This window comes from Labrenzia sp. 5N (assembly GCF_012395805.1).
In the GTDB taxonomy this organism is placed as follows: domain Bacteria; phylum Pseudomonadota; class Alphaproteobacteria; order Rhizobiales; family Stappiaceae; genus Roseibium; species Roseibium algicola.
The window spans coordinates 573,886-689,228 of record NZ_JAAZTM010000020.1; the positions used below are offsets into that span (position 1 = coordinate 573,886).

Here is a 115,343-nt window from a genome sequence, read left to right on the forward strand (position 1 = left end):
TGGTTGCCTTCAACAAGGACGGCCTGGTGGATCAGTTTCTGCGTCTTCAGTTCTCCCGCATATCCGCCGGTAAAACCAAGATCCTGCAATTCGACCTTGCCGGGAAGGCTTGCGACAGCCTTTCGCGGCTTCACATCAACGACGTCATGAATTGTGTGCCTTCCAGCATTACCGATGTCTATTGCCCGGATCTGCTGGACCTGAGCAATCGTACACCCATCGAATTCGGCGATTGACCCTACCCTTGAACGTCTGATGGAGCGTCTTTCGCATGGTCGAGACATCTTCCTCCCTTCTGGAGCTTGGCGGGCCGGTCGTGCTCATCCTGCTCGCAATTTCCGTTGCAGCGCTTGCAGTCATCCTCGCCAAGACCGTTCAATTCTCCACGGCCCGTGTTGGCCGTCACGGACTTGTTCGTCAGGCTGTCACCCAATGGCGAAGTGGTGAACGCACCAAAGCCGCGCAAAACCTTTTGAAGGACAGATCCTTGTCGGGTGCACTGGTGCGCAGCGCCATGGACGCCATCCAGATGCTGGATCAGCAGCCCCTGTCCTCTCAAGTGCGCGACATCAGGGAAGAACGACTACGTGAGGAAATTTCTGCCAGGGCTGCCGACCGTCTCTTCGGCCTCGCCAGTTGGCTGAAGGCGCTTGATCTGGTGACGCAGATTTCGCCCTTGCTCGGCCTGTTCGGCACGGTTCTCGGGATGATCGAAACGTTCCAGACCCTTCAGGAATCGGGTGCGTCCGCCAATCCTGCCACGCTTGCCGGTGGCATCTGGGTAGCGCTCCTGACAACTGCCTGCGGCCTTGCCGTTGCAATGCCGGTATCCATTGCCGTCACCTGGTTCGAAACGAGGCTGGAAAAGGAACGGGCCGCGCTGGAAGTTCTCCTCACCGGCGTCTTCACTGCCGGTGCTTCATCATCGCAACCCTCAGCGTGAAACCTTGAACGCCGTCAGCGAATAGACCCCAGGCTCTGCCAGTATCTCGGCCACCCGTTCGGAAGGAAGCCGTCCGAATCGAGAAGGCTGCCGCTCTGAAGGGCGGTTCCAGATTGCGAGCACGAGCGCTGTCTCGTCACTCTTGTCGCTGGCAATCATCGTCACCGGTACCTTGAAGCGCCAGCCGCCTGCCGTCTGACTGTTCGATGCAGGCAGAAGAAACTCCCGGCCGTCATGGATCTGCCCGGCATCATCGATCAGGTACAGTTCAGGTGGCCCCTTGCCACTGAGATCCAGTCCCGACTGTTCCGCGCTTGCAATCCGCTCGATCGGCAAGTCACGCTGAATCACACCGGATACAGGAGTTCCGCTGCGCACGACCGTCCGGTCCAGTTCAACCAGACCGGCTGCTTCAATGCCTTCAGAAACGCCAAGAGCATCCAGCAAGGCGCATTGCCTGCGCGTCACCAGTCGGACTTCGATCTTTGCCTCGAAACCCTGATCCGCCTTGAAGCGCTGATCGAAGATAGCGAAAGGCGCTATGCCTGCGCCAAAGGCCGTAACTTCCGCGGTGTCCGCACCAGCTGCAAGAACAGACATATGTGTGCATTCACCGAACTTGTAACCGGCAACATAGTCCGACACCTTTGCCAGGGGATCGATGGAAGCAACCGCGACGGGCGGCACGTTTTCTGTCAACTCCCCTTGAGGCTGCGTTGCGGGGACCGTTGAAGAAACCGGGGCATTGGGCGCTAGCTCGGGCGTTTCCGTTTCCGTAGGCTGCAGGGCAGCAACCTGTTGTTCCGCTGGCAATACCGCATCCGCCTCCACACTAACCACCGGATTGACAGTAACGCTGGTATCGGGTGCAACAACGCCCGGGCTTTCAACGGAAGGCTGCGTTTGTGGAACAAAGACCTCAGACACGACTTCGTTGCCAGTGGCTTCAGCAGCGGGCTGATCGACTGCGAGCGGAGCCAGAACAGGACTTTCCTGCACAGCCGAAACGATTGTCTGCGTCTCACCTGCGGCGGCAACCTCACCGATATCCGTTGCAACCGCTACCGAAGGCACCACTTCCACCGTGGCTGGGACTTCGGCACCGGAAAGAGTGACTTCAGACCCGGCAATAACGTTTGGCGCGACGGACGTCACAGCGACAACGGCATCCGGTACAGGCGTGGCGGCGACAACGGTGGAGGCGGTTTGCGGAACAACAGAAGGCTGAATCACCTGAAGCTGCTCCGGTGGCGTTGCGGTGACCGGGCTTGTTTGGACAGGGCTGACTTCTTGCGCTTCAATGATAGGCGTGTCGTCCGAAAGCGATTGATCCAGAACGGTTACCGGCACGGCTTCAACCAGTGCATTGACTGGGCTTTCGGTGACCACCGGCTCAGACAATACCGGCTCAAGGATCTCCGCAGTCTCGGAATTGACAACTGTTTCCACTGGCACAGAAGTCTCGACGGGCAAGGGAGTGTCCGGTTCGAGCGGTTGTGTGATTTCAGTTTCGACACTTGCCAGATCTTCAAATGGCAGACCACCACTTTCCAGGATCACTTCGGTCTCGACCGGTGGCAAGGGGGCTTCTTCCGTCCAAGGCAACGCTGGCAGGCCGTAGATCAGCGCGGAAACATGCAAGGCAACCGAAACGCCCAAAACAGCCGGCCACACGTACCCCGGGATATCCCATTGCCGGTCCTGGTTATAGGCGACAACGGTCAAGGTGCACCTGCCTCAACAGTCATCAGTGTCAGGCGTTTCACACCGCCAGCTTTCAATCTGTCGGCAAGTGCGGAAATGGCTTCCATTCTGGCTCGCTTGTCGACCTGAACCACCATGTGGGTTCTGTCGGATTGCCGAGCTTCAAGAAATGGGCCCAGGTCGTCGTAAGCCAGAACTTCACCGTCGAACCAGACAGTCCCTGCCCTGTCCAGCACAAGACTGCCTTCCAGTTTACCGCTGCCATCGTTCTGTTGCGTTTCCGCCCAGTCGAACCCTTCAGGCAAGGGGGGCCGCAGCGTTCCGGATACCAGTAGAAACAGCAGCAACAGGAACACCACGTTGATCAATGCAAGGGAGCTGTCCGCACGCCGGTGCGGTTTCAGCTCCTGCAAATGGATCGGTTTGGTGTAGCGTTTCATGGTTGGCCAGAATATCCGCTGCGCCAGGTCTCTTCCCGGTCAGGGCACCACTTTGACCGTGGTTGCCGTTGCCCGCAAGACCGGACCATCCTGCATCAGCTTTTCGAAATAGTCTTCCGGATCGTTTTCGCGGCGCTCAGAAAGCGTCTTGGTTATATCAGGGCCGACCATGGCAATGATCAGGCCGGTTTCTTCAGTAGACGTTTTCAAGGTCAGCGGCACAACGAAACCGGCACCCCGGTCGTCTGTCTGCAGATATGGGGACAGATTGACCGTCTCCCCCTTGCTGTTGACGAATATAAGCCCGAGCCCGCCCGTTGATGGTTCATAACCGGAAATGCGTCCGGCCATGTTGCTGCCGTTCGGCACGACCGTTCGCTGCATGTCGAGACGCAATTCGGTCTTGGCGTTTCCCTGTGGTGTTCCTCTCAGAAAAGCTATCGCCGGACATTGCGCATCGCTCACAAGGTTGACCTGGATCTTCGCTTCAAACCCCTGAGACTGGGTGAAGTCGCTGTCGAAACTGATGAATGGCGGCGTCCTGGAAGCAAATCCCTCAATCTCTGCGGAACGGCTCGCGATCTCTATCGGCTGCAGATACATGCAATCGCCCGCCTGATAACTGCTCACGAAATTCCGGATCCGGTCTTCGGGGGTCACGTTTTCAGGCGTCTCTTGCGGATCGGTTGCCACCGGTGGCCGGGTAACGGTTTCGGTCGGTTCCGGTTTCGTGTCGACGGTCTCCTCTGGAGGCGTGGTCGGAATTGTCGGCACGGTGTTGTCCGGCGTCGTGGGCGCCTGCGTTTCCGGCGTTTGTGTTGAAGGCGACTGAAGTGCAGTTGTTTGGGTTTTAGTTGGCTGCTGGGACACTGGTTGCTGCGTTGCCGGTTGCTGGGTCGCTGGCGTCTGCGTTTGTTGTGTCACATTCGTCTGCTGCGACGGTGCGTCCGGCGCATTCGGTCGTGGCGGTGCTACGAGCACAGGTTTCTGGTCCTGCTCGGGCACGGATTGACCGACCAGGAAATAGACACCCCCGGCACCGACACCGGCGAAACCGAGCAGCGACAAGGCGACCAGAATGCGCTTGCCCCAGTTTGCCTGAGGCGGCGGTTGATCCAGTGCGGATTGTTCCGGCGGTGGCGCAGAAGATGGCCGAATGATCGTGCGGTCCTGGTCCTGCCGCCCCATCGGAGCACCTAGCGTCCAGTCCGCAATTTCCTTCATGCTGGCCGGACGGTTTGCCGGGTCGGGCTGTAACATGGCCTCCAGCAACGGACGGAAACGATTGTCGATACCTTCCAAGGGAGGCGTCTGCCGTCGTTTGTCGACGATCTGCACCTGCGTGCCGCCCATGTCGATCTGTTTGCCGGTCAGGGCTTCCGCAATGACCAGGCCAAGCGAATAGATGTCGCTGCGCGCAGTCACCTTGGCATCGAAAATGCCGACTTGTTCTGGCGAAACATAATTGACCTTGCCTGCAAAGCCGTCACCGATAATGGTCGGCCCGCCCGTGTTTGCCCGCGAAATACCAAAATCGATGATTTTGGCCTGCGCGACATCTCCGTTCTGGAGAATGACGTTGTCCGGCGAAAGATCCCGGTGGATCACTTCCCGGTCGTGAACCGCCTGCAGGGCTTCAGCCAGACGCTTGATCAACCGTGCCACCGCCTCCGGTTCCAGCGGACCGGATTCAAGGCGCGTGCTCAATGACGGGCCACTGACGAACTCCATCGCCAGGTAATAAATCCCGAGCGTAGGTTCTTTCGCGAACACGTAGTACTGGGTCAGTGCGTCGTGTTTGAGTTTGCGAAGGATCTTTGCTTCCCGCTTGAACAGATCCAGGATCATCGGGTCGCGCGAGAAGGTCGCGAGAAGGACCTTGACGGCAACCGGATCCCCGCTTTCCACGTCCCTTGCCTTGTAAACCGTCCCGATACCGCCATCGGCAATATGTTCTTCAATCTCATAGAGATTGTTGAGCCGGGTTCCGGCTGGTAGCAGGTGGGCACCAACGTTCATCAGTTGCGAACTCCTTCGCGCGCAGACATTGCATCGATATCGACAATCACGACAGTCACGTTATCCGAGCCGCCCTCTTCGAGCGCTCCATTGATAAGACATTGTGCCGTCGGCTTCGGCGCGCCGTTCATCAGGAAAGTACCAATCACACTATCGTCCAGATGTCCGGTCAAGCCATCCGAACACAGAAGAAACCGATCGCCCTGACGCAGATTTCCGGAAACCAGTTCAAGTTCAAGCTCGATCCCGGATCCGATCGCCCTGGTGATGACATGCCTGCGGGCGAACGTCCTTGCTTCTTCAGGCGTCAGCACGTTCTGGTCCACCAGTTCCTGCGCCTCGGTATGATCTGTCGTCAATTGTTCAAGACGGCCATTGCGCAGACGGTAGACACGGCTGTCGCCTGCCCAAAGGCACGCAAAGTTCGATCCGGAAATCAGAAGCGCGGCAATCGTCGTGCCCATGGCAGCTCCGTTCGCCTTGGCTGCGGCCTGTTCGATCCGGTCCTTTGCGGTAATCAACCTGCTTTCGAACTGCTCCAGAAGGTCTTCCGCACTGCGCGGTTGCGCGATACTGGCAAGAGCCTCACGCACGAGACTGGACGCCATCGCACCGTCATGCATGCCTCCCGCTCCGTCCATCACTGCGAAAACGCCCTTGCTCTCGTCAACGTAGAACGTGTCCTCATTGTGCTGCCGAACCCGGCCAACATGGGTCAGTCCAATCGCAAAGCCACGCATAGAGGCTTCCATTTGTTCGATCATGTTCGATGATCCTCCGGATGAAATCGCCCATGACTATTCCCTGCCACGTCCTGTCGAGCTTCCGAACCGGCGAAGGTTTCCGGGAGCAGCAGCCATTGAAAGGCGCTTGCGTCCGGCAGGCCTGCACACGAAAACTCAAAACCCAATTCTCCTGCACGGCACCAGAATTCGGATGACAGAACATCCGTTCCTGGCATCGTCGATAATTCGGCATCCCTGCCCTTCTTACCGCTTGCCTCCACCGCAAGTGGCGTTTCCAGACCTGCGACAGCCTGTTGAAAGTCTTCCAGGCTGGCATCTTCCTGCAAGGTGTCGCGCAAAATAACCTCGGCACGGTCGTACCAGGTCTCTTCCGGCCGACCATTCTGCTTTTCCAGTCGGATGTCGCAGACAAGTGTCAATGGAAAGGTCCGGCCGACCTTGTCGACATTTGGCATGAAAGCACCGGCGACGGCCTGAACAGGTTCGTCGCCCTCTGAAGTGTGCAATAGCCAGAATCGCCACACCGGCATTGTCATGAAGGCTTCCTCCCACCCCGCGCCCAGATCCAGACGGGATTGAGCCAGTCCGGTCATCAGGAAGGCCTCCCAGCTTTTCAGAAAGCCGGCAGGGCACTGCCCGATGACAAAATCCGCTCGTGCCGGCAGTTTGCCGAAATAACCGGTTCCCATTCTAGAAGCTCGTAGGGCAACTGAAATCGCCGACTGCAGACAGGAAGAACGGGTTCGGATTCGTTCTCAGTGTCACCGTGAAGGCAACCTGTCTGCCGCCGAGCGTTTCGCGCACGACGAACTTGTTCTGTCCGGAACTGACCCTGTTATCGCGAACGAAGCGATAGAAGGCCCAATCTCCATGGATTTCACGACGAGATCTGTAGCCAGGCACTTCAGGCTGAATCACCAGTACAACGCGCGGAGTAGCCGTGTTGCTGGGCCAATCAAAGTTGGCCGGCAACGGTTCGATTTCCGCATTGAAGCCGGGACCACGCGTCACCAGTACGAGATTGCCGTTCACTTCCAGGCTGGCCGCGTCAGCCTGCTGAGACAGGGCGCGCGGAACCACCTGAAGTCCGACGGACGGAAACGCGTTTCCTGTCGGGAAGAAGGCCTGCTTGATCAGGTCTGCACGTTCGAACTGCCGAAGCGTTGCGTTCGACAGACGGTCCGCCTGAGACACTTCAGGCTTCCAGTTCCAGGGGCGCGTCGAGGTATCGACTAGCGGCTTCAGGTTTTCATCGAAAAACCGCTGCATGATTCCCGTCGGTGCGAACAGTTTGGCAAATTCCGTCATCGGCACTTCGGAGCGACCGTTTTCAAACGGATAGTTCCGGGCGACGATCCTGCGGCATTCACCAACAACCTGGGTGCTCAGCTTCTCGTTCAGCTGCGTGATCGAGGTTTCCTTGAACTCCTCGTCAAATTCCTTCGCAGCCTGGATAATCAGTTTATCGAAAGGCGGCGGGAAACGCGTCGCGTTGCTTCTCAGCAGAGACGCCTGAATTTGCACGTTGGAATTTGCAGTTTCGCTCTGCAGCGGGTTGTTGGCCACGATCAGAAGGTTGTCGAGGATGTTCTTGAAGTTCAGCAGCAAGGCATCGATCTTGCGGCTGTTCTCGCCTTCCACCAGTACATGGTAAGGACGGAAGTGATCTTCGATCGCCTTGCCCGGAATAATGGTTGGACCTCCACCACCAGCTGCAGTTCCAAGCGCGTTGGACAAACCTCCCGGTGCGATTGCCTGAAGTCCGGCTTCAAGGCCGATACGTTTCAATCCACCAGACGAATCCAGCACGTAGCGCTGGAAGATCTTCTGTGCAGCGTCAGTGCCGGCATCTTGCGCGTTGCCGCCTGTCAGGTTTCCGGCAAGGCCTTCACTCGACAGATCCTGGGTGAGCAGGGTTTCGCGCCGAATGCTCTCAAGAAGCTGCACGACGGGTGATGTTGGTGCCGAGACGGCCTGAAGCGTCGTGTAAAGCGGCTTGTCGTTGCGCATCGACTTGAATTTCAAGTTGCCGAGCGCCTCTTCCCAGGCTTCGATGAAATCCTTGGTGTAAAGCGCCAGGATCTCGCCGGGAAGCGACTGATATTGGTCGGAAAAGGCATCGGCTTCGCCGACATCCCCAAACACCCACTTGTCCCGTTCCAGTTCTTCACGAATGCCGGCAAGGTTCGGCAGAACGGAAAGGTGGAAGCCCGGATAGGTGAAGAACTTGTCGACCGCGACCGTGTCCAACGTGTCGCCATTCTCCGTTTCGAAAACGGTTTCCATGTCGGAGCCGCCACGTTGTTCCGCAATCCAGTCTTCGCTGGCAAGACCCTTGGCACGAGACTTGAGAAGTGCATACCCACGCTCGGCGAGGCTGACACGTCCGAGCTCTCGCTGGACCTCGGCAACCAGAATGCCGTCCAGCTGATCGGTCAGGACATTGCCACCGAAATCGAGATCGAGCATCGCGGCAACGTGGTTGTTGAGCTCGTTGCGCAAGATCTCGCCCTGAGGTCCAGGGAAGCTTTGCAGGAAGTCGGCACGGAACGAATTCTTGATCTGCTCCTTGTCGATCTCGGGCGCATCACCCGCCACCATGCGGTACAGCTTTGCCAGATTGTAGAGCGTATCGACGTCCTGTCCGCCCGGACCGGTGCGATTGTCAAGCACTTCGGTCATCTGCTCTTCGATCCTCAAGAGCAAACGCGGTCGCAACAACCTTTCAAGACCACTTCTGTAGGACGTCACGCCAGCTGCTTCCAGACGGTCGCGCTGGCTGAGGCCGAACTGTTCCATGACAGGCGTTGGCGTATCGCGGCTGTCGTAGCCGGCCGGCAAGCTCCGCAACATCGACAGGATATAGGCTGTATCCGCCAGATTGTCGTCGCGTACAACCCGCTCCGCCAGAACGGTTTCGCCGTTTACGCGCACCGTGTCCACAGCCTTGGCGGTTTCGTCAATCAAGGCCTTGTTGTTGAGATAACTGATCCCCCACAAGCTGCCGAGGCCCAGGGTCACGAGGGCAATGGCTGCGTAAGCCGCAATGCGGGTTGCGGTCGCAACTCTGACGGCCTGCCGGTTATGGGTTACCCAGCCGGCTTCTCCGATAATCACCTTGGAAAGAAGATCACGCAGGAAGTAGCTCTTGCCCTGACCGGATAGAGCGGCCGCCTGATAGGCTGTCCCGAAGGCCTGGCTCATTGAGCCGATGACCCTGTCGATGGCCGTGCCTTTTTGGGTGCCGGAGGTAAAATAGAAACCGCGCAGAACAGCATTCGGATAATACCGGCTCGGTTCGAAAATCGCATTGAGGAAACCGGTCAGACGGTCCTTTAGAGCAGCGACCTGTGTCGGGAAGCCATAGAGCATCAGCCGGGCGCGCGGATCCGGTTCTTCCTGAAGACGGTCCGCCATCTCCTCGTTGAGACGCTCCACCAGAAGATCAAACTCGGCGGGCGCTTCCGACACCATGTTCTTTGTTTTTTCGCGGGTCTGGAAGGTCGCTCCCCAGACCAGGTTGCGACGGGTTTCGGGATAGGAGCCGAAAAACTCCATGAAGCCCGCAACCGTGTCGGCCTTGGTGAAGATCACATAGACCGGGAAATCGATTTTCAAGGTCTTGTAAAGTTCGATCAAGCGCGTGCGGATCGCATCGGAATGCTGTTTCAACTCATCGTCAGACAGCGTCATCAGGTCTTCAAGACTGATCGACACCATAACGCCGTTGATTGGCTGACGCGGACGGGCCTTGCGCAGAATATTGAGGAACCCGTGCCAGGCTTCGCGGTCATGCTCTTCGTCGGAATCCTGCGTGGTGTAACGCCCTGCCGTATCGATCAGTACAGCCGTTTCAGCAAACCACCAGTCGCAATACCGGGTTCCGCCGAGGCCCTCCAGCTTCTGGGCCTCTCCCTTTGCGCGCGAGCCGGCAAACTTCAAACCGGAGTGCATCAAAGCCGTGGTCTTGCCGGCGCCCGGAGGGCCGATCATCAGGTACCAGGGCAAGTCGTAAAGATAGGTGCGCGCGTTTCCGCTGGACGTCTTGAGCGTCTTCAGAGCGTCCTTCATGCGCTCCGACATGATCTGCAAGTCGGCATCACTTGCCTTGGGTTGCAGGATCTCACTCTCGAGTTCCCGGTTGGCCTTGACGCGCTTGTAGATCCGGTAGCCGGTCCAGCCGCCAACGGTCAGAAGGACAAGCGCAACCAGCGACAACCTTACCCAGAGAGGTTCGAAGGGCCTCACACCGGCGATCGACAGGAACGGCCCGCCAAACCAGATCAGACCGATCAGGGCGAGTATGCCGATGACGATTGCCGTTATTCCGAGCCAGAATTTCATAGATACAGCCTTGTTCTGCGGTTGCCCCGGATATCAGTTGTTGATCACCAGCCCTTTGGCCGGTGGCTTCAGGAAGACTTCCACACGTCTGTTGAGCGCCTTGCCTTCCCTGCTTGTATTGGGAGCGATCGGCTCGTCGGCGCCACGTCCTTCCACCTGCACCCGCCCTGGTGTCTGGAGGACTGATTCCATGACGGCAGCAACTGCCTTTGCCCTTTCAACGGACAGGTGCCAGTTGGTCGGGAACCGCGGATTATTGCGGATCGGGTCGCTGTCCGTATGGCCGACGACCAGAATTTCACCTTCCACCTGATCGAGGGTCTGGCTGACCTGCTCGACAAGAAGCTGGAATTCAGGGCGCAGCGTGGCAGCTGCGACGTCGAACTGCGCGCGCATGCGCAACATGATCGCCGGTCCCGCCTGCGAAATTTCCAGGCCATCGATACCTGCCAGCTGTGCGGAGACAGTATCGATTGCCGCATCTTCCGGCGGTGGTGGCGCGGGTGGCGGTTTGGGTTGGTAGCCCTCGCGCGCCAGTTCAATCGGGCCCGACGGGTAAAGCGCACTTGCGCGTCCAGCGACAACTTCGCTTCCGCTCGACAGAAGAAGCATCAAGGTGACGTAGCCCCCAAGAAGCAATGCGCCTGCAACGGCCGCGACCGACCAGATCGGTACCGAGAACCCTGCCCGCTTTTGCAGGAGTTCCAGGCCACGCCAATGGGGAGAGAGATCGTCTCCAGGCCGCGGGCGAACACGACGCAGAATTTCATGCAGGTCGCGTCGTTCGCGCTCCAGGCCCTGCTGGCCACCCTGGATCGCACGGTACTTGCCGTAAAAGCCGAGTGACAGACAGGAATGCATGACCTCCAGAACACCGTAGTTACGACCGGGATCCTGCTTTGCCTTTTCCAATAGCTGATAGAACTCGACACCGCCGGTTGCCTGACCGAAGAACTGGGTCAGCATTGAATATTGCGTCCATTGGTGGCGTCCGGCAGATGGCAGATTCTGAACAATATCGTCTGATGTCGCACAGAGCGCATAGGCGGCGGAACGGATCTGGTCGTCCGTGATTCCGGCGCTCCGCAATTCTTTCTCGAACGTCTTGATGGCGCTATAGACATCGCGCATCAACTGGTCGAACTGGGCGTCCGTCATTGTCAGGTGAAGCCGGCCCAGAAGCAGAAGCAGCGGGGCAGCCGCACGGGAAATCGGATTTCGATTGGCAACGCGGATCTGGTTGATGTCCGGCATATGCGCCAGTTTACCGGCCCCTTGTGCAGGTGCGGCCGCCGGCTGTGGCGCAGCGCCTTGCGGTGCCTGGTAACCGCCTGGCGGGGTTCTGAGATCCGGTGCCTGCTGCTGGCCATACTCGTACCCGGCTGGCGTCGGAGCGTAAGGATCACGTCCTCCGCCGCCTCCCCCGCTTTGCCACGGGTCCGAGCCACCGGAAGGCGGATTGTGTGGCGGAGGCGGAGCTGCGTGTCCAGGAGGCGCCTGACCGGGAACCTGTTGTGGTGGCGGCGCAGGTTGCTGAGGCGGCTGCCCGGGTTGTCCTGGCTGGCCTTCGCTCCATCGCCCGCCCGGATTGGGCATTACAATTGTCTTTCCCTTGCGTTTGGAAACACCAAAGGGATCGTCATTGTCCGACATCAGCGGCCCTCCCGGACGGCATAGAACTCAAGCTGCAGATCCGGCCAGTTGCCGGAGAATTGCAGCCCGATCGCCGAGTCCTGGCTAAATTCGCGCCAAAGCGGGGTCGTCTTGTCCAGCCGGAAATAGACCCGGTCCGTGAGAGCCCGGATCTGTGCCGGTGGTACCGGCATGTGGATCAGCGGAATACCCGGCAGGTTGGAATAGACGATCTGGCGCATCTGACCGAAGGGACCAACCTTGAAGAGCCTTGGAAACTCGTTCTGAATTTCCGTCAAAGGCCTGCGGGCAGACACTTCGATGACAAAGCCCGCCTGCGAGAACAGGTTGCGATCGACAATGGTCGACTTGAACGCATTCGGCGCCAGCTGTTCCAGAGGCAAGCGGATTGCCCGCCGGTCGTAGCCGGCCGACAGGAATGCCTGTATGTCGGCCAGGACCGGCTTGAAGATATCATGCAGCTTGTCGTGGTCATAAACAGGATAGTTGCGCGCTCGGCGCTCTTCCGTTGCGAACGTTGCAAGCTCCCCCGCCAGCTGCAGGAACAGTATGTACAGCCGCTCCGGATGCACATAAGCAGATTTGCGCAGGTGCATCAGCAAAGGATAAGTGCGGTTGAGCAGCTGCAACGTCAGATAATCGAAATTCTGCAGTCCGCCCCCGGCGGACGTATCGGCGGCGTAACGCGCCAGTTCGCTCAGTTTGCGTTCCACCCAGCCAATGACGGAGTCAATCCAGCCGGTGACGACCGGATGCACATGACAGGCAAGTACCGGCGGCGCAAAGGAACCATCGGTTATGACGATGCGATCCTTGATTTCCGTGATGCGGGCGACCGGCAGGCAGACCTGACCGGGATGGGGTGTCGAGCGAATCGAATACTGCAGGCGCGGATGCGCAACATCGATCTCCTCCTCCTGGCGGATGGTGGAGGTGGAATCGATGATCGTCTCCCTGCCCTGAATATATCTCGTGGCGGCATCGTCGCGGCCATTGGCGACTTCCACTGCATTGACGGTCGTCTCGGGAATTCCCAGCCAGACGATTTGTCCTGCCGCGTCCTCCGGAACGTCGATTGCAGGCGGCGGCGTGCCGTCGGCCGGGAAGTTGAACACCGTTCCGTCGGAGAATATGCCTCGGCCATAACGAAGCGCGAACCGGCATTGCTGGCCTACGTCCTGATCTATTTCCAGCTCGGAAAAGCCCCAGGGATAGGGAGAGGCAAAACGGACCCGTTCGTCCAGCATGTGTTCCGCGTACCGGTCGCTCTGCTGGAGATGATGAGGCCGCAGAAACAAGCCTTCGGTCCATGCAACCTTGCTATACCACGACATAAAGGTACTGCTCCCTTAACACTTTCGCGCCTTCGCGCTCTTAAAACTGGCAAAGGTCTTAATTCATCAGTCCGGAGCTCTGCTCCGGATCGTCACTGCTCAATTCTTCATAACCTTCGGTAAAGTATTGCGTGAAAAGCCCGACCACGCCATCGTCGTACGAACCGGACAAGGAACTCCAGCGTTCCTGAATCCGCTCCCATAGCTTGGCCTTCTGGTTACCGAATGTACTCTTGGCGACCTGGCCTTCTGCTTCGATCGCCTTGGGGGAAAGCTTTTCTTCAAATCTTCCTGCAGCCTTCTGCATGGCTGCATAGGTCCAGACATGATGTTTCTGGATGTCCTTGAAAGCAGCCTGCATGGCCTTTGAAATCGGCAAATACCCGTTTTCTTCCGCTCCTGGAGCCAGCATCGTCTGCAATGCCATTTGCGGTGTTGGCGAAAACTTCAGGGCATTGTTCCCGCTGCGCATGATAAGCGTGCGGTTGGCGTTCCGGGTCATGGCTTTCACCTGACTGCGTGCCTGCAAAAGACCCATCAAGTCGCCGGTGATGCCTTGCAATATGGCCCCGACTTCCCGGGCAAATTCTTCTGGATCGCGGCCAGCCAGCGTTGCAGCCGGGATACCGGCTCCTTCGGCGAAGGCCTTGATAAAATCGACATCGCCTGCCGGAATATTAGCCGGCTTAACATCACCCTTAGCAACCGCCACTGTGTCTGCCTTCGCTGGTTCTTGCGGGGTAACAACAGGCATGGCCGCAGGTGCAGATTGCGCCACTGGAGCCGGTTGTTCAGGCTGTGGTTCCTGGACAATTGCCGGCTGTGTTTCCTCAGCCTCTGGCGCACTCCAGACAGGCGCTTCGGGAAACGGCGACGCTGTGGGCTCTCCTGCAGGTGGCGGAGCAGATTCGGCCGCCGGTTGCTGGGTTGGTGCCTCTGGTTGAAGATCCGGCATCTGGAAAAGCGGCTCAGCACTTTCCTGCGCCGGGGTTTCAGACAGCGCCGGAAACGGAGATTGCGCTTCAGGTGCCGGAAAGCCGAAATGCGGCTCTGCGGGCGCGGCTCCGGCAGATTGAAGATGCGGTTGCTGGGCAAGATGATCGAGCGGATCCGCCTGGGCCGGTCGAGGGGCTTCGCGTTCGCCGATGTGCGCATTCGGATCGTACAGCGAAGGATCCGCCGTGCCCCAGCCGTGTCCTTGCTGGCTCCAGACATCATCTGCCGGCGTGCCTATGCCTGGATTGGAGGAAGGCGGAGCGTGTCGCCCTTCCATGCCCGCTCCCGGTGTAGCCCAGGGCCCACCCTGATTTTCCATTGGATAGTGACCGGGTGCCGCGCCCGCCGGACCAGGCCCCGTAGGCCAGGAGGAGCCACCGGGTGTAGACGAGGTTTGCGGTGCGTCCCAGGGCTGAGGAGCAGCGGCGGCGACTGGTGCTGCGGACATGGCTGGCTGCCCGGATCCGGCTTCCAGCGATACGACGATGATGTAATCGCCAATCATCAGCCGATCGCCGGAGCGCAGCACATGTGCCTTGTCCATGCGGGTCTGGCTGCCATTAAGGAAAGTGCCGTTTGTCGAATAGTCGTAAAGAACGAAATTCCCGCTTTCAAAGCGCACTTCGCAATGTTTACCGGAAATCATCCGCTGGGGATCGGGCAGACTCCAGTCCAGATGTTCGTGCCGACCAATGTCGAAGCCTCGGTCGGCACAGCTGTAGGACAGCTGACCGCCGGTCTCCAACCGGTCAACATTTTCAATCTGGAGCGTTATGCGCATTCCCACGTTTCCTCTTTGCGCTTAGGAAAAGGCTGACGAAGAGCTGCTGACGGTCACCGCGGGCATCGCCCCACCTCCGGCGAAGGACAGCCCGGCAGACAGGCAAGATTTCAGGGCCTCATCCCGTTTGGCAGGCTCAAGTGTTCCAAGCGCAATCAACACAGCTGTATTTACGGCCTTGGCCGTCAGGTCGTCCGGCATGTCCACCCGGTGCTCGGGGCTCGGCGAGAGGGATCCGCCAGACCAGCCTGCAGCAAGACCGATCCAGACGGACGCGCTATCCTTCTTGGCGGCCTCAGCCGCCGCGTGAACCGCAACACGGGCATCTTCATCCCCCTCGCGGACCCAGGTCTCGCTGAGTTTAAGAACCTGCCGGTCATCCTCGTTCTTGGCCTGATCCAGACCGGCAACGCAGTTCATGCCCCACCAGACCGATTCCCGTTTCGGCAGGATATGAGCGAAATAGGCGATCGCCGACAGCGGTGCCTCGCTTTTCTGCAATTCCAGAGTATAGGCGTCCGGAGCGATATCCGTGGCCGGTTCGCTTACCGTTTCCGACAACTCCGGAAAAGTTTCAAATACCTGTCTAGCCTTTGTAAAGCGGATACGTGATCCCATCTGCTCTACTCCGTTTTTTCTCTTGGCCGCATTCGTTCAAGAACCGCAGCATCAATTGATCAGTACAAGGCCGCCCTTGAGTTTCAGCAACGCACTGCCTGTCACATTGGTCATTGTACCCTTGGCGTTGAGCATGCCCGAAGCCACGATATCGATTTTCACCGACTCGATCTTGATCGAGGCAGGCGTCATGGTGATTTTGCTGGCGCCGCAAATAAACTCGATCTTCGCTCCGGCAGTTACCTTCCAGTTCATGCCGATATCTTCAGTCGTGTTTCGGCCAACCGATTCCGTTCGGTCAACGTCGATCTGGGTCTCGCGGCAGTTTTTTACATGCAGCATTTCGTTATTCTCGATAACGGTCTCCATGTCTTTTTGGGCATGAACCCCAACAAGCTCATTCCCTTTGGTGTCGTCGAGCACGAACTCGTTGTAACCGCCGCCGCCTACCGTTGAATCCGACTTGATGCCAGCTTTGTTTTTCTCGCCTGGCAAAGAGTAAGGCGGCATGTTTTCCGCATTGTAGACTGTGCCGACGATGATCGGTTGATCCGGATCGCCTTCCAGAAACTGAACAATCACTTCCTGGCCGACACGAGGGATATAGATGCCACCCCAGTTCTTGCCTGACCACACTTGCGCCACACGAACCCGCCGAGACGCTGTCTTGTCGCGGTCCCAGTGAAAGGCGACCAGGATCTGACCGTATTCGTCCACATCGATTTCGCCTTGCCCCACGACTTTTGCCGTTTGCGGGCCGGGTATTCGAGGTTTGCGGGTGATGGCCGGTGTGCGGAACGTTATACTGGAAGGCAGAACGTCATATGTCCCGGTATAGGCTTCTCCCTGGGCCCCACCACCACCGGAGCGATATGCCTCGGTGATGATCCGATGGCTTGCACGCACGATCAGGTGCTCCACGTTCTGCGGTTTGTGGGGATGGTTGAATAAGGTGAACAGCCCTCCTGCAAAGAACCGCGGCACTTCGCCGGCTGTTTCAATTCGCTTGTCCGCAGCCTGTTCGGCTTCCATACGAATCTTGCTGAAGGTGCTGCCCTTGTCTTTTTCAGTGTACCTTCCCGGATAGTCATAGTTTTCCAGAGACCCGGCCCGATATTTAGTACCTGCATCACGCTCTGCTTCCAGCAGCGCACTCGGTTTCTCGAAATCATAATCATTGACTGCAAACTTGCCGGTCCGAAACTTGCGCGTCGGAATCCAATGGTAAAGATGCTCCTTATCCCTTTGACTGTCGCCGCCAAGAGCAATGTAGGGAATGGAGCTGTCACCAACGATCGGGCTGTAGGACGATTTGGCGTCCGCCAGAATCATGATGTGCTTGCCGTCCTTGTGCTCAAAGAAATAGGAAATTCCGAATTCTTCCATCAACCTGCAGCAGAAATCGTAATCCGATTCCCTGTACTGGACGCAGTAATGAATCGGATCATAGGATTCAGTCAGCTTGATCTGGAAATCGGCGAAGTCATGCTCATTCAGGACGTTCTGAATGATTTCAGGCGCGGACATGTCCTTGAAAATTCGACAATTTGAGTTCTTGGTTAGCAGCCAGAACCAGGGGCGTAGCGTCAATTTGTAGATGTAATAGGAATCGCGATAGCCCATCCATTTCGCATCTGTCAGAAGACCGTCGAAATGCCGCGTATCACCATTGTTGGTGACAACCTTCACCGTCATGGAAGTCGCTATGGCCTGGTCGAAATCCAGATCCTCTTTCTGACTCAGAACCTCAAGCCTGATCTCAAAATCTTCGCTGAGACCCTCGTCGCACTCGATGGTGACAACGGAAAGCTCATCCTTGCCAAAGACCGATGTCAGCTCGGCCATTCGGTTAGCTTGTTTAAGTTGTCCTACGGCCACGAAAGATCTCCTCGGAAATAACGCGGTTTTCTGCAAAAAGGCAGCCTGGCGGCTACCACGTTTCAGACACTAAGGCGTTTCCGGCAAAAATAGTGTGCTCAAGAACACACTTGATGCAAATACTTTGAACTTCAAACTCTTTTGTGAAGGAGGAGGCACTTGCCCCTTCCCCAAGTGCGGCTAAAAAACACCGCCTGCTGCTTTTAAATACCAACCCTGCTCACCGACGTCACCCCAACAGCTCTCCTCTTGCTTATTGCCGTTAAAACGACATACTGACATCAAATCGCACTTTAGTGACTTTCGCCACACTATTATTCTTATCCATATGGCACGATCCATTTCGAAGCCCAAAGCGACATCGCTTTTGAACACTCCACAAGGGAGGATTGAAATCGTGACCCCTACTGTATTTTCACTCGACCGGAACAATGCCGCTCGGACCGGCCTTCGCCGCGCTCTCCTGGCTGCTTCCGTTTCTCTCGCCATTGCCTTGCCGGCACTTGGAACCGCTCCGGCTTTTGCCCAGGACGCCACTTATTCGGCCGATGAAGTCAGCAAGCACTTCAAGCAGCTCAAAACGCGTTCACTGAAGCCGGCTGGCGGAACACGAGCTCTTTGTATCGGTACTCGCGACGAATGTAATCCGAACGCCAAACCGGAAGAAGGCGGTCAGGTCGCAGTCTCCCAGGACGGTGCAAAGACCGAAGGTGGTGAAACGGAACAGACCCTTGTGGTCGATCCGGAAACCAACGCCATCGACGCTGCCTTCAACCTGCTGGTTTCGTTCGAATATGCTTCGGCCAAGCTCAGCACGTCCGCACAGGCCAACCTTCGTGAGTTTGCCAAGGGCATCAATGATCCCGATCTGGCCAAAGCCACATTCGTGATCGAAGGCCATACCGACGGAATTGGCTCGACCAACTACAACCAGCGTCTTTCCGAAGACCGTGCGCAAGCGGTTACCCAGTATCTTGTCAACCTCGGCGTCAGCCGGGACCGCCTGAAAACTGTTGCCTACGGCGAATCCCGACCAAAGGTTGCTGATGTAAACGATCCGGCAAACCGCCGCGTTGAAAGCAAGCTGGTACTCGAGCAATAAAAATACACACACCAGACATGCCGGACCGGAGCTTTTCCCGGTCCGGGTCTCCTGAACAATAACCGGGACCGATCCCGGACATACCACCGGAATGCATACCGGGCTGGGGAGCACGAATGAATTTCGATCCGGAAACCTACGGCACTGAAGTAGCGCCGGGTGCTGGCTGCGGGCCGGACCTCTATGATACCGAACCCGCATTTGCCGCGCTTCTGGATTCGTGTGAGGAATTGCTGCCGGAGCGGTTCAGCGAATTCGACCGATCCGAGATCGACTTTACCGACCTCTTCAAGCAGATGGACGGCTTCCTGAAGCAGTCCAGAGACTTGAGACTGCTTGTCATTCTCGCGCAGTTCGGTCTGCTGAGCGGTCAAGTCCATACGTTTGCGAACTCGATTCGCATCATTCGCAAACTTTTGGAGAACCATTGGGACGACGTCCATCCAAGCGATGCCGACTTCGGCCACATGGAACGAATCGGAGCGCTCGAATCTCTCAACAACAGGCCCACGGTCGTTCTTCCGCTGGAAGCAGCGCCCCTGCTCAAGACCCGCCGGACAGGGCCCATCAGCTATCGCGCCATCCAGATTGCGGCTGGCGATGCCACGGCACGTCCGGATGAGCATACAATCTCGCTTGGTGCGATTGAGGCGGCACTGACATCGGGCGAACTCGAGCAGGACGCTATCGACGAGATCCTCAAGGACCTTGGAGACCTGCCGGACGAACTTCAGACCATAGCCGAGCTCTGCACCGAAAAGCTCAAGGAGAGCGGTGCAAAAGCAGCTCCTCCCAATTATGAGGCCTTGTCCACTCTCCTGAAGGAGATGAATGCGGAACTGAACAAGCGGCTCGGACGCCTCTCCCCTGAAGAGACGGAGGCCTCTTCGTCTGAAGATACTGCAGCAGAGGTAGCAGCAGCCGACACGTCGCAGGCGTCTCAGTCAGAAATCAAGAATGCCGCCCAGGCAAAACTGATTCTGGATGCTGTCGAAGACTATTTCGCCAGCCGCGAACCGTCGCATCCGGCGCTGTTTCTTGTGCGCGAGGCTCGCGGCCTCGTCGGCAAATCCTACCTGGATGCCTTGAAAATACTGATGCCGCGGCGGTTCGACGACGTAGCGCTGATTCTGGGTGCGAGCGGGTTACAGCTTTCCAACGATCGGCTGATCGACCTGAACGACGGTGGTGACCGGGAACTGGGCGAAATTGATGATTTCGCAGTGATGGTGATCGAAAGCCGAAGTGACGCCATGAAGGGTATTGCGGCGGTCAAGGGTTACTATTCTTCCAATGAACCCACCAGCCCGATCCCCCTTTTGCTGGACGAGGCGCAGAATATGAGTTCCGGTTCATTCACCGGTCTTCTCAACCTCTTCCTGAGGCCAGAGGAGGACTGATTCAACTGCCATTACAACCCCTATGTTACCTAGGGTTTTCAGCTTCTTACTTGACACCAATGGCCAACGGGTCCTCAATATTTCGAGAAAAAATAAACCATCGATCATGTGACCGTGATCACTTCCCGTTCCCCAGAAACGCAGTACATAGATATCAACGAAACGCAGCGCCGACCGAAGTACAGCAATTAGCAAACAAGAGTTGCGCGCTAGTATTTGACTAAAATTGACCTTTTTTCTTCTGGGTCATGAAAATGAAAGGCAAGTACAATGGCATCGAACAGCGGGCAAGGCTTTATCAAGCGCAACAGACCTCCGCGGGTCCACATTTTCTACGAAGATCCGTTTGACGCGGAACAGAAGGTGGAACTGCCATTTGTCATGGGCATCATGGCCGATCTTTCCGGCGACAACCCTGGCGTGGAAAAAGCCGATATCGATGACCGCAAGTTCCTCGACATCGACATGGACAACTTTTCCAAGCGCATGGAAGCAATTGAACCAGGCACCTCCTTCACCGTGAAGGACAAGCTGTCCGGCGAAGAAAATTCCAAAATGAGCGTCCAGCTACGTTTCAAGAGCATGGACGACTTCACCCCGGGACGTGTTGCCGAACAGGTTCCGGCACTCAAGAAGCTGCTCGATGCGCGCCGCAGCCTGGCTGCATTGCGCACCATGATGGACGGACGTGTCCAGGCGATCTCCCAGCTCGAGGAGCTGACCCGGGACCCGGCCCTGATGCAGGCACTTGCTCAGAAAATCGAAGCCGACAAGGCATCGTCCGCCGACAAGCAGGCAGACGGCGACGGCACGGAGGAGGCATAAATGAGCAGCACCGATACCAGCGCCCAGGCAAGTGGCGCAGCAGCCGGCGAAGTTGCCGTTGAGAAGAGCCCCGAGGAGTTCGCCTCGATCCTGAAACAGAATTTCCGGATCAAGAACGAAAACGATACGGCCAATCAGCTGGTTGACAACGCCATGTCGACCTTCCTTGCTGAAGCCCTGTCCGATCAGGCGCTTATCAAGGAAGACGTCTACGACACGATCGATGAGATGATCGCGAAGCTGGACGAAAAACTGACGGCTCAGGTGAACGAGATCATTCACGCCGAGGAGTTCCAGACACTTGAGAGTGCCTGGCGCGGGATCGATTACCTCGTGCACCAGTCTGAAACCGACGCATCGCTCAAGCTTCAGTTCCTGAACATCTCCAAGAAAGAACTTGCAGGAGTGTTCAAGAGCTACCGCGGCGCCAAGTGGGATCAGAGCCCGCTGTTCAAGCAGATCTATGAAGCCGAATTCGGCCAGCTGGGTGGTCAGCCCTACGGCTGTCTCGTGGGTGACTATGAATTCTCCTACGACCCGCAGGACATCACCGTGCTGCGCGGCATGGCAAAGATCGCCTCGGCAGCCCATGCACCGTTCCTGGCAGCGGCCAATCCGCAGCTGATGCAGATGGACAGCTGGACGGAACTGCCGGCCAAGCGTGATCTGTCCAAGATCTTCGATACGGAGATCCATGCCCAGTGGCGGACGCTGCGGGAATCCGAGGACTCCCGTTACCTTGGTCTGACAATGCCCCGCGTGCTGGCTCGCCAGCCCTACGGTGCGAAGTCCGACCCGGTGGAAGAATTCGCCTTCGAAGAAGAGTTCGGCGAAGACAGCCACGAGAATTACGCCTGGATGAGCTCGGCTTATGCCATGGCAACCAACGTCAACCGTGCCTACAAGGAATTCGGTTGGACTGTGCGCATCCGCGGCGTCGAAAGCGGTGGTCTGGTGGAAAACCTGCCAACCCACGTCTTTGAAACCGACGATGGCGGTGTGGACCAGAAGTGCCCTGCGGAAATCGCGATTTCCGACCGGCGCGAACACGAGATCTCCCGTCTGGGCCTGATCCCGCTGATCCACCGCAAGAATACGGACCAGGCAGCCTTCCTTGGAGCTCAGTCCGTCTTCAAACCGCGCCAGTTCTCCGGACCGGACGGCAAGGATGCAACGGCATCGGACAACCTGTCTGCCCGCCTGCCCTACATGTTCGCGACCACTCGTTTCGCCCACTACCTGAAAGTGATGGTGCGCAACAAGATCGGTTCGACCAAGGAATCGGCGCAGCTGCAGCGTTGGCTGAATGACTGGATCATGGACTACGTCGATGGTGATCCGGACAACTCGACCGAGGAAACCAAAGCGCGCAAGCCGCTGCGGGAAGCCAAGGTCACTATCGTGCCCGACGAGGAAAACCCCGGATATTACCGGGCCCAGTTCTTCCTTCGTCCGCACTATCAGCTGGAAGGCATGGACATCGGCATGAGCCTGGCGTCCCGCATTCCGCAAGACGGTAATTGATTTCACAAATTGCCGGCGGGGCGGCAGCCTGCCCCCCGGCATGCATCCCACGGGATGCAGCCCGGTTTTCCCGGGCGGAGGTACAAACAAGGTGCGCAAGCGCCTAGGGGTTTGGACCGCGAGGTCCGAGGTAGTTGTCAGGAATAGCAGAGTTTGAGCCAGGAACATTTACCTGGCCCTCAACAACCAAGAGGATCTATTAAAATGGCCGTCGATTTTTATCTGGAACTTGAAGGTATCAAAGGCGAAGCACAGGACAAGACCCATAAGGACAAGATTGACGTCCTTTCCTGGTCCTGGGGCGCTTCCCAGTCCGGCACCACCCACATGGGTTCGGGCTCCGGCTCCGGCAAGGCACACTTCCAGGATCTGAGCATCACCAAGTTCGTCGACAAATCCACCCCTGTGCTTCTGCAGCACGTGTCGACTGGCAAGCATATCACCAAAGGCACTCTCTTTGTTCGCAAGGCTGCCGGTGATAACCCGCTGGAATACATCAAGCTCGAAATGAAGGACATTATCGTGACCAACGTTTCGACCGGCGGCAGTGGCTCCGACGATCGCATCACGGAGAGCGTCACGCTGAACTTCGGTGAGTACAAGTACATCTACACCGAACAGAAGCCGGACGGCTCCAAGGGCGCAGCCCCCGAGTTTGCCTGGGACATTGCAGCAAACGAAAAGAAATAAGGCTTCGGCCTGCAGGGCTGCCGCGCTTCGGCGCGGCAGCCTTCTTTGGTTCAGACCGGCGATGCAGACTTTCAACTTTCGAAGCGGCACCGCCACGGTCACACTTAGGAATTTCCGGGGCAGCAGTCAGCGTGGGCTTGGCCGATGGCTAAATCAAATGTGAAAATGCACTCCCCGCTGATGTGGGCCTTCCGTGCAATGGACGACCCAGACTACAAGGCTGCTCAGGACAGGCAAAAAGCAGCACAGAACGGCGCCAACCTCAGGTCCGGTCGGCGGCTTTCCAGATCCTACGGTGTTTCTGAACACACGCTGCTTTCTGAAGTCCGGCAAGACCTGCAGGCGCTCCTCAACACGGTCAACCTCAATTCCACTCAGGACCTTTCCGATTTTCCGGAAGTTGAGAGCTCGATCATCAATTACGGATTGCCGGACCTTTCTGTCCATATCGTTGACAGCGTTCGCATTGATCGACTTGCCGAAGACATCCGGCAAGCCCTCATCCATTTCGAACCGCGCATGGACCCGCGCACGCTCAAGGTCGAGCGAGACGACAAGGTCGAAAGTGATACCTTCAAGGTAAGATTTCTCATCAAGGCAGAAATACGCTGCGATCCGATCCGGGTCGCGAGTGAATTCGTTGCCGACGTCGACCCTGCTTTCGGCCGTATCAAGATCATCGGGGCAACTGCATGAACCGGGAATTTCTCGACCTCTACAATCAGGAACTCACCTACCTGCGAGAACAAGGGGCGTCATTCGCGGAGGCCTATCCTGCTGTAGCAGAACGCCTGGGTGGGCTTCTGGAAGACCGTTCCGACCCAATGTTGTCCGGATTGCTTGAAGGTACAGCCTTCCTGTCAGCTCGCGTGCAGCTGAAAATGAAGCATGAGTTCGCCGAATTCACTTCCAACCTGTTCGAACAACTATATCCAACTGCGCTGGCGCCCATTCCCTCTCTGGTACTTGCCCGCGTGACGCCGAAATATGGCGACGCGAATTTGCGCAACGGCATAAAGGTCGATCGCCATGCTCCCATGGAGGCCGTCTTCCGTGAACGCCAGGGAGAGGTTCGCTGCAGGTTCACTCTCACCTCTCCTATTACGTTGACACCCCTGGAGCTGACAGCTGCAAAGTACCTGAGCTCAGCTGCGCAGGTCTCCGGTCTCGGTGCGGAGATGGCTGAAGACAGACGCACGCGCGCAGGTCTGTCCATCACGTTCACACACCGCATGTCCGAGGATCCGGAAAACGAGGTTTCAGCCGAAGAAGCCTTGAAGAAACCTGAATACCAGGTGGCCGGCTGCCGGATCGATTCTCTTCCCGTCCGGTTGATCGGACCTCTGGATCTGGCTGCGAAGGTCTATGAACAGATCTTCGGACATACAATCGCGCTCTACATCCGTACCGAGGACGCCTTCGGTCAGGCCAGCCTGCAGCGCCTGCCCGTCGATGCCATCGAGCAGCTGGGTTTCGATGAAGAAGATTCCCTCTTGCACAACGACTTGCGCCTTTTTACCGGCTTTGATCACTTGCGCGACTATTTCAACTTTCCGCGCAGTTTCCTCGGGTTCCGTCTGACGGGTCTGCGCCGTTATCTGGATAGGGTCAAGGCAAAAGCATTCGATCTGGTCTTCGTGTTCGATGAAGCAGAAAACCGGTTGCCTGCTCACGTTGAACGCAAGATTTTCGCGCTTCACTCAGCGCCGGCAGTCAACTTGTTCGAAAGGCAGACTGACCGTGTGCCGATCAAGAAAGGGCAGCACGAGTTTGCTGTCATCACGGATCGGACACGGCCACTGGATTATGAAGTGCATGCCGTCACTGAAGTTTCCGCCCACTTCTCAGGAGGCGAGAAACGACCGGTTGAACCGCTCTACAGCGTTGCACCAGACACTGAAAAAGCCGGTCACGAGTGGTTTTATACCATTCGTCGTTTGCCGCGACGCCAGTCGTCTTCCGAAATCCGGCGCATGCAGCCGAGCCACTACATAGGTACAGAAACCTTCATCTCTATCTCAAGCGGAGCGCAGGCTGCCGCCCTGCTGCAAACCGGCAAGAAACGTCTTTCGGAACTATCACTGAAGGTATTGGCATCCAACCGGTCGCTGGCCGCAGATCTCCCCGTGGGAACCAACCCGGACAAGTCCGAGATTGGGGATTTCCGCATACTGGAGGATATCGGCCTCAAGGTAGATTGTGTTGCCGGCCCGACGTCCCCAAGGCCGCCGCTTCTTTCCTACAATGAAAGGCTGGGCGAACAGGGCCACGCTGGCGCCATTGCCTGGCGGCTCATTAACATTCTGGCCTTGAACCATACCGGCCTTGTGCACGATGCGGCAGGTCAGGACGGTCGGTCTTTCCGCGATGTGCTGAGCGTCTTCGCGCCACTTTCCGACAGTTCAGCAGACCGGCAGGCCCAGTCCGTTCGGTCGGTTTCGACAAGGCCAGTTGTGCGCCGCCTGCAACAGAAGTCCGGGACAGGTGTCGCCAGGGGGCTCGAAATCACGATCACGCTCGATGACAAGGCTTTTGAAGGGGCGAGTGCCTTTCTGATGGGGGCTGTCCTCGACCGGTTTGTCGCCGAATACGCTTCCATCAATCACTTCACGCAGTGTGTGATCGCAACGACCGAGCGCGGCGTTATCATGAAATGGCCTCCGCGGATCGGCGCGAAAGGAATTCTATGAGCGGTCCGGCAGACAAGGATCTGACGAAAACCCGTGTTGCACGGGACAAGACCGTTGTGCCTTCATCCTCCCGGAAGGCCCCGGCATGGCCGACTAAAGAGGAGACGGCGACGGCAGTCGAGACTGATGAGAAGGCCGACGCTGACGATATCTGGACCGAAAAACCGCAGGACAACAACACACCTGTGGACGAGACAGAAGCGCTCGCGGTCAAGTCGCCCGCGATTGAATCTGCCGCGATCACATCGCCAGAAGACGCCGCTCCCTCACCTGCCGACCCCCAACCAGAAACGCCTGCACCACAAATCGATCCTCCGGCGGAGACCTCTGCCGAGGTTACGGAAGAGGTGATTGAAACGCAGACCGCAGAGACTGCGTCTGATCCAACAGCTGAGGAAGCAGTTCCGGAAACCCCGCGTATCGAGGTGCCGGTCCAGCAGCAATACGCGTCGTTGCTTGCAGCCCTTGGAGACCGCATCGAGAAGCATCCAGGCGGACATGATCTGCTGGCGGTGCTGAGAATGCTCGAAGGCCAGACCGCTCCGGGAATATCAGAAAGCGGAATAAAGCCGAAGAACGCCGATGAGCCCGCTCCACCCAGGATCGGTAAAAGCCGGCGCATGATGGAAGACATCGTTCGCTTCGGTCAGGACCCGTCCAGCGAGTTCGCCACGTCGACCATTGAGCGTGCGACAAAGGACGGTGACGGCGGCTTGGTCTTGCTGGAACGCTTCCTTGGTTTGCTTGGGCCGCAAGGCGCTCTGCCTTCCGCTTATACCGACGAAGCGATCATGCGCGGGCTCAGAGGCGACGACAGTTTTCCAAGATTCCTTGACCTGTTCAACAACCGCTTCGTGCAGTTGTTCTACCGCGCGTGGGCCGATTCCAGACCGATCGTTCAACATGACCGGCCGGACGACGACCGGTTTCTCGCCTATCTCGGGTCGGCGATCGGCATCGGCACCCCGTTTTACCGGGACCTCGACAGGATCGATGATCGGCTCAAGCTGCTCTATGCGGGCCTTATGGCCCCCAAGACAAAGAGCGCCGCTCGTCTGAAGGCCCTCATCACGGGCGTTTTCGATGTCCGGGTAGAGATTGATCAATGTGTCGGGACGTGGCTGCATCTGGACAAGGACGATCAGCTCAAGCTTGGTGGTTTCGGGCCAGGCGGAGCCGGGCAACTTGGCGCCGACACGATCGTTGGGTCCAAGGTCTATAGTGTGAGTGACAAGATCCGGATCAGGATTTTCACGAGCAGTCTGGAGGAATATCGGCAGTTTCTCCCGCCAACCCGGGCAAGACCCAATCCCTGGACAGAGAAGCTTTTCGACCTCATCGATTTTTATCTGGGTCTGGAAATTGAATATGAAATTGAACTTGCGCTGCCGAAGAGATGCGCATCCGCTGTCCGGATGGATCCCAACAACTCCGCAACGCTTGGACATATCGGCTGGCTGAAGCCCGCCGCTTCCGGCCCCGACGACGATACTGACCTGGAGGCCGAAGAAGAAGAAATGCTTACCGACACCCGTTTCCGGCCTGTGCGTCGCCACACCACAGTCTACCAATAGGTCTCAAGTCTGAAGGACCGATATTATGAATGACATTACGGTTGAAAAAGTTGTCAACAAGACCAACTCAACTGCCTACGATAGCCTGGACAAGGCCATGAGGCTTACGAAGGATGCCGGCCACCGGCATCTCGAGCTGGTCCACTGGTTTTACTATCTGATCCGCAACGAAAATTCTGATGTATTTCATATTCTGCGGCATTTCGACGTCGATCTCGGCACCCTGGACAAGGACCTGCAGGCCGCGCTTGCAGAGTTCAAGATCAACCAGACCGAACTTCCGTCCATGTCCAAGCCTTTCCGCGAAGCGCTGGAAGGAGCCTGGTTCGTTGGCACGCTGACATACGGCGACTACAAGATCCGCACTGCCTATGTCCTTCTTTTCATGCTTGGCGAAGAGAGCACCCGCACGCAGCTTTTCCAGCTGTCCAAGGCTCTCAACAAGCTCAAGCACGATGAAATCGCGAACAACCTGGATGCCATCGCCGGATCATCCGGTGAAGTGCGGGCGAGGCCCATCGACGGTTCAAGTCCAGCCTCCGGTAGCGCAGCAGGCGAACCGGGCGCAGAGCCGCTCGCGGCAGGCGGCCCCGGGGAAGATGCACTCAGCCAGTTCACGGTAGATTTCACAGCTCGTGCGCGGGCAAAGGAATTCGATCCGATCGTCGGCCGCGACGAAGAAATCCGGCAAGTCATCGACGTTCTGATGCGCCGCCGCCAGAACAACCCGATCCTGACCGGCGAAGCCGGCGTCGGTAAAACGGCCATCGTCGAAGGCTTTGCGCAGAAAATCGTTGCCGGGGATGTTCCGCCCGCGCTGCTGGGCACTCGCCTTTGTGCGCTGGATCTCGGCTTGCTCCAGGCCGGCGCGTCGATGAAAGGCGAATTCGAGAAACGTCTGCGCGCGGTCATTGATGCCGTCCATGGTTCCATCGTGCCGACGATCCTGTTCATTGATGAAGCCCATACGTTGATCGGAGCCGGCGGCGCTGCCGGAACGGGCGATGCGGCTAACCTTCTGAAGCCTGCCCTTGCCCGCGGCACACTCAGGACCGTCGCGGCTACGACGTGGTCGGAATACCGCCAGCATTTTGAAAAAGACCCGGCCCTGACACGGCGCTTCCAGCCCGTGCAGGTTGACGAACCGGATGAGGAAAAGTGCTTTGCCATGGTGCGCGGCCTGCTTGGCCCGATGGAAGATCATCACCAGGTTCGCATCCTTGATAGCGCTGTGCGGTCAGCGGTATCTTTGTCACATCGCTACATTCCAGCACGCCAGCTGCCGGACAAGGCGGTCAGCGTTCTCGACACCGCCTCGGCACGTGTCAACATCTCGCAAGCAGCACAGCCAGCCCGGTTGCTGGACCTGGTTGCCCGAAAAGGTTTTCTGGAGACAGAGAAAAAGGCCCTGACCAACGATGCCGAACTGGGCATGGAGCATCAGGAACAGCTCGAGGCACTGTCCAACGCGATTACGGAAACCGAAAGCGCCATTGAGACTGTCCGCAATCAGTGGGAAAACGAGCGGAAACTGGTAGCCGGAATCCGGCGTTTGAATGCCGCTCTTGCAAAGCTTCGCGGTGTTGAACCTGCGCCTCATCCGGAAAGCGAGGCGATCGAAGATCCGCAGCACGACAAGCCCGCTCTTGTTCCGATCGATGAGATCGAGCTTGAACTTGACGTGGACCTGACCAACGAAGACGCCATTCGCGAAGCGCTCCAGGCGATGCGCACGGAGCTTTCCGAAATCCCCGAAGACGATCGCATGGTCTATGCCTATGTCGACGATGAGGCCGTCGCCAGCATCATTTCCGACTGGACCGGCATTCCGGTCGGCCGGATGGTGCAGGACGAAATGCAGACGATCCTGTCGCTGACCGACAGCCTCAACAAACGCGTGATCGGTCAGGCCCATGGTCTGGCAATGATCTCGAAGCGCATCGAGACCAGCCGCGCCCAGTTGGGCAATCCGGACAAGCCAATCGGCGTGTTCATGCTGTGCGGCCCCTCCGGTGTTGGTAAAACCGAAACCGCCCTGGCCCTTGCCGAGACCCTTTATGGTGGTGAGGAAAGCCTGATCACCATCAATATGTCCGAATTCCAGGAAGCACATTCCGTTTCCGGTCTCAAAGGCGCTCCTCCGGGATATGTAGGTTATGGCGAAGGCGGCCGGTTGACCGAAGCCGTGCGGCGTAAGCCTTACTCGGTCGTCCTTCTGGACGAAGTCGAAAAGGCTCATCCGGATGTTCACGAAATCTTCTTCCAGGTGTTCGACAAGGGTTGGATGGAAGACGGAATGGGTCGGAAGATCGACTTCCGCAACACGTTGATACTGCTGACGTCGAATGTTGGCACTGACATCATCATGAATGCTGCAAGTCACATGCTGGACGCGCCGGTTTCCAGTAATCCGGACCTCGCGGCAACCGACCCGAACGCGCCGGATCCGGAGAAGCTCGCGGAAACCTTGAGACCGGCATTGCTCGACGTGTTCCCGCCAGCCCTGCTCGGCCGTATCGTGACCATCCCCTACTATCCGCTGTCACCATCCATGCTCGGGTTCATCGTCCGGCTTCAGCTCAACCGTATTGTCAAACGGGTCAAGCAGAACCGGGATGCCGTGCTGAGTTATGGCGACGACGTGGTGAGCCATATCGTTTCACTCTGCCGCGACCCGGACAGCGGTGGCCGCATGATCGACAACATCCTGACCAACGACCTTCTGCCGAAGCTGTCACGTGCGTTCCTCACGGCGCAAATGAACGGCGAAGAACTGAAGGGTGTGACCTTGAAAGCGACGGAAACCGGTATCGAAATCGAGCCGGCCAGCTGACATCAACCAACAAAAACGCCGGACAGGTTCTCCTACCTGTCCGGCGTTTCGATTCCGCCCGGAAATCTGCCTGATTGTCGCCGGTCCTGATTCAGCCACCGATAAGAACGGTAAATTCCCCTGTCGTGATCGCGCCCCCCTTGGCTGTTGGATCGCCAATGCGGGCCGCGGGCAAACTTCCGATAAGAACAGTCAGCGACCCCATGATAATGGGGTCGACATTTGCGGGCGGAGGGCCGACACACACGCAAAGGTCCGTCATTCTCGCAGCAGGACGCTTACCGATCAGGACGTTGATCTTGCATGGCGGCGCAATCGGCAACCCCGGCGGAACGGGTGTCATCGGGCACATATGAAAATCGCCCAGGCGGGCAGCTGGTCTGGTCATGGCAGCCTCGTGCGTTGTTACACTCTTGCCAGAATGAACGTTCCTGCGACAAATACTGGGACCTGAATCACAGTCTGGCGTATTTCAGCGCTTCCGCAAGTCCTGTTTCACTGCACGCTCAAAATGTCGGCAATCACCGTCCGGTATTCCTGCAGATCCTTGCCCCCGACAGACTGCGGTGCTTCCGCTCCCGTCTCCATTTCAAAGGCCAGCGGGTCTGTCGGCTCTCCCCTGTGTCTGATTTCGAAGTGAAGGTGCGGTCCGGTGGAAAGCCCCGTAGTTCCGACGTAACCAATCAGATCACCCGCCTGAACCACAGACCCTAGCTGGATGCCATCGGCGTATTCATGCATATGCGCGTAGCGGCTGGTAATTCCGTCCTTGTGGGTAAGTTCAATGAAATTGCCATACCCGCCTCGAACATCGCGATAGGTGACCTTTCCGGAAAAGGCCGCGTGGATCGCGGTTCCAGTGGGGGCCGCCCAATCGACACCGGCATGCAGGCGTTCCGTTTTCTTGATCGGATGAAATCTCATGCCGAACTTCGATGTCAGAACACCTTTGACCGGGACAAGCATGGCGCCGGACAAGCTGACCTTGCCACCTTCGTTCACACAGGCAAAACCGCGATTACCGGGAGCTTTCAGCACGTAGCAGCGAACGGACCAATCGTCCCCACGCCGAACACCGGCAAAGAGCACCCTACCACCGCCACGCTTCTCGTCTCGAGCACTGTCCGTGAATACCAGAGTGACCCTCTCATCTGGTTTGATCGACCGCTTGAGGTCGGTCATGGGCGCCAAATATGCGATTGCCTCGCCCACGATAGAAGCGGGCACGGCATTGCGGACTGCGGTGGCATAAACACCGTCGATCAAGCGATGCGAGTTGGCAGGTTGAGTTGCCTCCTCACCCGCGATCTTCTGTTCCACGATCGTCTTGCCAAACCAGGGATCGGCGCCGGCTACATACCCGTCCCCGTCTCTTCCAACCGAATAGGCGGCTGTACCGATATACCCTTCCCGGCCGTAGATCGAAATCTGGACAGGCCGATAATAATCGCCAATCCGGCCTACCTTGTTCGGCATACGAACACCTCGCACCGCGATCTCGTCGCCTGCGATCAAATCGCTTTTGTCAAAGTTGTCCTTGACGAATTCCACCAGTGAATCCAGGACTTCCTCGTCGAACCCTTTGCCTTTCAGGAAATCCTTGAGCGGAGCCGCTTTTGCTACTTCCTCGCGTACTTCGACCCGGCTGGGCCCCTGACCGATGGGACGCTCGGTGAGATAGAGGTTCAACGTGTCAGTTGACGGTTTCAGAAACACCGGCAGATCAGGAGAACCATCGTCCGCGGGCTGCGCATCTTCTTCAACGACTATGCCCTCGGCTTCATCCCCGCCCCCGAAATTGCCGAACTGAAAGTCCGCCTCACTACCCGGTGCGCGAATAACCAGGTTGCCGTCATCGTCCAGCATCTGGCTGTCCAACACATATGCGGCAACAGACGGTACCGACGCAGCACCGTCCCCGATCGCAGCGGCTGGCACTGGACGCTCCGACAAGTCTATCCGCCGATTGGCGGCACCATCCTTCAAAAGGACCGGGTCGCCCGCCAACGGAATGACTGCAGAGAGCGCCATGTCGAAAAAAGGATCGGCTGGAACATCGAGATCCTCTTCGTTGGTCAACGCAGTGTCATCAACATCCTGTTCCAGGGCTTGGTCATTGGCGACGGTTTCGTCCGGATCTTGCTGCGGAGCATTTTCCGGAGAGGCGCTGTCCGACACCGCTTCGGCGATGTCCTGTAACCCGATTTCCTCAGGAGGTGACAGGGATATCGCGCCGGAGGAAATCAGATGGGCAATGCCGCCAGCAGCACCGCCCAGCACCAGGAACCCGATGGCCATTGCAGCATAAAGTACAATGGGTGACCGTTTCGGAGACGCCCCCTTGGCCGGCGCAGCTCCTGGCTTTGGTGGTGGTGTAGCGGTAGGGCCAGCTTGTGGCGCCTTTTGCGACGGACGGATCACGGTCCTGTCAAACTCTGGGCGATGAGCACCCGGATTTTGGTTGTCAGGCCATTGGACCATTGTGAGACCTTAAGCGCAGCGTCGCAGCTGCTCAGGCTGCCGAAAATCAATATCCCGATCATGCAGGATGATTGGGAAAGATGCAAAAAATGCTGTGTTTGAAAGCGCTTCGTCAGGAGCGCGGAAACGTGACCAGCCTGCTCCTGTCCTGTTCCTGCCGCGCGATCGTCCGTTTTTCTTCCGGCTCCATGTACATTTCGGGTAGATCCAGAGTGTAAACGGTGATGTCGGAACTGAGACCACGCAATTGTCCTTTCCAGATCTCAGCAACCGGATAGGACGAAGGCAGTTTCTCGGCGACCGATTGACTGACTGCGAGACGAACCTTGTGGTCCTTGGCAACGGATTCGACCCGGCTTGCCGTGTTGACGGTGGTACCCATGACGGTGAAGGAACGGCGATGTTCACCACCGATGTCGCCCACCAGAACCGGTCCGGCGTTAAGGGCTATGCGCAGGTCCAGCGGTGGTTGTCCGGTAATTTCGCGCAATCTGTCTAGCAGATTTATAATTTCTGTTGCGGCATCGACAGCCGATTTTTCGGGATGCTCGACCGTATTGGGTGCGTTCCACACCGCCATGATCGCGTCGCCGATATACTTGTCGATATACCCTTGGTGAGCGGTGATCACCTGTCCGATGCTGTCGAAACAGGAATTGACCACGCGCACCACATCCTTATCGGCGAGTTTTTCCGACATCTTGGTGAAGCCGACGATATCGATGAAGGCCACGACGACATGCCGGGTTTCCCCACCAAGCGCTGGCAATTGTTCGGAACTCGCCATCAGCTTGATGACATCCGGGGCAAGGTAGTGACCGAAGAGCCTCACCAGAGACCTCTGCCGGCGCTGTAGGATGCCTACCTTCCCGACAGCCGCGATGATTGTCGCGGTGACGAAGGCAACCGGAGCAACGCCTGGCGAAGGAAACATACCGAGCTCCATACTGCCAAGGCTCACGCCCAGTCCGCAAAGCACTCCGCCGACAGCCACAACAGGTAAGACGACCAGCGGAAGCGACAGACCTGCGAGCGCGCCAACCACGGCAAAGATGACCGCAAATGCGGGGACGAGACCAGCGGGAGGCTCGGTCACGATCCTTCCGGCGATAGGCGAGCCGATGAAATCGGCCAGTACAAATACACCGGCGGTTTGCGGCTGTACGCGTGGTCGCCCGCTTGGCCCCGTTTCTGCCAGCTGTTCTGGCAGATGAGGCAGGAAACGGTCAGAAAAAAGATGCTCGTCTTCATAGGGCAACAGCCCGCCGAACAGTACGATGCGGCCTTCTGCAAAACGGGCAAGTTCCTGCCTGCCCTCTTCACTTTCCAGAAGCTGCAGAACGTCGATAAGCGAAAGATACGGAACGGACGTTGCGAGGCGGGCGGATGGCACCGGAATGTAGGTTTCAGCTAACTCGACATCTGCGATACCCAAAAGCGCATCGATCAGATGTGGCGAAGCTGTGAGAGGTGAATGCGGCTCGTGTCGTCGCACCACACCGTCGCTGTCAGTTGAAACGATAACCGACCTGACACCGCCCTCACCGGCTGCAGCGGAAAACATGCGTTGAGGTACGCCTATTTCGGTATGAGCAATGAACACCTTGCCGCGGTTCTGATAGAGGAACCGCTGAAATGCCAGGTCAAAACCTTTCAATCTGGCTTCGCCGGTGCTGGGGTCCACAAAGCCGTCCGCACTATAGGCAAATACAAAGTCATAGCCCAGCGCCACCGCGCCGGCATTCAACATGGCTTGTCCGGCCTCTGCCAGAACCGGGGTCATCAGAACCCGCGGTATTGGTGCCAACCGGTCGGAGTTAAGCGCTTTTTGATCAAGGCCGACCACGACAACAGGTGCAGGACCTGCCTGCTCCTTGTTGTCCATGAGGGCCTTGATCTGGAACAGGCGGTCTGTCACCCACCCTTCCCAGATGGCCTTTTGAGCGGATAAACCGATGGCGATCCCAGCCCCTACCGCAACGAGTGCGATGAGCAAGATGAGCTGTTTTCGTCCAATGGCTGCGTCCGCGAACCGGCCGCCAAATATCATTTCACGATGACGACAGCGGTTTTCCGTCCAACCTGGACCGGGTCGATAGTGATCGTGCGCATGACGACACCATAGTCTGGCGCCTTGCCTTGCAGGAACAGCTCAACCTCTACGGCCTCGTCTTCCGGCTCACGGTTCGGCATATCGGTCAGAATATTGTCGAGCATATCGAAGCGCTTGGGTTCACCGCCCCCAAAGGAAACAAACACCGTGTCGTATTGATCGCGCAGCTTGTTGTCGAACCGCAGCATCAATGACGCAGCTTTCTTGTTTTCCAGTGTAAGGCCACGCAGCGTGACGGTCAGACCTTTGTCAGCCTTTTCGCTGTCGGTTCCGCTGTCTGCCTGCAAGCAGTTTCCCGCTCTCAGAACTTTCTGTTCAGAACCTTCTGCGGTGTATCCCTCGGAAGATACCTTGAGCACACCGGCCTGAATCCTGACTTCCTGACACGCGGAATAGTCCAGCAGGTCAACATGCCCGGTAGCGCCGAGATCGACTACGTCACCAGGCATTAGCTCGGTAAACGCGGACACATCAACACCTTCCGACTTGTCCAGCACCAGCGCAATCGGATCCGCTAGTGCAGATCCGGCTGACAGCGCAAACATCAGACCCGCGAGAGCACTCGTGGCCTGCAAACTTCGCCTTGAACAGGCATGCTTCAAAATCCGTTTCATGAAGGGCTCCTGATTCCCTGGTCATTCCAAATACGCCCGGCCTTTTCGACGCAGCCCAGCGCTGACTATGGTTCGATATTACCAGAGGATGGCGAAATGAGTGTGGCCATGGTCACAAAAATTCTTTTCAAGCGCAACAAGATAGAAGGAGACCTCGCGTGTCAGCCGGCGGGCTCCGTGTAGACACCGGCAATACCCACGGCATCTGCATACTGGCCAATCAACTCAAGCAATTTTGGTGTCAGCTCGGCGCTCAGAGGTTTGCCATCGAGTGCAGCCAATACGCCGACCAATTGAGGCATCGGTTTGGCCGCCCGTACCATAACGATATGGTCCGCACCGAACGGCAGGGCAGCCCTCAAGTTCAACACATAAGGCTTGGCTGCCTGAACCGTGGTGTCCTTGCCAAGCGGGTCTGCCTTCTTGTTGGGGGCAAGCAGACGAAGCGTGCCGTCTGCTTCCAGTGCAAACACGGCCATATTGCCTGCCTGGTCCGATTTAAGACCAACCTTGAACGCATCTCCTTCGGGGATATGCCCGACTGACGGCTGGAGTGTTCCTTCAATAGGCTGGCGCTCACGTGACAAGGCATAAAGATCGGTCAGAAAACCCCATTTGGTGACAACATCGGAAAACCGGTCGATGTTGGTCGCCTTGCCGCGCAGCACCACGTCGCCAAATTTGGTCAGGACGTCGCCTTCTTCCACATCCCAGAACAGATCCGCGGCCCCATCTTCAACGACCTTCAGGCGACCTTCCTGTTTGCCGGCCAGCTGCTGCAATACCGGTGTGGCAGCATTGGTGCTCGCAGACAGGGTCAAGACGCCGTTTTCCTGTGCGAATATCTGCTCGTTGACACGCGGCAGGACAGCGGCGCGGCTGTCACCGCTCATGGTCAGGCTGGGCGACTGGCGCCCCTCCGTTGCGACCCGTACGGTTTCCTTGAGAAACAGGCTGAGCTCCTCCATGGAGATACCGCCATCACGATCCAGGTCCGCCCTTCCCTCGACACCGCGCGCGAAGGCCCAGCTCAAGGCACCGCGCGGTTCACCGGCAATCAAAAGTTCCGGGATGACCTGTCCATCGACAGTAGCGCCTACGTAGATAACGTTGGGAAGGTCCTGAACGTCGCCTGACTGCTGCGCGTTTCCGGCCAGCATGGGCGGAAGAGGTTGAGAGCGAAGGGCGTCGTTTTCGAACGGGGGTAAACCAACCAGCCGCGTCCCCAGACGTGTGATACGTGGGTCCACGGATCGGGTCATTGTGCCCGAGTGGCAGCTATCTGCCAGAACCAGAACACTGCGCCCACCAGCAGCCCGGAGCATTGCGGCGATGTCATCGTCTCGCAGTCTCTCGCCATTACCCGGTGCCGCAATATCGAAACCGGCCAGAAGGAAGACTTCGTCCATGCCGTCTTCTTCCGAACCCTTTACCCACTCGGGCTCCTGTGCCCCATGCCCAGCATAGGACAAAACAAGAACATCATCAGCGTCCGCGCGGGAAATGAGATCCTGCCACGACGAAAGGATTGCCTGCCTCGACGCATCGGCATCGTATAGCGTGGTCAGGTCGGTAACACCGGCAGCTGTCAGTGTTTCGGCGATGTCTCGCGCATCATTGACCGCCCCCTTCAAGGGAGAAACGTGCTGATAGGCGTCGACGCCCACAACGAGTGCTCGCCACTGTCCGGCTTCCGCTGTCGAGCCAAAGCTCACTGCAATAAGAAACAGGCCGCACATTCTGGCCCAGATATATCGTCCGGACGCCAGGCCAAATGGAACATTCATCGGTGTTACCTTTTCTGTGCGAGGTTAGCCCCAGCTACCGCCGCCGCCGCCACTTGGGCCACCGCCGCCTCCACCTCCACCATTATCCCGATCCCGTAAACTAGGATCATTGATGGGATCGTACACAGGCGAAGAAGTTGGGCTTGTTGTCGTCTTTGTCCGTGTTACTGGTTTTGCACTTTGTGGGGGTGAGACTGCTTGCGGAGCCGGATTTTGCTGTGTCTGGCATCCCGCCACCATCAGCGTCAGCAGTCCTGTGACTGGCAATAAGTACAAGAACGATTTCATCTGAATATCTCCCTCAGCGATTAAAACAGATCATATCTGGGACGGTTCTGTTCCCACTGATGCTTTACCAGTGCAATCAGGGCCTCATCGCCTTCGGAAGGCGCCCGTCCAGAGGCTTCAAAGAAGTCGGCCAGGGCTTCACGGGTTTTCCGTCCCGGCTGCCCGTCAACCGGTCCTGGATCGAAACCGAGATCGGTCAGGGTCTGTTGCAACACCTTTGCCTTGAGGTTTTTCCGCGCATCGCCGAGAGCGGTCTTTGCCTGCTCGGCAGCCTGAGAAGACGGTTCTACAGCCACAGCCATGGCAAGCATCCGAACACGGTCCTGGCCTGCGGCATCGCCATCTTGCTGGCCAAGCATCCACGCGGTGTTGAATGCACCCCAGGGATCTCCGCGCTGGGCACTTTCACGGAACCAGCGAGTTGCCTCTTCCGCGTTTTTCTCAACACCCTGGCCATTGTAGTAAAGCAGTCCGATGGCCGTGCCTGCGGCGGGGTGCCCGCCTTCATGTGCTTTCATGAACCAGCCAAGTGCTGCTTCATAGTCCTGCGGCACACCTTTGCCGTCGCGGTACAGCGTCCCCATGTTCAGGTAGCCATAAATGTCGTTCCGCGATGCCGAGCGATTGTAGTAATAAACGGCGCGGTCGATGTTTTCTTCCACATGCTGGCCATTCAGGTAGAAGCCACCAATGGCATTGAACGAGAACGTGTGGCCTGCCTCCACCGACTGCAGCAGTTTGTCCAGGCCGTCCTTTTCGTTCTGGGCCGTGCCTTCACCCTTGATCTCGGCCATACCAAGCGAATGCAGAGCATAGGCGTCGCCCCGCTCCGCAGCCTTGCGGTATAGGTCGACAGCCTTCTCGCGGTCACGATCGATCCCGGCACCCAGGAAATACATGCGCCCCAGCACCTGGCCGGCACGAACATGTCCCATCTGGTAGGCCTGTTCAAAGTAACCGACAGCCTGTTGCAGGTTACCGGCGGCAAATGCTCCACGACCGCGCTGGAAGACGAACCGGCCGATCTCCGGGTAGGCAGCCATAGCTTCGGCGCAGGCCGTATCCACAGCCGCCGCATCAAGATCGTTGGCGAGCCGTCCTTCCGTAACCGCCTGCAAATCGAAAGGCTGGGTTGCCAGGCGATCGCATTGCGTTACACGGGGTTGAACGATCTGCGTGATGGTTCTTGCAGGCGTTCCTTCGACAGCCGGCAATTCCAGAGCAAATTTCCGCGCTTCACTTTCGCTGCCGATCTGCGGACGGACGGTCAACGTCGCGAGAGCAGAAACAGGAAAACGGTCGCCGGCCTGCAGCAAGCGGTTATCGGAAGCAAGCTGCAGGTCCGTATCGACAGAGACAACCTTCAACCAATCGCTTGTTGCCGGCAGATCCTCGACAGGCGCATCCGGATAGACGTTTACGGGGCCGGTGCCGATATCAGCTTCTACCGCTCCCTTCGAGGCCGTGTTGCCGAGCCATGACAGGAGAGCTTCAAGCCGCTTCGCGCGGTTTTCTTCCACCTGCTCGTTTTGCACCGGCGCTTCGGCCTGTGCGACCGTAATTGAGGCGATCGCGGCTGCAGAACCACCCCATTGGTCCTCTACTTCGTAGGAGATCAGTTCCACGTCGCCGGGTTTCGAGCCTTCCGGAAAGAACTCGAGACTGGCAAGCTCTGCCGCATCTATCACGTCCCCCTCAGCAACGGCCCGGCCTCCCGGCAGCTTCAAGGTACCTTTTTCGGGTAGCAAGGTGAGCTTCGCCTTCAGCGTTCCACCTTCCGGCTGAACCGGTTCGGGGATGCTGATCGGAACGGATTCAGCCGATGCAGATACACTGACCCTGTGATGGGCAGTCACGATCGGAGCCGGTTTGGGCGGTACGAAATAGAAGCTGGTGACGAGCGTTGAATCCTCATATGGGATCTGCTGGCCGCCGGTCTTGCGAACCACGTCATCGCGAACCTTGGTCATCAGGTCCTTGATCTCGAGCGCCGGATCAAGAGCATTTTCGACCACAGAAGAGGTGAACGGGCTCATCGGCCCCTTGCCGTCGTAGGCAACCTGACCAGGACGCGTGGCATAGGAGATGAATGTGCCGAGCTTGTTCGGAATCCGGCGCAGCCCTCTGGTCTTTCCGAGCGAATATTCTTCCTCGCCCCAAAACAGGCTTGCGATTTCGAACGGGTTGTCCCGGCAGGCGTCAAGCATGACGATCTGCAGGCTGGAAGCGGCCTTCATGTAGTCCAGCAGATGGGACACCTTGAGGCTTTCGAATTCCAGGTCGTATTGAGAGGACAGTTTGGCGTCGACAGGAAGAATGAAATTGGATTCGCCAACCTGAAGCGCATGACCGGAATAGTAGAACAGCGCCGTGTCGCCGTCATTCAGTTCCCGCAGGAACCGGCGTACGACCTGCTCCAGATCCTTCTTGTTGAGGTCCGTGCCGATCGTCACATCAAAATCGGCCTCCCGAAGGATCCTGGCGATTTCCGTCGTGTCCGTAACGGGATTTTCCAGCGGGGTCACATACTGGTATTCCTGGTTGCCGATGACCAGCGCAACCCTGCGCCCGTCCTCGGTCTGTGCCATCGCCTGGGCGGAAGGCAATGCAAGAGCAGCCCCCACCGGCAGGCTCAGAAGGCCCATCCTGACAGCTTTCCTAAACCGGCCAACAGGCTTGGTGGAGGTCATAGATTTGCCAACTCGTGTGGCAAGAGGTCGATAATCCCGTTTCTGCATAACGTCCTCAGCGCTTAAATCCGCGTGTAACTATCGCGCTAGAGCTGCTGCCTGTCTGTGATGGAACTCACACGGAGGCACTTCCGGCTCCAAAGCGTCCGGCGCCCCCGTCGATCAAATACCCTTAGGGAAAGTGATGCACACTTGTGGTTCCGACGCAAGGGAGACGACATCAGCAACCGTCAGCTGTTCAGGCAAAGCCGAGGGAATGCCACCTCAGGCAAGTGTTTCTTTTCATTTCGAGTCATCCTACGCTGCTGCAAAAGCCTGCAAATGCTCGGGAGGTCAGATGACAGACGCGTTCAGGATTCGCCAGCTGAAGGAAAGTGAGATTCACATTCCACTCGAATTGGCGATGGAGGAAGGTTGGAACCCCGGGATTGAAGACGGCCCAGCATTCTTCACAGCCGATCCGAACGGGTATTTTGCCGGCGAAATAGACGGAAAGTTGATCAACGTTATTTCGGCAGTCCGCTACGGCGATACATTCGGCTTCATCGGGCTCTATATCTGCAAGCCCGAATTCCGGACCATGGGATACGGCCACCGGATCTGGGACCATGCAATGGCATATCTGGGGTCTCGGGTCATCGGTCTGGATGCGGTAAATGAGCAGACTGCGAGTTATGCCCAGCACGGGTTCAAATCTGTCTACCGGAACATCCGGCATGCCGGCATCTCAATGTGCGATACGCCCATGGACCCGCGCCTTGCACCACTGGGTCATGGCCTTTTTCCCGGCATACGTGATTATGACCAACGCTTCTTTCCGGCTGAACGCACGCAATTCCTGAAGACCTGGGCCGCCCCCATGCTGGAAACACGTCGCGGCTTTGCCTTTGTCGAAGATGGTCATGTCAGGGGCTACGGCATTATCCGCCAGTGCCATGAAGGCTACAAGATCGGGCCCCTTTTCGCGGATGAGCCGGAAATTGCCGATACCTTGTTCCGCACACTTGCCGGTCAGGTCAAAGGACAGACCATTATCCTCGACACGCCCGAACCCAATGCGGCAGCATTGCTGATGGCGGAAAAATACGAGCTGTCACCGGAATTTGAAACCTTCCGCATGTATCGCGGCCTGGCACCCGATCTGCCTTTGGACCAGCTCTACGGCATCACAACATTCGAATTGGGCTGAGGCGGCAGTCCGCCCCGCGCCCTGTGTGTTTCCAATCAATGCTCGACTGACTGGTAGGCAAGAATGGCGCCGGCAAGGTCTTCCAGCGCTGCCCCCACCGACTTGAACATGGTGATGGCTTCTTCACTCTGCCGGCCAGGATGGTCACCCCGACAAAGCTCATACAGGTCAGCCTTGATTTCGCCTGGCGACAATACCCCGGCCTTGATCGGCTGAACGATATCTCCACCTTCGGAAAGGCACCCATCGCGGGTGTCCACGAAGATCTCTGCCCGCTTGACAAGATCGTCGTCACTCTCGCGCATGCTGGGCTTGAAGGCCCCCACAAGATCCACATGCGTTCCCGGCTTCAACAAGGCACCCTTGATCAAGGGTTCGGAAGAGAGAGTTGCGGCACTGACGATATCCGCTTCCCCAAGCGCTTCCTTCAAACTTGTTGCTGACTTCAGTTTCACCGGGAACTGGTCGGCAAGCGAGCTCACGACTTCTTCCGTCTTTTCCCTGGACCGCCCCCAGATGGTGACTTCGTCAATGGAACGAACGGCCATATGCGCGGCGATCAGATTGGGAGCAAGGCGCCCGGTGCCGAGTACCAGCAGATGCCGCGCGTCGGAGCGAGCCAGGTAGCTGGCCGCAAGTGCGGAGGCCGCTGCGGTGCGCCTGGCTGTCAATTCGCCACCGTCGATAAGCGCGAGCATCTCTCCGGTTCGTGCATCCGACAAAAGGTATTGCGCAGAAATTGCGGGAAGATTGCGCTCCGAATTGCCCGGAACCACATTGACCACCTTTACGCCCGCATATCCGCCCGGCACCCAGGCCGGCATCAGCAGCACAGTCGCATCGGGTTCACCGGGTATTTCCATGTCATGATGGTGGCGGGTTGGCATCACGCAGCCAGACCGGAACATCTTTGCCAAAGCGTCTATCAGATCAGGATATGGCAACGCATCGCGGGTCTGGTCTTCGGTCAAAAGCAGCATGTTGGGCCAATCTGTTAAGTGTTAACTTTATTGATACAAATCATATTCCCCGGAGCAGTCCAAGCATTTGCTCGGACGAAAAACTCCAGGAGAGCGTAATTTTCAGGACAAGTCGAAGATCATCATTACATAGGCGGCGAACAGTGCCAGATGAACCGCGCCCTGGAGATAGTTCGTCGCCCTGCTGCCGAACGTCAACAGGCTTATGAACAGGGTCAGCACGAGCATGATGATGTCGGCAGGTTCCAGGCCGAGCTCAATCTTGAGTCCTGTCACCCAACTTACGAGAAGAACGGCTGGCACTGTCAGACCAATGGTCGCCACCGCGGATCCAAGGCAGATATTTACAGCGCGCTGAAGCTTGTTATCACGTGCAGCCTGCAAAGCGCTGAGCCCCTCGGGCATCAGCACAAGTGCCGCAACAATGAACCCGCTCAAGGCCAGCGGTGCTCCCAGCCCCTCGATACCGAATTCCACATAGAGTGCGAGCTTCTTCGACAGGAGGATGATCGGAAGAAGTGCCCCGAACAGGCCAATGATGTGAAATGGCATCGACCGGACGACCACGCCATGATGCCCTTCATCATGGCCGTCGTCGTCGGGCTGCCGAAAGATATCGCTGTGCGTTACCGTCTGGATCGCCAGAAACACGCCATACAGCAGCAGGCACATGACGACATCGAACGCTGACTGTAGCGGAGACAGCTCTCCGCCAGGAGCCGAGTGGGTGATGCGCGGCAACACGAGTGCAAAGATTGCCAGAGGCACAAGCACCGACAGGAACGCATTCGCGCCTTGCAGATTATAGGTCTGGTTCTTGTGGCGCAGACCGCCTGCCAAAAGACACAGGCCAACCAGCCCGTTCAGGACAATCATCACGACCGAGAACATCGTGTTGCGTGCCATCGTCGGAATGGCGTCGCCCGACAGCATGATCGCAACAATCAGCGCAACTTCGATCCCGATGACCGCCAGTGTCAGGATCAAGGTACCGAAGGGTTCGCCAAGCAGGGTTGCCAGGCATTCCGCGTGCCGGACGACCGAAAAGGCGCACCACATAACCGTGACGAATATGACCGCCAGTAGCAACAGCGACGGGACAATCCCGATCGTTTCCGGTTTCAAGGCATCGCCCGCGAAGGTGAAGGCGGCAAAGACCGCAAATCCAGTGAAGCTCGGCAATTCCGATTTGAGGCTGGTCACAAAGAAACCCGATAAAAAATGAAAACAGTCTGGACAGACTATAGGCCGCCGCCGCCGCCTTCAACCAATGCCGGCAGACAAAAAAAGGCCGGCGCTTGGCACCGGCCTTCAGCTTCTGAAATGTCCGCAGGGTCAGATCGCCAGGTATTCCTGACGTAGCTGCGGATTGTCGAGGACTTCCTGTGCAGATCCGTCGAACACGACCTCTCCCATGTCCAGAATGACCGCCCTGTCGGCAAGGTGAAGCGCCGCGATTGCGTTCTGTTCAACAATGATGGTCGTGATGCCGAGATCCTTCACGCCTTCGAGGATGCGCTCGATCTCCTGAACGATCACCGGTGCGAGGCCTTCATAGGGCTCGTCCAGCAACAGCAGTTTGATGTCGCGCGCGAGGATACGTGCAACAGCCAGCATCTGCTGTTCGCCGCCGGACATGGTGATGGCGTCCTGCGACCGTCGTTCGGCCAACCTCGGGAAATGCTCGTAGATACGCTCGATCGACCATCCGACCGGCTCGGCAATCTGCGAAAGCTCCAGGTTCTCCTGAACCGTCAGTCCCGGAATGATGCGTCTGTCTTCCGGAACGAGGCCGACGCCCTGGCGGGCTGCCTGAAAGCTCTTCATGGTGTGAAGCGGCTTGTGATCGAGCCACACCTCGCCATGTTTCAGCTGCGGATCCTCCATCCGGGCGATTGCACGCAACGTCGATGTCTTGCCTGCGCCATTGCGGCCCAGAAGTGCAAGGATCTCGCCCTCACGAATGTCAAAACTGACACCCTGAACGATATAGCTTTCGCCGTAATAGGCATGCAGGTCCCACGCAGAGAAAAATGCGGGGGCGCCGCCTTGAGATTTGCGCGGCGGGACGCCGGGAGCGGACCGGCCGCTGAACTGATCGTCAAGTAGGGTCACAGATGCGCTCCTCCGAGATAAGCTTCCTGTACGCGCGGGTCGCCCTTGATCTCTTCAGGCTTGCCTTCCGCGATGATCGTTCCCTGTGCGAGCACGGTGACCTTGTCGGCAAGCGAGAACACGACATGCATGTCATGTTCGATAACCACCTTGGTGATACCGCGTCCGGCAATCCGTTTCAGAAGATCGATCGTGTTGTTGGTATCGGCGCGGGACATGCCCGCGGTCGGTTCATCGAGAAGCAGCAGCTTCGGATCCTGCGAGAGGCACATGGCCAGCTCGAGCCGGCGCTTGTCACCACGTGACAGGGAACCGGAAATAACGTCTTTTTTCTCCGCCAGGCCGACGTCCTCCAGCATGTGAAGTGCCTTGTCCTGGATTTCCGCATCCCTATCGAGCCGCTTGAACGGACGCAGTGAGAACTGTCCGTCGCGCTTTGCCATGGTGGGGATGATGACGTTTTCCAGCAGGGTGAGTTCTGCGAAAATTTCAGGGGTCTGGAACACCCGAGAAACGCCGACCTGGTTGATCTCGTAGGGCTTCATGCCTGTGAGCGAGATATCACCGAACTTCACCGTGCCGGTATCCGGGATCAACCGGCCGATCATGCAGTTCAGGAAGGTCGATTTACCCGCTCCGTTCGGCCCGATGATCGCGTGAACAGTGCCCTGCTCCACCGAGAAGTTGACATTGTTGAGGGCTCTCAGACCGCCGAACGACTTGTTGACGCCCTCTACACGTAGGATTTCCATATTCTTGTTCCTTACTCTGCAGGGGCAGTTGCACGGTTCGGTTCGGACTTGCCGGACGACCGCTTGAACAGCTTACCGATCCGGGACACGCCTTCCATGATGCCACCAGGCAGGAAGATAACGATCAGCATGAAGAGAACACCGAGCGTAAGATGCCAGCCTTCACCGACGAACAGGCCGGCAACGGAGATGACGGGGCCTTCGATAAAGTCCGGAAGGAAACCGAAAATCTCATGCAGGGTCTGCTCGTTGAAGGCAGAGAAGATGTTCTCGAAATACTTGATCAGCGCCGCACCGAAGATCGGGCCGAGCAAGGTGCCTGCGCCGCCGAGAATGGTCATGAGAACGACCTCTCCCGACGCAGTCCATTGCATGCGTTCAGCACCCGCCAGCGGATCGGTGATGCACATCAAAGCACCGGCCAGACCTGCATACATTCCCGAGATCACGAACGCCGCCAGTGTGTAGGGACGCGGATTGAGGCCGGTGTAGGTCATACGGTTCTGGTTGGTCTTCACGGCGCGCAACATGATGCCGAAAGGCGACCGGAAGATCCGCTGTGCAACGAAGAAGCCGATCAGAAGGATGACCGCACAGAAGTAGAACCCGCCCCACCCGGTCATTTCAATGCCGAACAGGTTCGCGATCAGCGGGCCTTCCTGACCGCCATTGCCATCGAACAGACGCGGGTCGCTGCGCAGAACACGCAAGCCGGTCTCCCCGTTGGTGATTGGCGTCAGAACCGAATAGGCCAGGTTATAGGACATCTGAGCGAAAGCGAGCGTCAGGATCGAGAAATAGATGCCCGACCGGCGCAGCGACACATAGCCGATGGCAAGTGCGAAGATGCCGGACGCGATGATTGCCATGATCACGGCGGGGATCGGGTTCATGCCAAGCAGCTTGAACGTCCAGACTGCGGTGTAGGAACCGACACCCAGAAACGCGGCATGGCCGAATGACAGGTATCCAGTCAGACCGAACAGAATGTTGAAACCAGTCGCAAAGAGACCAAAGATTGCAAACTTCTGCAGAAGGTCGGGATAACCGGCACCAATCGGCTCAAGCCAGATCGGCATCGTAAGCACCGCGACAGCAAAGATCGCAAAGAAGATGTAGTCGCGTGCAGGAGATGTTTTTGTAGACATTTTTTTAGTTCTCCATGACGCCCTTGCGGCCCATCAGCCCGCGCGGACGCACGAGAAGGATGACCACAGCAACGAGATAGATGATGATCTGGTCGATGCCTGGAAGAATGGCCTTGATTTCATTCATCGATGCGAAGGACTGCAGGATGCCGAGCAGGAAACCTGCCGCGACGGCTCCAGGCAGCGACCCCATGCCGCCAACAACCACCACGACGAAGCTGAGCACGAGGAAGTCCATGCCCATGTGATAGTCGGGCGGCAGGATCGGCGTGTACATGACCCCGGCTAGACCGGCGACCACTGCGGCAATCGCGAAAACGATGGTGAAACGGCGCTCGATGTTGATGCCCAACAGCCCGACCGTATGACGGTCTGCCATGCCGGCCCGGACAACCATGCCGAAGGTGGTGAATTGCAGGAAGGCGAAGACGGCTGCGATGATGGCGCCTGCGAAGGCAAGGTAGACCATGCGCCAGTACGGATAGACGATCACGCCAGGATCCAAGCCGAGGGCAGCTCCGATGTCGGCTGCTCCGCGTACGGCATCTGGCGCGGTTTGCGGGATCGGGTTGGCGCCGAAAATCGACTTGATGATTTCCTGAAGAACGATAGCGAGGCCGAAGGTGACGAGGATCTGATCGGCGTGCGCCCGGTTGTAGAAGTGCTTGATCAGGCCGCGTTCCATGATGAAACCGAAAAGCAGCATGACCGGAATGGCAAGCAGGATGGAAACCGGCACCGAATAGTTGAGCACCCAGTGACCGAAGTCTCCGAGGTATGCCTCGATGTAGGGTGTACGGATTTCGAGGGGAGTTCCCCACGCCGTCGTCTTGGTCGGATCCGTCGTCACGATCTCCAGGCTGAGAAGCTTGTTGAACGACACCGCGCAGAACGCACCAAGCATGAACAAGGCACCATGCGCGAAGTTGACGACCCCAAGGGTCCCGAAAATCAGGGTCAGTCCCAAGGCGATCAGCGCGTATGCTCCGCCCTTGTCCAACCCGTTCAGCAGTTGAAGAATAATCACATCCATGGTCTTGCCGCTATTTGCTGCGTCACTTGCGTCCTGATAAGCAGCAGCCGCCGGCGGAGATCCTCCGGCGGCTGCCGACGTTCAAGAGCTTATGCGCCGTTGTTGCACGCGCCGAGTTCGCCACCCAGCATGTCTGCCGGGTATTCGACCTGCGAACGCGGAGTGACTTCCACCACTTCGAGAAGGTCGAACTGGGAGCTCGGGTTTTCTTTACCCTTCACGACCAGAACGTCCTTGAAGCACTGGTGGTCATCTGCACGATAGAGGGTCGGACCATTGCCCATGCCGTCGAACTCGAAGCCTTCGAGAGCTGCGGCGATCGCGCAAGGATCGAACGTGCCAGCCCGCTGTGCGGCATCGGCATAAAGCAGGGTCTGGACGTAGCAGGTGTGCGCAGCCTGGCTCGGCGGGAAGCCGTATTCCTGACCGAAGGACTTGACGAAAGCCTTGGAGCCTTCGTCCTGCAGCGACCAGTGCCAGTTGGTGGAGCCGAAGATACCCTTCACGTTTTCACCGGCACCCTGCGCCATCAGACGAGAGTACAGCGGAACCACGATCACGAAGTCCTTGCCGTTGACCTGCTTGTCGCGCAGACCGAACTGAACAGCCTGGGTCAGGGAGTTCACCATGTCCTTGCCATAGTGGTTCAGAACAAGAACGTCAGCACCGGAGTTCAGAACCGGCGTGATGTACTGCGAGAAGTCACCAGCGCCAAGCGGCGTACGAACGGCAGCTGTTGTCTCCCAGCCCATGCCTTCGGTGTACTTCTTGATGGATTCTTCCTGAGACCAGCCCCAGGTGTAGTCGGCGGTAAGGTGATAGGCCTTGCGATCGGTGCCGTAGTTGTTCTTCAGAACCGGAGCCAGCGCAGCGCCGGACATTTCGGTGTTGAAGAAGTGACGGAAACCGTTCTTGCGCTTGTCCTTGCCGGTGGTGTCGTTGGAGTGGGTCAGACCCGCCATGAAGATGACGCCTGCTTCCTGGCAGAGCGACTGCACGGCGATCGCCACACCGGAGGAAGAACCACCGGTAATCATGATAGCGCCGTCTTTTTCGATCATGCGCTTTGCGGATGCACGGGCTGCATCAGACTTGGTCTGCGTGTCACCGGTCACGAAGGCGACCTTCTTGCCGTTGACGCCGTTGCCCTTGAGTTCCTTCGACGAGAAGGTGTTCAACAAACCGCCGTCGCCTTCACCGTTCAGGTGCTTGACGGCAAGCTGATAGGCGCGCAGTTCGTCTGCCCCTTCGTCGGCATATGCGCCGGTCTGCGGAACGTTGAAGCCCAGAACGACTTCAGCGCCTGTCGGTTCGTTGAGATAACCGGCAGACCATGCGCGGCTGGTGAAAATGGTCGGCGTTGCCAATGCGGCACCGCCCAATGCGCCAGCGCGCAAAATGGAACGACGATTGAGGGGTTTACGAATTAAGCTCATACTTTCCTCCCAGAAAGGCGTCGCGTACCCACCTCGGGCACGCCTGCAATAGCTGTACAGCTGCAAGCAATTCCGGCTTGTTCCCCGTCCGGGATCCCGGCTCCTCCGCACCAAAACTGCAAGCTGCAACGACTGTAAAAAAATCATCTGCAAAACAGCAATACGACTATCGGATCGCTCACCCTCACCAACTCATTATACTTTCGAAGTAATCACGGCTAATCTTCGAATTTTCTCGCGATTTTTATTGCATTGCGTCATTTTGTTTCTTTTTGATTTTCAGCCACTTACTTCTCACGCATACCGCAACGCGAAATTACCTTGACGTAAAGGTTCAAAAATCCGGAATTTCAAAACGTTAGACCAAAGTGCAAGATCGGACGGAGCTCAAAGGACGTCCGCGGCGAAATTGACGGAGACGGATACGGGCGGATAAGCTGCGGCTCTCGCCTTCGTCCCCGTACACCCGCCCGGAATCATTTCAATGAGCATCCTCACTTCCCTTGAGGACCTTCACGCACACTACGGTACTGCCGGAGAAGCGTCCTTGATCAAGGAAATCGATCATCTGAGCCCTGCGTATCGCAGGATTGTCGAGGCTTCCAACTTCTGCACACTTGCAACCTGTGGACCAGAAGGGCTCGACTGCTCTCCGCGCGGCGACGACGGCATGGTTGTCAGGATACAGGATGACCAGACGCTGCTGATGCCCGACCGGCGGGGCAACAACAGGATCGACTCGCTGCGCAATATTGTTCGCGACCCGCGTGTCTCGCTCATGTTCATGATTCCCGGCTGGAACAACGTTCTGAGGATCAACGGCAAGGCAGTACTTTCCGTCGAGCAGGACCTTATTGCCAGCTTCGAGAAAGAAGGCCATTTGCCTCGTTCGGTGATCGTGGTCACGATCGGCTCGGTCTACTTCCAGTGTGCACGCGCCATCATGCGTGCCGGCCTCTGGGAAACCGAGAACAGGACCGGCAAGGGCGACTTGCCGTCACCAGGTGAAATCATGAAGGAAATCAAGGCAAGTTTCGATGGTGAAACCTATGACCGCGAATGGCCGGAGCGTGCCAAGACTTCGATGTGGTAAGCGGTCTCCAAGGGATGCCAATGACATCGAACGACCGATACAAGACATCATGAGGCAAGCGATTGCCGTTGCCTTCCTTACCCACCAAACAGTAACACCGGTTGCCATATCGCGTTCTGCGGCCTGACCGGCTTCAAGGCGCTATTTAGCCGCAGAGTGCTTGGAACCGATCCCAATCTGCGCCATATGTCGCTGACATCCTTCAAGATACCTTCCGAGGCACAAATGACCGTCAATCCGCTTCTTTCCGACTGGACCACGCCGTTCGACCTGCCTCCCTTCGAAACGATCTCTCCCGAGCATTTCGAGGAAGCATTCGACGCCGCCATGGCGGAAGCCAAGGCGGACACTGACAGGATCGCCGATCATGAGGTGGCGCCGACTTTTGAAAACACGATTGTTGCCCTGGAGACGTCAGGAAAGACGCTCACCAAGGTTGCAAGGACGTTTTTCAACCTGACCGGTGCCCATACCAATGAGGCCCTGCAAAAGATCGAGCGCGACGTTGCACCGAAGCTTGCCAAACATTCCTCGGAAATGCTGCTGAATTCCAAGCTATACGGCCGGATTGCTGCATTGTGGGAACAAAGGGATTCGCTTGAACTCAATTCCGAAGACGCACGCGTGCTCGAGCGGTATCAGAAAATGTTCCAGCGGGCCGGTGCAGGCCTTGACGATGCCGGCAAGGCGCGGATGGCTGACATTTCGCAAAGACTTGCCACCCTCGGCACCAGCTTTTCCCAGAACGTACTCAAGGATGAGTCGGATTATCAGCTTGTTCTGGAAACCGAGGAAGACCGTGCCGGCCTGCCTGACTTCCTGCTGACGTCGGCTGCCGAAGCTGCAAACGAACGAGGGCTTGACGGAAAGCACGTCATCACGCTTTCCCGTTCCTCAATCGAACCTTTCCTTCAATTTTCCACGAACCGGCGTTTGCGTGAAGAAGCCTTCAAGGCATGGTCCGCCCGTGGAGAAAACGGCGGCCAGACCGACAACCGGGCAATCATCAGCGAAACCCTCAAACTGCGGGACGAGAAAGCCCGGATGCTCGGTTTCAAGAACTTTGCGGAGTTCAAGCTCGACGACACGATGGCCAAGACGCCTGACAACGTCAGAGGCCTGCTTGTGAAGGTCTGGGAACCGGCGGTCGCTCAGGCGCGGGAAGAAGAAGCCAAGCTGGCGGATATGGCGCGCAATGCCGGCGAAAACCATTCTATCGAGGCATGGGACTGGCGCTTTTATTCCGAAAAAGTCCGCAAGGCCGAACACGATCTGGATGAAACGGAGCTGAAGCCTTACCTGCAGCTTGAAAACATCATCCAGGCTGCCTTTGACACGGCAACACGTCTCTTCGGGCTTACTTTCAAAGAACTCAAGGGCATGCCAGTCTACCATCCGGATGTCCGGGTGTTTGAAGTACTCGGCAAGGATGGCAATCACGTCGGTCTCTTTCTGGGAGACTATTTCGCACGGTCGTCAAAAAGATCCGGTGCCTGGATGAGTGCATTCCGGTCGCAACACAGGCTGGAAGGCGACGTAACGCCGATCATCGTCAATGTGATGAATTTCTCCAAAGGTGCCAAGGGTGAAGCCACACTGCTGACGTTCGATGATGCCCGGACCCTGTTCCACGAGTTTGGCCATGGCCTGCACGGTCTTCTTTCGAATGTGACCTACCCCATGATCTCGGGCACCAGCGTCTCGCGTGACTTCGTCGAGTTGCCCTCTCAGCTGTATGAGCACTGGTTGTCTCAACCCGAAGTGCTTTCAAAATACGCCGTTCACTACAAGACCGGCGAACCGATGCCCGAGGCACTTCTCGACAAGCTGCTTGCTGCCGCCAATTTCAATCAGGGATTTGCGACGGTAGAGTATACGGCTTCCGCACTGATCGATCTCGAACTCCATCAATTGGAAGATCCGGCAGAACTAGATGTTGCAGCCTTCGAAAAGGAAGAACTCGGCAAGATCGGCATGCCGCAAGCCATCACGATGCGTCACCGTATCCCGCATTTCCAGCATGTCTTTTCGGGCGACGGCTACGCGGCTGGATATTACAGCTACATGTGGTCGGAAGTGATGGATGCGGACGCGTTTGAGGCATTTGAAGAGAAGGGCAACGTATTTGATCCGGAAACGGCTGGAAAACTGTTGACCTACATCTATTCAGCCGGTGGCCGGCAGGACCCGGAAGCCGCGTATCTCGCATTCCGGGGGCGTGCGCCACGGATCGATGCTCTTCTTGAAAAGCGCGGCTTTGCTGCCTGATCCGACCCCTTCTCCAGGCCTGCCGGCTTGCGCCGGCGGGTCAAACGTTTCCAGGACAAACCGGATGACCCACATGCAGCCTCAGGCGACCCCGACCGCTCCTCTTCTCAGAACGGGCATGGCCATGGCCAGTGTCTCAGGTGCAGCCGGCGTCGTAAGTCTGGCATTGTCCGCGCACGCCAGCGCGTCAAGCCTGATAGAAACCGCTGCACACATGCTTTTGTTTCACGCGCCTGTGTTCCTGGGCATCGGCCTTCTCGCCCAATTGCGGAGAGTGCCGCTCCTTCCCGTCGTTTTGATATTCCTTGCCGCAGGACTGTCCCTGTTCTGTGGTGACCTGTTGATGCGGGCTTTTCTGGAAAGGCGCCTGTTTGCGATGTCGGCGCCAATCGGAGGCATGATGGTGATCCTCGGATGGCTGATGCTCGCGCTCTGTGCTTTACGTGTTCGGCCCAAGTGACTAAAAGCCATCTGACAGGTTATTCCGGTAAAACCAGAACCAATTCGGATTATTTTTAGTGACTGTTTCCGCACAAATTTCAGGCGACACCCAAAAGGCCGAACCGACAGCCACCAAGGCTGAAGACTTCGTGCCGCCCTACCCGTTCCGCTATGAAAAGATGCCGCCGGTCTGGAGCCTGATCGGCATGGCCAAGCGCAATTTTCTATCTATTTGGGGCGTTGATGATTTTCAAAGCCGCCTCAGAAGCAAAAAGATCTTCACTCGTGAACTGGTGATCTGCAACCGGCCAGACGTGGTTCGTGAAGCATTCCAGACCAATCACGAGGTCTTGCAGCGCAAAAGCCCGCAAATGCGTCATGCCTTGCAGCCTCTTCTCGGCGACGGTCTTTTTATCAGTGATACCGAAACCTGGGCGAAACGCCGCAAGGTGGTAGCACCGATCATCCACGGCTCGCGCGTCAAAGGATTCGCGCCGATCATGATCGAAACCATCGAGGAACAGCGAGCCGACTGGGCATCGCAGGGCGAAGGCGCTGAGGTCGATGCGCTCGCCGATATGGCACACCTGACAGCAGAGATCATTTGCCGGACCATTTTTGGACGCCAGCTGGGCAAGGATCATGCTGCCGAAGTCGTTCAGGGTTTTTCGGATTATCAGCGCCATATCGACCAGGTCGACATCCTCTCCCTCTTCGGACTGCCCGAATGGCTGCCACGTTTTCGTGGCCGTGCGATCAAGAAACCTGTCGAGCGCATCATGACGGTGCTCGACAAGATCATCGCCAACTACGAAGCGCAGAAGGAAAAAGGCGAAGCATCCGTCATTGGCGGTTTGCTGGAAGCGAGAGACGAGAACGGCGAACCACTGAGCCGTGAGGCAATCATCAGCGAAGCTGCCGTGATTTTCATGGCCGGCCATGAAACAACTGCCAACACACTGGCCTGGGCCTGGTTCCTGCTGTCCCAATGCGACAAGAGTAGGGCAAAATTGCAGGCCGAACTCGACACGGTCCTCGCCGACCGGTCACCAACATTCCAGGACGTTCCCAACCTGCCCTACACCAAGGCTGTCATCGAGGAAACCTTGCGGCTGTATCCGCCGGTCCCGATCCTTGCGCGAGAGGCAATGGCCGACACAAGCATCGGCGGCAAGTCAGTGCCAAAAGGTTCGCTGGTCATGGTGGTGCCATGGCTTATGCATCGCAATCCGGTGCTATGGTCGAAACCGGACGTTTTTGATCCCGGCCGTTTTCTCAATCCGAAATCGAAAAAACCCAATAAATACGGGTATGTCCCCTTCAGCATCGGCCCGCGCATTTGCGCCGGACTGCAATTCGGCATGACAGAAGCAATTCTCAGCCTGGCCATTCTCGCCCAGGATTTCGAACTCAAGCTGAAAGACGGCACGGACGTCCAGCCGGTAGCGCGGTTGACCTTGCGCCCTGGTGAAAACCTGCCAATGACGCTGCACCCGCGCCATTCATGACCAAACAGACGCGGCTGGAAGATATTCCCTTCGCTGAAACTCTTGCAGAAGAGCCCGCCGCTCCTCGTCTACGGGACCTCTTTTCTCAACAGGAGGCAGAGCGGGAGGCAGCTCGGCTTCACTGGTTCGTTCATGTCAAGGACGGTGTCCTGAACACCCTTTTTCATCATTCGCTGAAGCTGTGCCCACCAGCATTCGCATCGGCTTTCGGCAATTTGCTCGTGCCGGTAATGCGCTGGTCATATCGAGACAAACTGTTTCCGCAGCGCATCAGCCGTAATTTTGAAACGCTGACCGTCAACCGCTGGAACACCGACACGGGCCGGAAAGCGGGACTGAAACGATGGTGGCACAACATCGGCCGAACGATGTCCGAGTTCTGCATCGTCAACAAGTTATGGAAAAGTGCTCGTATTGAAGTTGAAGGGCTGGAACATCTGAAAGCGGCGCAGGCCAAAGGCGCACCAGTGATCTTCACATCCATGCATCTTGGCACCTGGGAAGCACTTTTCGTGGCGATACACGAGGGGCTCGCCGGACCGAGCATCGGTCCATTTCAACCTGAACCCAACCGGTTCAAGAACCGCATTGTTCATGCGATCCGCAAGGAGCGAAACCAGTATCTTTTCCCACCGGGTCAAAGAAGCGCGTATCGGCTGCACCGGTTGATGAACAACGGGCAGTATTCCATGACCATTTTCGTGGACGAAGTTCGCGACAAGCAGGTCCATCTGCCCAGTTTCGGTCGACCATTACCGAAAAAAGGAAATGCGACCGTCGCGGTAAAGATCGCCAATTCCTGCGGCGGCACAATTATCCCGACATATCTTGTGCGACTGGGACCGGCCCGTTTCAGGATGGTCCTTCTGCCACCTCTGCAAAGACCTGAAGAAACCACCGGCTATGATCTACAGGAAACAATCCGGGCCATGAACGATGTGTTCGAACCGATCGTTCTCGAACACATCGAAGAATGGTACATGTTAGGCGAATTGAGATTGCCCAGAAAATTCGCCCAAAGCGCCTACGCGAAAGCCTTGAGCGAAAAGAACCAAGTCCGAAAGTGGTAGATTAACCCTTCAGTCGCTCGGCATGCCAGGCGACGTGGTCGCGCGCGAACGTTGACACGAAATAATAGGAATGGTCGTAGCCTGCCTGCAAGCGGTAGGTGTGAGCCGTCTTCGTTTCGGTCAATGCATCGATGAGTGCAGCGGGTTTGAGCAGTTCGTAGAATTGATCGCCTGCACCCTGATCAATCAGAACATCACCGGCCCAGCCCTTTTCCTTGACCAGAACCGTCGCGTCATGCGCTGTCCAGAGTGTCTCATCAGCTCCGAGATAGGCCCCAAGCTGTTTGCGGCCCCAGTCGGAAGCCGTGGGGTTTGCGATCGGCGCAAAGGCTGACAATGACTGATAATGCCCGGGATATTTCATTGCCAGCGTCAACGCGCCGTGCCCGCCCATGGAATGCCCGGTGATCCCGTGATGCACGGAAACTGGGAAGTTCTCGGTCACCAGATCGCGCAATTCGCTGGCAATGTAGGTCTCCATCTGGAAATGTGGCGCCCATGGAGTCTCTGTCGCGTTGACGTAGAAGCCCGCCCCCTGCCCCAGATCATAAGCCTCATCATTGGCAACGCCCTCGCCACGCGGGCTGGTGTCCGGAAAGACGACGGCAATACCAAACTCGGCGGCATGGGCCTGCAGCCCGGCTTTGGTCATGGCGTTTTCATGGGTGCACGTCAGACCCGACAAATACCAAAGACATGGCACGGGGCCGTCCTTGGCCTGCGGCGGAATGTAGACCGCAAAAGTCATTTCACAACCACAGGCTTCCGACATGTGGCTATAGACACCTTGGGTGCCGCCAAAGGACTTGTTTTCGGAAAGGGTTTTCATTGTCAGTCAATTCCAATCTCTGAATAGCCGCCTATCCAAAAGGACTTCTCCGGCCTTGCCTTGCCAGACCGGAGAGACGCAGCATGCGCGTCCCCGCTTTCGCAGGGACGACGCCTTGGCAAAATGTCGGCGGGGTACGCCTGACGTTCGATCAGTAAACCACCACCGAGCGGATCGATTCACCGGAGTGCATCAGATCGAACCCCTTGTTGATGTCTTCGAGAGGCATCGTGTGGGTGATCATCGGATCGATCTCGATCTTGCCGTCCATGTACCAGTCAACGATCTTCGGAACGTCCGTGCGGCCACGCGCGCCACCAAATGCGGTGCCTTTCCAGACGCGGCCGGTCACAAGCTGGAACGGACGAGTCGAGATCTCAGCACCAGCCGGAGCAACACCGATGATGATGCTCTCGCCCCAGCCCTTGTGGGCTGATTCAAGCGCCGTACGCATGACATTCACGTTGCCGGTCGCATCGAACGTATAGTCGGCCCCACCTTTGGTGAGGTTCACAAGATACGGAACAAGGTCGCCGTCTACTTCACTCGGATTGACGAAATCGGTCATGCCGAAACGCTCCGCCATCTCTTTCTTTTCCGGGTTCAGGTCAACGCCGACAATCTGGTCGGCACCGGCAAGACGCAGACCCTGGAGAACGTTCAGACCGATGCCGCCGAGGCCGAAGACAATCGCACGCGAACCGATTTCCACCTTTGCGGTGTTGATCACCGCACCGATGCCGGTCGTAACACCACAGCCGATGTAGCAGACCTTGTCGAATGGCGCGTCCGGACGGATCTTCGCCAGAGCGATTTCCGGTACGACCGTGTAGTTGGAGAAGGTCGATGTGCCCATGTAGTGCAGGATCGGGTCACCATCGAGGGTCGAGAATCGGGACGAGCCGTCCGGCATCAGGCCCTGCCCCTGTGTCGCGCGGATCGACTGGCAGAGGTTTGTTTTCGGATTGAGGCAATATTCGCAGGTCCGGCATTCCGGCGTGTAGAGCGGAATGACATGGTCGCCCGGCTTCAGGGTAGTCACACCCGGGCCAACCTCGACAACGACACCTGCCCCTTCGTGACCCAGAATCGCGGGAAACAGACCTTCCGGATCCGCACCCGACAGGGTGAATTCATCGGTATGGCAGATGCCGGTTGCCTTGATTTCCACCAGCACTTCAAAAGCGCGCGGGCCTTCAAGCCTTACAGTGGTGACTTCAAGCGGTTTTCCGGCCCCAACGGCCACAGCGGCGCGAACTTCCATGAAGGATCTCCTGATGTGTGTTTCCCGGGGAGAGTTAACGTCCATATCTGCAAATGCAAGAACCGATGCGGCATCCGCTGTCGGGATTGCGCTATTCGATGAAATCTACCCCGCCCGACACCTTGCAGGAAGCGCTGAAATCCATTGTTTCTCCGAGGGTTTGGTTAGTCTGGCACAATTCATCGCAGGCCGTAAGACACCCATGTCGCATTCAGACAAGCATGCGACTGAAACCTTATACGCAACCTCGACCCCAATCGCGAATATGCCTCCCAATGGACGAGACTCCGGCCGTGTCGCTAAAGTCGTCGTTCAATTGCGTATTGACCCTGACGGCCGGCCGAGCGGATTTATCCGATTTGCTTGCCGGCAACGTGCGGAGCCGCTGCTTCATGAAGCGATATTCCTTTCTGGAACTGGCGAAAAACGCCTTTTCCGCGCACCAGAACTGGGGCCGCCAGTGGCGCGCTCCGGAACCCAAGGCCGAATATGACGTCGTGATTGTCGGCGCCGGCGGGCACGGTCTGGCAACTGCCTATTACCTTGCCAAGGAACACGGCATCCGCAACGTCGCGGTCATCGAAAAAGGTTGGCTCGGCGGTGGCAACACCGGTCGCAATACGACCATCGTGCGCTCCAACTATCTGTGGGAGGAAAGCGCCGGGCTCTACAATCACGCAATGGGCTTGTGGCAGAACCTGTCCCAGGAACTGAACTACAACGTCATGTATTCTGCACGTGGCGTGATGATGCTCGCGCACACGGTTCACGACGTTCAGGTGGCACAACGCCACATTCACGCCAACCGTCTGGCAGGCGTTCAGAATGAGTGGCTGACGCCGGAAGAGGCAAAGGAATATTGCCCGCCTCTGAACATTTCAAAGAACATCCGTTATCCGGTCATGGGCGCAGCCTTGCAGCGCGTCGGCGGCACCGCCCGTCACGATGCGGTCGCCTGGGGCTATGCCCGCGGTGCTGATGCCCTGGGTGTCGACATTATCCAGAACTGCGCCGTCACCGGCATCCGCCGCGGCCAGAATGGGGCCATCGAGGGTGTGGAAACGGTCAAAGGTTTCATCAAGGCCAAGAAGGTCGGTGTCGTCGCAGCCGGTCACACGTCTGTCGTCATGGACATGGCCGGCGTCCGGCTGCCGCTGGAATCCTTCCCCCTGCAGGCACTGGTCTCCGAACCCGTGAAACCCGCCTTCCCGTGCGTGGTCATGTCAAATACGATCCATGCCTACATTTCGCAGTCCGACAAGGGCGAGCTTGTGATCGGTGCGGGCACTGACCAGTTCGTGTCCTATTCGCAGGCTGGCGGCATTCACATCACCAACCACACAATCGACGCGATCTGCGAACTATTCCCGCATTTCCGGCGCATGCGCATGCTTCGCAACTGGGGTGGCATCGTCGACACGACGCCTGACCGTTCGCCCATCCTGTCGAAAACCCCGGTTCAGGGGCTCTACGTCAACTGTGGCTGGGGCACAGGCGGCTTCAAGGCGACACCCGGATCCGGCCATGTCTTCGCGCATACGATTGCCAAGGATGAGCCGCATCCGATCAACGCACCTTTCACCATCGACCGGTTCCGGACCGGCCGCCTCATCGACGAAGCCGCTGCAGCGGCCGTGGCCCACTAGGGGAGATCACAAGAATGCTGCTGATTTATTGCCCCTACTGCCAGGTCGAGCGTGCAGAAACGGAATTTGCCTGCCGCGGTGAAGCCCATATCGCGCGACCGGCCGATCCGAGCCAGGCCACGGACGAGGACTGGGTGGAGTTTTTGTACATGCGCGACAATACCAAGGGTGTAGCCGCCGAGCGCTGGCGCCATATTCACGGCTGCGGACGGTTCTTCAACGCTGTCCGCGATACCGTCAGCGACAAGTTCCTGAAAATCTACAAGACCGGCGAACCGAAACCGGATCTTGAAGCGATTGCCAAGGAGGCCGGCAAATGAGCCAGCCATTCCGTACTGAAAAAGGCGGCCGGATCGACCGCGCCGAGCAACTCACCTTCACCTTTGACGGCGAGGAAATGCAAGGCCACAAGGGCGATACCCTTGCCTCTGCGCTGCTTGCCAATGGTGTTCACCTGGTCGGTCGTTCGTTCAAGTATCACCGTCCGCGCGGCATTCTGACTGCCGGTTCGGAAGAACCGAACGCGCTGGTCGGGGTTTACCGCAACGGCGATCAGACGCCGAACCTGCGCGCTACACAGGTTGAGCTTTATCAGGGCCTTGAAGCCGTTTCACAGAACCGTTTTCCCTCGCTCGGGTTTGACATCGGCGCCGTGAACGATCTGCTTTCGCCGCTGTTTCCGGCCGGGTTCTACTACAAGACCTTCATGTGGCCGCATGCCTTCTGGGACAAGGTCTACGAGCCGATCATCCGTTCTGCGGCCGGTCTCGGCAAACCGCCGAAAAACCCGGATCACGACTTCTACGGCAACATCTACGCCCACTGCGACGTTCTTGTCGTCGGCTCCGGACCAACCGGACTTGCAGCGGCTCTGGCTGCGGCAGAGACCGGTGCCAAGGTGATGCTGGTCGACGAGCAGGCTGAATTCGGCGGTTCGCTGCTTTCTGAAGTCAGCGCAAGCATCGACGGAAAGGATCCTGCGGAGTTCGTTTCGGAAACCATCGCCAAGCTTGCCGCGATGGACAATGTCACACTCCTGCCGCGCACAACGGCCTTCGGATATTTTGCGCATAACTTCATTTCGCTGGCAGAGCGCATCACCGAACATTTGCCCAACCCGGATCCCAAACTGCCGCGTGAACGACTGTGGCAGGTGCGCGCCAAGGAAGTGGTGATTGCAGCCGGTGCGATAGAACGTCCGATGGTGTTTCCGGAGAATGACCGACCGGGCATTCTGCTTGCGGAAGCTGGAAGAACCTACCTCAACCGCTATGGCGTCAAAGTCGGCCACAAGGTTTTGGTGGCGACGGCCTGCGACAGTGCGTGGCAAGCGGCATTCGACCTTGCGGACCATGGTGTCGACGTTGCCGCCATCGTGGACATGCGCGAAACGCCGCCTGAAAGCCTGGTTGCAATCGCTGAAGCCAGGGGCATTCGTGTCGAGGCAGGATGCGTTGTAACAGGAACTCTCGGTCGCAAGCGTGTCAAAGGCGCCTTGCTCGGCCGGATGATGACATCGGGACAGGTTGCCTCCGGTGGCCAGATTGCGTGCGACGCGCTTTTGATGTCCGGCGGCTGGACTCCGACCGTCAGCTTGTATTCCCAGTCCCGCGGCAAGGTCGTCTGGGACGCGGACAAGGGGGCCTATGTTCCCGGTATTTCCGTTCAGAAGGAACGTTCGGCAGGCGGCTCCAAAGGCCTTTACGGCCTGCAGGCAACGCTTCACGACGGCTATGCGGCCGGTGAAGAAGCAGCCAGGGCCGCAACCGGCAAGTCCGCCAAGGTGACCTATGTCACGGCAACAGGTGGAGAAGCCGGAACAGGCGGTATCCTCGGCGCCCTGCCCCACGATCGGAACGCTTCACGGGTCAAGGCATTCGTCGATTATCAGAACGACGTTACCGCCAAGGACGTCAAGCTGGCCGTGCGCGAAGGCATGCAGTCCATCGAGCATATCAAGCGCTACACCACCACCGGCATGGCCACCGACCAGGGTCGTCTTTCGAACATGAACGCCCTGGAGATCGCGTCAGGGGCCTTGCAGAAGCCGGTAACGGATGTCGGGCTCACCACATTCCGCCAGCCCTACACTCCAACGACATTCGGTCTCTTTGCCGGTGTATCGCGTGGCGACTTCTTCGACCCGGTTCGCAAGACACCTTCCCATGACTGGGTGGTGGAGAACGGCGGCGTCTATGAGGACGTTGGCCAGTGGAAGCGCACTTGGTACTTCCCGAAGAACGGTGAAGACATGCATGCGGCGGTTGCTCGCGAATGCAAAACCGTCCGCGAAAGTGTCGGGCTGTTCGATGCCTCCACGCTCGGCAAGATCGAAATTGTCGGACCGGATGCGGCCGAATTCCTGGAGCGGATGTACACCAACCCGTGGAAGAAGCTGGCGCCCGGCCGCTGCCGCTATGGCCTGCTGCTCAATGACGCCGGTTTCATCACCGACGATGGTGTTATCGGACGCCTTGCGGAAGACCGTTTCCATGTAACCACCACGACCGGCGGCGCGCCGAGTGTGTTTGCGACCATGGAAGACTACCTGCAAACAGAATGGCCGGATCTCGATGTCTGGATCACGTCGACCACCGAACAGTTTGCGGTCGCCGCGGTTCAGGGGCCGAAGGCTCGGGAGGTAATTGCGCCCTTTATCGAAGGTGTCGATCTCTCCGCCGATGCCTTCCCGCACATGAGCGTCAAGGAAGCGACCTTCTGCGGCGTTCCCTGCCGGCTTTTCCGGATTTCCTTCACCGGTGAACTCGGCTTCGAAATCAACGTTCCCCGCCGTCATGGCAAGATGATGTGGGAAACGCTCGCCAAGGAAATCGAGAAGCACAACGGCACCGTATACGGAACGGAATCCATGCACGTTCTGCGCGCCGAGAAGGGTTACATCATTGTCGGTCAGGACACGGACGGTACGGTTACCCCGCAGGATGCCGGCATGAGCTGGGCGATCGGCAAGAACAAGTTCGACTTCGTCGGCAAGCGTGGCCTGGCCCGTACTGACCTTGTTGCAGAAGGTCGGAAGCAATTCGTGGGCCTTCTGACGAAGGACCCGAAAGTGAAGCTGGAAGAAGGTGCCCAGATCACGACAGCCGAGAACCCCGCCACCGGCACGCCTGCGGAAGGTCATGTCACCTCGTCCTACTACAGTCCGGCGCTCGACCGTACGATTGCCCTCGCGATCGTGAAGAACGGGCACGCACTGGAAGGCAAAACGCTCTATGTGCCGATGCCGACCGGAAGCATTCCGGTCGAGGTCACGAGCACGGTGTTCTATGACAAGGAAGGAGCACGGATCAATGTCTGAACTTCTGGCAAACGATCTGATCACGCCGGACGCAGGTGAAACACCGCTTCTGAGCCTACCGTCGGTCTCCATCCTGAAAGCTGCGCCCATGACGCGACTTTCCCTGCGTTGCCGTGAAGCTGCGCAAAAGGAAGCAGGCTCGGCATTTGGCGCCTCACTGCCGCTTTCTCCCTTGTCGAACTCCACTTCCGCCAAGCGGGCAGCGCTCTGGATGGGGCCGGACGAGTGGACATTGCTTGCACCTGAAGAAGACCTCAGGGCGGTGTTCGACGGCATCGAGGAAAAACTCTCAACGCATCCCCACGCCCTGGTTGATATCTCCGACCGTTCGGAAGCGATCATCGTCAGTGGCGACAAGGCTGCCTGGTTGCTCAACACCGGGGTCTTCATCGATTTCTCGCTTGAGGTCTTTCCGGTCGGCACAGTGACAAGGACCCTGTTTCACAAGTCTCCGGTGATGATCTGGCGGACAGGTGCGGACACATTTGTGGTGGAAGCCTGGGTTTCCTTCATGGACTACGTGGCAGGTCTGCTTGTCCAATCGGCTACAGAGCTGGAAGCAGCCTGACCGGGGTCGGTGAAAACACCTGATTTTAACGAAACTTTGCGAGCCTCGCGGAACACATCGTTGCGCGAGGCTCGCTCTTATGTCCGAACAGGTTTCCAGAAAACTCCGGCTGGCGGAGCTGCTCGGCGCACTCAGTCACGCTTTGGACATCACGGAAGGCCAGCCGCGTGGTCACTGCGTTCGCTGTTGCTGGATCGGCATTCATATCGGACGGCAAGTCGGGCTGACTGAAGCGCAACTCAGCGATCTCTATTACACGCTGCTTTTGAAGGACCTTGGCTGTTCAAGCAATGCAGCGAGGATCTGCGAGCTTTATCTCACCGACGACCTGACCTTCAAACACGACTTCAAGACGATCAGCGACAGCCTGCCTGCGGCCCTGCGTTTCGTGCTTTCTCACACCGGGTTGAAGCACGGCTTTGCAGAACGTGTGCGCGCCATCGTCAACATTCTTCAAAATGGCGGCGACATTGCAAACGAGATGATCGAAACACGCTGCACGCGCGGCGGCGACATTGCCCGCCAGATGCACTTCTCGGAAACTGTCGTATCCGGAATTTACAGTCTGGATGAACATTGGGACGGCAAAGGACGGCCGCACGGCATTGTGGGCTCCACCATCCCGGTATTTTCCCAGATCGCCTTGCTGGCACAGGTCATGGATGTCTTTCAGATCAATGCAGGCGTACAGGGGGCCTTGCAGGAATTGAAGGAACGGGCCGGCAGCTGGTTCGACCCCGCCTTGGTGGCTGCAGCAGAAACCGTCGCAAGTAATCCCCAGTTCTGGAACGCCTTGAAGTCGGACAACCTCGACAAGATCGTCTACGGCCTCGAGCCAGCGCAGAACATTCGTTTTGCAGATGAGGAGCAGCTCGACGACATAGCCCACGGCTTTGCGCTCGTGATCGACTCCAAAAGTCCCTACACCGCCGGACACAGCGAGCGCGTAACGCTTTACACCGACATGATCGCAGAAGAGTTGGGTTACGGAATGCGTGACCGGCAGTTGCTGAGACGGGCGGCTCTCCTGCACGACATCGGCAAACTCGGCGTCAGCAACTCAGTCCTCGACAAGCCCGGAAAGCTCGATGACCTGGAGTGGGAACAAATCCGCATGCATCCCGTTTACTCCGACGAGATCCTCTCCAGGATCGATACGTTCAAGGACCTGTCGCCGATCGCGAGAGGGCATCATGAAAAACTGGACGGCCGCGGATATCCGGACGGGCTGACCGCAAGCAGGATTTCGATGGAAACGCGTATTGTCACGACGGCGGATATTTTCGACGCATTGACCGCAGAACGGCCTTATCGTGGACCGATGCCGTTGCCCAAGGCACTCGGCATCATGGAAAGCGAAGCCGGCACAGCCCTGGATGCAAAATGCCTTGCTGCGCTCAAACGGGCGACGGAGCGAATGGAGCAGACAAAGGCTGCCTAAATTGGTCGCAAAGGTGGCCAAATCAACCTATTCCCCTTGCAACTTTAAACGTGAGGCCTTCACTCTGCGCCCATGCTGAAAATCGGTTCTTACAACATACAAAAATCAATAGGCGTCGACGCGCGCAGGCGGCCTGACCGGACGCTCAAGGTTATCCAGGAACTGGACTGCGACATCCTGGCCTTGCAGGAAGCAGACAAGCGCTTCGGACCACGGGAAAGCACCCTCGACAGAGACACGATTCTTCAGGAAACGGATTACCGCCCCGTTCCGTTCGCGACGGGCGACAAGAGCCTGGGCTGGCACGGCAACGCTATTCTTGTTCGAAATTCGATTGGTATTCTCGACCATCGCCGGCTAGATCTGCCAACGCTGGAACCACGTGGTGCGGTTGCTGTCGACCTTGAAGTTGCCGGTGAAAAAATCCGTGTGGCAGCCATGCACCTGAGCCTGATCGGTCACTTTCGAAAAAAGCAGATAACCTCGCTGATGCATCAGCTGCACGAGCATCTGGATTATTTGCCGACAGTGCTGATCGGAGACCTGAACGAATGGCGAGACACGGCAGGCAGCATCAAGCTGTTTGAAGAACGCTATGAGGTGACGACGCCGGGACGGAGCTTTCCCAGTCCCCTTCCCGTCGGCAGCCTGGACCGGATCATAACCAGCCCGGAGTTCGTCGTCAGGCAGGCTGGCGTCCATAAATCGAAGACGGCACGCGTTGCTTCGGACCATTTGCCGGTCTGGGCCAACCTCACCCTGGAGCCGGCCGGACATCTACCCGGTTAGAAATCGCCTTTATCAGGCAATCAGCTTGACCATGACGAAGTAAAGCCCGGCGGACAGGACGGCAGCAGCCGGAACGGTGACGACCCAGGCGGCAACGATGGTCATGAAATGCGCCCGGCGTACCAAGTGACGACGTGCCTGCTCCTCGCGATTGCGGACAGGTCGCACCACGTTGCCATTGCCTTGTTTCTGGTTCACGAAATCCAGGCGGCGCTTTGAGCGTTCCGTATACCACTCCCGGAAGAACCCAACACCGAAGACAGCTCCCACGGCGATGTGGGTGGAACTCACGGGCAGTCCGAAACCCGAGGCAACAATCACCGTGATGGCAGCTGATAGCGAAACGCAGTAGGCCCGCATCGGATTGAGCTTGGTAATCTGCTGGCCAACCATTTCGATCAGGCGCGGGCCGAACAACAATAGGCCGAATGAAATGCCGAAGGCACCGACTGCCATTACCCAGAGTGGAATGCTCACCTTGGCTGCGACGTCTCCGAGTTCCGCCGTGTGAACGATGGCGGCAAGTGGGCCCACAGCATTTGCAACGTCGTTCGCTCCGTGTGCAAAGGACAGAAGAGCCGCCGAACAGACAAGCGGCACGGAAAACAGGATGCGGAGAGACTGGTTGCGGTTTTCCAGCCCTTCAGACTGACGCCTGATCAGCGGTCGCACGATTGCCCAGACCGCAAGCCCGACAACAACACCAAGCAACAATGACATCGGCATGTCGATATGCACGATCTTCTTCAGGCCCTTGAGTGCCAGATAGCTGGCAAAGGTTCCCGACATGACACCGATCAGAACCGGAACCCATTTGCGGGCAGCGGCGATTTTGTCGTCCTGATAGATGATGAAAGTCTTGATGAAGGCCAGGAAACCTGCAGCAACCAGACCGCCTAGGAATGGCGAGATGACCCAGCTTGCTGCGATACCGCCCATTGTCGCCCAATTGACCGCGCTGAAGCCTGCCGCCGCAATGCCAGCTCCCATGACGCCGCCAACGATGGAATGCGTTGTCGAAACCGGTGCACCGATCCAGGTAGCAAGGTTGATCCAGAGTGCGGAGGATACCAGGGCCGCCATCATCGCTGCCATGAAGACATTGGCATCGGCCACCGAAGCGGGATCAATGATACCCTTGGAGATGGTGCTGACGACATCCCCACCTGCGATCAGGGCCCCTGCACTTTCAAAGACGGCGGCAATGATCAGCGCCGTCAGCAGTGTCATGGCCCGCGAACCGACGGCGGGGCCAACGTTGTTGGCAACATCGTTGGCACCGATATTGAGTGCCATATAGGCGCCGATGGCTGCCGCAGCGACGATAATGACCGTTCCCGGTGCTCCCGACATGGAGGCACCGGCGCCAAGGGCGCACAAGACGATAAAGACCAGCGCGATACCCGGCGCAATCAAGCCACGTCCAAGAGACCCGGCGGCCTCTTCCATGTAGCTCAGCTTGTCGAGATCCTTGTCGAGGGTCGGCTTTTTCAAATTCGGCATGGGCGTTCCAGTCGGGAAGTCCTTTGAAGGCAAGTCTTGCAAGCCAAGCGTCATCTGGCGCCTGCCTTAAACAATCGTCCGAAAAGGTCAACCAAAACGGCCCTCATTGGCCAAAATTTCTTAGTTGGGTAAATTTTCCAGTTTGCGAAGCACCTTCACGAGGCCCGGATCGCCGGCAAGCCGCATGGCTTCCTGGATCGGAAGCCACCGGACGTCGCGCTCGTCCTTGTCGGGAAAACTGCTTGTCGTGCTTTCCACGTCGACAAGGAACACAAGAACTTCCGTCCTGAGCTGTAAGCCGCCTTCGCCGCCTTTGTGTGACTGAAAACTGGCAAAGGGTTTCTTCTGCGCATTTCCGATAACGCCTGCCTCTTCGAAAGCCTCCACCGCTGCGGTGTGGTGTGCTTTCAACGACATGATCGGCCAGCCTTTGGGAAGAATCCAGCGATGCGTGGATTTGGTCGTCACAAGCAGGACTTCCCGCTCCCCGTCGCGCAAACGATGGCACAACGCTGCGATCTGCAATCTCGAAGGGCGCCGGAACAACAGAAGCAGGTTCTGAAACCAGGAAGTCCGGGTGTCGATTGCTGAATAAAGCTGCGCCATGGTGCCCTTTCCGAAATGTTGGTGACACTCGGAAGATAAGGCCGGAACTCGGGCTTGTCCAGAAAATGCGCACTGTGTGCTGTTTGTTATCCGTCGAACTTGTTAGGGCAGAACGGAGTTCTCATGAGAGGACGAGCTTGAGCGCCGTGAATAGGCCGGCGGCCAGCAAGGCTGAGGCGGGAACAGTGACAACCCAGGCTGCGATGATGGTGATCAGGCTTGATCGACGCACCAGGAGGCGTCTGCGACGCTCTTCCCTGTTTTTCATCATCTTGCGCGGTTTCATGACCCCGCCTTCCGCAACATACTTGTTGCGATACCATTCCCGGTAAAAACCCACACCGAACAGCGCACCAACCGCAATATGAGTGGACGATACCGGCAGCCCCGCACCAGAAGCCGTCAGCACGGTCGCGGCGGTTGCCAGGGTGATGCAAAAGGCACGTACGGGACTAAGTTTGGTGATCTTCTTGCCGACAACAGTGACAAGCCGTCTGCCGAACAGCAAAAGACCGGCGGAAATCCCGCATGCGCCGACTGCACTCACCCAGATCGGCACTTCGGGATTGAGCGCCCCCAGATACCAAAATACGAGATCCGGAAAATCATTCGATTGGCTGAGAACGATGGCTGCCAGCGGCCCGATGGCGTTTGCAACGTCGTTGGCACCATGGGCAAATGACAGCAAACCTGCCGCGACCATGAGCGGTACCGCAAACAGGTTGCGCAACGCGCGCGCACTGTTTTCCAGCGTAAGCGTTTGGGCGTGGATTACCCGGCAATAGATCCGCCAGACAACGAAGCCGACGGTGAGCGACAGCACGATGGCGAGCCATTCAGGAACATAGATGAGACGGTCGGACGTCTTCAGCAGAATGTAGCCGGTGAAGGTCGCCCCCATGAGGCCCAGCAGTATCGGCAACCAATATCTGGCAGCTTTCAGCCGGTCCGGCGTATAGACGACCCTTGAATTGATAAAGGCCATGATCCCGGCCCCGACAAGACCGCCGAGCACCGGAGACAGAACCCAGGAAGCAGCGATTGTCGAAATGGTTGTCCAGTTGATGGCTGCAAAGCCGCTTGCCGCGATCCCGGCGCCGACAACACCGCCAATGATCGAATGGGTGGTCGAAACAGGTGCGCCGATCACAGTCGCGAAATTGATCCACAAAGCTGAGGCTGCCATGGCCGTCAGCATTGCCAGCGTGAATTCCGAACTGTTTCGGACATCGCTGGGGCTCAGGATATCTCCGGAAACGGTCGAGACGACATCCGCTCCGGCAAGCAATGCGCCCGCGCTTTCGCAAACGGCCGCAATCAGCAAGGCGCCAGTGAGGCTGACGACACGCGCGCCCACGGCAGGACCGACATTGTTGGCAACGTCGTTAGCGCCGATATTGAGCGCCATGTAGCCGCCAATTGCACTGGCGGCCACAAGGATGAGCATGTTGGAGAAACCGCTGGAAGACACCTGGAATGCGGCCACGCAGGCGCAGATCACGAGGAACACCAGGGCAAGACCCGGTCCGACAAGACGTCGGCCCATAGCCTCCGCCGCCTCACTGACAAAGCTGATCTTGTCGAGATCCTTGTCCAGAGCCTTCTTTTTCAGGTCCTTGTTGGTGAGCACCCGAACACGCCTCGCTATCCCTCAGGAAATGTCTAACAGATTTGCGATTTGTGCTGCCGCAAAAACCGTCTCAGCGCCGGCTCTTCGGCGGCCTCGATTGCCTTCGAGAAGGGCAGCCAGACCCTCTTGCGTTGCCCGATTTCAGGAAAGTCTTTCAATTGTTTTTCAAAACGGATCTTGAAGACAATCACCTTGGTACGGATCTTCAATCCGTCCGCAAGGCCCTTGTAGGACCGGAAGCTGCCAATGGCCCGCGGTTCGGCCGTGCCGACAATTCCCGCTTCCTCATAGGCTTCGATCAACGCCGTTTCAAATGCGGGCTTGTCCTTTTCAGGCCAGCCTTTCGGCAAGATCAAGCGGCCGGTCTCGCGGGTCGAGACCAGGAGAATTTCAGGCTCCGCCTCGCCCGGACGCACGCAAAGAGCCGCGATCTGCAGACGGAGCGGTTTGACAAACAAACCTGCAATACCGTGCAGCCACGATGCATCCCGCGCTGTCAGTGCCTTAGCGAATCCCATCTCCACACCTGTTGTTCTGGAACAGCAGGTGTATAGGGAGTTCCCTTAGGGACGTCTAGAGAAAAGTGCACTCGGTGCGCGCACATTTTTATTACAAATATTACAAGTCCGCTTCAGGCCGCCGAAACGGAAACGTGATCGGCTGTCCAGGCTCCCGGCCAAACTTCCGCCTTGCCGGACTTCAGGTCTCGAAGTTCGTTGAGGGGGACCGAAACGACAAGGAACGGTTCTTCCCCGTTGCTTCCAGAGGTCGCGGCTACCTCTGCGGCAACACCTGTAAAACCGAATTCCTCTTCACACGGCAAATACAGCGCCGCCCCGGAAACGTTGGTGTCGTTCTGCGTTGTGCCCTTTGATGTGCCAACAAGACCGCATACGGCGACCGCGCACATGAGCTCAACCGCACGTGCCTTGGCACAGCCGAAGACACGGTGATAGCCGGAGAGTTTTTCCGTCATTGAAGGCACTAGCAGAAGATCGAGATCCAGCTTCGCCAGCAGGCTGCTGAGCGCCGGCATTTCGACATCCAGACAGATCAGGATCGCCATCTTCAATCCGTCGAGCTCGAACGTCTTCAGATCAGCTCCAGGCACCAGATGCCAGATCTCCGGATCCTGCTCAAACGGTGTGAGGCACAATTTGTCCTGACGGATCTCGCGCCCGTCGGCTGTCAGCAGAACGGCTGTGTTGGTGAAACCCGCAGGCGCCTGAACAGGCATCGATCCAGCCAACAGCGACACACCATACTTGGCAGGTAGCGGAGCAAGTATCGCGAGCAAGTCGGTGCCCACGTCCGCCAGGAACGCCATTTCCTGGTCAGGCAGCAGACCTTCGGGTTTGAACGCCAGGCAACATTCCACAAGATATTCAGGAAGCATCAGGAGCTTTGCGCCCTCTCCCGCGGCGCGCTGCATTCCCTCTTCTATCTGTGCAGCAAAAGCTGCCACCGAAGCTGGAGCGCGGCTCAGGTTAAAGGACCAAAGTGCAATGGGATAATCTGTCATGGTGCCCGACGTCTCGATAACTAAGACGCAAGACTTAAAGGCAGCACGTAGAGCGTTTCAAGCCCTTGTCTGTCTTTCGTTCACCTGAACTTGGCTCGTCCGGTATTTCCGGAAGGTTCAATCGATGAACAGTCCGAGAAATGCTACCAGAACCATCAGAAATCCTGTTCCGACAAGGGCTGCTTTCGGCTCTTGCGGCAGGGCGGTGAGTTTTGCTGAACGTCTGACTTCCCGAATCCCTTTCAGGGCCCGGTCCGTACGCCTGTCTATTTCTTCGAAATAGGGCGAAAGCTCATTCTGAGCACGCATGCCTGATCCTCACGATTCCTTCGTGGGTTCAAACCTTATGCCCGGAGACTTAGCGTTTGGTTAATTCACGTTTACCTGCGCCGCATCAAAGGCGGGTTTTCTGCGGATCCGCGACATCAAGGATGCGCAGTTGCACCTTGGGTGTCCCCTGCCAGGTGTCGATTGACAGCGTACCTGCCACATGCAGCGACTGTCCCCGGCCCTGCAAAAGCATCTGACCGTGCGGTTTGTCGTCCGCCTTGAAGCAGATTGCCTTTAACGCAGTCCCGTCACCAGAAGTAATCGAGGCTCGGACATGTCCCTTACCGACCACATCGGCGAAGGAAATCCGGTGGGCGGGAAAGGCAAACACCGGTTCAGCATGACCGGCACCATAAGGCCCCGCCTTTTCCAGCAACTCCAGAAGATCGAGATTTGCGCCCGTTGCCGTCAGCGCAGCATCAATCTTCAGTTCCCGGTTCGCACTTGCCGCCTCAACGTCATCCTTCAGCACATCGTTGAAAAACGCCTCCAGGTCGGCAGTCTTCTCCCGCAGAACTGTAAGCCCTGCCGCCATGGCGTGCCCACCACCCTTTTCGAGCAAACCTTCGTCAACCGCTCTGCGAACGGCCTTGCCAAGGTCAACACCGGGGATGGAGCGCCCTGAGCCAGTCCCCTTGCCGGTTTCATCAAAGGCGACCGCAAAGGAAGGCCTGCGGTGTGCTTCCTTGAGCCGAGAGGCAATCAGTCCAACAATCCCGGGATGCCAATCGTCGGAACCGGTCAGGAGAACCGCCGGATCACGTGCCTGGATCGCCATTGCGGCTTCTGCGCCGGCCTGTTCCAGCATCACTGCTTCCATGGACTGACGTTCGGTATTGAGCTGGTCCAGCCGCTCGGCGATTGCCCGTGCTTCGTGCGGGTCTTCCGTCGTCAGAAGGCGCGCGCCCAGTGCAGCGTCGCCAATACGTCCTCCCGCGTTGATCCGCGGGCCTATCAAGAAACCCAGATGATAAGGCGCCGGCTTTCCGCTCACGCGCGCAGTGTCCGCAAGCGCAGTCAGCCCGTAATTTCGGCGTTGGTGCATCACCGCAAGGCCACGTGTCACATAGGCCCTGTTCAGGCCCTGCAACGGAACGACGTCGCACACGGTACCAAGCGCCACCAGATCGAGCAGCGCCATGAGATCCGGCTCCTGCCTGCCCTGGAAAACCCCGCGGCGTCGCAACTCGCGGTTCAGGCCGACAAGAAACAGGAACGTGACGCCGACAGCTGCCAGATGCCCCTGCCCCGACAGATCATCCTGCCGGTTCGGGTTGACGAGCGCCGCAACCGCCGGAAGCGTTTCGCCAACCTGGTGGTGATCGATGACCACGACGTCGAGATCAAGTTGCTGGGCAGTTTCAAAAGCTTCAAAAGACGTACTGCCGCAGTCGAGCGTCACCAGCAGATCAGCCCCGCCATGGCGAAGATGTTCGATGGCCGGACCGTTCGGTCCGTATCCTTCGATGATCCGATCCGGAATATGGATCACAGGGTCAAGGCCGAGCCACTGCAGGTATTTGGCGAATATCGCAGACGATGTCGCCCCGTCGACATCATAGTCGCCGAAGATCGCAATCTTTCGACCAGCCTGGACTGCATCCGCAACCCTTGCCACGGCGGCGTCCATATCGACCAGACCGGAAGGATCGGGCATCAGCAGCTTGAGTGACGGTTCCAGGAAGCCGGTTGCCTCGTCGGCCTGAACGCCGCGCGCAGCCATGACACGCGCCAGCACGTCCGGCAGTCCGTGAACCTGCGAAATCGCCATCGCGGTTCGCAGGTCAGCGCCACTCAGGCGCTCGCGCCAGGCGTTGTCGTTTGCGGAACGGGCGACCCCAAGTACGAGCCGCCTGTCGTCTTCCCCGGATTGTCCCAGCATTCAGCCGCGCTTAGTCCAGATGAAACTTCTCAAGATCCGTGTGCTGGGCCTTGATGTAGCGCACCGTCCCAGTGGAGGACCGCATGACAACGGTGTGCGTGGTGATGTGATGACGGCCGAAGCGGACGCCCTGCAGGAAGTTGCCGTCAGTTACGCCCGTTGCGGCAAAAAGCACGTCCGGCCCGGCCATTTCTTCAAGCGTGTACTTCTTCTTGATGTCCTCGATACCCATGCGATGCGCACGCTCGACCTGCTCGTCGCGCGTGATCACGAGACGAGACTGCATCTGGCCACCGATACAACGAAGAGCGGCAGCTGCAAGCACACCTTCCGGGGCACCGCCGATACCTGCGTAGATATCGATGCCGGTTTCGTCCGGATCGGTCGTGTGAATAACGCCGGCGACGTCACCATCTCCGATCAGGCGGATTGCAGCACCGGTCGCCCGGATTTCCTCGATCAGGCGGGCGTGGCGCGGACGGTCGAGCACGCAGGCGGTGACTTCACTGACCTTGACGCCTTTTTCCTTGGCAACAGCAGCAATATTTTCGGCAATCGGTGCGTCCAGATCGATCAATCCGGCCTTGTAACCCGGCCCGATGGCAATCTTGTCCATATAGCTGTCCGGAGCGTTCAGAAGATCGCCCGCCGGCGCCAATGCGATAACCGCCAGGGAGTTCGGCAGGTTCTTGGCGCAGATGGTCGTGCCTTCCAGCGGGTCGAGAGCGATGTCGACTTTCGGTCCCTGCTTCGTGCCGACGTTTTCACCGATGTAGAGCATCGGAGCTTCGTCGCGCTCCCCCTCACCGATAACCACGGTACCGTCGATAGGCAGGCGGTTCAGTTCGCGCCGCATTGCGTCCACTGCCGCCTGGTCCGCGGCCATTTCGTCGCCGTGACCGCGCAACCGGGCTGCCGACACAGCCGCTCTTTCACTGACGCGGGCCAGCTCGAGCGTCAGAATACGGTCCAGGCCGCTCGACGGTTGTTTATCAGTATTGGACATCAACATCTCCAGTCTCTCCCTCCGCAGGACGCCTCGGCGGGCACTCACTCGTCAGTTCAGTTTTTCAATGCGGATCATCTGAGGCTGTTCGGAAACTACCCCCTTGGACATGATCACGTCCAATGCCTCTTTGATTGCCACTTCAGTCGTTTCATACGTGATGAGGATGACAGGTTGAGGCAGGTCCGCATCAAATTTCACAGGAACGTCCTTATTTGCATGACGTTTCTGGACAATCGATTCCAGTGAAATGCCGGCATCGCCCATGCATCTGGCGATTTCGGCGAAAGCACCCGGCCGATCGAATACGGACAGGCGGATGTAATATCCGCCTTCATGAAGCCGCATGCGGGCACGTTGATAGCTGTTAAGCTCTGCAGCGGGCATGCCAAGAACAGGCGTTTCGTCGCCCCGGGCAATATCCGCGAGATCGGCCACGACGGATGACGCCGTCGCATTGCCGCCGGCACCCGGTCCGACGAGCACGATTTCACCAACGAAGTCACCGTCGACAGCCACAGCATTCAGGACGCCGTCGATCCGCGCAATCGCAGAGGACTTCGGCACCATGGTCGGATGAACACGTTGCTCGATGCCCGTATCGGTGCGTTGGGCAACGCCCAGCAGCTTGATCCGAAAACCGAGCTCGTCCGCAGCCTGAATATCGGCGGTCGTGATCGAGGTGATGCCCTCGACGTAGATGTCGTCGCTCGAGATTTCCGTGCCAAAGGCAAGACTGGTGAGGATGGCAAGCTTGTGGGCGGTGTCGTTACCTTCGATGTCGAAGGTCGGATCCGCCTCCGCATAGCCGAGGCGCTGTGCATCCGACAGACAATCCTGAAAGCTGATGCCTTCTACCTCCATCCGGGTCAGTATGTAATTGCAGGTCCCGTTCAGGATACCGTAGATGCGGCTGATGTCGTTGCTGGCCATGGATTCGCGCAGCGTCTTGACGATCGGAATGCCTCCGGCAACGGCTGCCTCGTAGTTGAGGCAGGCGTCGTTGGCCTCCGCCAGCACTGCCAGCTCAACGCCATGGCGCGCAAGCAGCGCCTTGTTTGCTGTCACGACATGAATGCCACGCGCCAGAGCAGCGCGCACGCTTTCCTCAGCCGGGCCGTTGTCGCCGCCGATCAGTTCGACAAAAATATCGACATCTGCTGTCCGGGCCATTTCCACCGGATCGGTGAACCATTCGAATGCCGAGACATCGATGCCCCGGTCACGGGTCCGATCACGTGCACTGACCGCTGTCACGGTCACTGCTCGCCCGGTTTTCGTTGCAATCTGTCCGCCGTGTTTTGAAAGGAGCTGCACCACGGCCGCCCCCACGGTGCCAAGGCCAGCGATGCCTACCTTCAATGCGTCTGCCATACGGAAATGAGTCCAGTTCTTATCAACCTTTGGTCCCGAGCGGGATGACGTTGTGCAGCTTTTGATCCGCAGTTTCAAGGAAGCGGCGGATATTTCTGGCTGCCTGACGCAGTCTTTGTTCGTTTTCCACCAGTCCGATGCGGACGTACTCGTCTCCGTGTTCACCGAAACCGATACCTGGTGCGACGGCCACTTCCGCCTTTTCCAGTAGCAGCTTGGAGTATTCCAGACTGCCGAGCGCCCGGAACTTCTCGGGGATCGGTGCCCAGCAGAACATGCTGGCTTCCGGTGCCGGAATATCCCAGCCGGCCCTGCCGAAACTGTCGACCACTACATCGCGGCGCTTCTTGTAGATTTCGCGGGTTTCACGGATGCAGTCATCCGATCCGTTCAGGGCCGCGGTTGCTGCAACCTGAATGGGTGTGAAGGCGCCGTAATCGAGATAGGATTTCACTCGCGACAACGCAGCAATCAGCCGCTCGTTGCCGACAGCAAAGCCCATGCGCCAACCCGGCATGGAGAAGGTCTTCGAAAGTGATGTGAATTCGACGGTGACATCCATGGCACCCGGCACCTGCAGAACCGATGGCGGCGGTGTCGCACCGAAATAGATTTCGGAGTAAGCCAGGTCAGACAGGATGAAGATGTTGTGCTTGCGAGCGAATGCGACCACATCCTTGTAGAAGTCGAGATCCGCGCAATAGGACGTCGGGTTCGCCGGGTAGCAAAGAATGATTGCGATCGGCTTCGGCACGGAATGGATCACCGCGCGTTCAAGCGCATCGAAGAACGCCGGGCCCGGTTCCGCCGGTATGTTGCGGATCGAGGCGCCAGCCATCAAGAAGCCGAAGGTGTGAATCGGATAGCTGGGATTGGGGCTCAGAATCACATCCCCGGGTGCGGAGATGGCCTGCGCCATGTTGGCGAAGCCTTCCTTGGAGCCGAGTGTCGCGATCACCTGGGTATCGGGATCCAGTTTCACGCCAAACCGGCGACCGTAATAAGCCGCTTGTGCCTTGCGCAGGCCTCCGATGCCCTTGGATGCGGAATAGCGGTGCGTGCGTGGGTCCTGCACGACTTCGGTCAGCTTGTCGACAATGTGCTTCGGTGTCGGCAGGTCAGGGTTGCCCATGCCAAGATCGATAATGTCCGCTCCCGCCGCGCGCGCCTTCGCCTTCAAACGGTTCACCTGTTCGAACACATACGGCGGCAGCCGCTTGATCTTATGGAATTCCTCCATGACGCGAATCCTTGCGAGTTGACAGTATCAGCTGCGCTCCCTTGCCGGGCGCGGCGACGGTGCAGCGGGGCTCTTTTAGCAGTCCGGATAAAAATACGCACCCGTCTTTGCGTCGCTAGCCGACTAAATTTGTAGCGCTTTTTAGAACATGATTGCTTTGGCAGTAGTCCTCGGTCGCCCTAGCTCCACTAACGGCTTAAATGTCCTACAAATCGCGGTGTGCTGGAGCAAAAATCTGGCGAGGAGTGAATGGCAAGGGAGCAGTAAGCGGACCGCCTTCCGGAGCCAGATCCACCATTCCACTGTCCCGGGCGCGTCGCGACAATCAAAGAAAGGAAGAGATCAGGCCGCCTTTTTCCGAAGCACGGAAAAACCGGTTCTTTTTGCGTCCTTGATAAGCCGGCCATTGGGCGCAAGATCCATCGTGACGATTTGTGCGCGGCCCTGTTTCTTTGCCCTGTGCAGGCCACCTTCAGCAGCTTCCATCGCACGCTCCAGCGGCGTCGAAACGCTGGCACTGACCAGACCGACGCTCGCGGTCACCATCAACCGGCCGCCAGACGCTTCCTGACATTCCAGCCCGAAACGCCTGCAGATCCTCTGGGCAGTCAAATGGGCGAGTTCCTTGTTGCCCTCCGGCAGGAACACGGCGAATCCGGCACCGCCTACCCGCCCTGAAATGGCGTTTTCGACCAGGGTATCCTTCAAGATGCGCGCGAACAGCTGCAGGAGCGCATCTCCCATCGCCTGACCGAAACGCTCGTTCACCGATTTGAACTGGTCCATGTCAAACAGGATGAGGCTGTAAATTCCCTTTGGGGAGGAGTTCGAAGCGATCCAGTCCTCCGCATCGTTGAGAAACGCCCGTCGGTTCGGCAGAGCTGTCAGGTCGTCCTGAAGAGCCTGCTCCCTGAAACCGTGCAAGGATCGTTCGATGACCATGGAAGCCGGCAGGACGATCGTCATGATGATCGAAAACAGAACGGTGATCAGGTAGGTGCTCATGAACCCTTCCGTGAACGTCGACTGGAAGGACGGGAACAGCAGTATGTTCTGGTGAAAGGTAAACCACATGAACCCCGCGGTTTCGACCAGCGTTGTCATGCCAAGCATACGTGCTGAATAGAGTTTCTCCCGATTTTCGAAGAACGCCATCCAAACGACCCAGAGACCACTCAGGATGAGCACCGACTGAACATAATTCACCCGGGTGAGGAAGTTGTCCTGAAATTCGGGAAACTGGCATAGAACGAGCCAGGCGAACGCTATCGTTGCGAACACCCAGACATGACCGCTGCGGCCCAGGAACACGGCGAAGCCGCTTCGCCTCAGGCCGGTCCCGAGAATGACCAGGAAGTTAGCGGCAACGATACTGAAAAGGTCCGGAATTGTCCCGCGAAATGCAAGGAGAACCGTCCCGCAAGCCGCCAGAAACATTCCTGCAGACCACAGGGCGAGGCTTCTCGAACAGGCAACGCTCCGTCCGGGCCAGAACATGTAAAAAAGGAACAGGATGACGCTACCGGCAAACTCGGCAATCATAATGCAGGTAAATAGTGTCGGTGTATCGAGCGTCATGAAAACAAAGGCCTTGCGATCAAGGCTTGCAGCCTAGACCGCCAGTCGTAAAGGAAAGATTTAATCCGTATATTTATCAATATTTTATCTTCTTTAGCCACCTCACATCATCCGCATATGTATTGGGCATCGTCCCCTGCGTCACTCAGACGCAAGTGTTTCCAGATAGGCCTGCGTCTCTTGCCTCTCCTTCGGATTGATGAGGCCGGAAGACTCGCCGGGATTGACGATTGCACCATAGCCTTTCGGTGCCGGGACGTTGCCTCTCCCCTGCCCGGGCTCGGTTTTCAGCGCATCAAGCAAGGGTGTCCCTGGCCCGACGGCGCATGCCGACAATCCAAAGGCGAGAAGCAGGCACCCACCCAGTGCCAGCACGTTCCGCATGCAGCTCAACCGATCCTCCACCACTTTGTTTCCTCGTCCATCCGATCGTCACAAATTTCCACTAGCCAGAGGGCCTGAACGTGGATTGAAATCCAATCGACGGAGACGTTACCTTGTGTCATAAATAGCCGATAGTTCAAAATATCGGCGAAAAAATAACAAGATAACGCGATTGAACAACAAGGGCTCACAGGCCTTTCGTGGGCTGAATGGGGCAAGACAACCGGAGGAAATCCCTGCCTATGGCTGATGACCGCGACCATCCCATGTTGCAGTATATCATCAACAACCCGGAAGCCTTTGCACAGAATCTTGCAAAGACGCTCGAGCAGGCAGGCAAGGCACTGGCGGCCTATATCGAGCCCCGGGAACAGGGCAAGATCACCCACGATTCGACCGACGAGCTGACCGGTGTCGTAAAGACCCTCGCTCAGGTTGGCGAATACTGGGCTTCCGATCCGCAGCGCGCCGTCGAGGCCCAGTCGCGCTTGTGGAGCGGCTATATCGATCTCTGGAATTCCTCGCTGAAACGGATGATGGGCGAACCGTCTACACCGGCGATCGAAACTCCGGCACGTGACAAGCGCTTTGCCGATCCGGACTGGGAAAAAAACCAGTTCTTCGATTTCATCAAGCAGCTCTACCTGATCACCAGCAAATGGGCGGAGGACATGGTCCACGACGCCCAGGGGCTGGATGAGCACACACGCCACAAGGCCGAATTCTACGTCACCCAGATCGCCAATGCCGTCTCCCCGTCCAATTTCGTGCTTACAAACCCCGAGCTGTTACGTCTGACACTGGAAAGCAACGGCGAAAACCTGGTCAAGGGTATGCGGCACCTGGTCGAGGATCTGAAAACCGGCAAGGGCGAGCTGAAGATCCGCCAGACCGACCCGACAAAATTCAAGCTCGGCGAGAACCTCGGCACCACGCCGGGCAAGGTGATCTCGCAGAACGACGTCTGTCAGGTAATCCAGTATTCGCCATCTACCGACGAGGTCCTGAAGCGTCCTCTCTTGATCGTTCCGCCGTGGATCAACAAGTTCTACATTCTCGACCTCAATCCGGAAAAATCCTTCATCAAGTGGGCGGTGGACCAGGGCCACACAGTGTTTGTCATTTCCTGGGTCAACCCGGACGAACGCCAGGCTCAAAAGAGCTTCGAGCATTATATGAAGGAAGGCATCCTCAATACGCTCGACGTCATCAAGCGGGCAACGCGCCAGGAAGAGGTCAATTCCATCGGTTACTGCGTCGGCGGCACATTGCTGGCGGTCACGCTTGCCTATATGGCAAAGATCGGCGACGACCGCATCAAGACCGCGACCTTCTTCACCACACAGGTCGACTTCACTTTCGCAGGTGACCTGAAGGTGTTCGTCGATGAAGAACAGATCTCGGTCCTTGAAAAGAGGATGGCCGAGCACGGCTACCTGGACGGCTCCAAGATGTCGTCCGCCTTCAACATGCTGCGCTCCAACGATCTGATCTGGTCCTATGTGGTCAACAACTACCTGAAGGGCCAGGACCCCTTCCCGTTTGACCTGCTCTACTGGAACTCGGATTCCACACGCATGCCCGCCGCGAACCATTCGTTCTATCTGCGCAATTGTTATCTGGACAACAAGCTGTCCAAGGGCGAAATGGAAATCGCGGGCGAGCACCTGGATCTCTCCAAGGTGACCATTCCGATCTTCAATCTGGCAACGCGTGAAGACCACATCGCACCGCCGAAATCGGTCTTTCTGGGGTCTGGCTGTTTTGGTGGCCCGGTCGATTACGTGCTGGCAGGTTCCGGGCATATTGCCGGTGTGGTCAACCCGCCTGCAAAGAAGAAATACCAGTTCTGGACAGGCGCGGAAGCCAAGGGAACGCTGGAGAACTGGCTCAAGAATGCCGAGGAACACCCTGGTTCCTGGTGGCCTTACTGGGATCAGTGGATCCGCTCGCATGACGACGCCAAGGTCAAGGCCCGCAAACCGGGTGCAAACCGGGTCAAGATCCTTGAGGATGCGCCCGGCTCTTATGTAATGACCAAGGTGTAACGTGCTGCGCCAGGACGCATCCCCGCGAGCTCCAATCTCCCGGCGCTGACAACGGCTGTTTCCGAAGCGTATATCTCAACCGAAATGCGCGTCCAGAGGCGTCAATGTCATGGCCAGCAGCTTGCCGAACTTGCGGGCGGCCATCGGGCGGCCGAAATGATAGCCCTGGACGACTTCACAACGGCAGCTGGCAAGAAAGGCCTGCTGCTTTGCGGTTTCCACGCCCTCTGCCACGACACAGAGCCCAAGTTCCCGCCCGAGGGAAATGATGGCCTTTGCGATACATCGGTCGCTTTCGTCGAAATCCAGATCGCTGATGAAGCTGCGGTCGATCTTGAGCCTTGTCAGCGGAAAGCTTTTCAGCGCGGCGAGACTTGAATATCCGGTGCCGAAATCATCTATGGCGAGCTTCACGCCCAGCCGGCGGAAATCGTCCATCAGTCCAACGGCCTGATCCGCATTCTTGATCAGCAGGCTTTCGGTCAGCTCCAGCTCAAGGTAGGTCGCGGCAAGTCCGGTTTCCTCGAGTGCATCGCGAACATCCGAAATCAAACCGTCGTCCCGGAACTGACGGGCGGAAACATTGACGCCAACCGTAATCGGCATCAGGCCACTTTCCTGCCATTCCTTGTTCTGCCGGCAGGCTTCGCGTGTCACCCATCTGCCCAGAGGCACGATCAGGCCGCTTTCTTCCGCCAGGGTGATGAACTCGCCCGGCATCATGCGACCAAGTGCCGGATGTTGCCAGCGCACCAGCGCTTCCGCACCGACGATACGGCCGCTAACCAGATTGTATTGCGGCTGGTATTCCAGGAAAAACTCGCCGTTCTCGATGCCGGTCCGCATTTCCTCCAGAAGTGTCAGCTTGTTGACCGAACGTTCCGGACGGGTCTGCTCATAGACCTTGAAGCTGTCACGTCCTGCGGACTTTGCTTCGAACATCGCCTTGTCGGCATTCCGTAAAAGCTGTGCTGCACTGTCTGCATCCTGCGGATAACACGCAGCACCAATGCTGCAGGTAACATGGAACGACAGGTCATCGATCTGGATCGTTTTGGTGATCTCGTCCCGCAGCCTTGCCATGAATTCGTTGAGGGCGGCTTTCTCTGCCGTGTCACGGTCGACAATCAGGACAAATTCGTCCCCCCCGAAGCGGATGGCCTGATGAGCACCGTCGTGGACGGCCATGATCCGTTCCGCGACAATCATCAGCACCTGGTCGCCAATCGCATGTCCGAAGCTGTCGTTGACGAACTTGAAATTGTCGAGATCAACAAAAACGACGGCAACAGGCACGCCGGTCCTGTCACTTTCGGACACCTTTTCTTCCAGCTTGGTCTTGAACTCCTGCCGATTGGGCAGGCCTGTCAGGACGTCATGATTGGCCAGATAGCGGATCTTGCGTTCGGCTCGGTCACGCTCGACCGCTACGGACGCAAGCCGGGCAGCTTCCAGTGCAAGCTTCAGCTCGTGATCCGTCGGGCTGCGCGTTGACTTGGTGTAGAGCCCAAACGTGCCCAGAACCTTGCTGTCCTTGCCGAAAAACGGCACCGACCAGCAGGACCGCAATTCGAAAGGAGCAACAAGGTCGCGTACATCCTCCCACAGTCGGTCCTTCTGGATATCTTCGACGATGACACTCTCGCGGCGGAACACAGCGGTTCCGCATGAACCCATTTTCGGGCTCACAGGTATACCGTCGGTGATGTCCAGGTAGTCTTGCGGCAGGTTGGGACCGACAGTCGCCAGAAGATGCTCGCCTGTGTCATCCACAAGCATGATCGACCCCATAACTCCATCGAGTTGGTCTTCAATGGTCAATACGAGTGTCGTCAACACCTCGTTCAAGGGTCTGCCCGCAGCAATTTCCTGAAGGACCTTGTTCTGCCCCTGCTGCAGCAGTAACGCCCGTTTGCGCTCGGTGATGTCCCGCGAGAGGCCAACAATGCCGACGACTTCACCCTTGCTGTTTGTGACCGGGTACTTGGACGAGGAGAACCATTTCCGCTTGCCGTTCGCCAGAATTGACGGCTCCTCGAAATCGATACGCGGAATATTCGAGGCCATGATCTCCTGCTCGATCGCATGGAACTTGGACCCGGTCTCTTCTGGATGCAGCTCCAGATCGGTCTTGCCGATCAATTGCGAAGCATCATCGAGACCGACATCAAGCGCGACCTGCAAGTTCGCCATGACGAAGCGCGAGCTGCGGTCCTTCACATAGAGATAATCGGAAACCTCGTTAAGCAGTGTATGAAGCCAGTCGCCGCTGAGGCGAAGTTCGTCACTTCTTGACAGCTTCGTGATGTGGTTAAGCCGATCCAGCTCGGAGGCCAGGGACGAAACTATTTCGCTATTTTCCGCGTCCCCATCATCCTGGCTTGTTTGTAAGACCATGCTCCAGTCCAATTGATTGGATTTATCACTCTCAAGTATTTGGCTATTTTTGCCGATTTCAAACTAAAAAACAATGAACTGAACAGAACGCAGGCCTTTTTACTCATTAGTGTTTTATTATTCATCGAACGAACTAGCCCATCCGGGCAAACACATTGAAACTACACCAAAATCTCCAGGAGATATCGATTCAAATACTTAGTGATACCGATCTCTGACATAGGTATTTTTCACGATCTTTACTGTTGCTTGCGACAGAATGTTGTTTGCCAAGTCCCCGTTTCGCCGGGTAAGATTGCCGAATATCCGAAAGGCTGGCTTCAGCATATGCAAACCACGCAACGTCACCCGAGCCCCCTTGCCCGTCCGGCATTGAAAGATGCCAATGGCCTGAGAGCTCCCGTTCTTCTGCCCAAAGCAGCGACCGGCAGGCCAGCGCCTGCGCTGGCAACTTTCATGAAGATACTCGCACCTGGCATGTTGACCGGTGCCTTGTGGACGCAAGCCTGGCTTGGTGTCTGGGGCGCACTTCTGCTCGCTTTTGCGGTACTGGCAGGCGTGATCGCTGTCCCCAGGCTTGTCGGGGAAACCGGCAAGGCCTCCAGTTGGGCCAAACGCGTGAGCTTTGGAGAAAAGATCTGGCTCAACAGATTGTTCCTCCCCGTTCCCGCCACCGACAGTGCCCGGATTACAACGCTTTATCTCGTTTTCTGGATGGGTGGGCTGATTGCGTTGCTCGGCGGCTTCCTGTCATCGCCAATCCTGTCGCTGACAGGTCTGGCCGTTGCGTATGCGGCCCAGTTCGTCAGCTTCGGCAAGTTGATCCAGCTTTACCAGACCATGAAGGACAAAACCCCGCTCTACCGTTTCTGGACTGCTGTTCCGCACAACGACAACCTTCCCGGGAAGGCAGTGCGCAGCAAACACGGCTGATTTCCTTTGAATGTCTCCTTGAAGCGGGTCGCTGTTCAGTCGGCTGTGCTCAACTCCAGACTCACGATGGCGACCAGACCAAGTGCGGCAAGCGCAACTTGCTGCTCCTGCCCCGCGATCTTGCTGCGCAAATCCGGCTCGTGAATGTCGAGCACCCAATCCCTGCCCGTCACGAATCTCTTCAAACCTGACAGCAAACCGGCTTTCTTGCCTTCTGCCTGATCCCGATGTTTGCGGACCAGCGTCCCCACTGGATTGCCGTCTGCCAACAGCACCAGAGCTTCCGTGTCGCCACCAAGCATCGTGCGGACGGTTTGTTTGGCAACACTGTCAGGGTTGGCAAGGCTGAACTGAACATTGCTTCCAGGCACTTCCAGTTGCCAGCCCTGCTTCAAAGGTCCTCGTCCCCCGATTTGTCCGATGCTGACGTCCGCATCGGTCCTCAGTTGCCAGCTGCCAGTACCGGACCTGGATTTGCACTCGAGTGCCCAGGCAGTCTGTGGGCCGATGCGAATGCTTGTAACGCCTCTCATGTGCGGCTTGTCCAGTTCGAACACCATGGCAGGTGCTTCCTCGAGACTTTGCCCGGTGCCAAACACCTTGAACTGCCTGGCGACACCGGGCGGCAACGGCATGCTGCCCGGCGTTTTGACAAATCGGAAGCTGAGGTTCGTTTCCATGTTGCGCCTGTTCTGGCCTCAGCCTGCCTGTTTCCGCTTTTCGGCAAGCAGGCCAATGTAGGTCAGCGCGACGCTAGCGCCGGCAATCGAGGTGATATCGGCATGGTCGTAAGCCGGTGCGACTTCGACGACATCACCGCCGACGAAGTTCAATGACCCCAGCCCACGCAGAACCGACAATGCCTCGCGAGAGGACAGGCCACCGGAAACAGGCGTACCGGTACCGGGCGCAAACGCCGGGTCAAGGCAATCGATGTCGAATGTCATATAGGCCGGGCCATTGCCCACCCGGGCCTTGATCCTGTCGATCACGCCGCCGATACCCAATTCGTCCATCTCGTATCCATGAATGATTTCCAGCCCGCAAGTTTCGGGAGCATGGGTACGGATGCCGATCTGGATCGAACGGTCTGGGTCGATAAGGCCTTCTCGCACGGCGCGTCCAGTGAAGGTGCCGTGGTCGATCCGGTCGCCTTCATCGTTCCAGGTGTCCTGATGGGCATCGAATTGCACCAGGGCGAGCGGGCCATGTTTGGCCACGTGCGCCTTGAGAAGCGGATAGGTGACGAAATGATCGCCACCGATGGAAAACAGATGCGCCCCGGAAGCCAGAATATCAGAGGCCTGAGACTGGATGTGTCCGGGAATATCAGCGTTGCGGCCATAGTCGAATACACAGTCGCCGTAGTCCACGCAGGCAAGAACCTCAAAAGGGTCCATTTCGAACGGGTATTGCGGGTCGCCGTCGAAAATGGCGGATGCGCGGCGCACCCCCTGAGGACCGAACCGAGCCCCCGGACGGTTGGAAACAGAGGCATCAAACGGGATGCCCCAAACCGCCAGGTCAATCCCGGTCAGATCGCGGCTGTAGCGGCGGCGCATGAAGGACAGCGCGCCTGCATAGGTCGGTTCATGCGAACCGCCCTTGACCGATTTACCCAGAAATGCGTTGTCGGTTTCCCGCGGCAATTCTGCTGACATGACAATTTCCTTGAAGTCTGGTGTGGCAGGATTTTTGCGCCGCTCCGGATCAAGCGGCACGGACTGCCGGGTGTGTCATTTACCGGACACCCGAGGACGGTCTTTCAGGTTTTACCAGTGATGGATCGTCCCGCCAATCCCGAGCCGCAAGGCCCGCTACAGAGTGTTGAACCAGAACTTGTCCCCCGTCTCTTTGGTGCTGTTCCTGTTCCGCTTCTTGTCAACCGTGGGGATATGTCGAAAGATCGGGTCGCCCACCTCTCCGTGCAAAGGAAGGATCACAGCCATGAGCGACAGCGGCCATCACGACCATGCCGGCGGCGGTGCGCACGGCCATTCTCACGACCACGACCATGGTCAAGGGCACGACCATGATCACACCCCTGAAGTGACGGACAAGAACGCGCGCGCTGTTGCGTGGGCAGGGCTTTTGATTGCTGCCTTCATGTTTGCGGAGCTGATCGGTGGCTGGCTTTCAGGGTCTCTGGCGCTGATGGCGGACGCCGTCCACATGGTTACGGATGCCGCATCGCTGGGTTTGGCCTGGTGGGCCTTTCAGCAATCCAAGAAACCTGCAGATGCCCGGCTAACATATGGCCGCGACCGGTTACCGGTACTGATTGCCTTCGCCAATTCCATATTCCTGCTGGTGGTGACAGGCTGGATCTGCGTGGAAGCTGCCGGGCGCTTCATGGAGCCGGAGACCGTTCTTGCAGGCCCGATGTTCATCATTGCCGTAATCGGCCTTCTGGTGAATATCGGCGCCTTTTTCATTCTGCAGCGAGGCGGCGACGGATCGCTCAACATGCGCTCTGCGATCCTGCATGTGCTCGGCGATCTACTCGGCTCCGTTGCGGCGATCGCGGCCGCCATCGTCATCTATTTCACGGGTTGGTATCCGATTGACCCGATCCTGTCGGTTTTCGTCGCTGTGCTGATTGTTCGTTCTGCGGTCGCGGTAATGCGCCAGTCCGCGCATATCCTGCTGGAAGGCGCACCGGCAGACATCGACAGGGACACCCTGAAAACCGATCTGTTGAATGAAGTCCCTGGCCTCGCCGACGTTTATCACATCCATCTCTGGTCGCTGGCCGAAGGCAAGGTGAATGCCACCATGCATGCCATCTTGAAACCGGAAGACAGTCCGGACGCCGTTTTGCAGCAAATCCGCGAGCGGTTGAAGACAAGGCATGGCATCGGCCACGTGACGATCGAGGTAACTGAAGGCTCCTGAGTTTCTGAGATTTCTGAGGACACCCTTCCCGATCATTGCCGCTGTTTTGAAGTCCCCAACCGTTTACGCGAGATTATCTCTTGCCGGTTAGCCTGAAGTCAGGATGGCTGGCTATGACAGAAATTCGGCGCAGGACCCGGCACCAACGGCCTGGAACGCCAGAAACGAAAACACCGCAATTCCGGAAGGTGCGGCCACCATTTTCACGTTTTATGCCTGTCTTGCCATTCTCGCCACACTGGCAGCGCTGGGTGGAGCGCTATTTTCCCTGGCTGGATCCGGGCAATAAAGTCGGCTTGCCTCACACACATATTTTGTCCTCGGGATTATTTCCCGTCTTTCTTCGAATTGCGCGGCGATCCACGGGATACCGTCACGGGACCGTTGTCGCCTTGCGCCTCCAGGACTAAAACGAGGAACAAACTGGCAATTGCCGGTCCATCTCCATGAGGAATTCCTGCCGTGGCAGACATGACCCCGAAGATCCTGCGCGGCAGGCTGCTTTCTTTCTCCACCGCCCCCAAAGGGCCGGATGACACGGACGCTTACAGCTATATCGAAGACGGTGCCCTTCTGCTTCGGGGCGGCAAGATTGCTGCTTGCGGCGAGTTTGCGGACGTTGCTGCCACCGCCGATGAAGGAACGGCCATCATCGATCATCGGCCACATCTGATCCTGCCCGGCTTCATCGACACCCATATTCATTTCCCCCAAGCACAGGTGATTGCGTCCTGGGCGGACCAACTGCTGGACTGGCTGAACGACTACACGTTCCCGGCAGAAATGAAGTTTGCGGACAAGGCTCATGGGGAACGGATCGCCAAGGCCTTTTATGACGCGCTTGTTGCCCATGGCACCACCACGGCCTCCGCCTATTGTTCCAGCCATCCCGCCTCGGTCGACGCCTATTTCGAGGAGGCGGAACGGCGCGGCATGTTGATGCTGGGTGGCAAGACAATGATGGACCGGAACGCGCCTGCCGATCTGTGCGACACTGCTCAAAGCGCCTATGACGACAGCAAGGCTTTGCTGAAAAAATGGAATGGACGCGGACGGGCGCATTACGTCGTCACCCCGCGCTTTGCAATCACGTCGACACCCGGGCAGCTTGAAGCTGCCGGAACATTGTTGAGGGAATATCCGGACTGCCATTTGCAGACCCACATCAACGAAAACCACAACGAAATCGCCTACACGCTGGAACTCTACCCGGAAGCGGCAGACTATCTTGGCGTTTACGAAGGGTTTGGCCTGCTCGGCCGCAAGACCTTGCTCGGTCACTGCATCCATATGAACGACCGGGAACTGGGTGTCATGCGGGAAACCGGCTCCGTTGCCGTTTTCTGTCCGACGTCAAACCTGTTCCTCGGCAGCGGTCTCTTCAACAAGGCCGGGCTGGAGCAGGCTGGCGTTCGCACGGCCATCGCCACCGACGTTGGCGGTGGCACAAACTATTCCATGCTGCGCACGCTCGACGAAGGCTACAAGGTTCTGCAGCTCCAGCGCCAGCGCCTCCACCCTCTCGCCTGTTTCCACTGGATAACGCTTGGCAACGCCGAAGCGCTTTCACTGCAAGACAGGATCGGCACACTGGAGCCGGGCACAGATGCGGACCTTGTGGTCCTGAATGCGCGTGCGACCCAACCGATGGCCTTGCGGATGGAAACCGCCGAATCTCTATCGGAAGAGCTTTTCGTGCTGCAGACCCTTGGCGATGATCGTGCTGTCGTTGAAACCTATGCAGCGGGTAAAGCCTTGAAGTCCTGACACCTTGGCCGGGGCACACCTAAATGCCCCGGCTTTTGGCCGCTTCAGCCAGCGTGCCTTGGCCTGAATGGGCGAAACAGCAACAAGCTGAACCCCGCAGCGGCGAACAGGACCAGCGCCAGCGCTGTTCCCCGGTAGACAGTGGCAAAACCGAAGTCCTGAATGGGCATTGTCAGGACCAGCGGCGAAACGACCTGGCCCAGAAACATTGCTGTCGTCACGATGCCCGAAACGCTGCCACGCCGTTCTTCCGGTGCGACTTGCAACGCAAGCAGCAGAAACGACGGCTGCACAAGAGAATAACCCGCCCCGACCAGCGCAGCACCGCCGAGGATGAGCGGCCAGAGAGCGTCTATCGAAAGAATGGCGAATCCCAGCCCCATCAACACAAAGCCGATGCTGAAAGACGCAGACAGGCCGACGAGGGAGCTGATCCTCTTGTAGGCAATCGCAACCACGCCTCCGGTCAGTGTCAATGCACCTAGCCCCATTGCCGTTCCAGAAGCGCTATCGATGCCGTTTTCATCGAGATAATACGGCAACTGGCTGGGCATCAGGAAAAAGAACATGACGGTGACCATGGTCAGCAGGCCAACAGCCAATGCGGGAACAAGCCATCCTTTTTGCGAGGCAAGGTCTGTATTTGCGGCTGTGCTGGCCGCACTCTCGCGGCGAGTGTTTCTTTCCTGTTGCAGGATCGGCAGCAACAGCGGCACCAGCAGAACAGGCAACATATAGACCAGGAACGGCAAACGTGGAGACAGGCCTGCAAGCCAACCGGCAAAGCCGATGAACAGGAAACCACTGAAGTTGATCGCCGCCGTCTGCCATCCCATAAAGGCACTTCGGCGCTGACCGGAAAACAGGTCCCCAACCAGCGCAACCTGCGCAGTCATCGTCATGGCGACCGCAACACCCAGCAAAAGACGACTCACCAGGATCGACTGCAGGTCTGGCAGGTAGGCTCCAGCGCTACCGGCAAAGGCAAACAGAAGAACACCAGCCAGCAGTAGCGGACCTCTTCCGAACCTGTCTGCCGCCAGCCCGGCGAACGGTGCGATCAGAACAACGGACAGCGACGGCGCTGCGACCAGGAAGCGGGTCAGATAGGCCGCCGCGGGTTCATTCGGAAAGCTTGCCTCGAGCGCGGGAAGCGCCGGGCTGATGGTCGCATTTGCCATGATTTTCAAAGTTGCCGTCATCAGCAGCGCGATTGCTGCTGTTTCCAGCCAGAGCGGTCGACCTGTTGATCGAGGTTGAGAAGACATAATGGATTTTCCTTGCCTTTTGAAAGCCAGGAGCACAGCCTACAAATTCAAGTCGACTTGAGGTCAATAGATGAAATTAATGGATATTTCCGAAGTATCGAAACAAACGGGCATCGCTGCATCGGCCATTCGCCACTACGAGGAAAAGGGTTTGATCACGTCCGTGGGTCGCCGGGGGCTGAAGCGTCTGTTCGGACCGGAGGTGCTGGACCAGCTTGCCCTGATCACGCTTGGCAAGACCGGTGGCTTTTCGCTGGAAGAGATCAAGTCAATGTTCGGCTCCGACGGCCGCCCTGCCCTCTCACGGCCCGGTCTTCACATGAGAGCAGATGAACTCGACAGACAAATCCACACGCTGGAAGCACTTCGCGACATGATCCGTCACGTCGCCGACTGTCCTGCACCGTCACACATGGAATGCCCGAAGTTCCAGCAACTGATCCGTATCAGTGGTCGAAGAAGCCGAAGTGAGCGCGTCACACACAAGTTGCCTCCGGTCAAACCGGGTCGAATGTGATTGACCGGCTACCTTCTTGAAAAGAACAGGATGACCTGACGCGCCTGACGCTGAAAGAGCCCCGGTTCTCGCGGTTTCTCATGATGCTCCTCGACGGAGCGAATGACACCACGCACGATGAGGATGGCAGCGACACCGAACAAGACGCCTCCGGTTGCCTGACCGATCAGGACACCAGGCGCCCCATAGAGCGCTCCCCCGATCCAGACGAAGGGAATCGTACCGACCGTGTGCCTTCCCCAGTTGAGCATGGTTGAATAGAACGGCCGGCCCAGATTGTTGAAGCAGGCGTTCGCAACAAAGATGGCGCCGTTGAAAAAGAAGGCCAGCGCCAAGGGACCGCAGAAAAGGAAAATCAGGGTCAGGGCAACACCTTCGGCCTCGAACAGATGCGCGATCGGTTCACGAAGCATGAACAGGACCAACGCGGCCAGGCCGACCACAAGTGCCGTAAACAGAAGCGCTTCGCGCAGCGTGTCACGCACCCGGTCGAACCGTCCCGCCCCATAGTTCTGCCCCACGATGGGCCCCACGGCTCCGGACAGCGCAAAGATGGTTGCAAAGGCCAATGGCGACATTCTCGCGACAACCGCCATGCCTGCGACGGCCGCTTCACCGAATTCGGCCATTGACCGGGTTACCCAGGCCTGCCCCACCGGTGTCGCGAGTTGGGTAAGAATTGCTGGACAGGCAATCGCGGCAATTGGCGACATGTCCCTGAAAAGAGCCTTCGGACGCGGCAATGTCAGGCCGCCGTGGTAGCGGAAGATCGGTACCAGCGCGAAAACGGCAATGGCGACGCGGGATGCTGCGCTGGCTATTGCTGCCCCTGTCAGTTCCAGGTCGAAGCCGAAGATCAAAATCGGATCAAGCACTGCATTCACCAGCCCGCCGACAATGGTCGACATCATCGCCCACCGGGCATCGCCATGCGCTCTCAGAACGGCTCCGCCTGCCATGCCGAGCAACAGGAGAGGCAACGTCGGAACGATGATTGCTAGATAATGAACTGCGAGATCATGGGTCTGACCGGTCGCGCCGATCAACGTGACAAGCGGCCCCAGAGAAATCCAAACGGCCAGTGCAAAGACCGCGCTGAAAAGGAACCCCGCCGTAAGAGCATTGGAAGCCTGTTGCCGTGCCTCCTCTTTGTCCCCTGCCCCCAGTGCCCTGGCCACCAGCGCACCGGCGGCAATGGCAACGCCGATGTTGAACGAGGTGGTGAAGAAAAGGATCGCGCCGGCGTATCCGACTGCCGCCGCCAGTTCCGCCTTGCCCAGCATGGAAATAAAGATCATGTCGACAAAGTCGACAGCAAAGATCGCCATCAGACCGATAGACGCGGTCAGGGACATTACGGTCACATGGCGAAACAGACTTCCAGACAGAAATTTTGCCTGGGTTGTAGATGCCTGATCTTTCACATTCGAACTCAGCGGATTGTCCTCCTCATGGGTGGCTGCAAACGTGCCAAAGCCCTAGCAGGCATTGATGCCAACAAAAAACCCGCCGGATCGCTCCGGCGGGTTTTTCGAACTGGTAACTTCCAGATCCAGCGATTAACGCTTGGAGAACTGGAACGACCGGCGTGCCTTGCGCTTACCGAACTTCTTACGTTCGACAACGCGGCTGTCGCGGGTCAGGAAGCCGTTCTTCTTCAGAACCGCACGCAGTTCCGGCTCATAGTGGGTCAGAGCCTTGGACAGGCCGTGACGCACAGCGCCAGCCTGACCGGACAGACCACCACCGGTAACCGTTGCGATAACGTCGTACTGGCCTGCACGATCGGTCAGCATGATCGGCTGCTGAAGGATCATCTGAAGAACCGGGCGAGCGAAATACTCGGTGTAGTCCTTCTTGTTGATCACGATCTTGCCGGTGCCCGGCTTGATCCAGACGCGGGCAATAGCGTCTTTACGCTTGCCGGTTGCATATGCACGGCCATTGGCGTCCAGCTTCTGGACATGGACCGGAGCTTCGGGGGCAGCGGTTTCGACCGCACCGCCCAGTTCTTCCAGGGATTGCAGCTCAGCCATTGTTAAGCCCTCTTGCCGTCATTCTTTGCGTTGAGGCCCTTGACGTCGACGAGTTCCGGCGACTGAGCTTCGTGCGGGTGGGTCGGACCAGCGTAGACCTTGAGGTTCTTCAGCTGCTTGTTGGACAGAGGACCGCCCGGCATCATGCGCTGAACGGCTTTTTCCAGAACGCGCTCCGGGAAACGACCTTCGAGGATTGCACGTGCGGTGCGCTCCTTGATGCCGCCCGGGTGGCCGGTGTGCCAGTAGTACTTCTTGTTGTCGTACTTGCGGCCGGTGAACACAACCTTGTCGGCATTGATGACGATGACGTTGTCACCGGTGTCAATGTGAGGCGTGAAGGTCGGCAGATGCTTGCCACGCAGGTGATTGGCGATGAATGCGGCGAGACGGCCGACAACCATTCCTTCTGCGTCGATCAAGATCCACTTTTTCTCGACCTCAGCCGGCTTGGCAGAGAAGGTCTTCATGAGATTGATCCGTACTGGTCGGTTAAAGAAAAGGCCCGCGCGGCCTGTAACAAGCCAGCGAACGGACCGAAATTTCGTTCGGGGGCGCTTATACGCTCACGCAGAATAAGCGTCAAGCACGATATTTTCACCACCCCTCTTATTTCTTTATATTTTTCAACAACTTAAAAAAACGGTATTATAATACCGCAAATTAGAACCCATAAATTCGTGCCAAACCTGGCCAGGTGCTGATCATCCAGACAACGGTGATGCTTGCATTCCCCGTATCAGCCAATGTCTATCGCCCCAACAAGATCAGGAAAAATGGCCAAAAGCTTCCCGATCTAAAAAGATTCGATCAGTTGGCCGGCACAATGAACCGGACCTCCATTTCAGCAGTCCCGAAGGAGAAACTCGTAATGCCGTAAGGCGCAGCAGGCAATCAGCCTGACATCGAGGCCGCCAGTCCGGATACTATCAGCGGGGAGGAACGGAATAGGTCGCCGTGGCATGAGCCACGAGTTCTTCCTGTCCCTCACCTGCAATTTCGCAATCGACAACGGCAAGACGCTTGCCGAGTTTCAACAGGCGGCACGTGGCGAGAAGATCTCCCGCCTCAGGTTTCCGCAGAAAGTTGATGTTGAGATTTGTGGTAACGGCAAGCGCGACCGGTCCAATATGAGCCAGGATCACGACGTAAGCGGCCAGGTCGGCAAGCGCCATCATGGAAGGACCTGAGACTGTGCCCCCCGGGCGCAGGTGCAGCTCGTTGGCGGAAAGGCGCAGGACCGCTTTCCCGGGTGAGACGCTGTCGATCGAATAAACTCGACCACCTGCATGGATTTGCGGAAATTCCTTGTCCAGCATTTCCATGATTTCGGTCTCAGTCATAACCGGTGTCATGTAGCCTCCCCTACCACTTTCTTTTTCAACTCATAATCTGATTTCATCTTACGTTCACGTCAATTCGATTCTTGGGCAAAAGCGGATCCAGACACACAAGGGCCTCACTTCAGTCCTCTGTCAGGCTTTCGTTTTTCAGATAATGAGGGTCTTCAATTGATCAGACTGATTGCAGCCTTGTGCAAAGTATTTTCCGCTCGCAGCCTTCGCCCCTTGCCGTCGCTTGTTGCGGCTGCCTCGATAATGACGTTCCCCGGTATCGCCGTGGCCGACGTCAAACATTACCTCTACACCAGTGCAGGTGCGTTTTCCGAGACACGTGAGCTATTGCACAATCCGGCGATTTCGGGCGTTCAGATCCTCTACAACTGGCGAATGCTTGAACCGGAAAAAGGTCGTTATGACTTTTCCGCAATCGAGCGGGACCTCGCCGTAGCCCAAAAATTCGACAAGGCGTTTTTTCTCCAACTTCAGGACCGCTTCTTCTGGGAAGGTGCTCGCTTTGTGCCGGACTATTTGCTGAAAGATCCGCTCTATGCAGGCGGTCTTGCCCGGCAGGTGGATGACAGTGAAGCCGAAACCCCGACACCAGAAGGCTGGGTAGCCGTTCAATGGAATGAAGCGGTTCGCTCCCGTTACCAGGCTCTATTGACTGCCCTTGCGGACCAGTTCGATGGCCGCATCGAAGGCCTCAACCTGCCGGAAAGCTCGATCGACGTTGACAGACGCAAGGACGAGACAGGCTTCAGTTGCGACGCCTATTTCAACGCGACATTGGAAAACATGGTCCATGCGCGCAAAGCGTTCCAGGCATCCCATGTCGTTCAATACGTCAACTTCTGGCCATGCGAGTGGGAAAACAGTGAAGGCTACATGCAGCGCAGTTTCGAAAAAGCAGCCGAACTCGGAATCGGTCTGGGCGGTCCCGATATCGTTCCGCATCGAAAAGCACAGATGAAGAATTCCTACCCCTTCTTTCACCAGTACCGGGACAAATTGCCGGTCATCGCGATGGCGATCCAGGAGCCCACTTTGGAGTACATCAATCCGGAAACGGGCAAGACCTTTACCCGTTCGGAATTTATCAAGTTTGCCACCGACTATCTTGGCGTTGACATCATCTTCTGGAGTGCGTCAGCCCCCTGGCTGCAATAAGCTTTTCCCGCACGAAGCGGGCTTTCGCAGGTCGGAGGCCCTATTCTGCTGGCTGTGTCTTTTCGGCGCGGCGTTTTTCGATTGCGTAAATTCCCCGATCCCAAAGCCAGACCGCCAGTCTGCCCAGGCCAATACCGGTTCGCATCTGAAACTCCTCGAAGTGAAACCGGCTGGCTCGCAAGCCTTTCAGCACGAGACTGCTCTTCAGCGTCTTGCGAAGAGGCGCAGGCCCGCAAAAGAAGACATGGGCATTGCGCAGATCGCCCTTCAGGTCTTCGACAATCCGTTCGGGCGTCAGCCTGACGCCTTCAAGCGAATTGACGATCATCAGCTCAAGCTTGCCGGTTTCTTCAGCCAAATGCTGAAGGTCAGCCACATATGGAATGTCGCCACGCTCGCGCACACAATAGTAGAGCTTTACCGGCCCGCTCTCCCGGTGTTTCAGGCTCTGCGCAAACGCAAGGAAGGGAGTTATTCCGACACCGGCGGCAATCCAGACCTGAGGATCCCGTCCGGACGGCATCGAGAAATTGCCATAAGGACCGGAAACCGTAGCCTCCATGCCTACCTTCAGCTCGCGGTACAGGCGGCTGGTGTAGTCGCCAAGATCCTTTATCGTGAAACGCAGCGACCTGTCATCGCGTGGTGCGGCACTGAGTGTAAACGGATGTTCCTCCGTCAAGCCTCCTCCCGTTACCGAAAGGAAGGCGAACTGTCCGGCCACATGTTTCAGCCCTCGCCCCCTCGGCTCCAGGAGCACTTCCGTCAGGCCATTGATGTGACGAACGGAGACAACCTTGTAGGCGTGGCCACGTGGTGCCAACGGCCGCAGAACAGACATCCATAGATAGGAAACAAGGCCGAGCACACAGAACGCAGAAACGTAAAGCCCGAGCGGGTCTGCGTTCGCAAACGGCTTTTCAATAAAGAAGTAATGGAATGCTCCCATGAAAAAGAAGACGCCGATCAGCCGGTGGCTCCACTTCCACAAGTGGTAGGGAATGAAGGTGATGACGGATGCCAGCACCAGGATCAGAAGACCGTAAAGGCTAACCTCACCTATGTCTTCAGCAGCGTCGGCCAGCGGCCCACCACGCAAACCGTCCATATCCGCATCGATGATGTCGTGCAGTCCCAGGCCCACCATCGCGATGATGCCGAGCCATTTGTGCAAAACGTAGATCCGGTCGAGCGGCCCGAACACCAGTTCCAGCCCCGGTATGCGCGTCGCCAGGAATTGGTTGATCCCCATCACGATTAATGCAGCGGTTCCAAGATACTGGCTGAAAAGCGCCACCGGATCTCGCGATGCAGCCAACGGGGCGAACCAGAAAAGAGGGATCAGGGCAGCCAGAGCAATCAGTGCAAGTCCAACAGGGCGCAAAACATGTGTCCGTTTCTGGCTTCAGGCTCGAAGCGGTTCCGTTAGCTTGCGGATCGGACGGCGCGCAGTTCCTACTCATGCAGCATCGCGACTTGCCGACCTTCCGCAAAACGATCGGGATGCGTTAGAGGGCTTACGTGACAGCTGCAACACTGTTGCAGGACTTTCGACGAAAAAAGGCGCCTATTGGCGCCTTTTTAAAACCCTGACTTGTGGCTTGAGCGCGAGATCTAGCTGCGCCTGCGACCCCTGCGCCGACCGGAGCCCGAACCGTCGTTTTCTGCGCGGGCGGCATCAGCTTCCTTGTTCGGAGGCGAAACAAGCGGACCGATTTCGGCAATTACCTCGTTCAGCGTCGGCCGGGCACCCGCCTGGTGGGCATCCAAGGCTGCGCGCATTGCAGCCAGATGGATCGGCGACGTGCCGCAGCAGCCACCGACAATCCGCGCACCTGCATCAAGGGCCATATGTGCGTATTTTGCCATCAGCTCCGGCGTTCCGGTGTAGACCACTTCATCGCCCTTGATCTGAGGGATGCCGCAGTTGGCTTTCGCCACGATTATCGCATCAGGATAGGCTTCGGTGATGTCCATGATCGCTGCCAACAGATCCGACGCACCGACACCGCAATTGGACCCGATCGCGACGGGCGTGCAGGCAAACTGGCTCTGAAGGTCGCCAAGACCCTTGGGGGAAAGACCCATCATCGTCTTGCCGGCTGTATCGAAACTGGCAGTAATGACCAATGGCAAGTCGAAATTCTGCGCTGCTTCAGCGGCAGCCTTCATTTCTTCGACGGCTGACATGGTTTCGACCCACAAAATGTCGGCACCACCTTCAACAAGGCCTTCCATCTGTTCCTTGAAGGCTGCAACACCCTCTTCATAGCTGAGTGCGCCAAGAGGTTGAAAAAGTTCGCCGGTCGGTCCGACGGAACCTCCGATCAGAACGGTCCGTCCGGAAGCTTCGGCCACATCGCGCGCCAGCTTGACGGCGGCAATGTTGAGTTCCCTGACGCGCCCCTCCGCCTTGTGCAACTTCAACCGATGACGATTGCAGCCGAAGGTATTGGTCAGAATGATATCGGATCCCGCATCGACAAACGACTTGTGAAGCGCAGTGATCTTTTCCGGTTCATCCGTGTTCCATAATTCCGGAGCGTCACCGGAAACGAGACCCATTTCGAACAGGTTCGTTCCGGTTGCACCATCGGCAAGCAACGCCCCCTTCTGGGCAAGGAGCTCTTCCAGCTTGGACATTCAGCAGTCTTTCGTCTTGTTGGTGTCGTCTTCGCCCGTTTTCAGGCCTGTTTCTGCAATAGCAGACCGCACCGGGAAATCCATGTGCGCAAATTATCTTCTACGAAGCCCTGGCCTGCGCGGTTAGGCGTAAAGGTGGTATTTCTGTACGGCAAGGTGACCTCGACCTTCACTTGGTCGCCAATTCCGAAACCACTTTTCACTGTGCGAAGTCAATGGACTTTCCGGCGAAAATGAAGCAACAAAGCGCCATGACGCTTTTACGGTATTGTGCGACGGTTATGGAGCCGGGTTGTCAGGGCTCCTGATAAAGACTACGCGCAACCAAAATCATCTTGGGAGCATAAGATGTCAGACGCCGCCCCATCTGGCCGTCGAGGAAGAAGCGCCCGCCGCGAGCGCCGGCAAGCCGGACCTGCCGGCCTGGCCATTCCCTACATTTCGCGCAACATTCCGAACTTCGACATTTTGAGCGATGAAGGCGCGGAACGGATCGAAGCCAATACCGACCGCATTCTCGCTGAAATCGGCCTTGAATTCCGTGACGACCCCGAAGTTATCGGTATCTGGAAAGAAGCCGGTGCGGAAGTCGACGGCGAACGTGTCCGCTTTCCAAAGGGCATGCTTCAGGAGCTGGTAAAGACGGCCCCTTCCCAATTTACCCAGCATGCCCGCAACCCTGCGCGCAACGTTGAAATCGGCGGCAACAATCTTGTCTTTGCTCCGGTCTACGGCCCCCCTTTCGTCACCGATCTCGACAAGGGCCGGCGGTACGGCACGATCGAGGACTTCCGCAACTTCGTGAAGCTTGCCTACATGTCGCCGTGGATGCATCATTCCGGCGGCACCGTCTGTGAGCCTGTCGACCTTCCGGTCAACAAGCGGCACTTCGATATGGTCTATTCCCATATCAAATATTCCGACAAGCCGTTCATGGGGTCGGTCACCGCACCGGAACGCGCCGAAGATTCCGTGAAGATGGCGCAGATCACCTTCGGTGAGGACTTCGTCGATCAGAACTGCGTCATGATCCAGCTGATCAACGCCAATTCGCCTCTGGTTTTCGACGCCACCATGCTTGGTGCTCTCAAGGTTTATGCCAAGCACAATCAGGCTTGTATCGTTTCGCCGTTTATCCTGGCAGGCGCCATGAGCCCGGTAACCGTTGCCGGTACGCTGTCGCAAGTGCTGGCAGAGGCTCTGGCCGGCTGTGCCCTGACCCAGTTGATTCGTCCCGGTGCTCCGGTCGTTTTCGGTGCCTTCGTCAGTTCGATCTCCATGCAATCCGGCGCCCCGACTTTCGGCAGCCCGGAAGGCTCCCTACTTCTCAACGGGGCAGCAAAACTCGCCCGCAGGCTCAACCTGCCGTTCCGTTCAGGTGGCTCGTTCACCGCATCCAAGAGCCCGGATGCGCAATCTGCGCAGGAATCCGCGCAGACCATTCTGGCCACCTTGCAATCAGGTGTGAATTTCTGCCTTCACGCAGCCGGCTGGCTGGAAGGCGGATTGTGCTCTTCCTACGAAAAGTTCGTCATGGATGCCGACCAGCTCGGCATGATGCATGTACTTGCCAAGGGCATCGAAATCTCTGATGAAACTCTGGCGATGGACGCGCTTCAAGAAGTCGGTCCCGGTGGCCATTTCCTCGGCGCGGCGCACACGCAGCGCAATTTCGAGAGCGCTTTCTTCAGGTCCTCGATCGCCGACAATAACTCCTACGAGCAATGGCTCGCAGACGGGCAACTGGATGCCGCACAACGTGCCAATGCCCGCTGGAAGGAACAATTGGCGGGTTACACGGGCCCCGAACTTGACCCGGGCATCGACGAGGCGCTGCTGGCTTTCATGACCGAACGCAAGGCGTCTTTCCCGGACAGCAACGTCTGATCCGCAGCCGAACACCAAAAAACGCCCCGCCCTCGTGCGGGGCGTTTGTTTTTCAAGAGATTTTCAAAATCTGTTCTTGCAACGCATCGACGCTTCTTAACAACACTCAGAAGAAATACGATTTTTTATGTATCTAGCCTTTTCCAGCATTTCTCCATGGGATAAAGGTTGCCAAACCCTGCGTTTGCAAGGTAGCTGGAAACGCTGTTTGGCATGGGATAAGCTTACGCATGGCAGCACTGGGACTGGGTCGCGCCGGTCTGCGATTTATCTCGAGGGAGCATGCGGAAATGACTGTTTATAAACTGTAAGTTTTCTTATGAAAATCAATAGCTTGACTGTACCCAACTAATAAAAACAGGTTGTTCTGTGGCGTCGCTTACATCAAATATCGATATTCTTGGTTATTCTACCCGCCTTCCCGGCGCCAACGATTCTGCCGAATTCTGGTCATTGCTGAAAAACGGCGAATGCGCCGTTACGTCTGTCTCCAAAGACCGCTGGCCGCTGGCCCGCTTCGGACACCCGGTCCAAAGCACGTCTGGAAAGACCTACACCTGGGCTGCCGGGCAGCTGGATGATGTGTGGGGATTTGACCCCTCTTTTTTTGGTGTCTCTCCGCGTGAAGCCGTGCAGATGGATCCGCAGCAACGGCTGCTGCTGCAACTGGTCTGGGAAGCTCTGGAACACGCCAATATCCGCCCCAGTGACCTGGCCGGCTCGAACACCGGCGTTTATGTAGGTGCGTCGTCTCTCGATTACCACCATCGCTTCCTGGTCGATCCGGCCATGGCCGACATGCAGTTCATGACCGGCAACACGCTGTCGATCGTTTCCAACCGCATTTCCTACATTTACGACCTCAGAGGCCCGAGCTTCACGGTCGACACCGCCTGCTCCTCTTCCATCGTCGCATTGCACGAAGCGGTTTCCGCCATCGAGTCCGGCCAGATCGATACCGCGATCGTCTGCGGCGTCAGCCTTCTGCTCAGCCCGTTTGCCTTTGTCGGCTTCTCCCGCGCCACAATGCTGTCGCCAACAGGCCTCTGCCAGGCATTCGACGCCAATGGCGATGGGTACGTGCGCTCCGAAGGCGGCGCAGTAGTCGTTCTGCGTGCTGCGCGTGCTGGCATTCCGGAAGGTGCAAAGAGCCACGGCAAGCTGCTTGCAACCGGCATCAATGCCGACGGTCGCACTGTCGGCCTGTCGCTTCCGTCCCCGTATGCGCAAGCAGACCTCTTACGTGAAATTTACGAAGGCCTGGAAATCAACCCGACGGATCTTGCCTTCGTCGAGGCCCACGGCACCGGAACGCGCGTTGGTGACCCTGCAGAAGCGGATGCGCTTGGCAAGGTTATTGGCCAGAAACGCGACAAGGCGCTGCCCATCGGATCCGTCAAGACCAACGTCGGTCACCTTGAGCCTGTTTCCGGTCTGGTCGGACTTCTGAAATCCGTAATGGCGCTGCGAGAAGACCTCCTGCCGCAGTCGCTGCACTTCAGAAATCCGAACCCGGATATTCCGTTTGACGAGCTGAACCTCAAGGTTGCCGGTGAAGCCGTTTCCCTGGAGCGCAATGGCACCCGCAGACTTGCAGGGGTCAATTCCTTCGGTTTCGGTGGCACGAACGCTCACGCCGTCATAGGCGATCCCGATCCTGAAACCGCCGAAGCTTCGACAGCACCGGTTGACGCACCGCTGGTCATCAGTGCCCGTTCCAAGGAAGCCCTGCAGCAACTTGCCGGCAAGTTCGCCGAACGTCTCGACAACGAGGCGGATGAAACAGCCGGTAATGTGATTGCCTCAAGTGCCCACGGCCGCGATCTGCTTTCAGAGCGTCTTGTTGTTCTCGGCAAGACCAAGGCGGAAAAACTCGACGCACTGCGTTCATTCGCAGAAAGCGGCGATGAAAACGCAGATGTCGTTTCTGGCAGCGTCATCAAGTCGAACGCGAAGGTCGGGTTTGTCTTTTCCGGAAACGGGTCTCAATGGGCGGGTATGGGCCAGGAAGCTTATCAGGCCGACACGCCATTCCGGACCGCATTTGACAAGGTCGACAAGATCTTCATGGGTTTGAGCGGTTGGTCGCTCGTCACAACGCTTTTTGCAGAAGACCTTGAAGCCGATCTTGAGCGCTCCGAAATCGCGCAGCCGCTTCTGTTTGCAATTCAGGTCGGCATTGTGGAATCACTGCGCCAACGCGGCATTACTGCTGCCGGGACCGCAGGTCATTCGGTCGGTGAAGTTGCCGCAGCCTGGTGTGCAGGCGCCCTGAACCTCGAACAAGCAGTCCGCGTCATTCGCGCCCGTTCCAGTGAACAGGAAGTCGTCAGGGATCTCGGGTCCATGGCTGCCTTGCTTCTGCCGGCAGATCAGGCAGTTGCCGCCATCGCGGAAAGCGGACTGCCGAGACTTGAACTCGCTGCCGACAACAGCCCGCGAAGCGTCACAATTTCCGGAGACAGCGAAAGCCTGGATGCTTTTGCGAAGTTTGCCCGCAAGAAAAAGTGGGCCATGCGGCGCCTGAACCTGGCGTATCCATTCCACAGCGCTCTGGTTGACCCGATCGAAAAGCCTCTGCTTGCTGCATTGGATGGTCTTTCGCCCACAGACGTGTCGCTTCCATTCTATTCGACGGTTACGCCGGATGAACGCGATGTCCGCGTCGATGCAGAATACTGGTGGCACAACGTTCGTCAGCCAGTCCGGTTTGCCGCCGCCATGGAAAACATGGCAGCAGATGATTTCTCTGTCCTGATCGAAATCGGTCCCAAGCCTGTTCTCGGCACCTATGTGAACGACGTCCTGCGGGCCAAAGGCAAGAAGGCCAAGGTTCTTGAAACGCTCAAGGAACCTTCCAAGAAAGCAGCTGCCGCAGCAGGCAATCCGCTTGACAGGATCGCCGCATCCGTTGTGGCACATGGCGGCCAGACCGACCTGATCCGGTTTGTCGGCGAACGCCCAGGGCATCTGGTTCCGCTCCCATCCTACCCCTGGCAGAACTCCGAGTATCGCCCGGAAAACAGCCCTGAACGCGTCGATTTCATGTTCGGTCAGACCTGGCCGCTGCTGGGATACCGTCTGCGTCAGGACACTGCGGAGTGGTTCAACCACATCGACAGCGGTTCCCTGCCCTTCCTGCAGGATCACAAGGTTGAGGAAAGCATCGTCTATCCGGCCGCGGGCTATATCGAGATGAGCCTGCGCGCAGCGCTCCGGTGGAGCCGGAGCGACCAGATCGAATTGCGCGACTTCGACATTCTTCGTCCGTTGGTAATCGAAGGCGATGAAGTCTGGGAAACCCAGGTCCGTATCTCGCCTGACGATCATGTGGTTGAGATCCTGTCGCGACCGCGCCTGTCCGACAACGACTGGTCCTTGAATGCCCGGGGAACATTCCTGACGCCTTCAACGACTTCCAGGACCCCATGGGCGAAACCCGGCGACAGCGTTCTGTCGGAACTCGATCACGAAACGCTTTACACGGTCACCAAGAGCTTTGGCCTGAATTACGGTCCAGCTTTCCGCCGTGCCGATAAAGTGGTCAAGCACTCGAATACCAGCGCGACCGTTATGCTGTTGCCGCAGGACGAGAGCCTCGCAGATTACTCGTTCTCGCTCTGCCCGACTTTGGTGGATGCCGGTTTCCATGGCCTGTTTGCGCTCCTGGATGGTGTCGAGGACGTTCCGCAAAACACATCCTTCCTGCCGATCCGACTTGGCACCTTGCGTCTTCTGGCACCGGAAACCCTGCCGGCTTCCGTGCGTATCGAAGTCACAAAGGCGTCTCCGCGCTCGATCGAAGCAAGCTTCGAGTTCCTGGATGCCGAAGGCCTGACGATCGCCCGCTTGACCAAGACCCGGTTCAAGGCGGTTACCCTTGGACAGGACACACGTCCCGACGATCTGGTCTACCGCCAGATTGCGACGCTTCTTCCTGCGCAGGACCGTATCTCGCCGCTTCAGGAAACCTTCGAAGGCTTGCCTTCATTGGCAGGCAATCTGGACCTTTTGGGCGCCGACGACCAGGAACTCGACGACAGCCGTGTTCTGATCGAAGCGCTGGGTCGCACGATTGCGCACAAGACTCTTTTCGATCTTTTCGCAGATCGGAAAATTGAACTGGCGTCGCTTGTCGCGACCGGCGATCTGCATGAAACGGCAGTGCCGCTTGCAGCAAGTCTCTTTGGCTGGCTGGCCGAGAGCGGGCTGTGCACGGAAAGTGACGAAGGTTTTGAACTCACGGACCCGTCTGGCAATCCAGATGCATCGGCGCTTCTGCAAGCCCTGACCGATGGCGGCGGCGAACATATCGCCGAAGCAGCATTGTTGGCGCGACTTTGGACGGGTTTGTCCGATATCCTGAAGTTCGGCCTTCAGGAAGCTTCCGGCAAGGAATATTCTTCCAGCCTGTTCGACGCCTACCGCTCCTCCTCTCCTGGCAAGCGGGCCCTGTCGTCGGCCCTGCAGTCTGGTGTGCAAAGCCTGATTTCCAGCTGGCCAAGTGACCAGGCACTAAGGGTCCTTCTGGTTGGGGCAAACGGTGGCCTCGCTGCGGCGATCGATGCTGCGCTTGATCCCACCTACATGGCGCTGACCGTAACAGATGCAACGTCCTCCGCAGTTGGCAGGGGCGAGCGTCTGTGGCAGGGCAGTTCGGCGACCGAGTTTGTTGAACCAGGCGAAGTATCCTTTACCTTCGACCGGCATTTCGACATCGTGCTGTTCGATACGTCTCTTGCGGAAATCGATGCAGACACGCTGAAGCGGTTTACGAAATCCATGGTTCCAGGCGGGCTGGTGCTTGGCGCAGAACCGCTGCCTCATCCGCTCACCGACCTAATCATGGGCGTCGGCTCGTCCTGGTGGGACGAAGGCGCAACTGCCGAGTTCCCGATTTCCAGGCAACAGGCAGACTGGACCAAGACGCTGGAAGCTGCCGGTTTGGCCGAGGTCCAGACAGTACCGCTGAAGAGCACTTTGATTGAAGCCGATCTCCTGTGCGCGCGTGCGGGTGATCGCGCTGAAGAAGCATCGGACACCGACGAAGAAGCACCGGAAACTGAAGTCGAGAAGAAAAAATATCTTCTCCTGACCAGCTCCGAGGGCGCGTCTCACCGCCTCGCCGAAGGTCTGAAGGCTTGCCTGACCCGAAAAGGGCACACAGCCACCCTTCTTGTTCCGGGTGAAGTTACCGAACAGCTCGGCGACGACATCTGGAGTGTTGCGCTTGGCGACAAAGTTGAGGCCCAGGTGGCCGACGAAGCGCTCAACGCGCTTGTTGCCGCACATAACGGCCGGGTCGTTCATTTGCTCGGCGCCTATGCTGCCCCGGCCGACGCTCTCGCATCTGTTGATAGTCGTGCCTTCAGCCTGATGACACTTCTCAAGGCGTTGGGACCAAACGGCGGCGAATTCACGGTTCTGGCACCAGCCGGCGCGCAGGATATAGCCGGTGGCAAGCCAGCCGCTCCCGAGCAAGCCGGGATCTGGGCGTTTGGCCGTGTGGTCATGAACGAATACCCGGACGCGAACCTGAAGCTGATCGACGTCTCACCGGATCTGGAGCCAGGGATAGCTGCTGCACGTGTGGCCGACGAAATCCTGGTAGCCAATTGCGAGCGGGAAATCGTTCTCGACAGCAAAACCCGTTCCGGTATCCGCCTTGTAAAAGGTGGCGTCCTATCAAGCGTCACGTTGCCGGAAGGCGCCAAACCCGCCATGCGGCTGGATATCCTGCGCCAAGGCTCCCTGGACCAGCTCTCCTGGCACGCAGTTGAGCGCAAGCCGCTTGAAGGCAAGGACGTGGAAATCGCCGTTGAAGCCAGCGGTCTCAATTTCCGCGATGTGATGTGGGCACTTGGCCTGTTGCCGGAAGAAGCTCTCGAAGATGGCTTTGCCGGACCGACACTCGGCATGGAGTGCTGTGGTCATGTTGTGGGCTGTGGTCCGGACGTGACCCGCTTCCGACCGGGTGACAAGGTCATCACCTTCGCCCCGGCCTGCTTTGCATCTCATGTCACGGTCGACGAAAGTGGCTGTGCGCCGATGCCGAGCACAGTTTCCGCGGAAGAAGCTGCAACGATCCCGGTCACCTTCCTCACTGCCTATTATGCCCTTGTGCATCTGGCTGCTCTCTCTGAAGGGGAAACGGTCCTGATCCACGGAGGCGCCGGTGGCGTCGGCCTGGCCGCCTTGCAGATTGCCAAGTGGCGTGGTGCGAAAATCATTGCGACTGCAGGGTCCGAAGACAAGCGCAACACCCTGAAGCTGCTCGGGGCAGATGTTGTTCTGGACTCCAGAAGTCTGGCTTTCGTTGACGCCGTCATGGAAGAAACTGCCGGCGAAGGCGTCGATGTTGTTCTCAACTCGCTGTTCGGCGAAGCCATGGAACGCAGCATTGAGGTTCTGAAACCGTTCGGCCGCTTCCTGGAACTGGGCAAACGCGACTACTACGGCAACACCCGGATCGGCCTGCGTCCGTTCCGTCAGAACCTGACCTACTTCGGCATCGATGCCGACCAGCTTCTGACCCGTCAGCCAAAGCTGGCCGTCGACCTGTTCGTCAAACTTGTCGAGCTATTCGAAGCGGGCACGCTACGTCCCTTGCCGCATCGCCTGTTCGAAGCCGCAGATGTGGTCGACGCCTTCCGGCTGATGCAGCAGGCGGGCCATATCGGCAAGATCGTGATCCGCCCGCCCGCGGTTCCCGAAAACGTGCCGACCAAGCGCGAGATCTCGTTTGACGGTGAGGCTGTTTACGTCGTTGCCGGTGGCTTCGGCGGCTTCGGTGCAGCATTGCTCCACCGCCTTGCCGATCACGGTGCCAAGTCGCTTGCGGTTCTCAGCCGCCGGGGCGCTTCAAGTGAAGACGCCCAGGAGGTTCTCGCGCAACTGACCAAGCGCGGCATCTCGATCAAGGGTTATGCCTGCGACATCACCAACGAAGCAGCAGTCAAGAAAGCGCTTGCAGAGATCCGGTCTGAAGGACATCAGATCAAGGGCGTGTTCCACACGGCGATGGTGCTGAATGACGTGCTGATCGCCAACATGGATCATGACGGTCTGACAAAAGTGCTGGCGCCCAAGGTCCGCGGCGCGGAACTGCTGGACAAACTGACATCCGACGATCCGCTCGATCATTTCGTGTTGTATTCGTCCGCCACGACCATTGTCGGCAACCCTGGTCAGGCCAACTACGTCGCCGCCAACGGCTACCTGGAAGGCCTTGCACGCAAACGCAGGGCCGAAGGCTGGCCGGGCCTTGCTGTCGCCTGGGGTGCAATCTCCGACGCCGGGTATCTGGCCCGCAACGAAGATGTCAACGAGATGCTGTCCCGCAAGCTCGGACGCCATGCCCTGACTGCCAAGGAAGCGCTCGACGGGCTCATGGCCCTTATGGTGCAGCCTTCGCAGGACGACGTTGGCCTTGCGGCGCTTGGATATGCGCGTATCGACTGGCAGGCGGCACGCAAGGATCTGGCACTGGTCGGCACACCTCTGGTCGGTCTGCTTGGCCTTGGTGACGAGGACGAAACCGGTGCGGACGGAGCGATCGACCTTGCAGCCATGCTGGAAGGCATGGATCAGGTCACTGCCGCACAGACTGTTGCCAAGCTTCTGGCTGCCGAAATCGGCAAGATCCTGCGGATTGCACCTGAAGAGATCGATCCGCACAAGCCGCTGTCGGACATCGGCATGGATTCCCTGATGGCTCTCGAGCTGCGCATGAGTGCGGAACGGCAGCTGGGGATCGACATTCCATTGATGTCTCTCGCAAACGGAGCGACGTTGATCGACCTGTCCAGCCGTGTTGCAAACCGGGTTCTGGGCGAAGAAAATGCCTCCGGAATTTCGGATGAAACGCAGCAGCTCGCCAGCTTGCATGTGGATGACCAGCGTCAGGAAACGGAAGATCTTTCCGACATTGCTGCCGAAGTTGAGAACAAGAGCCGCGAACTTGGTTCCTTCCTGTAAGCGGCATCATAAAAGGATTGACTGGTATGGGCGCTGATGATCGCGCCAAGCTGATGGACAGCTTGAAAGCCAACCGCCGTTCTGCGCGTGGACGGGCGACGTCTTCGTCGGCGCGTCCACAAGCGGCAGCCCCGATGCGCAAGGTCTATGACTTCAAGGAGCTGCCGCAGGTCAAGCAATTGCAGATGCACAGAGCTGCGGCAGACATGATGGGGATCGAAAATCCGTTTTTCCGGCCTCACGACGGGCTGGCAGCGGGTACAAGCGTCATCAACGGCAGCAACTACGACAATTTTGCTTCTTACAACTACCTCGGCCTGAACGGGCACACCAAGGTCAACGAAGCCGCAAAGGCCTATGTCGACAAATTCGGCACGAGCGTTTCCGCAAGCCGTATTGTTGCCGGCGAGCGCCCTTTCCACGCAGAACTGGAAGCAGCGCTGGCGAGGATCCACGGTGTGGAATCGTCGATCGTCATGGTGTCCGGTCATGCCACCAACGTCACGACGATCGGACATTTGGTCCACAAGGGTGATCTGGTCCTGACAGACTCTTTCGTGCACAACTCGATTGCCGAAGGTGTTCGCCTGTCCGGCGCGACCCGCATGAACTTCCCTCATGATGATCTTGATGCTCTGGAAAAGATGCTCGCAGATCATCGACACAAGTTCGACAAGGTGCTTGTTGTTGTGGAAGGTCTCTATTCGATGGATGGAGATTTCCCGGACCTGAAGCGGGTCGTGAAGCTCAAACAGGCTTATGACGCCTGGCTGATGGTCGACGAAGCACATTCCATCGGTGTCCTCGGCAAGACCGGCAAGGGCATCGCCGAGCATTTCGGAATAGACCCGACTGAAGTCGAGATCTGGATGGGGACGCTGTCCAAGACCTTCTCATCCTGCGGTGGCTATATCGCCGGATCCAAGGTCCTGTGCGACTACCTCAAAGTGTCTGCGCCGGGTTTCGTGTTTTCCGTTGGACTTTCCGCCGCGCTCGCAGGCGCTGCCATTGCGTCTGCCGAACTGCTCGAGCAGGAACCTGAGCGAGTCGCAAAGCTTCAGAAGAACGGAGCACTCTTTCTGGAGCTCGCGAAGGAAGCCGGACTGAACACTGGCCCCAGTGCCGGCTACGCGGTGGTTCCGGTCATTGTCGGCGATTCTGCAAGTGCCGCAACACTTTCCAATCGTTTGCTCGCAAAGGGAATCAATGCCCTGCCGATCATTTTCCCGGCCGTGCCTGAAAAATCAGCGCGCATTCGGTTCTTCATTACGAGCGAACATACCGAAGACCAGATTCGGCGTGCTGTAGAGACAACGGCTTCCGAACTCGACGCCATGCGCGCGGACGGAACTGCCGTCGACAGGCTTATCAAGGCTACGCGCTAACAGATTTGGGCACTATGCCTCCCGCAATTGCCGGACACGGATATGCTGTCGTGTCCGGATCAGCGGAAGCCTACCTGTCAGAGTTCTCTCGATAACGCGGATCCTGATCAATCGTCACATCAAAACCGCCCATGAAGAGATCGCCGATTTTCGTCGGCAACAGATTTTGAAGGCGAATACCCCAGGCCAGCAAAAACGGAAACGCATAGAACGGCTTGCGACGGTCGATGGCCCGTCGCATCAATGTGGCTGCTTTTGAAGCCGGCATTTCGAATGGTTTGGCACCGTTGTGGCGCGCAGACATCGGTGAAGTGATGAACCCCGGACAGATGATCGTCACGGATATGCCGAAGGGCTTCAACCAACCGCGAAGGGAATGCCCGTAGGCAATGAGTGCCGCCTTCGTGGCGCTGTAGCTCGGCATATCCGGCAAGGCACGCATTCCGGCCAGAGACGAGATAAGCACCAGTTGCCCCTGCCGGCGTTTTTGCATGTTGTCGACGAGGCCTGTGAGAGTGTTGACCACGCCTCGATAATTCACATCGATCTGCCGATCGCTGTCGGCATTCGTTTCGCGCGTTCGGTTGGGGCCGAGCCCTGCAGTCACACCAGCATTTGCAATGACCAGATCGACAGGATGCCGTGCATCCAGATCACTGAGGTAGCCATGCAGTGCTTCGCGATCACGAATATCGATGGCGCTGATTTCACCGTCTGCGCCAAGCTCGCGGATTTCCTTCAGCAGAGCTTCCAGACGCGCCTCGTCCCGGGCAATGAGGGCGAAATAGATGCCAGGACCAGCGTATTCACGAGCAAGCGCCTGCCCTATGCCGCCACTGGCACCGGTCAACACGATGACCTTTTGTGTTTCGCCTGCCATTCTTGCCTCTCCCATGAGGGTTAGATTCCAAGTTTTCTGCCTAGCCAGGACGAGTGCCGCTTGATCGCGGTCACCAGAAGGTGCCGCTTGTCTGTCCGCTGCTCCGCTAGCCGCGCAACCAAAAACTCCGGTGAGCATGGCAACAAGGAAACCGGGTCAATTGTGCGGGCATACTTCACGAGAGCCAGATAGACCAGCTCCGGCAAGGTGCGGCTTGTGCCCCTGCCTTCAATCTGGGTCAAATCCTCACAAAGGCCCCAGCCGGCATAAAAGGGCGCTCCGTGGACACACACCTTCTTGCCCCGCAGCAAAGCTTCGAACCCCGATAACGAAGAAAAAGTCTCGACACAATCGACTGCCTCTATGAGGTCGATGATATTCGCATCTTCGGCAATTTCATCGGCGTATTCCAGCGCGGTTTCACGGGGTACCTTGCCTTTGCGCAAACCGGTCTCAACATCGGGATGTGGCTTGAAAACCAGAAACGCCTCGGGATGACGGGCACGGGCGAGGCGAAGCAGATCGAGATTCACGTTCGGTGTGTTGGCGCAATCGATTGTCGCAGATCTGGATTTTCTGATTGCCGCATCGTCCGCAACCTGCCCCGGTACAAGGATCTTATCCTTGTTGGCCGGATAGGCAAATGAACGCGTCTTGCCGAAATTGTATTTGGAGACCCTGGCGCGAATGATCAGGTCGATCAAAGCTTCGCCCCGGTTCCGTTCTTCCGGTGAAAGCACGTACTCTTTCAGTAGCACCTCAAGCCGGCTGGGCCGAGAGGGGTCGTAGTAGATGCCGAGGTCATCGACCGCAAGCATAGCCCCTCTTGCAAGGCCTGCACCAAGACCGACGGAGCGCAAGAAACCGTCTTCTATGCGCGACAACTGAATCCCGTTTTGTATGCAGATCTGCTCGAACGCGGGATCGGTGCGCCCTGCCCAGGAATATATCCGCCCGCCGTCACTCCGTGCGGCTGAGACAGCGTCCTGTTGGGTTTCGTGAAACGTGACCGCCCCGCCTTTTCCGGAAAAGGTGGCGTTGATCGAAGGATGGTTCCAATACTGCGCGCCGTAACAATGGCCGGGCATGGCGTTGTCCTGCCACTGCTCCTGCATAAGCGAGTGGATCTCCAGCGCATCACCTGGGTGCAGAAGATCGCCTGTATAAGGTGAGAACCATGCAGTCCGGCAAGACAATATCCAGTTCAGCAGATCGTCGGTGGCTATCTGCTCAAGAGCGGCCCTGTTTTTGAGCTCGGTCCAGAACAACGCTCCCTCTTGTCGGACGTCGTCTCCGGCCAAAAGCCTTTGAAGCGAAAGACCTTCGGCTCCAGCAACCGCAGTTTCGCCCGCCGCGGAACAGGAGAGCGACTGCTCACGCCAGGTGCCTGCAAAATCGCAAACCGACGCAATATTCCGACCATGTGTGACGAACTGCCGGATTAACGTGTCACAGGCGACGCTCATCAAAGACCGTTCTTTCAGCTCAGTGCGGCTCACTGGCAAAAGAATTAAGCTGGAGGGCAGCCGCCGGGCTTGTGCAGGGGTCGGTCCTTCCAGGACCAGAAGAAGGCTACCTGTGACAGGCTTCATTCCGCTGAACGTATTAGCGTTTTTCAGCCAAACTGCCTGATAGGGATTGGTATCTGAACTCTCAAGGATCCCGCCCTCGTGAGCCGCCTGAAGCCGGGCTTCCAAAGGCCGAAGCTCCGGGTCGACAATCTTCAACGCCGATTTATGCCCCTTCAGCCAACCGATCACAACGGCACTCCGAGCGCACGTGCCCTGGCGAGCCTGGGAGGAGGATCGACATAGGCTCCGAAGGCGTTCAAGTCTCTATTGGCAATCTTTTCGGCAATGTTTTTCGCCGCAACTGCGACGCCTTCCGAATTGTGGATCGACCCTCTCACCTGCGTTGAAGCTGCCAGCGCTTGAACGTAAGTGAGGAGAAGGTCACGATCCGGCTGATCTGGATTATTCCAGAAACTCGCCAGATCACCCTGGTGGGTCAGGCCGGCAATATCGTAGTGGGCCGGCACCAGCGTCTTCACCGGCACGCCAGCTTGCAAGGCTTCCAGCCCGGCAGTGGAATTCAGCGTCACGACCCCGAGCGCCTGCTCGAACGGCTTTGCAAGGCCGCCGCCATCGAGAAAATGCACCCTGTGCTGCAAGCCGAAGCGGTCTGCAAGTTGATTGGCAACACCCGGCCAGTCTTCGAAGCCGACATCGAGAGGGTGGCTCTTCAGAACCAGATGAACGTCGTCATCTGCCACTTCGGTCAAGGAGCGAAAAACGACTTCCAGAACCTCTTCAAAACTGTGGAACGGAGAATGTCTGCGTAACTGGAAATCTCCCTCCAGCTGCAACGGCAGCACGTAATAGCGAACCGCCTTCTCCTGCAATTCCGCAAGCTGGTGTTCTGCTGCCCTGTTCCTCCGCTTTTCCGTCAACAGCCTGACTGCTCCGCGCAGATATTCCGCGACCGGGGAATAGATCGTGTGCCGCTGATAGGCTGGATAGAGCGGCTTCAGGAAGACATTCGTCAGGTTATAAACCACGTCAGGCGCTGTCTGGAGCCAGAAGCTGGAGGGATAACGCGGGGAGAGATCCATCGGCCCTGCTGTCTCGGCTATGCGCCTTATCGCAGCCGGTTCGGAAGGAAAGTGACTGAGCGTGGACAAACCGGTTCGCTCCAGCGTCATCCAGCCGGGCCGCAATGCCCCAAGTTCTGTCACGGCAACATAAACGCCTAACTGGACTGCCTTTTCGATAGCAAGGCGATGGTAAAGGCGCTGATCCCCATGAAGAACGAGATCTGTAATCTCGTGTTTGCGCAGATAGTCTTCTATGTAAGCCGGCCATTCGGATGGCTGCCCCTTGAAACTGACACAACCCTTTCCGTGCCAATGTAGCCAGTCACCAGCGCAGAAATTGATCCGGTGAACATCAAACCCGAGGGCTTTGAGGCAATCACCCGTTTGCTTGTAGAGCGGAGATAACGGTCCCTGCAGAAATAAGACCCGTCTTACGACGTTTGGGCGAGTTTCCGTTGCCACAGACGGCTCAACCGCGCCAGACATGTGTCCACCGTTCAGTTTTGCCGCGCCGTTCCAGTTGTTCGGAGAAGGTCGTCGCGATCCCTCTCGCCTGAGCCTTTTGCAAACGAGGCGGCATTTCACAGAAGGCTTGCGGCAAATTAACCGTGTCCGCAATCATCCGTTCCGCCATCATGTCGGCAGCCGCCTCTCTGCCTTCCTTGGTGTAGAAACATCCCTTGACCTGAATGGACGCGGCAAGCAACCGCTCAAGCGCATCCAGCAGATCCTGATCGGGCATCGTCGGGTTGCGCCAGAAATCATCAAGAGGATTCTGGCACGTCAGCCCTGCGATATCATAAAGTGCGATGCCGAGAACCTTCGTGGGGCAATTCGCCCTGAGGGCATGAAGACCGGTGGTGCTGTTGATCGTCAAGGAGCCTGCTGCGTGTTCCAGTAGCCGGTTCAGGTTGCCACCATCCACCAGAACCACACGCTTCTTGACCCGGTATTTCTTGGCGAGCGTCCGCAGGATTCGCCCCCAAGGCTCCATGCCATTGTCCAGAGGGTGGACCTTGAAGACAAGGCGCGCCGCGGCAGGTGCGTTTTCTGCAAACGACTTGATAACCTCCTCCGCAGCATCCGCAATATGGTCATACTGGGAGTTATAGCGCAGCTGATAGTCGCTCTGAAGCTGAAGAGGAAAGACGTAGTATGGCAGGCCAGTCGCAATAATGTCGTCAATCACGTGGTGGGCGTGCCTGTTGCGGCTTTTGGCGAGCGAGAATCGCGGAATATTGCTCAGGTAGTCGATCAGCGGATGATAGAGCTTGTCACGGACATACCTGGGATATGACAACGCGAAGATCACGTTGGACATATTGTAGGTTACCTCGTTCACCGCTTCGTTGATGAACGGATACTTGTAGAGTGCCTGCCGGTCGATATCCGGAAGGCTGCTACCTACCTTCATGATGAGTTCCGGATCATCCGGAAACCGGGAGTGCGCGGACATTCCGCAATGCTCGAGCGTTATCCAGTCCGGACGCAGATAGCCGTTCTCAAAGGTCAGACACGTTATGCCGAGTTCCGCTCCCACTTCCGCCGCTGCGACATGATAAGGCACACGATCCGCGTAATAGACGATGTGGGTAATCTTCTGGTCGAGACAGTAGGCTCGAAGCCAGTTGGGCCAGTTTCGCAAGGAACCGCGATAGGATGTACATCTGCGGTCGTGCCAACCGATCCAGTCGCCGGCACACAGGTTCACCCGGCGTGTGGACGCCCCTGCTTTTTCAAGGCTGTCGGCAATGGTTCGCGCAAAAACGCCAGGCGGCCCTTGCAGAAACAGCACCACCATTGAACTGACTGAAACCATGCAATCTGCCAACCTACCGGCTTTAACGGCCCACGATGTTTATCTGAGCCGTTAAATCTTCGTACGGCAACTGTTAATCCGTGATGTTACTTACCACAGAGTAGTTGCTGATGAGCGGAGCGATGATTTGCAGGAACTTGCCAAGCTCAGCAGTCGGATGGTTCGAAACGAACAGGATATCCTTGTCCCGCATTTCGAATTTCTGCGACATGAAGAAACCCTTCGGATCGCGAAGGCTCAGCTTGTAGACAAGAGGAACGCTCTGACCCGTCAGCTTGTCCGCAAGAAGAGGCTTGAGCTTTCGCACAAGCGCAGCATCTTCGAAGCGGAACAGGAACACACCGTTTGCATCCGCGCGGTCATCCCGCAAACCACCCACCGTCGCCAGGGCCTCGGCCATCGTGACGGTCTTCGTCCTGAACGGAACGAGCTGGTTTGCCTTGAGGGCACCGAAAGCAGAGAAAGTACGCGGGCGATGCGACAGAAGAATGTTGTCGTTCGGCGCGATCAGAACGTTGTTTTCCGGATAATCGATCAGGTCTTCCAGACGGGTGGTACCGGCGCGGTTGCCGCGCTTCAGCGTAACCACGGTCTCATAGGTCGCGTCGCGCGCGCCACCTGCCTGCGCAACGAGGTCAAGCAGGCGAGTATTTCGCAGCGGCAACGGATAAACGCCGGGCTTGGCGACATCGCCGACGACAACCGCGGTTGAGCTCAGCTTGTCTCTGAGGGAAATCAGAACCTGCGGCTCAACGGCCTTGCCAACGAGTTTCTGCTGCACCGACTGGCGCAAGCCCTCAATGCTGAGGCCTGCCGCCCGTATACGGCCAGCGTACGGCACGAAGATATAGCCGCTCTCGTCAACAACGGATGGAATGTTGCTCGACCCGCCACCGCCACTGCTGAACAGGCCGTCTGGCGACGCTTCCCAGATAGTGACATTCAGCGTGTCGCCAACGCCGAGGAGTGTTGAAGACCCGCCACTCCCCACTCCGTGGAACTGGTTGGCGAAAGCAAGTGGGCGGTAATTCTTGATGGTGTCAATGTTGGACGGCTCGACAACGACGACGGTGTAATCCCCCGTCTGCGCGCTGGTTTCTACATCTTGCGACGAAATATTTATCGCAGCCGGGCCCTCGCCCGGCAGGGCGGAGCATCCAAACAGAACTCCGGCAGCCGCCAATACTGACAAAAAACGCATTAGTACCCAATCCACCCAAATTGCTGCCAAGTCTGGTAACACCCTCTTGCAAGGTTGTCCAAGACGCATCGCAGCTTTCCCCGGGAGAAACCTCCCAGCTGTGACTTTGCTGTAACACTACACCGTCTTTTCCTAGTGAATTGATAAATTTCCAATTTATCGTCTTCTGTTCGGCATGTGAGCGTCGATAATCGAATTCAGCGTCAGAGCTTCCAACATCTGTCTTCGGGGTATCTTATGACCGCCAGCAACCGGCATAACGACATTAAAAACATTAAAATTCTCTCGTCAGAATTAACAATCTGGCTGCGGGATTCGGCCTTGCCGCTCTGGTCAACTGCCGGTATCGACTCGCAAACAAAAACCAGTCTTGACGTTATCGACCTCAAAACTGGTGCCGGCCTTCCGGTCACGCGGCGCGCGCGGGTCGTAAGCAGGCAGATCTATTCCTTTCTGGAAGGCAAGAAGCTCGGGTGGACAGGACCAGCCGAGGAATTAGCAACCGAACTTTATGGCTGGTATACGAGCACGTTCCTGATGCCGGACGGACACTACGCCTCTTGTGTTGACACGAAT

General features: G+C 57.5%; 87 protein-coding genes (2 of these 87 only partly in view). 34 read left to right on the top strand and 53 right to left on the bottom strand.

The annotated features are described in order from the left end of the window. A protein-coding gene (locus HEP89_RS23240) for a hypothetical protein (RefSeq protein WP_022999351.1) crosses the window boundary here: on the top strand, positions 1 to 236 show its 3' portion. It extends 121 nt beyond the left edge of the window; only the last 236 of its 357 coding nucleotides appear in the window; the start codon falls outside the window, past its left edge; it ends in the stop codon at positions 234 to 236. A 35-nt stretch (positions 237 to 271) separates the two neighbouring features. Next, complete coding sequence (locus HEP89_RS23245; RefSeq protein WP_022999352.1) at positions 272 to 943, top strand: MotA/TolQ/ExbB proton channel family protein; 672 nt, start codon at positions 272 to 274, stop codon at positions 941 to 943. Here the strand turns inward: HEP89_RS23245 and HEP89_RS23250 are convergent. From HEP89_RS23250 to tssI, 11 genes are read right to left on the bottom strand one after another with little or no spacing between them, the layout of a single operon-like run. Next, positions 935 to 2,668 carry a hypothetical protein gene (locus tag HEP89_RS23250; protein WP_168693169.1) on the bottom strand — a complete coding sequence of 578 codons (1,734 nt, stop codon included), beginning with the start codon at positions 2,666 to 2,668 and terminating at the stop codon, positions 935 to 937. The genes HEP89_RS23245 and HEP89_RS23250 overlap by 9 nt on opposite strands. Further along, the gene (locus HEP89_RS23255; RefSeq protein WP_168693170.1) at positions 2,665 to 3,087 is read right to left on the bottom strand and encodes a biopolymer transporter ExbD; all 423 of its coding nucleotides are present in this window, start codon (positions 3,085 to 3,087) and stop codon (positions 2,665 to 2,667) included. The genes HEP89_RS23250 and HEP89_RS23255 overlap by 4 nt, the downstream gene beginning before the upstream one ends. A gap of 39 nt (positions 3,088 to 3,126) precedes the next feature. Then, entirely contained in the window at positions 3,127 to 5,106 is a 1,980-nt protein-coding gene (locus tag HEP89_RS23260; RefSeq protein WP_168693171.1) for a serine/threonine-protein kinase, read from the bottom strand. Further along, positions 5,106 to 5,870: a PP2C family serine/threonine-protein phosphatase gene (locus HEP89_RS23265; RefSeq protein ID WP_077292979.1), complete on the bottom strand. Its 765-nt coding sequence runs from the start codon at positions 5,868 to 5,870 to the stop codon at positions 5,106 to 5,108. Before HEP89_RS23265 ends, HEP89_RS23260 begins: the two co-directional genes overlap by 1 nt. Further along, on the bottom strand, positions 5,867 to 6,541 hold the full coding sequence (gene tagF, locus HEP89_RS23270; RefSeq protein ID WP_168693172.1) for a type VI secretion system-associated protein TagF: 675 nt from the start codon (positions 6,539 to 6,541) through the stop codon (positions 5,867 to 5,869). The genes HEP89_RS23265 and tagF overlap by 4 nt, the downstream gene beginning before the upstream one ends. 1 nt (position 6,542) lies before the next feature. Further along, complete coding sequence (gene tssM / locus HEP89_RS23275; RefSeq protein WP_055654010.1) at positions 6,543 to 10,196, bottom strand: type VI secretion system membrane subunit TssM; 3,654 nt, start codon at positions 10,194 to 10,196, stop codon at positions 6,543 to 6,545. A 33-nt stretch (positions 10,197 to 10,229) separates the two neighbouring features. Next, positions 10,230 to 11,849 (bottom strand): type IVB secretion system protein IcmH/DotU, encoded by a 1,620-nt coding sequence (gene icmH, locus HEP89_RS23280; protein ID WP_168693173.1) that lies wholly within the window; start codon positions 11,847 to 11,849, stop codon positions 10,230 to 10,232. Beyond that, positions 11,849 to 13,183: a type VI secretion system baseplate subunit TssK gene (tssK, locus tag HEP89_RS23285; RefSeq protein ID WP_168693174.1), complete on the bottom strand. Its 1,335-nt coding sequence runs from the start codon at positions 13,181 to 13,183 to the stop codon at positions 11,849 to 11,851. The genes icmH and tssK overlap by 1 nt, the downstream gene beginning before the upstream one ends. Positions 13,184 to 13,241: 58 nt before the next feature. Beyond that, a complete protein-coding gene (gene tagH / locus HEP89_RS23290; RefSeq protein WP_168693175.1) occupies positions 13,242 to 14,960 on the bottom strand; it encodes a type VI secretion system-associated FHA domain protein TagH in 1,719 nt (572 codons plus the stop codon). Positions 14,961 to 14,981: 21 nt separating this feature from the next. Then, positions 14,982 to 15,578, bottom strand: coding sequence for a hypothetical protein (locus HEP89_RS23295; RefSeq protein ID WP_156912495.1), 597 nt, complete (start codon positions 15,576 to 15,578; stop codon positions 14,982 to 14,984). A gap of 51 nt (positions 15,579 to 15,629) precedes the next feature. Next, positions 15,630 to 17,456, bottom strand: coding sequence for a type VI secretion system tip protein TssI/VgrG (gene tssI, locus HEP89_RS23300; protein WP_168693176.1), 1,827 nt, complete (start codon positions 17,454 to 17,456; stop codon positions 15,630 to 15,632). 397 nt (positions 17,457 to 17,853) lie between these two features. Between tssI and HEP89_RS23305 the strand changes: the two genes are divergently transcribed. The 9 genes from HEP89_RS23305 (at position 17,854) to tssH (ending at position 30,094) form a co-directional block, all read left to right on the top strand. Further along, the gene (locus HEP89_RS23305) at positions 17,854 to 18,558 is read left to right on the top strand and encodes an OmpA family protein (RefSeq protein WP_168686947.1); all 705 of its coding nucleotides are present in this window, start codon (positions 17,854 to 17,856) and stop codon (positions 18,556 to 18,558) included. Between the two features lie 116 nt (positions 18,559 to 18,674). Continuing rightward, positions 18,675 to 19,958, top strand: coding sequence for a type VI secretion system ImpA family N-terminal domain-containing protein (locus HEP89_RS23310; RefSeq protein ID WP_168693177.1), 1,284 nt, complete (start codon positions 18,675 to 18,677; stop codon positions 19,956 to 19,958). 270 nt (positions 19,959 to 20,228) lie between these two features. Next, positions 20,229 to 20,783, top strand: coding sequence for a type VI secretion system contractile sheath small subunit (tssB, locus tag HEP89_RS23315; RefSeq protein ID WP_022999366.1), 555 nt, complete (start codon positions 20,229 to 20,231; stop codon positions 20,781 to 20,783). Beyond that, positions 20,784 to 22,307, top strand: coding sequence for a type VI secretion system contractile sheath large subunit (gene tssC, locus HEP89_RS23320; RefSeq protein WP_022999367.1), 1,524 nt, complete (start codon positions 20,784 to 20,786; stop codon positions 22,305 to 22,307). 204 nt (positions 22,308 to 22,511) lie between these two features. Next, entirely contained in the window at positions 22,512 to 22,997 is a 486-nt protein-coding gene (locus HEP89_RS23325) for a type VI secretion system tube protein Hcp (protein ID WP_022999368.1), read from the top strand. 144 nt (positions 22,998 to 23,141) lie between these two features. After that, positions 23,142 to 23,693, top strand: coding sequence for a type VI secretion system baseplate subunit TssE (gene tssE / locus HEP89_RS23330; RefSeq protein ID WP_152510936.1), 552 nt, complete (start codon positions 23,142 to 23,144; stop codon positions 23,691 to 23,693). Then, positions 23,690 to 25,687: a type VI secretion system baseplate subunit TssF gene (gene tssF, locus HEP89_RS23335; RefSeq protein ID WP_022999370.1), complete on the top strand. Its 1,998-nt coding sequence runs from the start codon at positions 23,690 to 23,692 to the stop codon at positions 25,685 to 25,687. Before tssE ends, tssF begins: the two co-directional genes overlap by 4 nt. Beyond that, on the top strand, positions 25,684 to 27,261 hold the full coding sequence (gene tssG / locus HEP89_RS23340) for a type VI secretion system baseplate subunit TssG (RefSeq protein ID WP_168693178.1): 1,578 nt from the start codon (positions 25,684 to 25,686) through the stop codon (positions 27,259 to 27,261). The genes tssF and tssG overlap by 4 nt, the downstream gene beginning before the upstream one ends. 25 nt (positions 27,262 to 27,286) lie before the next feature. Beyond that, on the top strand, positions 27,287 to 30,094 hold the full coding sequence (tssH, locus tag HEP89_RS23345; protein WP_168693179.1) for a type VI secretion system ATPase TssH: 2,808 nt from the start codon (positions 27,287 to 27,289) through the stop codon (positions 30,092 to 30,094). A 91-nt stretch (positions 30,095 to 30,185) separates the two neighbouring features. On the opposite strand, the gene HEP89_RS23350 is transcribed toward tssH, so the two are convergent. The 6 genes from HEP89_RS23350 to HEP89_RS23375 form a co-directional block, all read right to left on the bottom strand. Then, the gene (locus HEP89_RS23350) at positions 30,186 to 30,482 is read right to left on the bottom strand and encodes a PAAR domain-containing protein (RefSeq protein ID WP_031268781.1); all 297 of its coding nucleotides are present in this window, start codon (positions 30,480 to 30,482) and stop codon (positions 30,186 to 30,188) included. Positions 30,483 to 30,589: 107 nt separating this feature from the next. Further along, complete coding sequence (locus tag HEP89_RS23355; RefSeq protein WP_168693180.1) at positions 30,590 to 32,392, bottom strand: M23 family metallopeptidase; 1,803 nt, start codon at positions 32,390 to 32,392, stop codon at positions 30,590 to 30,592. Positions 32,393 to 32,687: 295 nt separating this feature from the next. Then, positions 32,688 to 34,625 (bottom strand): adenylate/guanylate cyclase domain-containing protein, encoded by a 1,938-nt coding sequence (locus HEP89_RS23360; RefSeq protein WP_168693181.1) that lies wholly within the window; start codon positions 34,623 to 34,625, stop codon positions 32,688 to 32,690. Beyond that, a complete protein-coding gene (locus tag HEP89_RS23365) occupies positions 34,622 to 35,302 on the bottom strand; it encodes a hypothetical protein (protein ID WP_208984155.1) in 681 nt (226 codons plus the stop codon). The genes HEP89_RS23360 and HEP89_RS23365 overlap by 4 nt, the downstream gene beginning before the upstream one ends. 161 nt (positions 35,303 to 35,463) lie before the next feature. Next, positions 35,464 to 37,089 carry a caspase family protein gene (locus HEP89_RS23370; RefSeq protein ID WP_168693182.1) on the bottom strand — a complete coding sequence of 542 codons (1,626 nt, stop codon included), beginning with the start codon at positions 37,087 to 37,089 and terminating at the stop codon, positions 35,464 to 35,466. Positions 37,090 to 37,397: 308 nt separating this feature from the next. Further along, positions 37,398 to 40,022 carry a caspase family protein gene (locus tag HEP89_RS23375; RefSeq protein WP_168693183.1) on the bottom strand — a complete coding sequence of 875 codons (2,625 nt, stop codon included), beginning with the start codon at positions 40,020 to 40,022 and terminating at the stop codon, positions 37,398 to 37,400. Between the two features lie 382 nt (positions 40,023 to 40,404). On the opposite strand from HEP89_RS23375, the gene HEP89_RS23380 reads away from it, so the two are divergent. Beyond that, positions 40,405 to 41,256: a GNAT family N-acetyltransferase gene (locus tag HEP89_RS23380; protein ID WP_022999381.1), complete on the top strand. Its 852-nt coding sequence runs from the start codon at positions 40,405 to 40,407 to the stop codon at positions 41,254 to 41,256. A gap of 35 nt (positions 41,257 to 41,291) precedes the next feature. Here the strand turns inward: HEP89_RS23380 and HEP89_RS23385 are convergent, their stop codons facing one another. The 7 genes from HEP89_RS23385 to HEP89_RS23415 all read right to left on the bottom strand — a co-directional run bounded on the left by HEP89_RS23385 (position 41,292) and on the right by HEP89_RS23415 (position 48,720). Beyond that, the gene (locus tag HEP89_RS23385) at positions 41,292 to 42,236 is read right to left on the bottom strand and encodes an ornithine cyclodeaminase family protein (RefSeq protein WP_168693184.1); all 945 of its coding nucleotides are present in this window, start codon (positions 42,234 to 42,236) and stop codon (positions 41,292 to 41,294) included. 102 nt (positions 42,237 to 42,338) lie between these two features. Further along, on the bottom strand, positions 42,339 to 43,439 hold the full coding sequence (locus tag HEP89_RS23390; protein ID WP_228148041.1) for a calcium:proton antiporter: 1,101 nt from the start codon (positions 43,437 to 43,439) through the stop codon (positions 42,339 to 42,341). 132 nt (positions 43,440 to 43,571) lie between these two features. Further along, positions 43,572 to 44,351, bottom strand: coding sequence for an ABC transporter ATP-binding protein (locus tag HEP89_RS23395; RefSeq protein ID WP_022999384.1), 780 nt, complete (start codon positions 44,349 to 44,351; stop codon positions 43,572 to 43,574). Further along, entirely contained in the window at positions 44,348 to 45,103 is a 756-nt protein-coding gene (locus HEP89_RS23400; protein WP_022999385.1) for an ABC transporter ATP-binding protein, read from the bottom strand. Before HEP89_RS23400 ends, HEP89_RS23395 begins: the two co-directional genes overlap by 4 nt. 11 nt (positions 45,104 to 45,114) lie before the next feature. Continuing rightward, on the bottom strand, positions 45,115 to 46,182 hold the full coding sequence (locus HEP89_RS23405; protein ID WP_228148144.1) for a branched-chain amino acid ABC transporter permease: 1,068 nt from the start codon (positions 46,180 to 46,182) through the stop codon (positions 45,115 to 45,117). A gap of 73 nt (positions 46,183 to 46,255) precedes the next feature. After that, positions 46,256 to 47,284 (bottom strand): branched-chain amino acid ABC transporter permease, encoded by a 1,029-nt coding sequence (locus HEP89_RS23410; protein WP_022999387.1) that lies wholly within the window; start codon positions 47,282 to 47,284, stop codon positions 46,256 to 46,258. An 89-nt stretch (positions 47,285 to 47,373) separates the two neighbouring features. Further along, positions 47,374 to 48,720: a substrate-binding protein gene (locus HEP89_RS23415; protein ID WP_031268785.1), complete on the bottom strand. Its 1,347-nt coding sequence runs from the start codon at positions 48,718 to 48,720 to the stop codon at positions 47,374 to 47,376. Positions 48,721 to 49,204: 484 nt separating this feature from the next. Between HEP89_RS23415 and HEP89_RS23420 the strand changes: the two genes are divergently transcribed. The 5 genes from HEP89_RS23420 to HEP89_RS23440 all read left to right on the top strand — a co-directional run bounded on the left by HEP89_RS23420 (position 49,205) and on the right by HEP89_RS23440 (position 55,100). Next, positions 49,205 to 49,813: a pyridoxamine 5'-phosphate oxidase family protein gene (locus HEP89_RS23420; protein ID WP_022999389.1), complete on the top strand. Its 609-nt coding sequence runs from the start codon at positions 49,205 to 49,207 to the stop codon at positions 49,811 to 49,813. 225 nt (positions 49,814 to 50,038) lie between these two features. Further along, positions 50,039 to 52,081, top strand: coding sequence for a M3 family metallopeptidase (locus tag HEP89_RS23425; protein ID WP_197923283.1), 2,043 nt, complete (start codon positions 50,039 to 50,041; stop codon positions 52,079 to 52,081). Between the two features lie 64 nt (positions 52,082 to 52,145). Further along, positions 52,146 to 52,541, top strand: a complete 396-nt coding sequence (locus tag HEP89_RS23430; RefSeq protein WP_228148042.1) for a DUF423 domain-containing protein — start codon at positions 52,146 to 52,148, stop codon at positions 52,539 to 52,541. Positions 52,542 to 52,599: 58 nt separating this feature from the next. Then, positions 52,600 to 54,030 carry a cytochrome P450 gene (locus HEP89_RS23435; protein ID WP_077292995.1) on the top strand — a complete coding sequence of 477 codons (1,431 nt, stop codon included), beginning with the start codon at positions 52,600 to 52,602 and terminating at the stop codon, positions 54,028 to 54,030. Beyond that, positions 54,027 to 55,100, top strand: a complete 1,074-nt coding sequence (locus HEP89_RS23440; RefSeq protein ID WP_077292996.1) for a lysophospholipid acyltransferase family protein — start codon at positions 54,027 to 54,029, stop codon at positions 55,098 to 55,100. Before HEP89_RS23435 ends, HEP89_RS23440 begins: the two co-directional genes overlap by 4 nt. A gap of 1 nt (position 55,101) precedes the next feature. Here the strand turns inward: HEP89_RS23440 and fghA are convergent, their stop codons facing one another. Together fghA and HEP89_RS23450 are read right to left on the bottom strand one after the other, a co-directional pair. After that, a complete protein-coding gene (gene fghA, locus HEP89_RS23445; RefSeq protein ID WP_077292997.1) occupies positions 55,102 to 55,929 on the bottom strand; it encodes an S-formylglutathione hydrolase in 828 nt (275 codons plus the stop codon). A 151-nt stretch (positions 55,930 to 56,080) separates the two neighbouring features. Then, positions 56,081 to 57,193, bottom strand: coding sequence for an S-(hydroxymethyl)glutathione dehydrogenase/class III alcohol dehydrogenase (locus tag HEP89_RS23450; protein ID WP_022999395.1), 1,113 nt, complete (start codon positions 57,191 to 57,193; stop codon positions 56,081 to 56,083). 392 nt (positions 57,194 to 57,585) lie between these two features. Between HEP89_RS23450 and HEP89_RS23455 the strand changes: the two genes are divergently transcribed. From HEP89_RS23455 to HEP89_RS23480, 6 genes are all read left to right on the top strand, one after another. Next, positions 57,586 to 58,839, top strand: coding sequence for a sarcosine oxidase subunit beta family protein (locus HEP89_RS23455; RefSeq protein ID WP_077293746.1), 1,254 nt, complete (start codon positions 57,586 to 57,588; stop codon positions 58,837 to 58,839). Positions 58,840 to 58,853: 14 nt separating this feature from the next. Then, on the top strand, positions 58,854 to 59,159 hold the full coding sequence (locus HEP89_RS23460) for a sarcosine oxidase subunit delta (RefSeq protein ID WP_077292998.1): 306 nt from the start codon (positions 58,854 to 58,856) through the stop codon (positions 59,157 to 59,159). Beyond that, the gene (locus HEP89_RS23465; protein WP_077292999.1) at positions 59,156 to 62,158 is read left to right on the top strand and encodes a sarcosine oxidase subunit alpha family protein; all 3,003 of its coding nucleotides are present in this window, start codon (positions 59,156 to 59,158) and stop codon (positions 62,156 to 62,158) included. The genes HEP89_RS23460 and HEP89_RS23465 overlap by 4 nt, the downstream gene beginning before the upstream one ends. Next, positions 62,151 to 62,726: a sarcosine oxidase subunit gamma family protein gene (locus HEP89_RS23470; protein ID WP_077293000.1), complete on the top strand. Its 576-nt coding sequence runs from the start codon at positions 62,151 to 62,153 to the stop codon at positions 62,724 to 62,726. The genes HEP89_RS23465 and HEP89_RS23470 overlap by 8 nt, the downstream gene beginning before the upstream one ends. A 79-nt stretch (positions 62,727 to 62,805) precedes the next feature. Continuing rightward, on the top strand, positions 62,806 to 64,167 hold the full coding sequence (locus HEP89_RS23475) for an HD-GYP domain-containing protein (RefSeq protein ID WP_168693185.1): 1,362 nt from the start codon (positions 62,806 to 62,808) through the stop codon (positions 64,165 to 64,167). Positions 64,168 to 64,239: 72 nt separating this feature from the next. Then, complete coding sequence (locus tag HEP89_RS23480; protein ID WP_055653958.1) at positions 64,240 to 64,956, top strand: endonuclease/exonuclease/phosphatase family protein; 717 nt, start codon at positions 64,240 to 64,242, stop codon at positions 64,954 to 64,956. A gap of 12 nt (positions 64,957 to 64,968) precedes the next feature. On the opposite strand, the gene HEP89_RS23485 is transcribed toward HEP89_RS23480, so the two are convergent. The 12 genes from HEP89_RS23485 to HEP89_RS23540 form a co-directional block, all read right to left on the bottom strand. After that, on the bottom strand, positions 64,969 to 66,459 hold the full coding sequence (locus HEP89_RS23485; protein WP_055653956.1) for an inorganic phosphate transporter: 1,491 nt from the start codon (positions 66,457 to 66,459) through the stop codon (positions 64,969 to 64,971). 120 nt (positions 66,460 to 66,579) lie between these two features. Next, entirely contained in the window at positions 66,580 to 67,065 is a 486-nt protein-coding gene (locus HEP89_RS23490; RefSeq protein WP_022999403.1) for an NUDIX hydrolase, read from the bottom strand. A 121-nt stretch (positions 67,066 to 67,186) separates the two neighbouring features. Continuing rightward, on the bottom strand, positions 67,187 to 68,695 hold the full coding sequence (locus tag HEP89_RS23495; RefSeq protein ID WP_286201072.1) for an inorganic phosphate transporter: 1,509 nt from the start codon (positions 68,693 to 68,695) through the stop codon (positions 67,187 to 67,189). Between the two features lie 32 nt (positions 68,696 to 68,727). Then, positions 68,728 to 69,213, bottom strand: coding sequence for an NUDIX hydrolase (locus HEP89_RS23500; protein ID WP_209014803.1), 486 nt, complete (start codon positions 69,211 to 69,213; stop codon positions 68,728 to 68,730). 113 nt (positions 69,214 to 69,326) lie between these two features. Then, positions 69,327 to 70,217: a nitrilase-related carbon-nitrogen hydrolase gene (locus HEP89_RS23505; protein WP_168693186.1), complete on the bottom strand. Its 891-nt coding sequence runs from the start codon at positions 70,215 to 70,217 to the stop codon at positions 69,327 to 69,329. 117 nt (positions 70,218 to 70,334) lie between these two features. Then, positions 70,335 to 70,526 (bottom strand): hypothetical protein, encoded by a 192-nt coding sequence (locus HEP89_RS23510; RefSeq protein WP_022999407.1) that lies wholly within the window; start codon positions 70,524 to 70,526, stop codon positions 70,335 to 70,337. 85 nt (positions 70,527 to 70,611) lie between these two features. Next, positions 70,612 to 72,429 carry a single-stranded-DNA-specific exonuclease RecJ gene (recJ, locus tag HEP89_RS23515; protein ID WP_168693187.1) on the bottom strand — a complete coding sequence of 606 codons (1,818 nt, stop codon included), beginning with the start codon at positions 72,427 to 72,429 and terminating at the stop codon, positions 70,612 to 70,614. Positions 72,430 to 72,439: 10 nt separating this feature from the next. After that, the gene (gene glpX / locus HEP89_RS23520) at positions 72,440 to 73,435 is read right to left on the bottom strand and encodes a class II fructose-bisphosphatase (protein ID WP_022999409.1); all 996 of its coding nucleotides are present in this window, start codon (positions 73,433 to 73,435) and stop codon (positions 72,440 to 72,442) included. Positions 73,436 to 73,486: 51 nt separating this feature from the next. Further along, entirely contained in the window at positions 73,487 to 74,809 is a 1,323-nt protein-coding gene (locus HEP89_RS23525; RefSeq protein WP_168693188.1) for a homoserine dehydrogenase, read from the bottom strand. A 22-nt stretch (positions 74,810 to 74,831) separates the two neighbouring features. Then, entirely contained in the window at positions 74,832 to 76,049 is a 1,218-nt protein-coding gene (locus HEP89_RS23530) for an LL-diaminopimelate aminotransferase (RefSeq protein ID WP_022999411.1), read from the bottom strand. A gap of 342 nt (positions 76,050 to 76,391) precedes the next feature. Next, on the bottom strand, positions 76,392 to 77,627 hold the full coding sequence (locus HEP89_RS23535) for a GGDEF domain-containing protein (RefSeq protein WP_062488910.1): 1,236 nt from the start codon (positions 77,625 to 77,627) through the stop codon (positions 76,392 to 76,394). 141 nt (positions 77,628 to 77,768) lie between these two features. After that, the gene (locus tag HEP89_RS23540) at positions 77,769 to 78,020 is read right to left on the bottom strand and encodes a hypothetical protein (RefSeq protein WP_152506738.1); all 252 of its coding nucleotides are present in this window, start codon (positions 78,018 to 78,020) and stop codon (positions 77,769 to 77,771) included. A gap of 233 nt (positions 78,021 to 78,253) precedes the next feature. On the opposite strand from HEP89_RS23540, the gene phaC reads away from it, so the two are divergent. After that, a complete protein-coding gene (gene phaC / locus HEP89_RS23545) occupies positions 78,254 to 80,059 on the top strand; it encodes a class I poly(R)-hydroxyalkanoic acid synthase (RefSeq protein WP_055653945.1) in 1,806 nt (601 codons plus the stop codon). Between the two features lie 75 nt (positions 80,060 to 80,134). On the opposite strand, the gene HEP89_RS23550 is transcribed toward phaC, so the two are convergent. After that, positions 80,135 to 82,456 (bottom strand): EAL domain-containing protein, encoded by a 2,322-nt coding sequence (locus HEP89_RS23550; RefSeq protein ID WP_168693189.1) that lies wholly within the window; start codon positions 82,454 to 82,456, stop codon positions 80,135 to 80,137. A 327-nt stretch (positions 82,457 to 82,783) separates the two neighbouring features. On the opposite strand from HEP89_RS23550, the gene HEP89_RS23555 reads away from it, so the two are divergent. Then, positions 82,784 to 83,389, top strand: coding sequence for a DUF6653 family protein (locus HEP89_RS23555; RefSeq protein ID WP_168693190.1), 606 nt, complete (start codon positions 82,784 to 82,786; stop codon positions 83,387 to 83,389). Between the two features lie 35 nt (positions 83,390 to 83,424). On the opposite strand, the gene HEP89_RS23560 is transcribed toward HEP89_RS23555, so the two are convergent. Then, positions 83,425 to 84,069: a hypothetical protein gene (locus tag HEP89_RS23560; protein ID WP_077293013.1), complete on the bottom strand. Its 645-nt coding sequence runs from the start codon at positions 84,067 to 84,069 to the stop codon at positions 83,425 to 83,427. Positions 84,070 to 84,087: 18 nt separating this feature from the next. Continuing rightward, on the bottom strand, positions 84,088 to 85,050 hold the full coding sequence (gene speB, locus HEP89_RS23565; RefSeq protein ID WP_168686967.1) for an agmatinase: 963 nt from the start codon (positions 85,048 to 85,050) through the stop codon (positions 84,088 to 84,090). A gap of 286 nt (positions 85,051 to 85,336) precedes the next feature. On the opposite strand from speB, the gene HEP89_RS23570 reads away from it, so the two are divergent. The 3 genes from HEP89_RS23570 (at position 85,337) to guaD (ending at position 88,051) form a co-directional block, all read left to right on the top strand. Then, positions 85,337 to 86,284, top strand: coding sequence for a cation diffusion facilitator family transporter (locus HEP89_RS23570; protein WP_055653938.1), 948 nt, complete (start codon positions 85,337 to 85,339; stop codon positions 86,282 to 86,284). A gap of 103 nt (positions 86,285 to 86,387) precedes the next feature. Continuing rightward, on the top strand, positions 86,388 to 86,573 hold the full coding sequence (locus tag HEP89_RS23575) for a hypothetical protein (protein WP_168693191.1): 186 nt from the start codon (positions 86,388 to 86,390) through the stop codon (positions 86,571 to 86,573). A gap of 182 nt (positions 86,574 to 86,755) precedes the next feature. Next, positions 86,756 to 88,051 (top strand): guanine deaminase, encoded by a 1,296-nt coding sequence (guaD, locus tag HEP89_RS23580; RefSeq protein ID WP_168693510.1) that lies wholly within the window; start codon positions 86,756 to 86,758, stop codon positions 88,049 to 88,051. A 44-nt stretch (positions 88,052 to 88,095) separates the two neighbouring features. On the opposite strand, the gene HEP89_RS23585 is transcribed toward guaD, so the two are convergent. Further along, complete coding sequence (locus HEP89_RS23585) at positions 88,096 to 89,319, bottom strand: MFS transporter (RefSeq protein WP_168693192.1); 1,224 nt, start codon at positions 89,317 to 89,319, stop codon at positions 88,096 to 88,098. A 70-nt stretch (positions 89,320 to 89,389) separates the two neighbouring features. Here HEP89_RS23585 and HEP89_RS23590 point away from each other — a divergent pair, with 70 nt between their 5' ends. Next, entirely contained in the window at positions 89,390 to 89,836 is a 447-nt protein-coding gene (locus HEP89_RS23590; protein ID WP_051990147.1) for a helix-turn-helix domain-containing protein, read from the top strand. 8 nt (positions 89,837 to 89,844) lie between these two features. Here HEP89_RS23590 and HEP89_RS23595 read toward each other — a convergent pair whose 3' ends face one another. The 4 genes from HEP89_RS23595 to HEP89_RS23610 form a co-directional block, all read right to left on the bottom strand. Continuing rightward, positions 89,845 to 91,191: an MATE family efflux transporter gene (locus HEP89_RS23595; RefSeq protein ID WP_168693193.1), complete on the bottom strand. Its 1,347-nt coding sequence runs from the start codon at positions 91,189 to 91,191 to the stop codon at positions 89,845 to 89,847. 204 nt (positions 91,192 to 91,395) lie between these two features. Further along, the gene (gene rpsI, locus HEP89_RS23600; protein ID WP_022999426.1) at positions 91,396 to 91,872 is read right to left on the bottom strand and encodes a 30S ribosomal protein S9; all 477 of its coding nucleotides are present in this window, start codon (positions 91,870 to 91,872) and stop codon (positions 91,396 to 91,398) included. Between the two features lie 2 nt (positions 91,873 to 91,874). Continuing rightward, complete coding sequence (gene rplM / locus HEP89_RS23605; RefSeq protein ID WP_006935155.1) at positions 91,875 to 92,342, bottom strand: 50S ribosomal protein L13; 468 nt, start codon at positions 92,340 to 92,342, stop codon at positions 91,875 to 91,877. 459 nt (positions 92,343 to 92,801) lie between these two features. Next, on the bottom strand, positions 92,802 to 93,227 hold the full coding sequence (locus HEP89_RS23610) for a PaaI family thioesterase (protein ID WP_168693194.1): 426 nt from the start codon (positions 93,225 to 93,227) through the stop codon (positions 92,802 to 92,804). A 243-nt stretch (positions 93,228 to 93,470) separates the two neighbouring features. Here HEP89_RS23610 and HEP89_RS23615 point away from each other — a divergent pair, with 243 nt between their 5' ends. Further along, positions 93,471 to 94,382 carry a hypothetical protein gene (locus tag HEP89_RS23615; protein WP_168693195.1) on the top strand — a complete coding sequence of 304 codons (912 nt, stop codon included), beginning with the start codon at positions 93,471 to 93,473 and terminating at the stop codon, positions 94,380 to 94,382. Positions 94,383 to 94,422: 40 nt separating this feature from the next. Here HEP89_RS23615 and HEP89_RS23620 read toward each other — a convergent pair whose 3' ends face one another. Both HEP89_RS23620 and bmt read right to left on the bottom strand, forming a co-directional pair. Beyond that, positions 94,423 to 95,766: a ferredoxin reductase family protein gene (locus HEP89_RS23620; protein ID WP_168693196.1), complete on the bottom strand. Its 1,344-nt coding sequence runs from the start codon at positions 95,764 to 95,766 to the stop codon at positions 94,423 to 94,425. A gap of 230 nt (positions 95,767 to 95,996) precedes the next feature. Continuing rightward, positions 95,997 to 97,025, bottom strand: a complete 1,029-nt coding sequence (gene bmt / locus HEP89_RS23625; protein ID WP_055653920.1) for a betaine--homocysteine S-methyltransferase — start codon at positions 97,023 to 97,025, stop codon at positions 95,997 to 95,999. 348 nt (positions 97,026 to 97,373) lie between these two features. On the opposite strand from bmt, the gene HEP89_RS23630 reads away from it, so the two are divergent. The 3 genes from HEP89_RS23630 (at position 97,374) to HEP89_RS23640 (ending at position 108,274) form a co-directional block, all read left to right on the top strand. Next, complete coding sequence (locus HEP89_RS23630) at positions 97,374 to 98,912, top strand: trimethylamine methyltransferase family protein (protein ID WP_022999432.1); 1,539 nt, start codon at positions 97,374 to 97,376, stop codon at positions 98,910 to 98,912. 369 nt (positions 98,913 to 99,281) lie between these two features. Then, a complete protein-coding gene (locus HEP89_RS23635) occupies positions 99,282 to 106,889 on the top strand; it encodes a type I polyketide synthase (protein ID WP_208997727.1) in 7,608 nt (2,535 codons plus the stop codon). 26 nt (positions 106,890 to 106,915) lie between these two features. Further along, positions 106,916 to 108,274 (top strand): aminotransferase class I/II-fold pyridoxal phosphate-dependent enzyme, encoded by a 1,359-nt coding sequence (locus HEP89_RS23640; RefSeq protein ID WP_168693197.1) that lies wholly within the window; start codon positions 106,916 to 106,918, stop codon positions 108,272 to 108,274. Between the two features lie 70 nt (positions 108,275 to 108,344). On the opposite strand, the gene HEP89_RS23645 is transcribed toward HEP89_RS23640, so the two are convergent. From HEP89_RS23645 to HEP89_RS23665, 5 genes are all read right to left on the bottom strand, one after another. Then, complete coding sequence (locus tag HEP89_RS23645; protein ID WP_077293022.1) at positions 108,345 to 109,154, bottom strand: SDR family NAD(P)-dependent oxidoreductase; 810 nt, start codon at positions 109,152 to 109,154, stop codon at positions 108,345 to 108,347. A gap of 20 nt (positions 109,155 to 109,174) precedes the next feature. After that, positions 109,175 to 110,620 (bottom strand): capsular biosynthesis protein, encoded by a 1,446-nt coding sequence (locus tag HEP89_RS23650; RefSeq protein ID WP_167579609.1) that lies wholly within the window; start codon positions 110,618 to 110,620, stop codon positions 109,175 to 109,177. Between the two features lie 290 nt (positions 110,621 to 110,910). After that, the gene (locus HEP89_RS23655) at positions 110,911 to 112,233 is read right to left on the bottom strand and encodes a capsular biosynthesis protein (protein WP_077293024.1); all 1,323 of its coding nucleotides are present in this window, start codon (positions 112,231 to 112,233) and stop codon (positions 110,911 to 110,913) included. Continuing rightward, the gene (locus HEP89_RS23660; protein ID WP_208993338.1) at positions 112,217 to 113,566 is read right to left on the bottom strand and encodes a capsular biosynthesis protein; all 1,350 of its coding nucleotides are present in this window, start codon (positions 113,564 to 113,566) and stop codon (positions 112,217 to 112,219) included. The genes HEP89_RS23655 and HEP89_RS23660 overlap by 17 nt, the downstream gene beginning before the upstream one ends. Positions 113,567 to 113,639: 73 nt before the next feature. Continuing rightward, positions 113,640 to 114,767: a polysaccharide biosynthesis/export family protein gene (locus HEP89_RS23665; RefSeq protein ID WP_167579610.1), complete on the bottom strand. Its 1,128-nt coding sequence runs from the start codon at positions 114,765 to 114,767 to the stop codon at positions 113,640 to 113,642. Between the two features lie 321 nt (positions 114,768 to 115,088). Here HEP89_RS23665 and HEP89_RS23670 point away from each other — a divergent pair, with 321 nt between their 5' ends. Continuing rightward, positions 115,089 to 115,343: the start of an AGE family epimerase/isomerase gene (locus HEP89_RS23670; protein ID WP_228148043.1), read on the top strand. Its footprint extends 846 nt past the window's final position; only the first 255 of its 1,101 coding nucleotides appear in the window; its start codon is at positions 115,089 to 115,091; its stop codon lies off the right edge, out of view.

Bases quoted from the DNA above. Each gene is read 5' to 3' on its own strand.
- HEP89_RS23245 (WP_022999352.1), top strand. From the start codon at position 272: ATGGTCGAGACATCTTCCTCCCTTCTGGAGCTTGGCGGGCCGGTCGTG.
- HEP89_RS23255 (WP_168693170.1), bottom strand. From the start codon at position 3,087: ATGAAACGCTACACCAAACCGATCCATTTGCAGGAGCTGAAACCGCAC.
- HEP89_RS23260 (WP_168693171.1), bottom strand. From the start codon at position 5,106: ATGAACGTTGGTGCCCACCTGCTACCAGCCGGAACCCGGCTCAACAAT.
- HEP89_RS23265 (WP_077292979.1), bottom strand. From the start codon at position 5,870: ATGATCGAACAAATGGAAGCCTCTATGCGTGGCTTTGCGATTGGACTG.
- tagF (WP_168693172.1), bottom strand. From the start codon at position 6,541: ATGGGAACCGGTTATTTCGGCAAACTGCCGGCACGAGCGGATTTTGTC.
- tssM (WP_055654010.1), bottom strand. From the start codon at position 10,196: ATGAAATTCTGGCTCGGAATAACGGCAATCGTCATCGGCATACTCGCC.
- icmH (WP_168693173.1), bottom strand. From the start codon at position 11,849: ATGTCGGACAATGACGATCCCTTTGGTGTTTCCAAACGCAAGGGAAAG.
- tssK (WP_168693174.1), bottom strand. From the start codon at position 13,183: ATGTCGTGGTATAGCAAGGTTGCATGGACCGAAGGCTTGTTTCTGCGG.
- tagH (WP_168693175.1), bottom strand. From the start codon at position 14,960: ATGCGCATAACGCTCCAGATTGAAAATGTTGACCGGTTGGAGACCGGC.
- HEP89_RS23295 (WP_156912495.1), bottom strand. From the start codon at position 15,578: ATGGGATCACGTATCCGCTTTACAAAGGCTAGACAGGTATTTGAAACT.
- HEP89_RS23310 (WP_168693177.1), top strand. From the start codon at position 18,675: ATGAATTTCGATCCGGAAACCTACGGCACTGAAGTAGCGCCGGGTGCT.
- tssB (WP_022999366.1), top strand. From the start codon at position 20,229: ATGGCATCGAACAGCGGGCAAGGCTTTATCAAGCGCAACAGACCTCCG.
- tssC (WP_022999367.1), top strand. From the start codon at position 20,784: ATGAGCAGCACCGATACCAGCGCCCAGGCAAGTGGCGCAGCAGCCGGC.
- HEP89_RS23325 (WP_022999368.1), top strand. From the start codon at position 22,512: ATGGCCGTCGATTTTTATCTGGAACTTGAAGGTATCAAAGGCGAAGCA.
- tssE (WP_152510936.1), top strand. From the start codon at position 23,142: ATGGCTAAATCAAATGTGAAAATGCACTCCCCGCTGATGTGGGCCTTC.
- tssF (WP_022999370.1), top strand. From the start codon at position 23,690: ATGAACCGGGAATTTCTCGACCTCTACAATCAGGAACTCACCTACCTG.
- tssG (WP_168693178.1), top strand. From the start codon at position 25,684: ATGAGCGGTCCGGCAGACAAGGATCTGACGAAAACCCGTGTTGCACGG.
- tssH (WP_168693179.1), top strand. From the start codon at position 27,287: ATGAATGACATTACGGTTGAAAAAGTTGTCAACAAGACCAACTCAACT.
- HEP89_RS23350 (WP_031268781.1), bottom strand. From the start codon at position 30,482: ATGACCAGACCAGCTGCCCGCCTGGGCGATTTTCATATGTGCCCGATG.
- HEP89_RS23355 (WP_168693180.1), bottom strand. From the start codon at position 32,392: ATGGCCATCGGGTTCCTGGTGCTGGGCGGTGCTGCTGGCGGCATTGCC.
- HEP89_RS23360 (WP_168693181.1), bottom strand. From the start codon at position 34,625: ATGATATTTGGCGGCCGGTTCGCGGACGCAGCCATTGGACGAAAACAG.
- HEP89_RS23365 (WP_208984155.1), bottom strand. From the start codon at position 35,302: ATGAAACGGATTTTGAAGCATGCCTGTTCAAGGCGAAGTTTGCAGGCC.
- HEP89_RS23370 (WP_168693182.1), bottom strand. From the start codon at position 37,089: ATGAATGTTCCATTTGGCCTGGCGTCCGGACGATATATCTGGGCCAGA.
- HEP89_RS23375 (WP_168693183.1), bottom strand. From the start codon at position 40,022: ATGGGCCTTCTGAGCCTGCCGGTGGGGGCTGCTCTTGCATTGCCTTCC.
- HEP89_RS23380 (WP_022999381.1), top strand. From the start codon at position 40,405: ATGACAGACGCGTTCAGGATTCGCCAGCTGAAGGAAAGTGAGATTCAC.
- HEP89_RS23385 (WP_168693184.1), bottom strand. From the start codon at position 42,236: ATGCTGCTTTTGACCGAAGACCAGACCCGCGATGCGTTGCCATATCCT.
- HEP89_RS23400 (WP_022999385.1), bottom strand. From the start codon at position 45,103: ATGGAAATCCTACGTGTAGAGGGCGTCAACAAGTCGTTCGGCGGTCTG.
- HEP89_RS23405 (WP_228148144.1), bottom strand. From the start codon at position 46,182: ATGCCGATCTGGCTTGAGCCGATTGGTGCCGGTTATCCCGACCTTCTG.
- HEP89_RS23410 (WP_022999387.1), bottom strand. From the start codon at position 47,284: ATGGATGTGATTATTCTTCAACTGCTGAACGGGTTGGACAAGGGCGGA.
- HEP89_RS23415 (WP_031268785.1), bottom strand. From the start codon at position 48,720: ATGAGCTTAATTCGTAAACCCCTCAATCGTCGTTCCATTTTGCGCGCT.
- HEP89_RS23420 (WP_022999389.1), top strand. From the start codon at position 49,205: ATGAGCATCCTCACTTCCCTTGAGGACCTTCACGCACACTACGGTACT.
- HEP89_RS23425 (WP_197923283.1), top strand. From the start codon at position 50,039: ATGACCGTCAATCCGCTTCTTTCCGACTGGACCACGCCGTTCGACCTG.
- HEP89_RS23430 (WP_228148042.1), top strand. From the start codon at position 52,146: ATGACCCACATGCAGCCTCAGGCGACCCCGACCGCTCCTCTTCTCAGA.
- HEP89_RS23440 (WP_077292996.1), top strand. From the start codon at position 54,027: ATGACCAAACAGACGCGGCTGGAAGATATTCCCTTCGCTGAAACTCTT.
- fghA (WP_077292997.1), bottom strand. From the start codon at position 55,929: ATGAAAACCCTTTCCGAAAACAAGTCCTTTGGCGGCACCCAAGGTGTC.
- HEP89_RS23450 (WP_022999395.1), bottom strand. From the start codon at position 57,193: ATGGAAGTTCGCGCCGCTGTGGCCGTTGGGGCCGGAAAACCGCTTGAA.
- HEP89_RS23455 (WP_077293746.1), top strand. From the start codon at position 57,586: ATGAAGCGATATTCCTTTCTGGAACTGGCGAAAAACGCCTTTTCCGCG.
- HEP89_RS23460 (WP_077292998.1), top strand. From the start codon at position 58,854: ATGCTGCTGATTTATTGCCCCTACTGCCAGGTCGAGCGTGCAGAAACG.
- HEP89_RS23465 (WP_077292999.1), top strand. From the start codon at position 59,156: ATGAGCCAGCCATTCCGTACTGAAAAAGGCGGCCGGATCGACCGCGCC.
- HEP89_RS23470 (WP_077293000.1), top strand. From the start codon at position 62,151: ATGTCTGAACTTCTGGCAAACGATCTGATCACGCCGGACGCAGGTGAA.
- HEP89_RS23475 (WP_168693185.1), top strand. From the start codon at position 62,806: ATGTCCGAACAGGTTTCCAGAAAACTCCGGCTGGCGGAGCTGCTCGGC.
- HEP89_RS23480 (WP_055653958.1), top strand. From the start codon at position 64,240: ATGCTGAAAATCGGTTCTTACAACATACAAAAATCAATAGGCGTCGAC.
- HEP89_RS23485 (WP_055653956.1), bottom strand. From the start codon at position 66,459: ATGCCGAATTTGAAAAAGCCGACCCTCGACAAGGATCTCGACAAGCTG.
- HEP89_RS23490 (WP_022999403.1), bottom strand. From the start codon at position 67,065: ATGGCGCAGCTTTATTCAGCAATCGACACCCGGACTTCCTGGTTTCAG.
- HEP89_RS23500 (WP_209014803.1), bottom strand. From the start codon at position 69,213: ATGGGATTCGCTAAGGCACTGACAGCGCGGGATGCATCGTGGCTGCAC.
- HEP89_RS23505 (WP_168693186.1), bottom strand. From the start codon at position 70,217: ATGACAGATTATCCCATTGCACTTTGGTCCTTTAACCTGAGCCGCGCT.
- HEP89_RS23510 (WP_022999407.1), bottom strand. From the start codon at position 70,526: ATGCGTGCTCAGAATGAGCTTTCGCCCTATTTCGAAGAAATAGACAGG.
- recJ (WP_168693187.1), bottom strand. From the start codon at position 72,429: ATGCTGGGACAATCCGGGGAAGACGACAGGCGGCTCGTACTTGGGGTC.
- glpX (WP_022999409.1), bottom strand. From the start codon at position 73,435: ATGTCCAATACTGATAAACAACCGTCGAGCGGCCTGGACCGTATTCTG.
- HEP89_RS23525 (WP_168693188.1), bottom strand. From the start codon at position 74,809: ATGGCAGACGCATTGAAGGTAGGCATCGCTGGCCTTGGCACCGTGGGG.
- HEP89_RS23530 (WP_022999411.1), bottom strand. From the start codon at position 76,049: ATGGAGGAATTCCATAAGATCAAGCGGCTGCCGCCGTATGTGTTCGAA.
- HEP89_RS23535 (WP_062488910.1), bottom strand. From the start codon at position 77,627: ATGACGCTCGATACACCGACACTATTTACCTGCATTATGATTGCCGAG.
- phaC (WP_055653945.1), top strand. From the start codon at position 78,254: ATGGCTGATGACCGCGACCATCCCATGTTGCAGTATATCATCAACAAC.
- HEP89_RS23550 (WP_168693189.1), bottom strand. From the start codon at position 82,456: ATGGTCTTACAAACAAGCCAGGATGATGGGGACGCGGAAAATAGCGAA.
- HEP89_RS23555 (WP_168693190.1), top strand. From the start codon at position 82,784: ATGCAAACCACGCAACGTCACCCGAGCCCCCTTGCCCGTCCGGCATTG.
- HEP89_RS23560 (WP_077293013.1), bottom strand. From the start codon at position 84,069: ATGGAAACGAACCTCAGCTTCCGATTTGTCAAAACGCCGGGCAGCATG.
- speB (WP_168686967.1), bottom strand. From the start codon at position 85,050: ATGTCAGCAGAATTGCCGCGGGAAACCGACAACGCATTTCTGGGTAAA.
- HEP89_RS23570 (WP_055653938.1), top strand. From the start codon at position 85,337: ATGAGCGACAGCGGCCATCACGACCATGCCGGCGGCGGTGCGCACGGC.
- HEP89_RS23575 (WP_168693191.1), top strand. From the start codon at position 86,388: ATGGCTGGCTATGACAGAAATTCGGCGCAGGACCCGGCACCAACGGCC.
- guaD (WP_168693510.1), top strand. From the start codon at position 86,756: ATGACCCCGAAGATCCTGCGCGGCAGGCTGCTTTCTTTCTCCACCGCC.
- HEP89_RS23585 (WP_168693192.1), bottom strand. From the start codon at position 89,319: ATGTCTTCTCAACCTCGATCAACAGGTCGACCGCTCTGGCTGGAAACA.
- HEP89_RS23590 (WP_051990147.1), top strand. From the start codon at position 89,390: ATGAAATTAATGGATATTTCCGAAGTATCGAAACAAACGGGCATCGCT.
- HEP89_RS23595 (WP_168693193.1), bottom strand. From the start codon at position 91,191: ATGTCCCTGACCGCGTCTATCGGTCTGATGGCGATCTTTGCTGTCGAC.
- rpsI (WP_022999426.1), bottom strand. From the start codon at position 91,872: ATGGCTGAGCTGCAATCCCTGGAAGAACTGGGCGGTGCGGTCGAAACC.
- rplM (WP_006935155.1), bottom strand. From the start codon at position 92,342: ATGAAGACCTTCTCTGCCAAGCCGGCTGAGGTCGAGAAAAAGTGGATC.
- HEP89_RS23610 (WP_168693194.1), bottom strand. From the start codon at position 93,227: ATGACACCGGTTATGACTGAGACCGAAATCATGGAAATGCTGGACAAG.
- HEP89_RS23615 (WP_168693195.1), top strand. From the start codon at position 93,471: ATGACGTTCCCCGGTATCGCCGTGGCCGACGTCAAACATTACCTCTAC.
- bmt (WP_055653920.1), bottom strand. From the start codon at position 97,025: ATGTCCAAGCTGGAAGAGCTCCTTGCCCAGAAGGGGGCGTTGCTTGCC.
- HEP89_RS23630 (WP_022999432.1), top strand. From the start codon at position 97,374: ATGTCAGACGCCGCCCCATCTGGCCGTCGAGGAAGAAGCGCCCGCCGC.
- HEP89_RS23640 (WP_168693197.1), top strand. From the start codon at position 106,916: ATGGGCGCTGATGATCGCGCCAAGCTGATGGACAGCTTGAAAGCCAAC.
- HEP89_RS23645 (WP_077293022.1), bottom strand. From the start codon at position 109,154: ATGGCAGGCGAAACACAAAAGGTCATCGTGTTGACCGGTGCCAGTGGC.
- HEP89_RS23650 (WP_167579609.1), bottom strand. From the start codon at position 110,620: ATGAGCGTCGCCTGTGACACGTTAATCCGGCAGTTCGTCACACATGGT.
- HEP89_RS23655 (WP_077293024.1), bottom strand. From the start codon at position 112,233: ATGTCTGGCGCGGTTGAGCCGTCTGTGGCAACGGAAACTCGCCCAAAC.
- HEP89_RS23660 (WP_208993338.1), bottom strand. From the start codon at position 113,566: ATGGTTTCAGTCAGTTCAATGGTGGTGCTGTTTCTGCAAGGGCCGCCT.
- HEP89_RS23665 (WP_167579610.1), bottom strand. From the start codon at position 114,767: ATGCGTTTTTTGTCAGTATTGGCGGCTGCCGGAGTTCTGTTTGGATGC.